Origin of the sequence: Bradyrhizobium sp. YCK136 (assembly GCF_044570075.1) — a bacterium.
GTDB classification, from domain to species: Bacteria; Pseudomonadota; Alphaproteobacteria; order Rhizobiales; family Xanthobacteraceae; genus Bradyrhizobium; species Bradyrhizobium diazoefficiens.
In genome coordinates this window covers 5193938-5307716 of sequence record NZ_CP172424.1, presented here as the reverse complement: position 1 = coordinate 5307716, position 113779 = coordinate 5193938, and the positions used below count along the sequence as shown (strand labels likewise).

Annotated in this window: 102 protein-coding genes and 5 pseudogenes (2 of these 107 cut by a window edge); 67 read left to right on the top strand and 40 right to left on the bottom strand. The window is 65.0% G+C overall.

The window, feature by feature from the left end; translation table 11 throughout:
• The 7 genes from ACFLEY_RS26010 to ACFLEY_RS25980 all read left to right on the top strand — a co-directional run.
• A protein-coding gene (locus ACFLEY_RS26010) for a TonB-dependent receptor domain-containing protein (protein ID WP_396604244.1) crosses the window boundary here: on the top strand, positions 1 to 246 show its 3' end. 2268 nt of this gene lie to the left of the window's left edge; the window shows 246 of its 2514 coding nt (coding positions 2269-2514); the start codon falls outside the window, past its left edge; it ends in the stop codon at positions 244 to 246.
• 40 nt (positions 247 to 286) lie between these two features.
• Entirely contained in the window at positions 287 to 808 is a 522-nt protein-coding gene (locus tag ACFLEY_RS26005) for a copper chaperone PCu(A)C (protein WP_028171735.1), read from the top strand.
• A gap of 32 nt (positions 809 to 840) precedes the next feature.
• On the top strand, positions 841 to 1359 hold the full coding sequence (locus ACFLEY_RS26000) for a YcnI family protein (RefSeq protein WP_396604243.1): 519 nt from the start codon (positions 841 to 843) through the stop codon (positions 1357 to 1359).
• Positions 1359 to 2918, top strand: coding sequence for a copper resistance CopC/CopD family protein (locus ACFLEY_RS25995; protein WP_060912406.1), 1560 nt, complete (start codon positions 1359 to 1361; stop codon positions 2916 to 2918). Before ACFLEY_RS26000 ends, ACFLEY_RS25995 begins: the two co-directional genes overlap by 1 nt.
• Before the next feature lie 152 nt (positions 2919 to 3070).
• Complete coding sequence (gene proS / locus ACFLEY_RS25990) at positions 3071 to 4390, top strand: proline--tRNA ligase (RefSeq protein WP_396604242.1); 1320 nt, start codon at positions 3071 to 3073, stop codon at positions 4388 to 4390.
• Between the two features lie 90 nt (positions 4391 to 4480).
• Complete coding sequence (locus tag ACFLEY_RS25985; RefSeq protein ID WP_011087643.1) at positions 4481 to 5761, top strand: lipoprotein-releasing ABC transporter permease subunit; 1281 nt, start codon at positions 4481 to 4483, stop codon at positions 5759 to 5761.
• 7 nt (positions 5762 to 5768) lie between these two features.
• Complete coding sequence (locus ACFLEY_RS25980) at positions 5769 to 6473, top strand: ABC transporter ATP-binding protein (protein WP_011087642.1); 705 nt, start codon at positions 5769 to 5771, stop codon at positions 6471 to 6473.
• A 131-nt stretch (positions 6474 to 6604) separates the two neighbouring features.
• Here ACFLEY_RS25980 and ACFLEY_RS25975 read toward each other — a convergent pair.
• Positions 6605 to 7682, bottom strand: a pseudogene (locus tag ACFLEY_RS25975) (zinc-binding dehydrogenase).
• A 109-nt stretch (positions 7683 to 7791) separates the two neighbouring features.
• Here ACFLEY_RS25975 and ACFLEY_RS25970 point away from each other — a divergent pair.
• Positions 7792 to 8577: a helix-turn-helix transcriptional regulator gene (locus ACFLEY_RS25970; protein ID WP_011087640.1), complete on the top strand. Its 786-nt coding sequence runs from the start codon at positions 7792 to 7794 to the stop codon at positions 8575 to 8577.
• A gap of 19 nt (positions 8578 to 8596) precedes the next feature.
• On the opposite strand, the gene ACFLEY_RS25965 is transcribed toward ACFLEY_RS25970, so the two are convergent.
• Positions 8597 to 9853 (bottom strand): hypothetical protein, encoded by a 1257-nt coding sequence (locus ACFLEY_RS25965; RefSeq protein WP_396604241.1) that lies wholly within the window; start codon positions 9851 to 9853, stop codon positions 8597 to 8599.
• 218 nt (positions 9854 to 10071) lie between these two features.
• Between ACFLEY_RS25965 and map the strand changes: the two genes are divergently transcribed.
• A complete protein-coding gene (gene map, locus ACFLEY_RS25960) occupies positions 10072 to 10821 on the top strand; it encodes a type I methionyl aminopeptidase (RefSeq protein ID WP_060913118.1) in 750 nt (249 codons plus the stop codon).
• A 55-nt stretch (positions 10822 to 10876) separates the two neighbouring features.
• On the opposite strand, the gene ACFLEY_RS25955 is transcribed toward map, so the two are convergent.
• Positions 10877 to 12196, bottom strand: coding sequence for an MFS transporter (locus tag ACFLEY_RS25955; RefSeq protein ID WP_060912403.1), 1320 nt, complete (start codon positions 12194 to 12196; stop codon positions 10877 to 10879).
• Between the two features lie 252 nt (positions 12197 to 12448).
• On the opposite strand from ACFLEY_RS25955, the gene ACFLEY_RS25950 reads away from it, so the two are divergent.
• On the top strand, positions 12449 to 13264 hold the full coding sequence (locus ACFLEY_RS25950) for a transglutaminase-like domain-containing protein (RefSeq protein ID WP_063824293.1): 816 nt from the start codon (positions 12449 to 12451) through the stop codon (positions 13262 to 13264).
• 16 nt (positions 13265 to 13280) lie between these two features.
• On the opposite strand, the gene ACFLEY_RS25945 is transcribed toward ACFLEY_RS25950, so the two are convergent.
• Together ACFLEY_RS25945 and ACFLEY_RS25940 are read right to left on the bottom strand one after the other, a co-directional pair.
• Complete coding sequence (locus ACFLEY_RS25945) at positions 13281 to 13535, bottom strand: DUF3551 domain-containing protein (protein ID WP_060912401.1); 255 nt, start codon at positions 13533 to 13535, stop codon at positions 13281 to 13283.
• 1 nt (position 13536) lies between these two features.
• Positions 13537 to 13845, bottom strand: a complete 309-nt coding sequence (locus tag ACFLEY_RS25940; protein ID WP_060912400.1) for a DUF3551 domain-containing protein — start codon at positions 13843 to 13845, stop codon at positions 13537 to 13539.
• Between the two features lie 255 nt (positions 13846 to 14100).
• On the opposite strand from ACFLEY_RS25940, the gene ACFLEY_RS25935 reads away from it, so the two are divergent.
• The 17 genes from ACFLEY_RS25935 to fabZ all read left to right on the top strand — a co-directional run bounded on the left by ACFLEY_RS25935 (position 14101) and on the right by fabZ (position 36013).
• Positions 14101 to 14826 (top strand): outer membrane protein, encoded by a 726-nt coding sequence (locus tag ACFLEY_RS25935; protein ID WP_060912399.1) that lies wholly within the window; start codon positions 14101 to 14103, stop codon positions 14824 to 14826.
• Between the two features lie 505 nt (positions 14827 to 15331).
• On the top strand, positions 15332 to 18835 hold the full coding sequence (dnaE, locus tag ACFLEY_RS25930; protein ID WP_060912398.1) for a DNA polymerase III subunit alpha: 3504 nt from the start codon (positions 15332 to 15334) through the stop codon (positions 18833 to 18835).
• 114 nt (positions 18836 to 18949) lie between these two features.
• On the top strand, positions 18950 to 19693 hold the full coding sequence (locus ACFLEY_RS25925; RefSeq protein ID WP_211433623.1) for a carbonic anhydrase: 744 nt from the start codon (positions 18950 to 18952) through the stop codon (positions 19691 to 19693).
• 208 nt (positions 19694 to 19901) lie between these two features.
• Entirely contained in the window at positions 19902 to 20342 is a 441-nt protein-coding gene (locus tag ACFLEY_RS25920) for a DUF2846 domain-containing protein (protein WP_309142086.1), read from the top strand.
• Between the two features lie 59 nt (positions 20343 to 20401).
• A complete protein-coding gene (locus ACFLEY_RS25915) occupies positions 20402 to 21151 on the top strand; it encodes a carbonic anhydrase (protein ID WP_060912395.1) in 750 nt (249 codons plus the stop codon).
• Between the two features lie 242 nt (positions 21152 to 21393).
• Positions 21394 to 23901: a caspase family protein gene (locus ACFLEY_RS25910; protein ID WP_211433624.1), complete on the top strand. Its 2508-nt coding sequence runs from the start codon at positions 21394 to 21396 to the stop codon at positions 23899 to 23901.
• Between the two features lie 232 nt (positions 23902 to 24133).
• Entirely contained in the window at positions 24134 to 25129 is a 996-nt protein-coding gene (locus ACFLEY_RS25905) for a 30S ribosomal protein S2 (protein WP_028171749.1), read from the top strand.
• Between the two features lie 133 nt (positions 25130 to 25262).
• A complete protein-coding gene (gene tsf / locus ACFLEY_RS25900) occupies positions 25263 to 26186 on the top strand; it encodes a translation elongation factor Ts (RefSeq protein WP_011087628.1) in 924 nt (307 codons plus the stop codon).
• A gap of 61 nt (positions 26187 to 26247) precedes the next feature.
• Positions 26248 to 26964: a UMP kinase gene (gene pyrH, locus ACFLEY_RS25895; RefSeq protein WP_027545778.1), complete on the top strand. Its 717-nt coding sequence runs from the start codon at positions 26248 to 26250 to the stop codon at positions 26962 to 26964.
• A 68-nt stretch (positions 26965 to 27032) separates the two neighbouring features.
• Positions 27033 to 27596 (top strand): ribosome recycling factor, encoded by a 564-nt coding sequence (frr, locus tag ACFLEY_RS25890; RefSeq protein WP_028171750.1) that lies wholly within the window; start codon positions 27033 to 27035, stop codon positions 27594 to 27596.
• Between the two features lie 10 nt (positions 27597 to 27606).
• On the top strand, positions 27607 to 28365 hold the full coding sequence (locus ACFLEY_RS25885) for an isoprenyl transferase (RefSeq protein WP_011087625.1): 759 nt from the start codon (positions 27607 to 27609) through the stop codon (positions 28363 to 28365).
• Positions 28362 to 29204, top strand: a complete 843-nt coding sequence (locus ACFLEY_RS25880; protein WP_011087624.1) for a phosphatidate cytidylyltransferase — start codon at positions 28362 to 28364, stop codon at positions 29202 to 29204. Before ACFLEY_RS25885 ends, ACFLEY_RS25880 begins: the two co-directional genes overlap by 4 nt.
• A gap of 4 nt (positions 29205 to 29208) precedes the next feature.
• Positions 29209 to 30432 carry a 1-deoxy-D-xylulose-5-phosphate reductoisomerase gene (gene dxr, locus ACFLEY_RS25875; protein ID WP_011087623.1) on the top strand — a complete coding sequence of 408 codons (1224 nt, stop codon included), beginning with the start codon at positions 29209 to 29211 and terminating at the stop codon, positions 30430 to 30432.
• Between the two features lie 44 nt (positions 30433 to 30476).
• Positions 30477 to 31628 (top strand): RIP metalloprotease RseP, encoded by a 1152-nt coding sequence (gene rseP, locus ACFLEY_RS25870; protein WP_011087622.1) that lies wholly within the window; start codon positions 30477 to 30479, stop codon positions 31626 to 31628.
• A gap of 176 nt (positions 31629 to 31804) precedes the next feature.
• Positions 31805 to 34339, top strand: a complete 2535-nt coding sequence (gene bamA / locus ACFLEY_RS25865) for an outer membrane protein assembly factor BamA (RefSeq protein ID WP_211433626.1) — start codon at positions 31805 to 31807, stop codon at positions 34337 to 34339.
• A gap of 148 nt (positions 34340 to 34487) precedes the next feature.
• Positions 34488 to 35555 carry a UDP-3-O-(3-hydroxymyristoyl)glucosamine N-acyltransferase gene (gene lpxD, locus ACFLEY_RS25860; RefSeq protein ID WP_060912394.1) on the top strand — a complete coding sequence of 356 codons (1068 nt, stop codon included), beginning with the start codon at positions 34488 to 34490 and terminating at the stop codon, positions 35553 to 35555.
• Positions 35552 to 36013: a 3-hydroxyacyl-ACP dehydratase FabZ gene (fabZ, locus tag ACFLEY_RS25855; protein ID WP_011087619.1), complete on the top strand. Its 462-nt coding sequence runs from the start codon at positions 35552 to 35554 to the stop codon at positions 36011 to 36013. Before lpxD ends, fabZ begins: the two co-directional genes overlap by 4 nt.
• A 25-nt stretch (positions 36014 to 36038) precedes the next feature.
• On the opposite strand, the gene ACFLEY_RS25850 is transcribed toward fabZ, so the two are convergent.
• A complete protein-coding gene (locus tag ACFLEY_RS25850; RefSeq protein ID WP_060912393.1) occupies positions 36039 to 36362 on the bottom strand; it encodes a KTSC domain-containing protein in 324 nt (107 codons plus the stop codon).
• Positions 36363 to 36537: 175 nt separating this feature from the next.
• Between ACFLEY_RS25850 and lpxA the strand changes: the two genes are divergently transcribed.
• The 3 genes from lpxA to lpxB are packed head-to-tail and all read left to right on the top strand — an operon-like array spanning position 36538 to position 39387.
• Positions 36538 to 37329 carry an acyl-ACP--UDP-N-acetylglucosamine O-acyltransferase gene (gene lpxA / locus ACFLEY_RS25845; RefSeq protein WP_060912392.1) on the top strand — a complete coding sequence of 264 codons (792 nt, stop codon included), beginning with the start codon at positions 36538 to 36540 and terminating at the stop codon, positions 37327 to 37329.
• A 19-nt stretch (positions 37330 to 37348) separates the two neighbouring features.
• Entirely contained in the window at positions 37349 to 38206 is an 858-nt protein-coding gene (locus ACFLEY_RS25840; protein ID WP_038967850.1) for an LpxI family protein, read from the top strand.
• Positions 38203 to 39387: a lipid-A-disaccharide synthase gene (gene lpxB / locus ACFLEY_RS25835; RefSeq protein WP_082757028.1), complete on the top strand. Its 1185-nt coding sequence runs from the start codon at positions 38203 to 38205 to the stop codon at positions 39385 to 39387. The genes ACFLEY_RS25840 and lpxB overlap by 4 nt, the downstream gene beginning before the upstream one ends.
• Here lpxB and ACFLEY_RS25830 read toward each other — a convergent pair.
• The 9 genes and pseudogenes from ACFLEY_RS25830 to gltX form a co-directional block, all read right to left on the bottom strand.
• On the bottom strand, positions 39384 to 40151 hold the full coding sequence (locus ACFLEY_RS25830) for an SDR family NAD(P)-dependent oxidoreductase (protein ID WP_060912390.1): 768 nt from the start codon (positions 40149 to 40151) through the stop codon (positions 39384 to 39386). The two genes, lpxB and ACFLEY_RS25830, sit on opposite strands and share 4 nt — an antisense overlap.
• Positions 40148 to 41263 carry an ABC transporter ATP-binding protein gene (locus ACFLEY_RS25825; protein WP_060912389.1) on the bottom strand — a complete coding sequence of 372 codons (1116 nt, stop codon included), beginning with the start codon at positions 41261 to 41263 and terminating at the stop codon, positions 40148 to 40150. The genes ACFLEY_RS25830 and ACFLEY_RS25825 overlap by 4 nt, the downstream gene beginning before the upstream one ends.
• A gap of 10 nt (positions 41264 to 41273) precedes the next feature.
• Positions 41274 to 42131, bottom strand: coding sequence for a carbohydrate ABC transporter permease (locus tag ACFLEY_RS25820; RefSeq protein WP_060912388.1), 858 nt, complete (start codon positions 42129 to 42131; stop codon positions 41274 to 41276).
• Positions 42124 to 43047, bottom strand: a complete 924-nt coding sequence (locus ACFLEY_RS25815; RefSeq protein WP_060912387.1) for a carbohydrate ABC transporter permease — start codon at positions 43045 to 43047, stop codon at positions 42124 to 42126. Before ACFLEY_RS25815 ends, ACFLEY_RS25820 begins: the two co-directional genes overlap by 8 nt.
• A pseudogene (locus tag ACFLEY_RS25810) lies at positions 43044 to 44329 on the bottom strand (ABC transporter substrate-binding protein). Before ACFLEY_RS25810 ends, ACFLEY_RS25815 begins: the two are co-directional and overlap by 4 nt.
• Before the next feature lie 58 nt (positions 44330 to 44387).
• Complete coding sequence (locus ACFLEY_RS25805) at positions 44388 to 45566, bottom strand: ROK family transcriptional regulator (RefSeq protein ID WP_211433632.1); 1179 nt, start codon at positions 45564 to 45566, stop codon at positions 44388 to 44390.
• A 147-nt stretch (positions 45567 to 45713) separates the two neighbouring features.
• On the bottom strand, positions 45714 to 46478 hold the full coding sequence (locus ACFLEY_RS25800) for a hypothetical protein (RefSeq protein ID WP_060912386.1): 765 nt from the start codon (positions 46476 to 46478) through the stop codon (positions 45714 to 45716).
• A 41-nt stretch (positions 46479 to 46519) separates the two neighbouring features.
• Positions 46520 to 47824, bottom strand: a complete 1305-nt coding sequence (gltA, locus tag ACFLEY_RS25795) for a citrate synthase (protein WP_011087607.1) — start codon at positions 47822 to 47824, stop codon at positions 46520 to 46522.
• A gap of 167 nt (positions 47825 to 47991) precedes the next feature.
• The gene (gltX, locus tag ACFLEY_RS25790; protein WP_060912385.1) at positions 47992 to 49419 is read right to left on the bottom strand and encodes a glutamate--tRNA ligase; all 1428 of its coding nucleotides are present in this window, start codon (positions 49417 to 49419) and stop codon (positions 47992 to 47994) included.
• A gap of 154 nt (positions 49420 to 49573) precedes the next feature.
• On the opposite strand from gltX, the gene ACFLEY_RS25785 reads away from it, so the two are divergent.
• From ACFLEY_RS25785 to ACFLEY_RS25775, 3 genes are read left to right on the top strand one after another with little or no spacing between them, the layout of a single operon-like run.
• A complete protein-coding gene (locus ACFLEY_RS25785) occupies positions 49574 to 51250 on the top strand; it encodes a glutamine--tRNA ligase/YqeY domain fusion protein (RefSeq protein ID WP_060912384.1) in 1677 nt (558 codons plus the stop codon).
• A 15-nt stretch (positions 51251 to 51265) separates the two neighbouring features.
• The gene (locus ACFLEY_RS25780) at positions 51266 to 51568 is read left to right on the top strand and encodes a hypothetical protein (RefSeq protein ID WP_060912383.1); all 303 of its coding nucleotides are present in this window, start codon (positions 51266 to 51268) and stop codon (positions 51566 to 51568) included.
• 9 nt (positions 51569 to 51577) lie between these two features.
• Entirely contained in the window at positions 51578 to 51961 is a 384-nt protein-coding gene (locus ACFLEY_RS25775; RefSeq protein WP_060912382.1) for a nuclear transport factor 2 family protein, read from the top strand.
• A 41-nt stretch (positions 51962 to 52002) separates the two neighbouring features.
• On the opposite strand, the gene glnA is transcribed toward ACFLEY_RS25775, so the two are convergent.
• Positions 52003 to 53433: a type I glutamate--ammonia ligase gene (gene glnA, locus ACFLEY_RS25770; protein WP_060912381.1), complete on the bottom strand. Its 1431-nt coding sequence runs from the start codon at positions 53431 to 53433 to the stop codon at positions 52003 to 52005.
• Between the two features lie 126 nt (positions 53434 to 53559).
• Positions 53560 to 53742 carry a hypothetical protein gene (locus ACFLEY_RS25765; RefSeq protein WP_028171775.1) on the bottom strand — a complete coding sequence of 61 codons (183 nt, stop codon included), beginning with the start codon at positions 53740 to 53742 and terminating at the stop codon, positions 53560 to 53562.
• A 236-nt stretch (positions 53743 to 53978) separates the two neighbouring features.
• Here ACFLEY_RS25765 and ACFLEY_RS25760 point away from each other — a divergent pair, with 236 nt between their 5' ends.
• A complete protein-coding gene (locus ACFLEY_RS25760; protein WP_060913116.1) occupies positions 53979 to 54341 on the top strand; it encodes an SPW repeat protein in 363 nt (120 codons plus the stop codon).
• A 64-nt stretch (positions 54342 to 54405) separates the two neighbouring features.
• Here ACFLEY_RS25760 and ACFLEY_RS25755 read toward each other — a convergent pair whose 3' ends face one another.
• Entirely contained in the window at positions 54406 to 55734 is a 1329-nt protein-coding gene (locus tag ACFLEY_RS25755) for an MFS transporter (protein ID WP_060912380.1), read from the bottom strand.
• Between the two features lie 392 nt (positions 55735 to 56126).
• Between ACFLEY_RS25755 and ACFLEY_RS25750 the strand changes: the two genes are divergently transcribed.
• Both ACFLEY_RS25750 and ACFLEY_RS25745 read left to right on the top strand, forming a co-directional pair.
• A complete protein-coding gene (locus ACFLEY_RS25750; RefSeq protein WP_060913115.1) occupies positions 56127 to 56360 on the top strand; it encodes a DUF2171 domain-containing protein in 234 nt (77 codons plus the stop codon).
• A gap of 95 nt (positions 56361 to 56455) precedes the next feature.
• Positions 56456 to 58735: a ComEC/Rec2 family competence protein gene (locus tag ACFLEY_RS25745; protein ID WP_396604240.1), complete on the top strand. Its 2280-nt coding sequence runs from the start codon at positions 56456 to 56458 to the stop codon at positions 58733 to 58735.
• 9 nt (positions 58736 to 58744) lie between these two features.
• Here the strand turns inward: ACFLEY_RS25745 and ACFLEY_RS25740 are convergent, their stop codons facing one another.
• From ACFLEY_RS25740 to ACFLEY_RS25705, 8 genes are all read right to left on the bottom strand, one after another.
• Positions 58745 to 59686, bottom strand: a complete 942-nt coding sequence (locus tag ACFLEY_RS25740) for a GAF domain-containing protein (RefSeq protein WP_060912379.1) — start codon at positions 59684 to 59686, stop codon at positions 58745 to 58747.
• Positions 59687 to 59910: 224 nt separating this feature from the next.
• A complete protein-coding gene (locus ACFLEY_RS25735; RefSeq protein WP_028171781.1) occupies positions 59911 to 60342 on the bottom strand; it encodes a hypothetical protein in 432 nt (143 codons plus the stop codon).
• A 193-nt stretch (positions 60343 to 60535) separates the two neighbouring features.
• On the bottom strand, positions 60536 to 60736 hold the full coding sequence (locus tag ACFLEY_RS25730) for a hypothetical protein (protein ID WP_060912377.1): 201 nt from the start codon (positions 60734 to 60736) through the stop codon (positions 60536 to 60538).
• 286 nt (positions 60737 to 61022) lie between these two features.
• Positions 61023 to 61718: a transcriptional repressor LexA gene (gene lexA, locus ACFLEY_RS25725; RefSeq protein ID WP_011087594.1), complete on the bottom strand. Its 696-nt coding sequence runs from the start codon at positions 61716 to 61718 to the stop codon at positions 61023 to 61025.
• Between the two features lie 175 nt (positions 61719 to 61893).
• Complete coding sequence (glp, locus tag ACFLEY_RS25720) at positions 61894 to 63105, bottom strand: gephyrin-like molybdotransferase Glp (RefSeq protein WP_028171783.1); 1212 nt, start codon at positions 63103 to 63105, stop codon at positions 61894 to 61896.
• A gap of 223 nt (positions 63106 to 63328) precedes the next feature.
• Positions 63329 to 63547 carry a hypothetical protein gene (locus ACFLEY_RS25715; RefSeq protein WP_038967214.1) on the bottom strand — a complete coding sequence of 73 codons (219 nt, stop codon included), beginning with the start codon at positions 63545 to 63547 and terminating at the stop codon, positions 63329 to 63331.
• 165 nt (positions 63548 to 63712) lie between these two features.
• Entirely contained in the window at positions 63713 to 64339 is a 627-nt protein-coding gene (locus ACFLEY_RS25710; protein WP_060912376.1) for an HAD family phosphatase, read from the bottom strand.
• A 14-nt stretch (positions 64340 to 64353) separates the two neighbouring features.
• A complete protein-coding gene (locus tag ACFLEY_RS25705; protein ID WP_011087591.1) occupies positions 64354 to 65487 on the bottom strand; it encodes an alpha-hydroxy acid oxidase in 1134 nt (377 codons plus the stop codon).
• A gap of 305 nt (positions 65488 to 65792) precedes the next feature.
• On the opposite strand from ACFLEY_RS25705, the gene ACFLEY_RS25700 reads away from it, so the two are divergent.
• On the top strand, positions 65793 to 67130 hold the full coding sequence (locus tag ACFLEY_RS25700) for a S41 family peptidase (protein ID WP_011087590.1): 1338 nt from the start codon (positions 65793 to 65795) through the stop codon (positions 67128 to 67130).
• A gap of 73 nt (positions 67131 to 67203) precedes the next feature.
• Here ACFLEY_RS25700 and ACFLEY_RS25695 read toward each other — a convergent pair whose 3' ends face one another.
• Together ACFLEY_RS25695 and ACFLEY_RS25690 are read right to left on the bottom strand one after the other, a co-directional pair.
• Positions 67204 to 67419 (bottom strand): hypothetical protein, encoded by a 216-nt coding sequence (locus tag ACFLEY_RS25695; RefSeq protein WP_060912374.1) that lies wholly within the window; start codon positions 67417 to 67419, stop codon positions 67204 to 67206.
• A gap of 167 nt (positions 67420 to 67586) precedes the next feature.
• A complete protein-coding gene (locus ACFLEY_RS25690) occupies positions 67587 to 67850 on the bottom strand; it encodes a hypothetical protein (protein ID WP_060912373.1) in 264 nt (87 codons plus the stop codon).
• A gap of 492 nt (positions 67851 to 68342) precedes the next feature.
• Between ACFLEY_RS25690 and ACFLEY_RS25685 the strand changes: the two genes are divergently transcribed.
• The 8 genes and pseudogenes from ACFLEY_RS25685 to ACFLEY_RS25650 all read left to right on the top strand — a co-directional run bounded on the left by ACFLEY_RS25685 (position 68343) and on the right by ACFLEY_RS25650 (position 75824).
• Positions 68343 to 69548 (top strand): OpgC domain-containing protein, encoded by a 1206-nt coding sequence (locus tag ACFLEY_RS25685; protein WP_060913113.1) that lies wholly within the window; start codon positions 68343 to 68345, stop codon positions 69546 to 69548.
• Positions 69545 to 69958 (top strand): DUF1622 domain-containing protein, encoded by a 414-nt coding sequence (locus tag ACFLEY_RS25680; RefSeq protein WP_082757022.1) that lies wholly within the window; start codon positions 69545 to 69547, stop codon positions 69956 to 69958. Before ACFLEY_RS25685 ends, ACFLEY_RS25680 begins: the two co-directional genes overlap by 4 nt.
• Positions 69936 to 70790, top strand: a complete 855-nt coding sequence (locus ACFLEY_RS25675) for a Spy/CpxP family protein refolding chaperone (RefSeq protein ID WP_082757021.1) — start codon at positions 69936 to 69938, stop codon at positions 70788 to 70790. The genes ACFLEY_RS25680 and ACFLEY_RS25675 overlap by 23 nt, the downstream gene beginning before the upstream one ends.
• A 23-nt stretch (positions 70791 to 70813) precedes the next feature.
• Positions 70814 to 72763, top strand: a complete 1950-nt coding sequence (locus ACFLEY_RS25670) for an FAD-binding oxidoreductase (RefSeq protein ID WP_060912372.1) — start codon at positions 70814 to 70816, stop codon at positions 72761 to 72763.
• Between the two features lie 3 nt (positions 72764 to 72766).
• Positions 72767 to 73469, top strand: a pseudogene (locus ACFLEY_RS25665) (iron reductase).
• A 119-nt stretch (positions 73470 to 73588) separates the two neighbouring features.
• The gene (locus tag ACFLEY_RS25660; RefSeq protein WP_249162920.1) at positions 73589 to 74245 is read left to right on the top strand and encodes a class III cytochrome C family protein; all 657 of its coding nucleotides are present in this window, start codon (positions 73589 to 73591) and stop codon (positions 74243 to 74245) included.
• 26 nt (positions 74246 to 74271) lie between these two features.
• Positions 74272 to 74862: a hypothetical protein gene (locus ACFLEY_RS25655; RefSeq protein ID WP_129557628.1), complete on the top strand. Its 591-nt coding sequence runs from the start codon at positions 74272 to 74274 to the stop codon at positions 74860 to 74862.
• A 350-nt stretch (positions 74863 to 75212) separates the two neighbouring features.
• Positions 75213 to 75824 (top strand): RNA polymerase sigma factor, encoded by a 612-nt coding sequence (locus ACFLEY_RS25650; RefSeq protein ID WP_028171794.1) that lies wholly within the window; start codon positions 75213 to 75215, stop codon positions 75822 to 75824.
• Here the strand turns inward: ACFLEY_RS25650 and ACFLEY_RS25645 are convergent.
• Positions 75821 to 78553: pseudogene (locus tag ACFLEY_RS25645) on the bottom strand (EAL domain-containing protein). The gene ACFLEY_RS25650 and the pseudogene ACFLEY_RS25645 overlap by 4 nt on opposite strands.
• A 312-nt stretch (positions 78554 to 78865) precedes the next feature.
• Between ACFLEY_RS25645 and ACFLEY_RS25640 the strand changes: the two are divergent.
• Complete coding sequence (locus ACFLEY_RS25640) at positions 78866 to 79030, top strand: Flp family type IVb pilin (RefSeq protein ID WP_028171796.1); 165 nt, start codon at positions 78866 to 78868, stop codon at positions 79028 to 79030.
• A gap of 11 nt (positions 79031 to 79041) precedes the next feature.
• Here ACFLEY_RS25640 and moaC read toward each other — a convergent pair whose 3' ends face one another.
• The 4 genes from moaC to ACFLEY_RS25620 are packed head-to-tail and all read right to left on the bottom strand — an operon-like array spanning position 79042 to position 83314.
• On the bottom strand, positions 79042 to 79560 hold the full coding sequence (gene moaC, locus ACFLEY_RS25635) for a cyclic pyranopterin monophosphate synthase MoaC (RefSeq protein WP_211433610.1): 519 nt from the start codon (positions 79558 to 79560) through the stop codon (positions 79042 to 79044).
• A 1-nt stretch (position 79561) separates the two neighbouring features.
• Positions 79562 to 80380: an indole-3-glycerol phosphate synthase TrpC gene (gene trpC / locus ACFLEY_RS25630; RefSeq protein WP_060912368.1), complete on the bottom strand. Its 819-nt coding sequence runs from the start codon at positions 80378 to 80380 to the stop codon at positions 79562 to 79564.
• A gap of 7 nt (positions 80381 to 80387) precedes the next feature.
• Positions 80388 to 81401: an anthranilate phosphoribosyltransferase gene (gene trpD / locus ACFLEY_RS25625; RefSeq protein ID WP_028171799.1), complete on the bottom strand. Its 1014-nt coding sequence runs from the start codon at positions 81399 to 81401 to the stop codon at positions 80388 to 80390.
• Between the two features lie 14 nt (positions 81402 to 81415).
• Positions 81416 to 83314, bottom strand: a complete 1899-nt coding sequence (locus ACFLEY_RS25620) for a SurA N-terminal domain-containing protein (protein WP_211433609.1) — start codon at positions 83312 to 83314, stop codon at positions 81416 to 81418.
• A 223-nt stretch (positions 83315 to 83537) separates the two neighbouring features.
• Between ACFLEY_RS25620 and tpiA the strand changes: the two genes are divergently transcribed.
• The 3 genes from tpiA to ACFLEY_RS25605 all read left to right on the top strand — a co-directional run bounded on the left by tpiA (position 83538) and on the right by ACFLEY_RS25605 (position 86621).
• The gene (gene tpiA / locus ACFLEY_RS25615; RefSeq protein ID WP_060912366.1) at positions 83538 to 84293 is read left to right on the top strand and encodes a triose-phosphate isomerase; all 756 of its coding nucleotides are present in this window, start codon (positions 83538 to 83540) and stop codon (positions 84291 to 84293) included.
• A gap of 140 nt (positions 84294 to 84433) precedes the next feature.
• Positions 84434 to 84823 carry a preprotein translocase subunit SecG gene (gene secG, locus ACFLEY_RS25610; RefSeq protein WP_060912365.1) on the top strand — a complete coding sequence of 130 codons (390 nt, stop codon included), beginning with the start codon at positions 84434 to 84436 and terminating at the stop codon, positions 84821 to 84823.
• Between the two features lie 166 nt (positions 84824 to 84989).
• Positions 84990 to 86621: a CTP synthase gene (locus ACFLEY_RS25605; protein WP_011087573.1), complete on the top strand. Its 1632-nt coding sequence runs from the start codon at positions 84990 to 84992 to the stop codon at positions 86619 to 86621.
• Between the two features lie 4 nt (positions 86622 to 86625).
• Here the strand turns inward: ACFLEY_RS25605 and ACFLEY_RS25600 are convergent, their stop codons facing one another.
• From ACFLEY_RS25600 to ACFLEY_RS25590, 3 genes and pseudogenes are all read right to left on the bottom strand, one after another.
• Positions 86626 to 87288: an rRNA adenine N-6-methyltransferase family protein gene (locus ACFLEY_RS25600; protein WP_060912364.1), complete on the bottom strand. Its 663-nt coding sequence runs from the start codon at positions 87286 to 87288 to the stop codon at positions 86626 to 86628.
• A gap of 111 nt (positions 87289 to 87399) precedes the next feature.
• A pseudogene (locus ACFLEY_RS25595) lies at positions 87400 to 88776 on the bottom strand (sensor histidine kinase).
• A complete protein-coding gene (locus ACFLEY_RS25590; protein WP_011087570.1) occupies positions 88773 to 89447 on the bottom strand; it encodes a response regulator transcription factor in 675 nt (224 codons plus the stop codon). Before ACFLEY_RS25590 ends, ACFLEY_RS25595 begins: the two are co-directional and overlap by 4 nt.
• A 196-nt stretch (positions 89448 to 89643) precedes the next feature.
• On the opposite strand from ACFLEY_RS25590, the gene ACFLEY_RS25585 reads away from it, so the two are divergent.
• From ACFLEY_RS25585 to glsA, 4 genes are all read left to right on the top strand, one after another.
• Complete coding sequence (locus ACFLEY_RS25585) at positions 89644 to 89970, top strand: NIPSNAP family protein (protein WP_028171806.1); 327 nt, start codon at positions 89644 to 89646, stop codon at positions 89968 to 89970.
• A 115-nt stretch (positions 89971 to 90085) separates the two neighbouring features.
• A complete protein-coding gene (kdsA, locus tag ACFLEY_RS25580; protein ID WP_060912363.1) occupies positions 90086 to 90934 on the top strand; it encodes a 3-deoxy-8-phosphooctulonate synthase in 849 nt (282 codons plus the stop codon).
• A complete protein-coding gene (locus tag ACFLEY_RS25575; RefSeq protein ID WP_249162919.1) occupies positions 90934 to 92277 on the top strand; it encodes an MFS transporter in 1344 nt (447 codons plus the stop codon). The genes kdsA and ACFLEY_RS25575 overlap by 1 nt, the downstream gene beginning before the upstream one ends.
• Entirely contained in the window at positions 92244 to 94118 is a 1875-nt protein-coding gene (gene glsA, locus ACFLEY_RS25570) for a glutaminase A (RefSeq protein ID WP_060912362.1), read from the top strand. The genes ACFLEY_RS25575 and glsA overlap by 34 nt, the downstream gene beginning before the upstream one ends.
• A gap of 10 nt (positions 94119 to 94128) precedes the next feature.
• Here the strand turns inward: glsA and ACFLEY_RS25565 are convergent, their stop codons facing one another.
• The 3 genes from ACFLEY_RS25565 to ACFLEY_RS25555 all read right to left on the bottom strand — a co-directional run bounded on the left by ACFLEY_RS25565 (position 94129) and on the right by ACFLEY_RS25555 (position 96435).
• Positions 94129 to 94830, bottom strand: a complete 702-nt coding sequence (locus tag ACFLEY_RS25565) for an extracellular solute-binding protein (protein ID WP_373565287.1) — start codon at positions 94828 to 94830, stop codon at positions 94129 to 94131.
• Between the two features lie 123 nt (positions 94831 to 94953).
• Positions 94954 to 95406 carry a preQ(1) synthase gene (gene queF / locus ACFLEY_RS25560; protein ID WP_060913110.1) on the bottom strand — a complete coding sequence of 151 codons (453 nt, stop codon included), beginning with the start codon at positions 95404 to 95406 and terminating at the stop codon, positions 94954 to 94956.
• Between the two features lie 51 nt (positions 95407 to 95457).
• Positions 95458 to 96435 (bottom strand): lyase, encoded by a 978-nt coding sequence (locus tag ACFLEY_RS25555; protein ID WP_060912360.1) that lies wholly within the window; start codon positions 96433 to 96435, stop codon positions 95458 to 95460.
• A gap of 177 nt (positions 96436 to 96612) precedes the next feature.
• Here ACFLEY_RS25555 and eno point away from each other — a divergent pair, with 177 nt between their 5' ends.
• From eno to ACFLEY_RS25535, 4 genes are all read left to right on the top strand, one after another.
• The gene (gene eno, locus ACFLEY_RS25550; RefSeq protein WP_060912359.1) at positions 96613 to 97896 is read left to right on the top strand and encodes a phosphopyruvate hydratase; all 1284 of its coding nucleotides are present in this window, start codon (positions 96613 to 96615) and stop codon (positions 97894 to 97896) included.
• 208 nt (positions 97897 to 98104) lie between these two features.
• Positions 98105 to 101545, top strand: a complete 3441-nt coding sequence (locus ACFLEY_RS25545; protein ID WP_060912358.1) for a hypothetical protein — start codon at positions 98105 to 98107, stop codon at positions 101543 to 101545.
• Positions 101546 to 101635: 90 nt separating this feature from the next.
• A complete protein-coding gene (locus ACFLEY_RS25540) occupies positions 101636 to 102391 on the top strand; it encodes a hypothetical protein (protein WP_011087560.1) in 756 nt (251 codons plus the stop codon).
• A 154-nt stretch (positions 102392 to 102545) separates the two neighbouring features.
• Complete coding sequence (locus ACFLEY_RS25535; RefSeq protein WP_011087559.1) at positions 102546 to 103682, top strand: zinc-binding dehydrogenase; 1137 nt, start codon at positions 102546 to 102548, stop codon at positions 103680 to 103682.
• A 29-nt stretch (positions 103683 to 103711) separates the two neighbouring features.
• Here ACFLEY_RS25535 and ACFLEY_RS25530 read toward each other — a convergent pair whose 3' ends face one another.
• Positions 103712 to 104449 (bottom strand): SDR family oxidoreductase, encoded by a 738-nt coding sequence (locus tag ACFLEY_RS25530; protein WP_060912357.1) that lies wholly within the window; start codon positions 104447 to 104449, stop codon positions 103712 to 103714.
• Positions 104450 to 104458: 9 nt separating this feature from the next.
• On the opposite strand from ACFLEY_RS25530, the gene ACFLEY_RS25525 reads away from it, so the two are divergent.
• The 10 genes from ACFLEY_RS25525 to ACFLEY_RS25480 all read left to right on the top strand — a co-directional run.
• Positions 104459 to 105526 carry an AraC family transcriptional regulator gene (locus tag ACFLEY_RS25525; RefSeq protein ID WP_396604239.1) on the top strand — a complete coding sequence of 356 codons (1068 nt, stop codon included), beginning with the start codon at positions 104459 to 104461 and terminating at the stop codon, positions 105524 to 105526.
• 109 nt (positions 105527 to 105635) lie between these two features.
• Positions 105636 to 106634, top strand: coding sequence for an MBL fold metallo-hydrolase (locus ACFLEY_RS25520; RefSeq protein WP_060912356.1), 999 nt, complete (start codon positions 105636 to 105638; stop codon positions 106632 to 106634).
• A gap of 174 nt (positions 106635 to 106808) precedes the next feature.
• Complete coding sequence (locus ACFLEY_RS25515; RefSeq protein ID WP_060912355.1) at positions 106809 to 107360, top strand: NADPH-dependent FMN reductase; 552 nt, start codon at positions 106809 to 106811, stop codon at positions 107358 to 107360.
• Between the two features lie 145 nt (positions 107361 to 107505).
• Positions 107506 to 107823: a septum formation initiator family protein gene (locus ACFLEY_RS25510; protein ID WP_060912354.1), complete on the top strand. Its 318-nt coding sequence runs from the start codon at positions 107506 to 107508 to the stop codon at positions 107821 to 107823.
• 208 nt (positions 107824 to 108031) lie between these two features.
• Entirely contained in the window at positions 108032 to 108991 is a 960-nt protein-coding gene (locus ACFLEY_RS25505) for a GAF domain-containing protein (protein WP_028171816.1), read from the top strand.
• 280 nt (positions 108992 to 109271) lie between these two features.
• Positions 109272 to 110789, top strand: coding sequence for an aldehyde dehydrogenase (gene adh, locus ACFLEY_RS25500; RefSeq protein ID WP_011087552.1), 1518 nt, complete (start codon positions 109272 to 109274; stop codon positions 110787 to 110789).
• Between the two features lie 226 nt (positions 110790 to 111015).
• Entirely contained in the window at positions 111016 to 112038 is a 1023-nt protein-coding gene (pdhA, locus tag ACFLEY_RS25495; RefSeq protein ID WP_060912353.1) for a pyruvate dehydrogenase (acetyl-transferring) E1 component subunit alpha, read from the top strand.
• Between the two features lie 29 nt (positions 112039 to 112067).
• On the top strand, positions 112068 to 113459 hold the full coding sequence (locus ACFLEY_RS25490; protein WP_028171819.1) for a pyruvate dehydrogenase complex E1 component subunit beta: 1392 nt from the start codon (positions 112068 to 112070) through the stop codon (positions 113457 to 113459).
• Positions 113460 to 113462: 3 nt separating this feature from the next.
• Positions 113463 to 113765 (top strand): DUF5076 domain-containing protein, encoded by a 303-nt coding sequence (locus ACFLEY_RS25485; RefSeq protein ID WP_008142223.1) that lies wholly within the window; start codon positions 113463 to 113465, stop codon positions 113763 to 113765.
• A gap of 2 nt (positions 113766 to 113767) precedes the next feature.
• On the top strand, positions 113768 to 113779 hold the start of the coding sequence (locus ACFLEY_RS25480) for a nucleoside deaminase (protein ID WP_060912352.1). It continues 441 nt past the right edge of the window; 12 of the gene's 453 nt are visible here — the first part of the coding sequence; its start codon is at positions 113768 to 113770; its stop codon lies off the right edge, out of view.

Below are 113779 nucleotides of genomic sequence, written 5' to 3'. Positions count from 1 at the left end.
TGGGCCTATACGGTCGCAGCCCGCTACAGCGGCAAGCAGTACTCGACGCTGGACAACACCGATCGCATCTCCCACGTTTACGGCGCGTTCGATAACTTTTTCGTTGTGGACTTGAAGATGCACTATAACGCGACGAAGAATTTCGCGTTCGACTTCGGCATCGATAATCTCTTCAACGAGCAGTACTTCCTGTTCCATCCGTTCCCGGGGCGAACCTTCGTTCTCGCCGGCAAGTACACGTTCTGAAGGGTGGGGCGATGTTAACGACGACAAGAAAGGTAACGACATGAACAAGCTCTCACGCATCTTCGCACTGGCGGCGCTCTCGGCCGTCGTGTTCGCCGCACCCGCGTCGGCCGACGACGTCAAGGCCGGCGATCTCGTCATCTCGCAGGCGTGGAGCCGGGCGACGCCGGGCGGCGCCAAGGTCGCGGGCGGCTATCTCACCATCGAGAACAAGGGCACAGTGGCAGACAAGCTGGTCAGCGTTTCCGCCGATATCGCCGGCAAGGCAGAGGTCCACGAGATGGCGATGGACAATGGCGTGATGAAGATGCGCCAGCTGGACAAGGGGCTCGTGATCGAGCCGGGCAAGACCGTGAAGTTCGCGCCCGGCGGCTATCATTTGATGCTCCAGGAGCTGAAGGGGCCGTTCAAGCAGGGCGACAAGGTGCCGGTGACGCTTCAGTTCGAGAAGGCCGGCAAGGTCGCCGTTTCCCTGGACGTGCAGGGCGTCGGCGCGCAGGCGCCCGGCGACGGCGGGCACATGATGAAGAAAATGCCGGACCATTCGGGAATGAAGATGTGACGAGCATGATCAGGACCTTCGGGAGACCGAACATGTCGAAGCGAACCTGGCTGATCCTTCTCGGCGTGCTTGCGGCAGCGCCGGCAAATGCGCACGTCTTCCTCGAGGGCAAGCAGGCGAGTGTGGGGGCGTCGTACAAGGCCGTCTTCGCCGTGCCGCACGGCTGCGGGGGCTCGCCCACGGTGAAGATCCGCGTCCAGATCCCCGAAGGGGTGATCGCGGTGAAGCCGATGCCGAAGGCGGGCTGGAGCGTCGATGTCGTCGAGGGCCAATATGCCAGCGAGTACGACTATCACGGCAACAAGCTCGCCTCAGGCGTCAAGGAGGTGTCGTGGTCCGGCGGCAAGCTGCCGGACAAGAATTATGACGAGTTCGTCATGCACACGGTGCTGACCGACAAGCTCAAGCCGAACACGACCCTGTACTTCCCCGTCGTCCAGGAGTGCGAGGCCGGCGTCAGCCGCTGGATCGAAATTCCGGCGGAAGGGGCAGGGCATTCGCACGAGGGCAAGTCGCCCGCGCCTGGTGCAAAGCTGTTGCCCAAACCCTGATGCGCGTTCTCGCCGCGCTCGCGACGCTGCTCCTGATTGTCGGCTTCGCGACCGGCGCGTCGGCGCATGCCGCGCTCGTCTCGGTCGAGCCGGCGAGTGGCAGCATCCTGAAAACGGCGCCGAAGGCGGTGGAGCTGCGCTTCAACGAGGCGGTGACGCCGGGCGCGATTCTGCTGATCGACGGCGCGGGCAGGGCGCGGGACGACGCAAGCGTCAGCGCATCGGGCGAGACAATCTCGGTCGCGCTGCCGCCGGACCTGCCGCAGGGAACGGCGGTGGTCAGCTATCGCGTGATCTCGCAGGACGGCCATCCCGTCTCGGGATCGGTGGTCTTTTCGATTGGCACGCCGACGGCGACGAAGCCTCCGACCTCTACGGATAGCGGGCTGAACGCGCTGATCTGGCTGGCGCGGGTCGGTCTCTATCTCGGGCTGTTCGTCGGCGTCGGCGGCGTGTTCTTTGCGCGCTGGATCGCGTGGTCGATGATCGGGATGACCGTTCCGCGCGTAGCGCTCGCCATCGGTATTCCGAGTGCCACGGCGTCCCTTGGCGCGCTGGGCCTCGATCTCCTCGGGCTGCCGCCAGCGGCTCTCTCGACGGCTGCTCCCTGGAAGGTCGCATTCGCGACCAGCGCCGGCCCCGCGCTGCTGGTTGCCATTGGCGCGATGCTGCTTGCCTTGATGGCGTTGCGCAGCGCTTGGTATGCGCGTGCTCTTGCGAGCATCGCGCTCGTCGGCGTCGGCCTGTCGCTCGCGATGACGGGGCACGCTGCAACGGCGCCGCCTGAGGCGTTGACCCGGCCGGCGATCTTTCTCCACGGCCTCGGCGTCAGCATCTGGATCGGTGCTCTCGCGCCGCTCATCGCGCTGGTGTCGAAGCCGACGATCGCGACTCTTCCCGTCGTGAACCGCTTTTCGCGCATCGCTGCGCTGGCGGTCGGCGTGCTGGCCTTGACCGGCCTCGCACTCGCGATCGTTCAGCTCGAAAAGCCGGCAGCGCTGGTCGAGACCCGCTACGGACTGATTCTCTCGACCAAGCTTGCGTTGGTCACAGGATTGCTGGCGCTCGCCGCGCTGAATCGGCTCCGGCTGACGCCGGCCCTCGCCCGGGGCGAGAAAGGAACGCCCGCGCTCAAGCGCTCGATCCTGCTGGAAGGCGCGATTGCACTCGCGATCCTTGCCGTTGTCGCCGGCTGGCGCTTCACGCCGCCGCCGCGGACCATCGTTCCGGAGACGCCCTTGGTGGTCCACATCCATACCGACAAGGCGATGTTCCAGGTCCTGGTTTCGCCGGGCAAGGCCGGTGTCGATGACTTCGTGCTCCAGCTCATGACCGGTGAAGCGGCGCCGCTGGCGGCCAAGGAGGTGACGCTGACCCTGAGCCTGCCCGAGCGCGGTATCGAGCCGATGGAGCGGGACGCCTCGCTCGGGCCGGATGGCTATTGGCATGTGCGCAAGGTCGAGCTGCCCTTTGCCGGCCGCTGGCATGTGCGGATCGGTGCGCTGGTGACCGACTTCGAGAAGATCACGCTCGAGGACGAGCTTGAGGTGACGCCGTAAGGGGCGCCGCTGCGGCTCAAGCAGAACCTGAAGTCGACGGAAAATTGACAAGGAATCCCGCCGTGTTAGCGGCTTTTCCTCATTCCCGGTCTTGTGTTTTCGCTCCCAATCCGGTTTCACTGCAACCCCTCACTGATTCCCCGAGTGTTGCCATGCGGTTGTCGCGGTTCTTTCTGCCCATCCTGAAGGAAAATCCGAAAGAGGCGGAGATCGTCTCGCATCGGCTCATGCTGCGCGCCGGCATGATCCGGCAGGAGGCGGCCGGCATCTATGCCTGGCTGCCGCTCGGCTTCCGCGTGCTGAAGAAGATCGAGCAGATCGTGCGCGAGGAGCAGGACCGCTCAGGCGCACTGGAACTTCTGATGCCGACGCTCCAGCTCGCCGACCTCTGGCGCGAGAGCGGCCGCTACGACGCCTACGGTCCGGAGATGCTGCGCATCGCCGATCGCCACAAGCGCGAGCTGCTGTACGGGCCGACCAACGAGGAAATGATCACCGAGATCTTCCGCGCCTATGTGAAGTCCTACAAGAACCTGCCGCTGAATCTCTATCATATCCAATGGAAATTCCGCGACGAGCAGCGTCCGCGCTTCGGCGTGATGCGCGGCCGCGAATTCCTGATGAAGGACGCCTATTCCTTCGATCTCAACGAGGCGGCGGCGCGCGTCGCCTACAACAAGATGTTCGTCGCATATCTGCGCACCTTCGCGCGGATGGGGCTGAAGGCGATCCCGATGCGCGCCGAGACCGGGCCGATCGGCGGCGATCTCAGCCACGAATTCATTGTGCTCGCCGAAACCGGCGAATCCGGCGTGTTCATCAATCGCGACGTGCTGGACCTGCCGGTGCCGGGCGAGGACGCCGACTATGAGAGCGACCTCACGCCGATCATCAAGCAATGGACGTCGGTCTACGCTGCGACCGAGGACGTGCACGACGCCGCACGTTTCGAGCAGGAAGTGCCGGAAGCCAAGCGGCTCAACACCCGCGGCATCGAGGTCGGCCAGATCTTCTATTTCGGCACGAAGTATTCCGAGCCGATGAAGGCGATGGTGGCCGGCCCCGACGGTGTCGACGTGCCGATTCATGGCGGCTCCTACGGTGTCGGCGTCTCGCGTCTGCTCGGCGCCATCATCGAGGCCTGCCATGACGACGCCGGCATCAAATGGCCGGAAGCCGTCGCCCCGTTCCGCGCGGTGGTGCTGAACCTCAAGCAGGGCGATGCCGCGGTGGATGCGGCCTGCGAGAAGCTCTATGCGGAGCTCCAGGCCAAGGGCGTCGACGTGCTCTATGACGACACCGACCAGCGCGCCGGCGCCAAATTCGCCGCCGCCGACCTGATCGGCATTCCCTGGCAGATCATGATCGGGCCGAAGGGGCTCGCCGACGGCAAGGTCGAGCTCAAGCGGCGCAGCGACGGCTCACGCGAGACCATGTCGCCTGCGGACGCGGTCGCAAGACTTGTGGGCTGATAAGCCTGGTCGGCTGAATATTGTTCATCGCGCGATATCGCGGCCGCCAATCCGGCCACAATTGACCCCGAATCATGGGATTATCGAGCGATGGATGAAACCATGACCGAAACCGTGCAAACCGCGCCTTTTGCGCCATTCGAGTGGATGCTGTCGGCGCGCTACTTGCGGGCGCGCCGTAAGGAGGGATTCATCTCGGTCATCGCCGGGTTCTCCTTCCTCGGCATCATGCTGGGCGTGGCGACGCTGATCATCGTGATGGCGGTGATGAACGGCTTCCGCAAGGAACTGCTCGACAAGATCCTGGGGCTGAACGGTCACATCCTGGTCCAGCCGTTGGAATCGCCGCTGACAGACTGGAAGGACGTCGCCGACCGCATCAGCCAGGTCCAGGGCATCCGGCTTGCCGCGCCGGTGGTGGACGGCCAGGCGCTGGCGTCCTCGCCGTGGAACGCCTCGGGCGTGCTGGTGCGCGGCATCCGCTCCGACGACCTCAACAACCTCACCTCGATTGCCAAGAACATCAAGCAGGGCTCGCTCGAAGGCTTCGACGACGGGCAGGGCGTCGCGATCGGGCGGCGCCTCGCCGACCAGCTCTCGCTGCACGCCGGCGACAGCATCACGCTGGTGGCGCCGAAGGGCGCGGTGACGCCGATGGGCACGACGCCGCGCATCAAGCCGTACAAGATCGTCGCCGTGTTCGAGATCGGCATGTCCGAATACGATCTCGGCTTCGTGTTCATGCCGCTGGCGGAGGCGCAAGCCTATTTCAACCGCAGCAACGACGTCACCTCGATCGAGGTGTTCACCACCAATCCCGATCGCATCGTCGCCTTTAACAAGGCGGTGACGGAAGCCGCGGCGCGGCCGGTGTTCCTGGTCGACTGGCGGCAGCGCAACTCGACCTTCTTCAACGCGCTCCAGGTCGAGCGCAACGTGATGTTCCTGATCCTGACCATGATCGTGCTGGTCGCGGCGCTCAACATCGTGTCCGGCCTGATCATGCTGGTGAAGGACAAGGGCAGCGACATCGCCATCCTGCGCACCATGGGCGCCTCGCAAGGCTCGATCATGCGCATCTTCCTGATCACGGGCGCCTCGATCGGCGTGGTCGGCACGCTGGTCGGCTTCTTCGTCGGCCTCGTGATCTGCCTCAACATCGAATCCATCAGGCAATTCCTGTCCTGGCTCACCAGCACCGAGCTGTTCTCGCCGGAGCTCTATTTCCTGTCGAAGCTGCCCGCCGAGATCGACGTCGGCGAGACCACGGCCGTCGTCATCATGGCGCTGACGCTGTCGTTCCTGGCGACGCTGTACCCGTCGTGGCGCGCCGCGCGCCTCGATCCCGTCGAAGCGCTCCGGTACGAGTGAGGGGCTGATGGAGCAGCAACAGGGGGCTGAGGATGTCCCGGTCATTTATCTCCACGAGATAAAGCGGCAGTACTTGCAGGGCGAGGTACCGCTGACGATCCTGGACGGCGCCAAGCTTGCGCTGTGGGCCGGACAGTCGGTCGCGCTGGTGGCGCCGTCGGGCTCGGGCAAGTCGACGCTGCTGCACATCGCGGGGCTGCTGGAAGCGCCCGATTCCGGCGAGGTCTACGTCAATGGCGCGCCGACCTCGCAACTGCCCGACATTGAGCGCACGCAGCTTCGCCGCACCGACATCGGCTTCGTCTACCAGTCGCACCGGCTGCTGCCGGAGTTCTCGGCGCTGGAGAACGTGATGCTGCCGCAGATGATCCGCGGCCTGAAGAAGTCCGAGAGCGTCAAGCGCGCCAAGGAGATCCTGGGCTATCTCGGCCTCGGCGACCGCATCACCCACCGCCCGGCGGAGCTGTCGGGCGGCGAGCAGCAGCGCGTCGCGATTGCGCGCGCGGTGGCGAATGCGCCGCGCGTGCTGTTTGCGGACGAGCCGACCGGTAACCTCGATCCGCACACGGCGGACCACGTGTTCCAGGCCCTGATGCAGCTCGTCAAGGCGACGCGGGTCTCGATGCTGATCGCGACCCACAACATGGAGCTCGCCGGCCGCATGGACCGGCGGGTCTCGCTGTCGGACGGCCAGGTGGTCGAGCTCGAATAACAAAAAACTGCGAAAACAACCCCATGCACAGTAGCCGGCCCTGGCCGGCTACGATCGGGGTGACGCCTTGCAGCCCTTTGAAAGGTCAAGCAAAACGGCAGCGACGGCGCATCGCCCCGGTGTATGGCGCTCTACGGCCGGATCACCGTCAATCTGAACGGCCCGCCATTGGCCGCGGCGTGTGCCACCGCCTCATTGACGTGATCGAGGTCGAACGCCGTCGTCTTGTACTCGTCAAGCCGCAGGAGTCCTGATCGCACCAGCGCGATCAGGCGGCTGGCCGCATCCGGCGGGTACATCCAGACGCCGTGGATGGTGATGCAGTTGCGCATGATCCAGGGGTAGGGCAGCTCGAGGCCCGCGCCGCCGGCCATGCCGACGCCGCCCATCAGCACGACGCGGCCATAGGCGCGCACCGTCATGACCGCCGCGCGCACCACAGTCGGACTCACCGAGGGCGGCATGATGTCGAACACGCAGTCGATCGGCCCCGGCGCGGCGCGCTTCATCGCCTCGCGGTCGTCGTCCTCGTTACTTGTGAGCTTGACCGGCTTCACACGGCTGCCGAAACGGCGGACGAGGTCGGCCAGAATCGTCTCGTTGCGCCCGGGCGTGACCACGCAGGCTGCGCCCATTGCGAGCGCGACAGAGACGGCGGCGCTGCCGAAATTGCCGGTGGCGCCACTCACCAGCACGGTTTCGCCTGCTTGCAGGTTGGCGGCGAGGAGGCCGCCATAGGGCACCAGCAGTGTCCCCAGCGCGCACCATTGTGCGGCTTCCTCGGACGTGATCGCGCCAAGGCGTTTGACGTTCTCGGTCGGCACCCGCATCCGCTCGGCAAACGAGCCATGGCGAAAATGCTTTTGCAGAAGCATGCCGCCGGCGCCGGCGGCCGTTAATCCCTGCAGGGCGATGTCGGGCGCTATCGCGTCGTCGCGCGAACGCACCGTCGGGTCGCAGAACACCCAGTCGCCGATCTTGAGCTTCGTTGCGTCCGGGCCGATCGCGCGCACCCGGCCGATGCCGCCCGGGCCCGGGATGATCGGCAAATCGAGTGCATAGTTGCGTTCGCCACTGAAGACTTCGTTCATGTAGGACAGCACGCGCGTGGCGACGACGTCGACAATGACCTCGCCGGTGCCGAGCCGGTTCGGGGGCATTTTCGATCACCAGCGGCGTTCCGAAGGATTTGAGTACGGCGGCTTTCATGATGTTCACCTCAAAGTGGGGTGAAACTCATATGCGCCGCCTTGGAGGGGACAAGAAGGCCTGGTATTATCCTAGTATCCTTTAGACCCTCCATCGCGGGAGCGACATCATGGCCGACCCACGCCGCGTCGAATTCGGCGATTTCCTGAGGTCCCGCCGCGAAAAGCTGTCGCCGAAGACCGTCGGGCTCCCGGCGGGCAGGCGGCGGCGCACCGCGGGCCTGCGCCGCGAGGAGGTCGCCCAGCTCGCCGGCATCGGTGTCGACTGGTATATTCGCCTCGAACAGGGCCGCACCGTCAGCCCGTCGGTGACCACCGTCGACGCGCTGGCCCGCGCGCTACGGCTCAGCAAGACCGAGCATGCGCATCTGAAGGCGCTGGCGCGCGACGGCGACAAGCGCGCCTTCACGCGCGAAATCGTGCCGCCGCCGATCCTGCGGATGATCGAGAGCCTGAATCAGCCGGCCTACATTGTCGGACGGCGCTGGGACGTGCTGGCCTGGAACGCCGCCGCGGAGCAGGTGTTTGCGTTTGGGCGATTGCCTGAGGAGGATCGCAACACGCTGCTCCTCGTGATGACCAACAAGCAGACGCGAAAGGCTTACGGCGCGGGCTGGGCGGACGTGGCCAAGCGCATGGTGGCGATGTTCCGGGCCACCCACGACGTCTGGGCCGGCGATCCCGCGTTCGCCGAACTGCTGACGCGGCTGCGGCAGGGCAGCCCGGAATTCGTCAAATGGTGGGAAGCCCACGAGATCCGCAGCACGTCGTCGGGCCTCAAGACCATGTCGCATCCGACCCTCGGCGTGCTGCATTTCGAACACACCAGCTTCCAGGCCAATGACGATCCCGCACTGAAGCTCGTGATCTACACGCCGGTGACGGGCAGAGGCTGATGCATCGCGAGGCCTGAGCTCACGGCGACGGCGTGGCCGGAGGCGTCGTGCCGGCGTTCGGCAGCGTGGCTGGCCAAGGGCTTATCGGGTTGAGCGTCGACAGAGCGCAGGATGATTTGAGCTGTGTCCACACCGACGCCAGGCCCGTCAAGTCGATGTCGAATTTCGTCATGTCCGTCTTGTCGTCCGGCATCGAAATGGTTTCGCGGACATGCAGGGAGCGGGACGCCAGGATCGCCTTGACCATGTCGGGGTCGATGCTGCCGCGCCAGATCTCGACCTTGCCGGAACGTAGCGGAGCCCCTCCGACCTCCCTGTCCGTGCCGGCGTCCGCCGTCACCAGGATCGTGCTCTTGCCGGTGGCTGCTTCGTCGATTTCTCCCGCGAACGTCAGCGGCACGCGTTTCCTGCTTTCGCAAGACAGGCGCCACTCCATCATCCGGAACGAAGCGCCGTTCTCCTTCTTCAAGACCGCGATCTTGCGGACAAACGGGCGCGCTTCCTTCTCCAGCTTCCACATCGACTCGGCAAGCGGTCGGGTGTCGATTCCGAAACGATAGAGCTCGGCGCGCGTCAGCACGTGCAGGTTCTCGTACTTCACGGTCCGGATGAGGGCGTCGAGCTCACGGCTGATCCCCATCGACGCGATGAACGCAGTGCGGTCGCGATCGGCGCTCGCTATGCGGCGCTGCCTCGCCTCGGCGACCACCTGCGGGGGCGGATCCCCACGAAAGCGCAGGACCAGCCTGGAATTATGGACCGCCAGCGCCGCGTCGGGCGCCACCTCGCGGGATGTCGCCCCGAGAAACAGGTAACCGCAGGCCGAGTTGCACATCGCATTGCGCGTGGTGAGCTCTGCCTCGACCTCGCCGCCCGCGTTCTTCACCTTCAGGCAGGTGGCGTCCACCTGGGTGCCCGCTGAGCACGCGGTCGCGGTGGTGTGACCAACCCGGGCGACTGCCTTGCGGCCGCGCAGCAACCGCCCGATCACGTAGGACTGCTCCACGTTGCCGCCGGGCGAATGTAGGTAGATCGGAAGCTGCGTCTCCTTGCCGCCGGTGAGGAAGCGGCGAATGCGCGGCGCGGCGTCCTGATCGATCTGGCCCTCGATGGCAATCCAGCGGTCGCAACCCGGCCCGCACGCGTCGGGCGCTCCCTTGGCGAGATAGATCGTCAGCCTGGATGCAAATCCGGCCTTCTCGGCCGGCGTTCCTTCTGCACGCAAAGCGCCCGGGATCGACAGCAAGGTCACGAGGGGCAGAATACGGGCGAGCATGAACTGACGGGACCACACGCGGCGAAAACAGACGCGAAAGCTATCCGAAGATCGGTGCGATCACAACCTTTGGTGGCGTGTCGGAGCGCCGATTATTCTGCGTCCACGAACGCAACCTCATCCGGCTCCGCATGCGAGGTCTACGAATTCGCGCGGGGCTCGCACGTTTGCAAGTCGAGTTCGCAAGCGCTATGTCCGGGCTTTCGAGAGCGCCCAAGATGACAATCTCCGATGACAACGACCTCACGCGCCTGAAAGAGATCGGGCGCATCGTCGCCAATACCCTTGAGGCGATGGGGAAGGCGCTCGAACCGGGCATGACCACCTCCGAGCTGGACCAGATCGGACGAAGATTCCTGGAGACAGCCGGCGCACGTTCGGCTCCGGAGCTGGCCTATGCCTTCCCGGGGGCGACCTGCATCAGCGTGAACGAGGAGATCGCTCATGGCATCCCCGGTGACCGACGGATCGCGCGTGGCGACCTCGTCAACATCGACGTTTCAGCCGAGAAGAACGGCCTCTTCGCGGATACGGGAGCCTCGTTCGCCGTCCCGCCCGTAACCCGCGCGATCGAACGTCTTTGCAGGGATGGCCGGCGGGCCATGTGGACGGGCCTGCGGCAGGTCGGGGCTGGCAAGCCGATCGCCGGCATCGGCCAAGCCATCGGGACTTTTGCGCGGAAGAACGGCTACAGCCTTGTCAGGAACCTTGCCAGTCACGGTGTCGGCTTGTCGCTCCATGAGGAGCCGACAGAGATCGCAACATGGCCCGATTCCTCCGAACGCCGCATCATGAGCGACGGCCTGGTGTTCACCGTCGAGCCGTTCCTTTCCTTTGCCGCCGAGTGGGCGGAGAATGGCGATGATCCGTGGACGCTCTACAGCAGTCCCGAGGCGCCGACCGTGCAGTACGAGCACACCGTTGTCGCCACCCGGCACGGACCTTTGATCGTTACGATGGCCGGTTGAGGCCGCTCTGGCCAGAGCCCAGGACGCCTCATGCGTTACCCGGCCAGAGGTGACGTCATACCACCGGATCCTTGTGAGAAGCCGAACGGCTCTGGTCATCCGGCGCCAGCGGTGGCGACGGTCTTGCGGCAGCGTTCTTCAGCGGAGCAGCGTCGAGTTCTGAGGTGATCTGGACCGGCGCCGATCCGGCGTCGCGAGAGGCGACGATCCAGATCAGGAAGCCGAGAAGCGCGAGTGCAGCGCCGACGGGGCCGGTGGAGGTCCAGCCCAGCCCCTCGCGAATGGCAAGGCCGCCGAGGAACGGGCCGAGCGCGTTGGCGGTGTTGAACGCCGAATGGTTCAGCGCGGCGGCGAGCGCCTGCGCGTCGCCCGCGACGTCCATCAGCCGGGTCTGGAGGATGGCGCCGAGCGAGACGCCGGCGCCGATCGCGAAGATATCGATCGCCAGCAGCCAGGGATTGCCGGCTGCAAGCGGGAAGACCAGCAGCGCGACCGCCGAGAACAAGAGAATGACGCCCGCCGTCGGCATCAAGGCGCGGTCAGCGAAGCGCGGCACGAACAGATTGCCGAGCGTGGCGCCGACGCCGAACACGGCGAGAAAGAACGGAATCACCGCGGGGCTGACCTTGGTGACCTCGATCAATGTCGTTGCGAGGTAGGTGTAGACGGCGAACATGCCACCGAAGCCGATGGCACCGATCGCCAGCGTGATCCAGACGCGGCCGCTTCTGAGGGCGCCGAGCTCTCGCAGCGGGTCCGACCTGCCGGCCCGGTCGCGCGGAGCGAACAGGGCGCAAAGCAGGACCGTGAGCAGGGCCAGCAGCGACACGAGGCCGAAGCTGGCGCGCCAGCCGACCGTCTGGCCGACCAGGTTGGCCAAGGGCACGCCGATGATCGTGGCGCCAGTCAGGCCGAGCATCACCTGGCCGATCGCCCGCGAGCGGCGATGTTGAGGAACGAGCGAGGCTGCGACCAGCGCGGCGATGCCGAAATAGGCGCCATGCGGCAGCCCTGCGAGAAAACGGGCCGCGATCATCCAGCCAAACCCCGGCGCAAGCGCGGTGAGCGCATTGCCGAGCGCGAACACGGCCATCAGGACCAGGAGCTGCGTACGCCGGGCGAAGCGCGCACCAAGCACGGCGATCAGCGGTGCGCCCAGCACCACGCCGAGCGCGTAGGCACTGATCGCGTGTCCCGCGGTCGGCTCGTCGACCCGAAGATCGGCGGCGAAGAACGGCAGCAGGCTCATCGATGCGAATTCGGTGGTTCCGATCGCAAAGCCGCCCATCGCGAGCGAGAACAGGACGATGGCGAGGTGAGGGCGCGCGGAGGCCGCGGTCGCGTGGGGCGAGGTCGCTTGAGGCGATATCGACATGTGTCCTGCATTGGTGGCGTCAACGGGAACCAGCCCAGCGAACGTCGCCACCCCTGCAAGATTTGTCTCTCGTACTTAAACCGGGATCAGTCTGCGTCAACACCGGAAGCCCAAGGCAGGGCAGACCGCATATCAGTATCCCGATTTGGGTGTGCCACCGCTCGCGCGCGTACGTCATCAGGCATGCGGATCACGTCGTTGTGCGGGAACAGGAGGCTGATAGGATTTGCGTATCCGTGCCGGAATGCCCCGATGACTGAACCCGCAGCGTCCGACTACGCCAGCCATAGCGCGCTCACCGATCCCGGTCCTTACGCCGCGTTGATCAGCGGCCTGCCGCCGGATGCTGCAATTGTGTGCCGCGCCTTGCACGGCCTGCTGATCCACGAAGCATGGATCGAGAGGCAGGGATTGAACCCCGCGGCCTTCGCCGGTCAAAGCCGTGACACGTTGCCAGTGGCCCGGCGCCTGGAGCAACTTCTGACGATCGACTCCAGTCCGCTGACTATCGCCCGATCGGGCGAGTCGAGAGTTTTGAGCACGTGCCGGGACTTTTCATTGATGTTGTGTGGTGTTCTGCGCCACCACGGCGTGCCGGCCCGCGTCCGCTGCGGTTTCGGCAGGTACTTCGCCGGGAATCCCTACGACGATCATTGGGTGTGCGAATATTGGGCTCCGGATGAGCAGCGCTGGGTCCTCGTCGATGCTCAGCTCGACGAAATGCACCGCGATGTCCTCAAATTCGATTTCGAGCCGATCGATGTGCCCCGTACGGAGTTCATCACCGGTATCGAGGCATGGAAGCTATGCCGGACCGGCGCCATCGATCCTGCGCAGCTTGGCCACGGAACGACGACCGGTCTGTTCTTTGCGCGCGTCAACCTCGCGCGCGATCTGCTCGCGCTCGCCGGGATCGAGACCTCGGCATGGGATAATTGGCGCGCCGCGCGCGAACCACATCGCGCGTTGGATGATGCAGCTCTGTCGCAATGTGACGGCATCGCGCAGCGCGGTGAGGCGGGCGCGATCGAGATCGCGCCGTCACTAGGTGCGCCGCCCTGGCAATAGATCGTTCGTTCGTGCCCTAATTGGCGCGGCTCGACTTCCGAGGGCTCCTCGGCCGCTCCTGCGGGAAATACGGGTTCACGACGCATGTCGCGGAGCGGCCGACGGCGAGATATTGGCACTGCCGGAGCGAGGTGTAGCGGCAGTCGAAATAGCCGACGGGGCCGTAGATCTGCATGCAGACGGGATAGCTCGGATCATAGGTCTGCGCGCGCGCAGGTCCGCTCATGAGGAGCGTGCTGATCGCAACGAGCGTGAGGCACGCGCGGCGCATCTCAACGCGGCCAGGAATAGCCCGGCGTCAACCCGCGGGGGCGATTCTGGTAGGCGTAGGGATCATCGCTTTGCCCTCCGAAATACGGGTTCGCGATACAGGTCAGCGCGCGGCCCGATGCGCTCGCCTGACACTGCGTGTAGGTGTCGAACCTGCAATTGCTCAGCCCCGGCCATTCATCGCCGGTCAGGCAGAACGCATGACTGGTTCCGAACGCGCGCGCCGGTGTGCTCGCGATGAACACAAGCGTGAATGTGGCGATTGCGAGCGAAAATGTGGCGACAATGGGGAGGGTGAATAATGCACGCATCTCGAATCTCCAATCACGCGAATGTGCGCGCGACGATGTTACGCGCGTACGCAGTGTATCTCGTGTAGTCGACATTGAAATTGCTGAAAACTCTTGTTTCAAAGGGTTTCCAGCGCGCGCCGATAAATCTTCATTAATGAAGCGCGGCCCTTTGGAGCGAACTGTTGCGTCGCGGTTACAGCAATTCCGTCGATCACTGTTATGACCATGCCCACGGCCCGGGGGCCTACTGAAGAAAACTGGAACGGGATTCAAATGAAGAAGAATTTGTTGCTGGCCGCTGTGAGCCTCGTCGCACTGAGCGCGGCTGCACCGGCGGTGGCTGCTGATCTCGCGGCTCGGCCGTACACCAAGGCGCCTGCGATGGTCGCCGCGATCTACGACTGGAGCGGCTTCTACATCGGCATCAACGGCGGCGGCGGTTCGGCGCACTCGACCTGGGATCTGGTCGGCGGTGGCCGTGAAGGTTCGCACGATGCGACCGGCGGCACGGTCGGTGGCCAGATCGGCTATCGCTGGCAGTCCGGCCAGTGGGTGTTCGGCGTGGAAGGCCAGGGCAACTGGGCCGACTTCTCGGGCGACAACGTCAGCGCGCTGTTCGCGACTCGCAACCGTTCGAAGATCGACTCGTTCGGTCTGATCACCGGGCAGGTCGGCTATGCCTGGAACAACGTGCTCATCTACGTCAAGGGCGGTGCGGCTGTGGCCGGCACCAAGTACGAAGTCTTCAGCACGGCCTCGGGCGCGCTGCTGTCGTCGAACGACCAGACCCGTTGGGGTGGCACGGTGGGTGCCGGCCTCGAGTACGGTTTCGCCCCGAACTGGTCGGTTGGCGTCGAGTACAACCACATCTTCCTGCAGGACAAGGACGTCACCTTCGCGGGTCTCGCGGGTACCGACCGCATCCGTCAGGACGTCGACATGGGCCTCGTCCGCCTGAACTACAAGTTCGGCCCCGGCCAGATGCTCGGCCGCTACTGATACCAATCGCTCATCTTCGAGCGGTTGTCGAAAGCCCCGGCCATCGGCCGGGGCTTTTTTGTTGTTTGAAGTCAGCGAGTTAACCATTCCTTTTTGGGACGTTCAGACGGCTTGACTCTTGAGAACGAAATGAGAACAATGTTCTTCATACGTTCCAGCAAGGGAGCAGGCCATGTTCAGGATTTTCGTGGAAGAAGCCGCCGCACTGGCATCGATCACCCTGTTCGTCGGGATGATCGCAATCTGGGCGCAGGTGATTCCGCAGCTCTAGGGCCGGGGTTTGGACAACCGTTGCCGGGAACTCCTCGGCGCGCCTGGGGAAAAGCGGGACGACGCGGCCGATCGGCCGCTCTGGCGTGGACTCTGCGGCGGCGACGCCCCACCATTGGGCGGCGAGTCGGCAAAGGCGGCTGGGAGGTGGGTGCAGGATACGCCATGATCCCCTCAGCATCCCCTTGGGCCCGGCGACCGTTCCATCCCATCTGCAAGAGGCCGTCACGCGACCATGCCGAGCGCCGGATTTGTCCACCTTCACGTTCACTCGGCCTATTCGCTGCTCAAGGGCTCGATCAAGATCGGCAAGCTCGCCGAGCTCGCCAAGAAGGACCATCAGCCGGCCCTGGCGCTGACCGACACCGACAATCTGTTCGGTGCGCTGGAGTTCTCCGACAAGATGGCGGGCTCCGGCATCCAGCCGATCGTCGGCTGCGAGCTCGCGATCGACTTCGGCGACCAGGATCCGACCGCGCGCAACGCCATTGGCCCCTCGCGCGTGGTGCTGCTGGCGGCGCAGGAGCGCGGCTATCGCAGCCTGATGCGGCTGAATTCGCGGGCGTTCCTGGAGACGCCCGACAGCCATGCCCCGTTCATCAAGTTCGACTGGTTCGACGGCGAGACCGAGGGCCTGATTGCGCTCACCGGCGGCCCTGACGGGCCGATCTCGCTGGCGCTTGCCGGCGGTATGGCCGAACTCGCGGCGACGCGCTGCGAGCGTCTCGCCGGCCTGTTCGGCGACCGGCTCTACATCGAGTTGCAGCGCCACAACATCGACAAGGAGCGGCGCGTCGAAAGCGGCCTGATCGACATCGCCTATGCCAAGGGGCTGCCGCTGGTTGCGACCAACGAGCCATATTTCGCGGCGACCGACGATTACGAGGCGCACGATGCGCTTTTGTGTATCGCCGGCGGCCGGCTGATCGCCGAGAGCGATCGCGTGCAGCTCACGCCGGATCACCGCTTCAAGACCCGCGCCGAGATGGCGGTGCTGTTCGCCGACATTCCGGAGGCGCTGGCCTCGACGGTCGAGATCGCCGAGCGCTGCTCGTTCCGCCCGATGACGCGCAAGCCGATCCTGCCGTTCTTCACGGTCGGCGCTGCCGCAAGCTCCGATGCCGCTGCGGTCGAGGCCGCCGAGTTGAAGCGTCAGGCGGAGGAGGGGCTCGCCAACCGCCTGCGCGTGCACGGCCTGTCGCAGGGCACCACGGAAGAGGACTACAGCAAGCGCCTGGCGTTCGAGCTCGACGTCATCATGCGCATGAAGTACGCGGGCTACTTCCTGATCGTGTCCGACTTCATCAAATGGGCGAAGTCGCAAGGCATTCCGGTCGGACCGGGCCGCGGCTCCGGCGCAGGCTCGCTGGTCGCGTGGGCGCTGACCATCACCGATCTCGACCCGATCAAGTTCGGCCTGCTGTTCGAGCGCTTCCTCAACCCGGAACGCGTCTCGATGCCGGACTTCGACATCGACTTCTGCCAGGACCGCCGCGGCGAGGTGATCCAGTACGTGCAGCAGCGCTACGGTCGCGACCAGGTCGCGCAGATCATCACCTTCGGTACGCTGCAGGCGCGCGGCGTGCTGCGCGACGTCGGCCGCGTGCTGCAAATGCCTTACGGCCAGGTCGACAAGCTGACGAAACTGGTGCCGCAGAATCCGGCCGCGCCGGTGACGCTGGCCGCCGCGATCGAGAGCGAGCCGAAGCTCCAGGCGTTCCGCGACGAGGATCCGGTGGTGGCGCGCGCCTTCGACATCGCCCAGCGCCTCGAAGGTCTGACGCGCCACGCCTCGACGCATGCGGCCGGCATCGTGATCGGCGATCGCCCCCTGAGCGAGCTCGTGCCGCTCTACCGCGATCCCAAATCCGACATGCCGGTGACCCAGTTCAACATGAAATGGGTCGAGCCGGCGGGCCTCGTCAAGTTCGACTTCCTCGGCCTGAAGACGCTGACCGTGCTCGACGTCGCGTGCAAGCTGCTCAAGCCGCGCGACATCCATGTCGATCTCGCGACGCTGCCGATCGACGATGCCGAAAGCTACCAGATGCTGGCGCGCGGCGAGGTGGTCGGCGTGTTCCAGGTTGAAAGCCAGGGCATGCGGCGCGCGTTGGTCGACATGCGGCCCGACCGTTTCGAGGACATCATCGCGCTGGTGGCGCTCTACCGCCCCGGCCCGATGGCGAACATCCCGACGTATTGCTCGCGCAAGCACGGCGACGAGGAGCCGGAATATCTGCATCCCGTGCTGGAGCCGATCCTGAAGGAGACCTTCGGCGTCATCATCTACCAGGAACAGGTGATGCAGATCGCGCAGGTGATGTCGGGCTATTCGCTCGGCGACGCCGACCTGCTGCGCCGCGCCATGGGCAAGAAGATCCGCGCCGAGATGGACAAGCAGCGTGACATCTTCGTCGCCGGCGCGGTGAAGAACGGCGTGCCGAAGGGGCAGGCCGAGACCATCTTCGAGCTGCTGGCGAAGTTCGCCGACTACGGCTTCAACAAGAGCCACGCGGCGGCTTACGCGCTGGTGTCCTACCACACCGCCTACATGAAGGCGCATTATCCGGTGGAGTTCATCGCAGCGTCGATGACGCTCGATCTCAACAACACCGACAAGCTCTCCGAATTCCGCTCCGAGGCGCAGCGCCTCGGCATCAAGGTCGAGCCGCCGAACGTCAACCGGTCGGGTGCGACCTTCGAGGTCGGAGAGAAGACCATCTACTACGCGCTCGCCGCGCTCAAGGGCGTCGGCATCCAGGCGATCGACCAGATCATCGAGGAGCGCACCAAGAACGGGCTGTTCACCTCGCTCGCCGACTTCGCCGCGCGGGTCAATCCGCGTGCGATCAACAAGCGCATCATCGAGAGTCTCGCCGCCGCCGGCGCCTTCGACACGCTGGAGCCGAACCGCGCGCGCGTCTTCGCCGGCGCGGACGCGATCCTCGCCGCCTGCCAGCGCGCGCATGAGGCCGCGACCATCGGCCAGAACGACATGTTCGGCATGTCGGCGGACGCGCCGACCATCATGCTGCCGCAGATCGAGGCATGGCTGCCGGCCGAGCGGCTGCGCCGCGAATACGACGCGATCGGCTTCTTCCTGTCCGGCCATCCGCTCGACGATTACGCCACCGTGCTGAAGCGCCTGCGGGTGCAGAGCTGGGCGGAATTCTCGCGCGCGGTGAAGACCGGCGCCACCGCCGGCAAGGTCGCGGCCACCGTGGTCTCGCGCATGGAACGGCGCACCAAGACCGGCAACAAGATGGGCATCATGGGGCTCTCCGATCCCACGGGCCACTTCGAGGCGGTGCTGTTCTCGGAAGGCCTTGCGCAATATCGCGACGTGCTCGAGCCGGGGGCGGCCGTGCTGCTCCAGCTTGGCGCCGAGCTCCAGGGCGAAGACGTGCGCGCCCGCGTGCTGCATGCCGAGCCGCTCGACGATGCCGCGGCCAAGACGCAGAAGGGCCTGCGCATCTTCCTGCGCGACACCAAGGCGCTGGAATCGATCGCCAAGCGTCTCGCCGGCCCCGAGATGGCGTCCTCGAACGGCGCCGCGCCAAAGGTCGGCAGCCCGGGGATTGCGCCGCGCTCCAACGGCGACGGCGAGGTCTCGCTTGTGATGATGCTCGACCTCGAGACCGAGGTGGAGATGAAGCTGCCCGGCCGCTTCAAGGTCTCGCCGCAGATCGCCGGCGCGATCAAGGCGGTCGCGGGCGTGGTGGACGTGCAGCAGCTCTGACGTTGCACGCGCCGCCGCAAACCAAAGCTTAACTATCAAGTTCACACCTGGTTTCGAAGTCTGCCGCGCGCAGCTATCAGTTGTTTCCCGGCGCGAGACCAAGGAAGAAGAATCATGTGTGACAAATGCTCCGAAAATCTGCATCAATCGGTTGCTCCCTCCCGACGCTCGATGATGCTTTTCGCCGCCTCCGCGCTCGGGGTGGCAGCGTTTGGCGGGCCTGCGGTGGCCAAGGAGGCGAAAGCGCCGCCGAAACCTCAGAACGTGCTGTCGCCCGATGCGGCGCTCAAACGGCTGATGGACGGCAATTCGCGCTACGTATCGGGTGTGTCGCGCCGTCACGACTTCGCGCACGAGCGCGAGGCATTGGTCGGCGGTCAGAATCCCTACGCTGCCGTTCTGAGCTGCGCCGATTCGCGGATCGCGCCTGAATATGCCTTCGACAGCGGACGCGGAGACCTGTTCGTGTGCCGCGTCGCCGGAAATTTTGCCGGCGATGAGACCGTTGCGAGCATGGAGTACACCGTCGCCGTGCTCGGCACGCCCCTGATCCTGGTGCTCGGCCACGACAATTGCGGCGCCGTCGACGCGACGATCAAGTCGCTCAAGGACGACAAGCCGCTGCCGGGACATATCCCTTCGCTGGTCTCCGCGATCGCACCGGCGGTGAAGACCGCTGCTCAGCAGAGCGGGAATGCGCTCGACAATGCCATCCGTCAGAATGTCATCGACAACGTGGCCAAGCTGAAATCGGCTGCGCCGATCCTCAATGCGGCAGTCGAGCACGGCAAGCTCAAGGTGGTCGGCGGCATCTATCGGCTGAGCACAGGGACCGTCGAATTGCTGGCCCAAGGCTGAGGTTGGTGGCGCGTCTTTCCGGTGGCTTGTCCGCGCGATCCACGCAGTGGTCGTCGGATGTTGTTGCAACCCTGCGCTGATTTTGGCTAGCATACACCCGGGGAATGGACTGGGGTGTGCGATGCTGCGATGGGGCGCGTTGGTGGTGACCGCTGGCGTCATGTTGGCGGGGTGCGTGAGCGATCAGGTCGGAACGGACTTCGCATCCGTGTCAAAGAAGATCGGACCTCCGCGCGCGGGGCAGTCGCGCGTGGTGTTCCTGCAGGACAAGCGCAACGGCCTCAGCATGGCGTTTTGCGCCTGCGAGGTGAAGCTCGACGGTGCGCCGATGGGTAAGGTGCTCGCCGGCAAATATGCCTACGCCGATCGTCCGGCCGGCCGTCACGACGTGCTGGTGACCGAGCTGATGTTTCCCGGCGACACAAAGCGCGAGATCGTGATGGAATCCGGCCGAACGCACTTCTACCTCATCAAGAGCAGTGCCAGGCACGATGCCGCCACGGGCGGGGCGGTGCTTGGCGGGCTGGCCGGGCTTGCGGTGGTTTCCGTCGCGACGGCTGGCGAGACCAATCCCGGGCCCGCCGAGCTCGTTGCGCTGGATGAGGCGACCGCGCGAACGAAGCTCGCGGAATTGCAGGCCGTCGAGTAAGATGCGCGGCACGATTGCCGCTGCATCAACGACGGCGGCTCGATGGGCAGGAGCGAGGCATGTGCGAGAATTGCGGCAGTGTTCGCGGCGTCCACATCCGCCCTTCGCGGAGATCGCTCATCCACTTCACTGTCTCCGCGATCGGCCTGGCCTTCGCCGGCACAGCCTTCGCCAAGGAGGCCAAGGAGGCCAAGGCGCCGCCCAAGCCGCAAAACGTGCTGGCGCCCGATGCGGCGTTGAAGCGGCTGATGGAGGGCAATGCGCGTTATGTCGAAGGCGTGTCGCGGCGGCACGATTTCAAGCATGAGCGCGAGGCGCTGGCCGGCGGCCAGAACCCGTTCGCGGCCGTGCTGAGCTGCGCCGACTCGCGCATCGCGCCTGAATACGCCTTCGACACCGGCCGCGGCGACCTGTTCGTCTGCCGCGTCGCCGGAAATTTTGCCGGCACCGAGACCATCGCCAGCATGGAATATGCCGTTGCCGTGCTCGGCGCGCCGCTGATCCTCGTGCTCGGCCATGACAGCTGCGGCGCGGTCGATGCGACGCTGAAGGCGATCAAGGACAACACCTCGCCGCCCGGCCACATCCCCTCGCTGATCGATGCGATCGCGCCCGCCGCCAAGGCTGCGATGCAGCAGGGCGGGGACGTGCTCGACAAGGCGACCCGGCAGAACGTGATCGACAACGTCGCCAAGCTGAAGTCGGCCGCACCGATCCTCAATGCGGCCGTGGAGCAGGGCAAGCTGAAGGTGATGGGTGGCATCTATCGGCTCACGACGGGAACGGTCGATCTGATCGCACAAGGCTGATCGCGCTAGGCTGAGCGAGCAGGACCGATCGCGCAAGGCTGAGCAAGACTGCCGCAACGCGGTTGCCGGGCGGTCGAGAAGCTGACGTGGGCCTGACGAAAGGCGCCTGGACGACAGGCGCCTTTCGGCGGCGGCCTGCGTCATGCCGCCGCCTCAATCCGGGCCTTTCGTTCAAGCGCCATTCAGCCAGCCGCGCGTCTGATGCGTGTTGGCAGCTCAACAACAAAGCGGGCAAGCAAGCCATGCGTGGGACCCACAAGGCCTTCCTCTGTTTCCTCTTGCCGATCTTGTTCCTTGCCGCGGGCGCGCTGGAGCCGGCGCGCGCGCAGCAGCAGGAAAAGCGAATCGCGCTCGTGGTCGGCAACGGCGCCTATGCCAAGTCGCCGCTGGCGACGACCGCGAACGATGCCGGCCTGATCGCGCAGACGCTGCAGGCGGCGGGCTTCGACGTCGTCGGCGCGCGGGATCTCGACGGCGACACGCTGCGCAAGAGCTTTCGCGATTTCATCCAGAAGGCGCAGGCCTCCGGCCCGGGGACCGTCGCGATGGTCTATCTCGCCGGCTACGGCGTGCAGCTTGCCGGCGAGAACTATTTCATCCCGGTCGATTCCAACATCACCCGCGACACCGACATCCCGACCGAGGCCCTGCGCATCAGCGACTATGCGCGCCAGCTTGCGGCGATTCCGCTCAAGGCCAACATCGTGGTGCTCGACGCGGCCCGCGCGCAGCCCTTCATCGAGGGCGGCCAGCCGATCGCGAGCGGGCTGGCGCTGGTCGAGCCCGATCAGAACATGCTGATCGCCTTCAATGCCGCGCCCGGCACGGTGGCGCCGGAGGAGCCGGGGCCCTACGGCATCTATGCGCAGTCGCTGGCGGAGATGATCCGCACCGGCGGCCTGCCGCTGCCTGACGTGTTCGATCGCGTCCGCCTGCGTGTCAACGAGGCCTCCAAGGGCGCGCAGGTACCCTGGAACGAGCAGAAGATATCGGCGCCATTCTCATTCTTCGATCGCGGGCCCGACGCGCCGCCGCCGGAGGCCTCGGCCGCCCAGGTCGCCGCGATCCGCAACAAGCCGATCCGCGATCTCGGTGTGCAAGACGCCTACGCCGCCGCGCTGGAGCGCGACACGCTGCCGGCCTATGAGGAATTTCTCGCGGCCTATCCGACCGATCCGATGTCCAAGCGCGTGATGGCGATCGTTGCGGCGCGCCGCGAGGCGATCACCTGGCGGCGGACTTATCGCACCGACACGCCGGAAGCCTATTGGTCGTATCTGCGCCGCTATCCGCGCGGGCCGCATGCAGGCGATGCGCGCCGTCGCCTCGCGATCCTCACCGCGCCGGCCGAGCCGCCGCCGAGCTTCGCGATGATCGACTATGACGTGCCGCCGCCGCCGCCGGAGGAGGTGGTCTATGTCGACCGTCCCGTGCTGTACTTCAGCGATCCCGATTTTGGCTTCGCGCCGCCACCACCGCCGCCGGTCTACTATCTGCCGCCGCCGCCGCCGGATTTCGTCGTGCTCGAGCCGCCGCTGCCTGTGGTCGGCCTGTTCGTGTTGCCGCAGCCGATGTTCGTGCCGATCCCGGTGTTCGTCAGGCCGCCGGTCTATGTCGCGCCGCCGCCGAACAACATCATCTTCAACAACATCCATAACACCACGGTCATCAACACCGTGATCAACCGGCCTCCCGCCCCGCCGCCGGCGGGTGGGGGAGGAGGAGGGACCGGGCCTGGCAATCTGACGCCGGCGATTGCCGGCCGCGCCAACCCGGTAGCACCGATGTTGCCGCAAGCCGCTACGCAGCGCGCGGCTCTGATCCAGCAGGGCAAGGCGCCGATGCCGCTGAGCGCGACGGTCCAGCCGACGGCGAGGCCCGGGATACCTCCCGGGACGCCGGCCAATGTCGCGCCAAATGCGCGACCAAGTGCGCTACCTGGTGGCCTCCCAGGTACAGCACCGAACGTCGCGCCGCAGACCAGGTTGCCTGCCGCCAACACGCTGCCGGTTCCGGGCTCCCATGGTGGGCCGCCGGCGCCGCCGGCAGGGGCAGCAGGGACTCTGCCGGGCGGAAAGCCCTTGCCGTCGACGGCAACTGCACCCGGCACGACCCTGCCGACGCATCCGGGGGCGCCGACCACGGCTGCGCCCGGCACAACGCCGCCGCCCCATCTTGGTGCGCCAACGGCCGCCGCTCCGACCACCGGTGCGCCCACCACGACAAATCCGGCCGTTGTGCCCGGCCAACCGCCCAAGCCCCCGGTCGCGCAGACCCCGCCCGGGGCCGGGCCTGCCGACCGTGCCAAGTCCGCAACCCGTGAGCCGGCCGGCCCGCCGCCTGCTGCCGCGGGAAAACCGGTCGTACCGCCTCCGTCAGCAGTGCACGAGCCGATCAGGCCGCAGGCTCACCCGCCGGCCCCGGCGCAGGCGGCCAAGCCAGCAGCACCGCCCCCGCGGCCCCAGGCCGTGGCGCGGCCCACGCCGCCACCTCCGCCGCGCGTGTCGGCGCCGCCGCCACGGATGGCTGCACCTCCGCCGCCACGCCCCGCTCCGCCGGTGGCAGTGGCGCGTCCGGCGCCCCCGCCAATGGCTCGGCCCGCGCCGCCCCCGCCGGTAGCCCGGCCGGCGCCCCCGCCGCCGCCTCGGGTGGCCGTTGCACCTCCGCCGCGTCCGGCGGCACCTCCGCCCCGCCCAGCGGCCCCGCCGCCGGCGGCCAAGAAGTGCCCGCCGAACCAGCCCAAGTGCTAGGCAAGCGCTAGTCCAGCGCCAGAGCTTGGCGCGGTCTTTACGGAAGGGGGGCCATTCGCGGGCGAAACCGCCCGCGAATGGCCCTTATTTCCTTGCTTCTGGTCGAAATCGCGCTATATAGCGCGCCATCTCACACGGAAGCATGGCTCACAAGGCCGTCCGGTGGCAGCCGGGGCGCAACGCTCCGTTTTGCTCACACGCTTCCGGAGGAACCAACCGGAGAATTATAACAATGGCGCTACCCGACTTCACCATGCGTCAGCTTTTGGAAGCTGGCGTGCACTTTGGTCACCAGTCTCACCGCTGGAATCCGAAAATGGCGCCGTTCATTTTCGGCACCCGTAACAACATCCACATCGTCGATCTCGCCCAGACCGTGCCGATGCTGCACCACGCCCTCCAGGCCGTCAGCGACACGGTTGCCAAGGGCGGCCGCATCCTGTTCGTCGGCACCAAGCGCCAGGCACAGGACGGCGTTGCGGACGCGGCCAAGCGCTGCGCGCAGTATTTCGTCAACTCGCGCTGGCTCGGCGGCACGCTGACCAACTGGAAGACGATCTCGGCTTCGATCAAACGCCTGCGTCACCTCGACGACGTGCTCTCGGGCGGCGAAGCCAATTCGTACACGAAGAAGGAGCGCCTGACGCTTCAGCGCGAGCGCGACAAGCTCGACCGCTCGCTCGGCGGCATCAAGGACATGGGCGGTCTGCCCGACCTGATCTTCGTGATCGACACCAACAAGGAAGACATCGCGATCCAGGAGGCCCAGCGCCTCAACATCCCGGTCGCCGCGATCGTCGACACCAATTCGGACCCGAAGGGCATCACCTATGTGGTGCCGGGCAATGACGACGCCGGCCGCGCGATCTCGCTCTATTGCGACCTGATCGCGCGTGCGGCGATCGACGGCATCTCGCGCGCCCAGGGCGATTCGGGCATCGACATCGGTGCTTCGGCCCGTCCGCTCGCCGAAGAGCTGCCGGCGGCCTCCTCGAGCGGCTTCCAGGGCCTTGCTGGTCCCCGCGGCACCGCCGACGACCTCAAGAAGCTCCCGGGCGTGTCGGGCGCGATCGAGAAGAAGTTCAACGACCTCGGCATCTTCCACTTCTGGCAGCTCGCCGAGCTCGATCACGACACCGCGCACACGATCGGCGAAGAAGTCGGTCTGCCGAGCCGTGCGGATGCCTGGGTGGCCAAGGCCAAGGCGCTGACCGCGGAAGCGGAATAGTCAAAAAGAGCGATGGGTTGGCCGGATAGACTCCGGCCACCATTTCAGTTGACGCGAATTCCTGAGATGGACCGCGGCGGGGCAATTTGATGCCACGCCGCGGCAAACCGGCAGGCACAAAGGATATTCAACGATGGCAACGATCACAGCTGCGATGGTCAAGGACCTGCGCGAGTCGACCGGCGCGGGCATGATGGACTGCAAGGCCGCACTGACCGAAAACGACGGCAACATGGAAGCGGCGCAGGATTGGCTGCGCAAGAAGGGCCTTTCGAAGGCCGCCAAGAAGTCGGGCCGCGTCGCGGCCGAGGGCCTCATCGGCGCGCTCACCAAGGGTACCAAGGGCGTCGTGGTCGAGGTCAACTCCGAGACCGACTTCGTTGCGCGCAACGGCCAGTTCCAGGGCCTGGTCAAGATGATCGCCCAGGTTGCGTTCGACGTCGGCGCCGATGTCGAGAAGATCAAGGCCGCCAAGGTCGGCGACGTCACGATCGAAACCGCGATCAATGACGCGATCGCAACCATCGGCGAGAACATGACGCTGCGCCGCGCAGCTTCGCTCGAAGTGAGCCAGGGCGTGGTGTCGCACTACGTCCACGGTGCGGTCATCGACGGTGCCGGCAAGATGGGCGTGATCGTGGCGCTGGAATCGCCGGGCAAGGCCGACGAGCTTGCCGCGCTCGGCCGCCAGATCGCGATGCATGTCGCCGCCGCCAACCCGCTGGCGCTCGATCCGTCCGGCCTCGATCCGGCGGTCGTCAAGCGCGAGAAGGACGTGCTCGCCGACAAATATCGCCAGCAGGGCAAGCCGGAGAACGTGATCGAGAAGATCGTCGAGTCCGGCCTCAAGACCTACTACAAGGAAGTCTGCCTGCTCGAGCAGGCCTTCATCCACGACACCGGCAAGTCGGTGGCGCAGGCGGTGAAGGAAGCCGAAGGCAAGGTCGGCGGCGCTGTGAAGATTGCGGGCTTTGTGCGCTATGCTCTCGGTGAGGGAATCGAGAAGCAGGAAAGCGACTTCGCAGCCGAGGTCGCTGCGGCCAGCGGCAAGAAGTAAGCGCCGGAACGTTCCTTCCGGCGTGCCGCCGGAAGCGGCGGCCGGACAAGGAAAAGTGCTCATGACTGATCCGGTCTATCGTCGCGTCGTGATCAAGCTGTCCGGCGAATATCTCGCGGGACAGCAGGGGTTTGGCATCGATCAGCCGACCGTCGATCGGGTTGCGGACGATCTGATCGCCGCCCGCCATCTCGGCACCGAGGTTGCGGTCGTGATCGGCGGCGGCAATATCGTGCGCGGCGTCGAGGTGTCCTCGCGCGGCGTCTCGCGCCCGACCGGCGACACCATGGGCATGCTCGCCACCATGATGAACTGCCTCGCGCTAGAAGCGGCGATCGAGCGCAAGGGCACGCCGGCGCGCACGCTGTCGGCCTTCGTCATGCCCGAGATTTCCGAGCTGTTCACCCGGACTGCGGCGCACAAATACCTCGCCGAGGGCCGGATCGTGCTGCTCGGCGGCGGAACCGGCAATCCGTTCTTCACCACCGATACGACCGCGGTGCTGCGCGCCGCCGAGATCGGCGCACAGGCGGTCCTGAAGGCGACCAATGTCGACGGGGTCTACTCGGCCGACCCGAAGAAGGATCCGACCGCCACGCGGTTCGACCGGCTGACGCATTCGCAGGCGATCGAGGGCGGCTACAAGGTGATGGATGCGACCGCCTTCGCGCTTGCCCGCGAGACGTCGCTGCCTATCATCGTGTTCTCGATCGCGGAGCCGGGGTCGATCGGTGCGATTCTGCGTGGCATCGGCCACGGTACCATCGTCGCCGGCTGACGGCTCATCTGGCGCGCCCTGAAGGGAGGGGCGCGGTGAGGTCGCCGGGATTTTGAAGGAGAAACGTGATGCCCACGGGAAATTTCGACCTCAACGAAGTAAAGCGCCGCATGCAAGGCGCCGTCCAGTCCCTCAAGCACGAGCTTGGCGGCTTGCGCACCGGCCGCGCCTCTGCCTCGATGCTCGATCCGGTGCAGGTCGAGGCCTATGGCAGCCACATGCCGCTGAACCAGCTCGCCACCGTCAGCGTGCCCGAGCCGCGCCTGATCTCGGTGCAGGTCTGGGACAAGTCGATGGTCAAGGCGGTGGAGAAGGCGATCGTCGATTCCAATCTCGGCCTGTCGCCTGCGACCGAGGGCCAGGTGCTGCGCCTGCGCATCCCCGAGCTCAACGAGGAGCGGCGCAAGGAGCTCGTCAAGGTCGCGCACAAATACGCGGAGGCCGCCAAGGTCGCCGCGCGTCACGTCCGCCGCGACGGCCTCGACGTTCTGAAGAAGCTCGAGAAGAATCACGAGATGTCGGAGGACGATCAGAAGCGTCATGCCGACGAGGTCCAGAAGGTGACCGACGGCACGATCGCCGAGATCGACCAGCTGCTGGCCGCCAAGGAAAAAGAAATCCTCACCGTCTGAGGCTGCCGTCATGTCCAACGCCGCCGCGCCCGCAACGGAAGGACCCGATCGGTCCGACGCGCCTGCGCATGTCGCCATCATCATGGATGGCAACGGGCGTTGGGCCGCCGCGCGCGGTTTGCCGCGGGCCGAAGGTCATCGCCGCGGCGTGGAGGCCTTGCGCCGCGTGGTGCGCGCCTCGCACGAGCTCGGCATCCGCTATCTCACCATCTTCTCGTTCTCGTCGGAGAACTGGTCGCGTCCGGCGAGCGAGATCGGCGATCTGTTCGGCCTGCTCAGGCGGTTCATCCGCAACGATCTCGCGAGCCTGCATCGCGACGGCGTCAAGGTCCGCATCATCGGCGAGCGCGACGGGCTCGAGAGCGACATCTGCGCGCTGCTCAACGAGGCCGAGGAACTGACGCGCGACAATTCGCGTCTCACGCTCGTCGTCGCCTTCAACTACGGCTCGCGGCAGGAGATCGCGAAGGCGGCACAGAAGCTCGCGCGCGAGGTCGCGGAGGGCAGGCGCGATCCTGCCACGATCGACGCCGAGACGCTTGGGGCGCATCTCGATGCGCCCGACATTCCCGATCCCGATCTCATCATCCGCACCAGCGGCGAGCAGCGCCTGTCCAACTTCCTGATGTGGCAGGCGGCCTATAGCGAGCTCGTGTTCGTGCCGATCCACTGGCCCGATTTCGACAAGGCGGCGCTGGAAGGCGCGATCGCCGAATTCGCCAGGCGCGAGCGCCGTTTCGGCGGCCTGGTCGCGAAAACCGCCTCGTGAGCGAACCCGAGACCGTACCGGCTGGCTCGAAGCCTGCCCCAAGCAATCTCGTGATGCGGGTCCTCGCAGCGCTGGTGCTGGCGCCGCTTGCCATTGCGCTCGCTTATGCCGGCGGCTGGCTGTGGGCGCTCCTCGTCACGCTGGTGTCGATCGGGCTGTTCGCGGAATGGCTGATGGTGGTGGGCGCGGGGTCCGTTGCGCTGACCGCGTGCGGAACGATCGTCCTCGCCATCATGGGCTTCTGCGTCGCCTTCGGCGCGCTCAAGACCGCAATCGTCACCGGCCTCGTTGGCGGGGCCATCGTGACGCTGATCGCGCGAGGCAAGTTCGTCTGGGCGGCCGCCGGATTCGCCTATGCATCGGCGGCGCTGCTGGCCTCGATCCTGGTACGGCAGGATCTCGTGAACGGCTTTGCCGCGCTGATGTTCGTGCTGCTCGTGGTGTGGGTGACCGACATTGGCGGCTATTTCGCCGGCCGCGGCATTGGCGGACCGAAGCTGTGGCCGCGCGTGAGCCCGAAGAAGACCTGGGCCGGCGCGCTCGGCGGCTTTGCCGCCAGCCTTGCGGTCGCTGCCGGCTTTGCGGCTTGCGGGCTCGGGAAGGCGGTTCCACTGCTGCTCGTCAGCGCCGTCCTGTCGGTGGTCTCGCAGCTAGGCGATCTCTTCGAATCCGCGGTGAAGCGGCGCTTCGGTGTCAAGGATTCCAGTCACTTAATTCCCGGCCATGGCGGTCTACTGGACCGTCTGGACGGTTTTGTCGCCGCCATCCTGGCGGCATGGATTATCGGCTTTCTCCGCCATGGTGTGCATAGCGCCGGAAGCGGTCTTGTGGTTTGGTGAGGATATGAGCGCGGTCCCATTGCGTAACAATAAGGCTGCGGCGTCTGCCGTCCGCAGCGTCACGGTTCTCGGTGCCACCGGCTCGATCGGCGACAGCACGATGGATCTGCTGCGCGCCTCTCCCGAACGCTACCGTGTCGAGGCGCTGACGGCGAACGGCAATGTCGAAGCGCTGGCGAAGCTCGCGAAGGAGTTTTCGGCGCGCTTCGTGGCGATCGCCGACACCTCCAAGTTCGCCGAGCTCAAGGCTGCACTTGCGGGCACGAGCACCGAATGCGGCGCCGGCGAAAGCGCGGTGATCGAGGCCGGCGCGCGTCCGGCCGATTGGGTGATGGCTGCCGTGAGCGGCGCCGCCGGACTGAAGCCGGCGCTCGCCGCGGTCGATCGCGGCGCGCATGTCGCGCTTGCCAACAAGGAATGCCTCGTCTGCGCCGGCGATTTCTTCATGCAGCGCGCGGCGAAGGCCGGCGCCTGCATCCTGCCAGCCGATTCCGAGCATAATGCGCTGTTCCAGGCGCTCGGCTCCGGTAATCGCGACGAGCTGGTCCGTGTCATCATCACGGCATCCGGCGGTCCGTTCCGGACCTGGAAACCTGCCGACATCGAGCAGGCGACGCTTGCCCAGGCGCTGAAGCATCCGAACTGGAGCATGGGCCAGAAGATCACGATCGATTCCGCCTCGATGATGAACAAGGGGCTCGAGGTGATCGAGGCCTCCTATCTGTTCGCGCTCTCGCCCGACGAGATCGACGTTCTTGTTCATCCGCAGTCGATCATCCACGGCATGGTCGAGTTCTCCGACCGTTCGGTCGTGGCCCAGCTCGGCTCTCCCGACATGCGCACCCCGATCGCCCACTGCCTCGGCTGGCCCGACCGCATCAAGGGACCGGCGGCCAAGCTCGATCTGGCCAAGATCGGCCAGCTGACCTTCGAGGCGCCCGATTTCGAGCGGTTCCCCGGACTACGGCTGGCTTACGATTCGCTCCGGACCGGGAAGGGGGCGACCACGGTGTACAATGCCGCCAACGAGGTCGCGGTCGCCGCCTTCATCGCCGGCAAGATCCGGTTCGGCGCGATTGCCCGGCTGGTGGAGGCGACGTTGGAGGACTGGATCCGCGGCGGGAACCAGACGCCTCTGACGTCCGCCGACGATGCAATCTCTGTTGACCATGTTGCTCGAAATAGAGCTGCCGCCCTATTGCCTCAAATTGCCTTAAAGGCATCCTAGATGGTTCGGGGCCAAGGCCTTGCGGCGCTGGATGAGGGAATTCGATGATCGACTTTTTTGTCCATAGTTTCAATACGTTGAGCCATGGGCTCCTCGGCTACGCAGTTCCCTTCCTGTTCGTCCTGACCATCGTCGTGTTCTTCCATGAACTCGGCCATTTTCTGGTCGCGCGCTGGGCGGGCGTTCGGGTGTTAACCTTCTCGCTCGGCTTCGGGCCTGAGCTGGTCGGTTTCAACGACCGCCATGGCACCCGCTGGAAGATCTCGGCGATCCCGCTCGGCGGTTACGTCAAGTTCTTCGGCGACGAGAGCGAGGCTTCGACGCCGTCGGCCGAGACGCTCGCGGCCATGACGGCCGAGGAGCGCGCCGGCAGCTTCCACCATAAGAAGGTCGGCCCGCGCGCCGCCATCGTCGCGGCCGGACCGATCGCCAATTTCATTCTGGGCGCGCTGATCTTCGCCGGCATGGCCCTGTATTACGGCAAGCCGAGCACGATCGCGCGCGTCGACGGCGTCGTCGCCGATGGCGCGGCGGCTGCGGCCGGCTTCAAGATCGGGGACATCGTCGTCCAGATCGACGGCAAGCCGATCGAGAGCTTTGCCGACATGCAGCGGATCGTGGCGATGAATGCCGGTTCGGCGCTTGCCTTCCAGGTGAAGCGCGACGGCGCCATCGTGTCGCTGACCGCGACGCCGGCGCTGCTCGAGCGCAAGGATCCGTTCGGCAACAGCCACCGCCTCGGCGTGCTGGGCGTCGAGCACAAGTCTCAGGCTGGTGAGGCCTCGACCGCACCGGTCGGGGTCGGTGAGGCGCTCAAGATCGGGGTCGAGCAGGTCTGGTTCATCATCACCAGTACCTTCAAGTTCCTGGGCTCGCTGTTTGTCGGAAACGGCAACCCCAACGAGGTCAGCGGCGTCCTCGGAATCGCGAAGATGTCGGGGCAGGCGGCCAGCGCCGGGTTCCAGTTCGTGATCAACCTCTGCGCGGTGCTGTCGGTGTCGATCGGCCTGCTGAACCTGTTCCCGATCCCGCTGCTGGATGGCGGTCACCTTATGTTCTATGCGGCGGAGGTGGTTCGCGGCCGGCCCCTGTCCGAGCGGACTCAGGAAATGGGGTTCCGAATCGGGCTGGGTTTGGTGCTGATGTTGATGGTGTTTGCGACCTACAACGACATCCTGCGGATGGCAGCTTCCTGATAGGGGCTTTTTTGTGGCGTTGCTGTTAGGCAACGTCTTGGAATGAAATTGAAATTGCGGCGCGCTCGGCCGTTTGCGGCGTCGGTGAAATTGGCTACAAGCGGCCTGAACTTGGGGAATCTCCGGACCGGCGTTGGGGTTGGGTCTGGCACGGAATGATAAGGGCGCGTTGCGCAATGAAGTTTGGACTGCGACTCCGGGGGGGCTTGCTTGCCACCCTGATCATGTTCGGCGCGCCGGTGGTTGCCCCGATTGGGGCTGCTCTTGTGTCTTCGTCTGCGCTTGCGCAGACCGTCCAGTCGATTTCCGTCGAAGGAAATCGCCGGGTCGAGGTGGAGACGATCCGCTCCTATTTCAAGCCGGGTCCGGGCGGTCGCCTGGATCAGGGCGCCATCGACGACGGCCTCAAGGCGCTGATCGAGACCGGCCTGTTCCAGGACGTGAAGATCAACCGCGGCGCCGGTGGCCAGATCGTCGTCTCCGTGGTGGAAAACCCGGTGATCGGTCGCATCGCCTTCGAGGGCAACAAGAAGATCAAGGACGAGCAACTCGGCACTGAAGTCCAGTCCAAGGCGCGCGGCACCTTCTCCCGCGCCATGGTGCAGTCCGACACGCTGCGAATCGCCGAAATCTATCGCCGCTCCGGCCGCTACGACGTCCGCGTCACGCCCGAGGTCATCGAGCAGCCGAACAACCGCGTCGATCTCATCTTCACGATCGAGGAGGGCGCCAAGACCGGCGTCAAGTCGATCGAGTTCGTCGGCAATGTCGCGTTCTCGTCCTACCGCCTGCGGGACGTCATCAAGACGCGCGAATCGAACCTGCTGAGCTTCCTTGCCAGCGGCGACATCTACGATCCCGACCGCGTCGAGGCCGACCGCGACCTGATCCGCCGCTTCTACCTCAAGAACGGCTTCGCCGACGTCCAGGTCGTGGCCGCGCTCACCGAATACGATCCGGAGAAGAAGGGCTTCAACGTCACCTTCAAGATCGAGGAAGGCGCCCAATACCGCGTCGGCGCGCTCGACTTCCGTTCCAGCATCCCGAACTTCGATCCGAACTCGATGCGCGCCTATTCGCGCGTCAATGTCGGCTCGCTCTACAACGTCGAATCGGTCGAGAAGTCGGTTGAGGAGATGCAGATCGAGGCTTCGCGCCGTGGCTATGCCTTCGCCGTGGTCCGTCCCGGCGGCGACCGCAACTTCGAGGCGCACACCGTCTCCGTCGTGTTCAACATCGACGAGGGCCCGCGCACCTATATCGAGCGCATCAACCTGCGCGGCAACACCCGCACGCGCGACTACGTCATCCGCCGCGAGTTCGACATCTCCGAGGGCGATGCCTACAACCGCGCACTGGTCGATCGTGCCGAGCGGCGCCTGAAGAACCTCGACTATTTCAAGAGCGTGAAGATCACGACGGAGCCCGGCTCGTCCAGCGACCGCGTCATCCTGATCGTCGACATGGAAGAAAAATCGACCGGCGACTTCTCGATCTCCGGCGGTTACTCCACGACCGACGGCGCGCTTGCCGAAGTCTCGGTCTCCGAGCGCAACCTGCTCGGTCGCGGCCTGTTCGCCAAGGCGTCGGTGACCTATGGCCAGTACGCACGCGGCTATTCGCTGTCGTTCGTCGAGCCGTATCTGCTCGACTACCGCGTCGCGCTGGGCCTCGACCTCTATCAGCGTGAGCAGAAGTCCAACAGCTACATCTCCTACGGCACCAAGACGCTCGGCTTCTCGCCGCGCCTCGGCTTCTCCTTGCGTGAAGATCTGGCGCTGCAGCTGCGCTACTCGATCTATCGGCAGGAAATCACGCTGCCGTTCTACCTGGCGAACTGTAACAACATCGCCGGCCCGGCGTTCAACCCGAGCCCGGCCTTCGCTGCGTCGCAGGTTCCGCCGATCGATTTGAGCTCGACCAACGGCCTCGGCTGCTACAGCGACGGCGAAGCCTCGCTGCCGGTGCGCAAGGAGCTTGCCAACGGCAAGACCCTGACCTCGGCGCTCGGCTACTCTCTGAGCTACAACACGCTGGACAACAACAAGAACCCCACCGACGGTCTGCTCGTCGACTTCCGGCAGGACTTCGCCGGCGTCGGCGGCGACGTCACCTACCTGAAGAGCGTTATCGACGCGAAGTACTACACCCCGCTGGTGTCTGACATCGTCGCCGTCGCGCGCCTTCAGAGCGGCATCCTGACCAAGATGGGCAGCGATCTGCGGATGCTCGACCACTTCCAGATGGGCCCGAACCTCGTCCGCGGCTTTGCTCCGAACGGCATCGGCCCGCGCGACCTGAACCCCTTTGGCACGCAGGATGCGCTCGGCGGCACCAAGTACTGGGGCGCTTCGATGGAATTGCAGATGCCGTTCTGGTTCCTGCCGAAGGAAGTCGGTCTGAAGGGCGCGGTCTATGCTGACGCCGGCGGTCTGTACGACTATCAGGGACCGACGACCTGGACGGCGACCGGTGAGACGACCACCACAAGGAACTCAAACTGCATCCCGTCCACCATCAATCCGGCGACGGCGGGCACCTGTACCGGCCTCGTGTACGACGACAGCAAGGTGATCCGCTCGTCGGTCGGTGTCGGCCTGATCTGGCAGTCGCCGTTCGGACCGCTGCGCTTCGACTACGCCGTGCCGCTCAGCAAGGGCAAGTATGACCGCACGCAGGAGTTCCGGTTCGGCGGCGGCACCTCGTTCTAATTCGATCAGCAGGGCATGATCCGGCCCCCTTGGGTTTCCCTTGGGTTTTCCTTGGGGCCGGTCTCCAATAAGATCGTGCTCAATCCGGGAGAAAAGGCATGATGCGGTTTGGCCGCTTCATGTCGAAGCCGGACCGCGACGGGGTGGAATGGCGCAGCCGACCTTCTTCACAAAGCCGCCTGCGACGGCGCTGGCCGATATTGCCACGCTGACAAAGGCGCTGCTGGTCGACCCCACCAGGGGCGATCACGTCATCACGGGCCTGGCCTCGCTCGACGAAGCCGGCCCGATGCATCTGGCGTTCTTCGACAACCTAAAATATGCCGATCAGCTCAAGGCGACCAGAGCGGGTGCCTGCCTGGTCAGCCCGCGCTTCGAGGCCCAGGTGCCCGCACACGTCGCCGTGCTGCGGGCGGCGCAGCCGTTCCGCGCCTTCGTCAGGATCGCGCGGGAATGGCATGGCGACGCGCTGAGGCCGCAATCCTGGGTCGGCAATGACGGCATCGCGCCGTCGACCATCATCGATCCCACGGCCCGGCTCGAGGACGGCGTGATCGTCGACCCCCTGGCGGTCATCGGTGCGGATGTCGAGATCGGCAGCGGCACGGTGGTCGGCGTCGGCGCCGTGATCGGCCCCGGCGTCAAGATCGGCCGGGACTGCAATGTCGGCGCCCGCACCGCCATCCAGTGCGCGCTGATCGGCAACGATGTGCTGATCCATCCGGGCTGCTCGATCGGCCAGGACGGTTACGGCTTCATATTCTTCGGCCCTGAGGGGCACCTGAAGGTGCCGCAGACCGGGCGCGTGCTGATCCAGAACAATGTGGAGGTCGGCGCTGGCACCACCATCGATCGTGGGTCCCTGCGCGACACCGTGATCGGCGAGGGCACCAAAATCGACAACCAGGTCCAGATCGGCCACAATGTGACGATCGGCCGGAATTGCCTGCTGGCGGCCCAGATCGGGCTGGCCGGCAGTTTGACCATCGGCGACAATGTGGCGCTGGGAGCAAAGGTGGGCATCAACAATCACCTCAAGATCGGCGACGGAGCCCAGGTCACTGCGATGAGCGGCGTCAAGGACGACATCCCGCCGAACGGACGCTGGGGTGGTTTTTTCGCCAAGCCGACCAAGCAGTGGTTCAAGGAAATTATCGCGGTGGAGCGCCTGGTACGCGACAGCAGGGCCGATCCGAAGGACGAGGGACGGGAATGACGGAGGGATCTCCTATTAAGTTCGAGCTGGTGGACATCAACGCGATCCTCCAGACGCTGCCGCACCGCTTTCCGATGCTGCTGATCGACCGCGTGATCAACATCCGCGCCGATTACAGCGGCATCGGCATCAAGAACGTCACCTTCAACGAGCCGGCCTTCCAGGGGCATTTCCCCGAGCGCCCGGTCTATCCCGGCGTCATGATGATCGAGGCGATGGCGCAGACGGCGGGCGTGATCGGCATCAAGTCGGTCGAGGGCACCGAGAAACCGCGCGCGGTCTATTTCCTCACCATCGACAAGTGCAAGTTCCGCAAGCCCGTGCTCCCTGGCGATACCATCGAGTATCACATGCGCTCGCTCGGCCGCCGCAAGACCATGTGGTGGTTTCACGGCGATGCCAAGGTCAACGGCCAGGTCGTCGCCGAGGCCGACGTCGGCGCCATGCTGACCGACTGAGTGGCTTACGACCCCGCGGACGGGCTCATACGCCGCAATCGTAGCGGCTGCCCGCTGCCTCGCGTCTGATCTTCTGGTTGAAGAACTGGCCCATGGACGGCGCGCCCAGGAGGCTGTCGACCGTTTCGGGATCAACGCCGCAATAGCGGTCATACGCGCCGTTGATCGCGACGATCAGGTCCTGCTGCGCGCGGTCGTAGCAGACGCGCTGAAGCACCGTGCTGCGGGTGATGTCGCGGCATTCGAATGTCGCGAGGTCGACGGGCCGGTGTCCGCCGGTCTCGACCGTCTCGGAGACGACCGGTGCGGCCGCGAGCTGTGCGAGCAGTATTGCCAGGGCCCTGACCACGATAGCTGAAGCTCCGCATGAACGTGTTGATGGGCCGGGAAGGCCGCCTCATCCGGCACGTGAAACACGTCGAGATCATGCGTCACTGGACAGATCGGGCATAGTCGGGCTAACCAGCGGAAAACCGAACGACTTCAACACATAACCAGACCTTCTTGACGAGTTAGATTGCTTGATGAGCAAGATTGATCCCACCGCACGGGTCGAGGACGGCGCCGTGATCGGCGAGGGTACCGAGATCGGCCCCTATTGCATCATCGGCCCGAATGCCGTGATCGGCGCGAGCTGCAAGCTGATCGGACAGGTCACCGTCATCGGCCACACCTCGGTCGGCGACAACTGCGTGATCTCGCCGTTCGCGGTGCTCGGCGGCGCGCCCCAGGATCTGAGCTACAAGGGCGAGCCGACCCGGCTCGAGATCGGCGCGGGCTGCACCATCCGCGAAGGCGCGACGATGAACGTCGGCACCATCAAGGGTGGCGGGCTGACGCGCGTCGGCAGCGGCGGCTACTTCATGAACAACAGCCATGTCGGCCATGACTGCATGGTCGGCGACAGCGTGATCTTCGCGACGTCGGCGACGCTCGGCGGCCACTGCGAGATCGGTGATGCCGTCTATATCGGCGGCCTGTCTGCCGTGCATCAGTTCACGCGCATCGGCCCGTATGTCATGGTCGGCGGGGTCTGCGGCGTACGCGACGACGTCATCCCTTATGGGCTGGTCAACGGTCAATATGCGGTGCTGGAGAGCCTCAACCTGATCGGCATGAAGCGGCGCAAGTTCACCAAGCAGCGGCTTGCGACCGTGCGCGCGTTCTACCAGAAGCTCTTCCACGGCCCAGGCACCTTCGCCGAGCGGCTCGAAGCGTCCAGGCCGCTGGCCGGCGAAGATCCGGCGATCGCCGAGATCCTCGGCTTCATCGGCAAGGGCAAGCGTCCGCTCTGTCTTCCCGCCATCGAGAAGTGAACCTGCGATGGCCGCGGACATGACATCGGCGGCGGCAGGGATTTCATCGCCCGTCGGCGTGGTCGCCGGCGGCGGCGCCATGCCGTTTGCGGTTGCCGACTCGCTCGCCACGCGCGGCATCACGCCGGTGCTGTTTCCGCTGCGCGGCGCCTGCGATCCGGTGCAGGTGGAAAAGTTCCGCCACCGCTGGATCTCAGTCGGCCAGCTCGGGCGCGCGATGCGGCTGTTCCGCGAGGAGGGCTGCCGCGACCTCATCTTCATCGGCACCTTGGTGCGGCCTTCGCTTTCGGAGATCCGGTTCGACTTCACGACATTGCGGTTGCTCGGCAATGTCATCCGTGCCTTTCGCGGCGGGGACGATCATCTGCTGTCGGGCGTCGGGCGCATTCTCGAACAAGGCGGCTTTCGCATGGTCGGGATCAAGGACGTTGCGCCCGACCTCTTGATGCCCGAGGGCTGCATCAGCCGCGCCTGGCCGAGCGACACCAGCAAGACCGACATCGAGCGCGGCCGCGCGGTCCTGACCGCGCTCGGGCCGTTCGACATCGGCCAGGCCGCCGTGGTGATCGACGGCCATGTGGTGGCGGTCGAGGATATCGAGGGCACCGACGCGCTGCTCGCGCGCGTCGCGCGGCTGCGCGAGGAGGGCCGCATTCGCGCGGCGACGGGCCGCGGCGTGCTGGTGAAGGCGCCGAAGAGCAGCCAGGACCTGCGTTTCGACCTGCCGACGATCGGCCCGCGCACCATCGAGGGCGTCGCGAGAGCCGGCCTCGCCGGCATCGCCGTGATCGCCGGCAACACCATTGCCGCCGAGCCGCAGGCGATGATCGCGCTCGCCGACGCAAAGTACCTCTTCATCATCGGCCTGCCGGCGTGATGCAGGGTCGCGATCCCAAGCGAAAGATCTTCCTGATCGCCACGGAGGAATCCGGCGACCGGCTCGGCAGCGCCTTGATGAAGGTGCTGCGCCAGCGCCTCGGCGACGGCGTGCAGTTCGAAGGCGTCGGCGGCCGCACCATGGCGCGCGAGGGGCTCGAGACGCTGTTCCCGATCGAGGAGCTGTCGATCGTCGGTTTCGCCGCGGTGGCGCAGCAATTGCCGAAGATCCTGCGCTTGATCCGCGAGACCGCGGACGCCGTGCTGGAGGCCGTGCCCGACGCGCTCGTCATCATCGACAGCCCCGATTTCACCCATCGCGTCGCGCGCCGCGTGCGGGCGCGCAATCCTGCGATCCCGATCGTCGACTACGTCTCGCCGCAGCTCTGGGCCTGGCGGCCGGGACGGGCGCGGACCATGCTCGGCTATGTCGATCACGTCCTCGGCCTGTTGCCGTTCGAGCCGGAGGAATACCGCAAGCTCGGCGGGCCGCCATGCAGCTATGTCGGCCATCCCTTGATCGAGCAATTGGGGTCGCTGCGGCCGAATGCGGAGGAGCAGAAGCGCCGCAACAGTGAGCCGCCGGTGCTGCTGGTGCTGCCCGGCAGCCGGCGCAGCGAGATCCGGCATCATATCGAGGTGTTTGGCGCGGCGCTCGGCCGGTTGCAGGCGGAGGGGCGCGCGTTCGAACTGATGCTGCCGACCATGCCGCATCTCGAAGCCACCGTCCGCGAAGGCATCGCCAGTTGGCCGGTCAAGCCGCAGATCGTGATCGGCGAGGCCGAGAAGCGCGCCGCCTTCCGGATCGCGCACGCCGCGCTGGCGAAATCCGGCACGGTGACGCTGGAACTGGCGCTATCGGGCATTCCGATGGTGACGGCCTATCGCGTCGGCGCCATCGAGGCCTTCATCCTGCGCCGCGCGATCCGCGTCTCCTCGGTGATCCTTGCCAATCTGGTGATCGGTGAGGATGTCATTCCGGAGTTTTTGCAGGAAGACTGCACGCCGGAGAAGCTCGCGCCGGCGCTCTCTGCGTTGGTCACCGAGACGCCGCAGCGCCAGCGGCAGGTCGAAGCCTTCGCCCGGCTCGACACCATCATGTCCACTGGCAACAAATCGCCGAGCGTGCTCGCCGCCGACGTCGTGCTCGCGACGATGCGGAAGGGGCGGCGGGCGAGCTAGCCGAGGCCGCCGTCGACCTGAAAACACTGGCGCGTGATGCGCTGGCTCTCATCGGAGGCGAGGTACAGCGCCATGTTGGCGATGTCGTCGGGTGTCACTGCATCGGGAATGGCCTGACGCGCACGAATCTCGGCGATGGTCTGCTCGTCGGGATACCACAGCCGGCGCTGGCGTTCGGTGATCACCATGCCGGGCGCAATGGCGTTGACGCGGATGCGGTCGGGACCGACCAGCCGCGCCAGTGAGTTGGTGAAGCCGACGATCGCCGCCTTTGCCGCGGCGTAGACCGGCAGCGCCGGCCCGCCGCGCATCCAGGCGATCGACGACATGTTGATGATCGAGCCGCCGCCGCGCGCCTGCATCTGCGGCACCACGGCTTGTGCGGCGAAGAAGACGTGCTTGAGGTTGACGCCGATCATCCAATCGAACTCGGCGGGCGTCACCTCCGCAAGCACCTGGCGCTGGTCGTTGGCGGCGTTGTTGACGAGGACCGCGGCATCGCCGAGCGATCCGTGGACCTGCGCGATCGCGGCGCGCAAGGCGTCGATGTCCAGGAGGTCGCAGCGCACGAACAGTGGTGCCGCGCCGGACGCGGCCGCCACCTCCTCGATCAGCGATCCGCCGGCCGCTTCGTCGATATCGAGGAACGCGACGCGGGCGCCCTGGGCCGCGAAGGCGCGCACGAAGGCGGCACCGATGCCGCTGGCGCCACCGGTGATCAGCACCACGCGGTCCGCGAGGCCGGCATAGCTCGTCTGGGTCATGCGATCAGTCGCTCCGTCTCGGGGTCGAACAGGCAGATGCGGCGGGTGTCGAGCGCGAACGGCGCCATGGCGCCCGGCGTGGGACGGATGTCGGGCGAGATGCGCGCCTGCGCGGGCTCGCCGCCTAGCCGCAGCAGAACGATCGTCTCGGCCCCGGTGGGCTCGACCATCTCGACCGGCGCGGTGACGACGACGGGTGTGCCGGTGCTACCGGAGAACACGCGGTCCCCCTCGGCGATGCATTCCGGCCTGATCCCGAGCACCACCTCGCGGCCGACATAGGACGCCGCGGCATCGTAACCCTGGAGGCGGAGCCGGACCTCGTCCGGCCGTCCCGCGCCGATCACGACCACCGGCCCGTCGGCGTCGGCATCGAGCCGTGCGGGCATCGTGTTCATGGGCGGCGAGCCCATGAAGCGGGCGACGAACAGATTGGCGGGATAACGATACACGGTATCGGGGTCGGCAAACTGCTGCACGCTGCCCTGATGCATCACCGCGATCCGGGTCGCCATCGTCATCGCCTCGATCTGGTCGTGGGTGACATAGACGATGGTGGCGCCGATGCGCTGGTGCAGGCGCTTGATCTCCATCCGCATCTCCACGCGCAGTTTTGCGTCGAGATTGGAGAGCGGCTCGTCGAACAGGAAGAGCAGGGGATCGCGCACCAGCGCCCGGCCCATCGCCACGCGCTGACGCTGGCCGCCGGAGAGCTGCGACGGCTTGCGGCCGAGCAGGGGTTCGATCTGGAGTAGGCGAGCCACATTCGCCAGCGCTTTATCCTGCTCGGCCTTCGGCACGTGACGGCATTCCATGCCGAAGGTGATATTCTGGCGCACCGTCATGGACGGATAGAGCGCGTAGGACTGGAACACCATGGCGATGTCGCGGTCTTTGGGCGGGACGTCGTTGACGACGCGTCCGCCGATCTCGATCGTCCCCGCGCTCGGGCGATCGAGACCGGCCACGATGTTGAGCAGCGTGGACTTGCCGCAGCCGGACGGCCCCACCAGCACGGTGAACTCGCCGCTCTCGATATCGAGATCGATGCCCTTCAGCACCTCCAGATTGGCGTAGCGCTTGGACAAGGCACGGATGCTCAGCGCTGCCATGACGGCTCCATCATTTCACGGCTCCGGCGGTCAGGCCGCGTACGAAGTACTTGCCGCCGATCAGGTAGATCAGCAGGGTCGGCAGAGCGGCGATCATCACCGCGGCGCTTTGCACGCCATGCTGCGGGATATCGGCGACCGCGGCGGACAGGGCGATCAGCGCGGCGGTGACCGGCTGCTGCTGACCGGTCGTGAATGTCACGCCGTAGAGAAACTCGTTCCAGATATGCGTGAACTGCCAGATCACGGTGACGACCAGGATAGGCGGCGAGAGCGGCAGGATGATGCGCCAGAAAATACGAAAGAACCCGGCGCCATCGATTCGCGCGGCTCTGATCAACTCCTGCGGGATGGCAGTGTAGTAGTTGCGGCAGAACAAGGTGGTGAAGGAAAGCCCCTGGATCGTGTGGATCACGACCAGGCCCGTCAGCGTGTTCATCAGGCCCGTATCGCGCAGCACGATGGTCCAGGGCAGCAAACGCATCTGCTGCGGAAGGAAGATGCCGAGCGTGACGATACCGTAAATCCAGCTATCGCCGCGAAAGCGCCAGAGCGAAACCGCGTAACCGGCGATCGCACCAAGCAGGGTGGAGAAGATCGTCGCGGGAATGGTCACGAGCGCGGAGTTCAGCACGTATGGCCGGATGCCGGCGCACGTCTCGGCGACGCAGAAACCGCTCCAGGCGGTGGCGTAATTGCTCCAGGCCAGATGTTGCGGCCAGCCGATCATCGACCCCTGCGCGATCTCCTCGTTGCTGCGGAGCGAATTCAGCACGACAACAGCCAGTGGCGCGAGCCATGCTACCGCGATCAAGAAAACGACGAGATAGATCAAAATCCGGCTTGGTGCGAAGGTTCGGTCACGCATGGTTCGCCCGCCGCTGCTGGACATATCGCCACGCTGCATAGGGCAGCAGCACCGCGAGAAGAATGAGCAGCATGAGCACTGCCGCCGCCGCTCCTCGTCCGAGCAGGCTGCGCTGGAACATCAGGTCATAGACAACAAGCGCTGGAAGCTGCGTCGCGATTCCAGGCCCGCCATTGGTGAGCGCGCGGACGAGGTCGAAGGTCGAAATCGCGAACTGCAGCTGGATGACGATGACGGTGATGGTGATCGGCCACAGCGTCGGCAGGATGACGCGGCGGTACATCCGGATCGGTCCGGCGCCGTCGATCTGCGCGGCCTTGATCAGGTCGGCATCGACGGAGCGGAGGCCGGCGAGGAAGAGCGCCATGGCAAAGCCCGAGGATTGCCAGATCGCAGCGATGACAATGGTCCAGATGGCCATGTCGCGGTCGATCAGCCAGTCGAACCGGAAGGAAGTCCAGCCGAGGTCGTGGACCAGCTTCTGGATTCCAAGGCCGGGGTTGAGCAGCCAGCTCCAGACCGTGCCCGTGACCACGAACGACACCGCCAGGGGGTACAGGAAGATGGATCGCAGCAGGTTCTCGCCGCGAATGCGCTGATCGAGCAGGATCGCAAGCATGAGGCCGGTCGCCAGACTCAGCAACACGAAGGCGCTGCCAAAGAGCAGCAGATTGTCGAGGGCGATCTGCCAGTTTCGCGATGCCGCAACCGCGGAATAGTTGCGCAAACCCACCCAGCCCGAGACCGGGACCAGAGTGGATGGCGTGAACGATATCCAGATCGTCCACAGCGAAAACGCAATGAGGTGCGCAGCCGACAACAGCAGCGGCACCCAGATCGTCAGAACTTCGGGCAGCCGGCGCACCACGTCAGAGGCCGCCGGCCGGCCCAGTCCTGTCGAGACGACGTTGGTCAACGTGCGCCCTCGACGGCCTCGGCGAGGCGTTTGGCCGCCTGCTCCGGCTTGATCGTCTTGTTCTTCACGTACTCCGTGATCACATCGATCATCGCCGCGGTCATCCCGTTTTCCTGCGCCATATTGTGCGCGAGGCTAGGACCGCCTGATTGCTGGCGATGGCATCTTTCAGAGCAGCTGCGGTCCGCCGCTGACCGTCCGACCAGCCTTCGCCGGACAGATCGACATCGGTGCGCACGGGGATCGATCCCGTGATCTGCGAATACATCGTCTGGATCGCGGGATCCATGACGAGCTGGGCCATCAGCGTCTGGCCGGCTTGTAGGTCGGGCTCCTTGCGCTGCCAGAATATGAAGGCATCGGCATTCAACAGGAAGACCGGCTTGGCGTTGTCGCTGGGGCCTGGCGCGATGATGAAGTCCTCGAGCTTGAAACCGGCATTGCGCAATACGCCCTGCGCCCAACCGCCCATGATCATCATGCCCATGTCGCCGTCGATGAAGCGCTTCAGGTTGGTCGAAAAGTGTTGGGCGCCGACGTTGGGGTCCATCCAGTCGGCGATCTTTCGCACCTGTGCGAACGCGGCCTTGATCTCCGGACCCTCCAGGGTCTTCTTCTCGAGATTCATGATGGCCGCGCGGTATGCGATGGGACTGATGCCCGCCAGAGCGGCCTCGAATTTCTGCCCATCGTCGGGGCGGGTGCCGCCATTGGCGACGGGATATGCGACGCCGCCTGATTTCATCTTTTCGGCGAGATCATTGAAGTCGGCCCAGGTGACCGGGATCTTGTCGGCCTTGGCCTTGTCCATCGCGCGCCTGGAGAGGAACAGCATGTTGGTGCTGTAGATCTGCAACGGCAGCGCGATCCACTTGCCGCCCGGCTTGTGCAATTTCGCGAGGTCTGGCGCGACGACCTTCTCGTAACCTGCAGCAGCGACGACAGCGTCGAGATCGACGGTCGGGGCGATCTTCGACCAGGCCGCGATCTCGGGGCCCTTGAGCTGCGAACATGCCGGCGGATCGCCGGCAATGATCTGAGCGCGCAGCTTGTTCATCATCTCGGTGGTGAACCCAGGGACGGGCGAGTGCTGCCAGACCCCGCCTTTCTCCTCGAATTTCTTGCCGAGCGCGGTGATCGCCGCGCCGTCGCTGCCTGCGGACCATTGCGAGATCGCGGTGAGGCGCGGCTTGACCGCGCCTTGCGCCCGGGCAATTGCCGGCAGCGCGAGCGCGGCAGCAGACCCAGCGAGCAGACGGCGCCTTGTTGTTGTGATCGGCATGGCAAGTTCCTCCCGGTGTGAACTCTTTTGCGCGACAGCCGCGCAGCTTCAGGGCATCTCAGGCGGCCTCCGTCGATGCGGCCGGCATACCGCCGCGGCAAGCAAGGCAGAACGCAGCGAACGCCAGCGCGGCCCTGGGATCATTGCCGTTCGAGGGCGGCACGAAAGCGAGCGACACCTGCGCATGCTCAGGGCCACCGAGCAGGCTGGCGTCGACGCCGTCGACCAGCGCCTTTCGATCGTCCTCCGCAAGGAGCGACGGCCAGCCACTGATTGCAACGCCGCGGCATGGCTTGACGTTCAGCGTGTTGCCGATCGCGAGCCCCAGCCGGAACAGCCGCCGGCGCAGTTCCTGGCGCGCGCGCGCCGAGAGCGGGACCGCGGTCACCCAATCGCTGCCGAGCTGAAGCAATTCGGCCTCGGAAACACCAAGGAGCTCGGCCAGGGCGGGAAGCGACGTATAGGCTTCGACGCAACCGTGATGGCCGCAGCGGCAGCGCGGTCCGTCGGTGCCGAACACCATGTGGCCGAGTTCGACCGGCTGGAGTGCATCGGCCTCGGTCGGATCGTCCACCCAGGTGCCTGCGACGCCCTGGCCGACGAAGACGAAGAGATGCGCGCCGCTGAACGGATAATTCTCCCTGCGGCAGCGGTGAAAGGTGGCGTGCGCGACGACCGAGTTGGTGAACTCGACCGGCACGCCGGCGAACATCTGGGCGAGCATGGCGCCGATGCGCCCGACGTCGCAGGGGATGATCGGATTGGCCGACATGCTCAGCCGGCCGAGGCCTGGAATGGAGACGCCGATCTGTGCAAGCGCGATGCGGCGCCGCCGCGTCCAGTCACGCAGCAATGTCAGCGCCTCGCGAAACACCCCGCCGACGGACTCGGCCGTGGGCTTTGCCGGTAGCGCCACACGCTCCGTATAGTGCAACTCGCCCGACAAGGTCCCAACGCCGACGCTGAGCCACTGGCCGGTCAGCTCGACGGCCGCAAGCGCCACCGAACCATCGAGCGACACCAGGCCCGTCGGGCCGCCGACGTAAGGGGCAGGGCGCCGCACCTCCTCGATCAGGCCTTCGGCTTTCAGATCAAACAGGATGCGCGAGAGGCTCGCTTCCGACAGGCGCACGGCCTTGGCCAGAGGCGGGCGAAACGAACCGCCCGACTGAAGCAGATGAGTCAAAATGGCAGCGCGCGTCTGCCGCCGACTTCTCGGCTGCTCCGGCATTTCCATCCCTGTCGTCATTCTTACTTAGTGTAAGAATTTGCGCGCGGAGCGTTTCAACTGTCAAGCGTTTGCGGGGGAGAGGCACCGACTTGTTGTTGTGCGCGGCAACAAGATTGATGAGCGCAGCCTGCATTCGCAGAGCAGCGACACCACTCAGGAGAGACGGGCGACGTCGACGATGATCCGGTTGCGATTGTCCGGGTCGACCAGGACTGGCAACTCGTCCCCGACGACGGTGCGGCTTTCGCGGCGGCGCGAGCTGCTGAATGACATGCGCGTAACCGCTTCCCAACCCGGTCCGCCGTTCGGGTCGTTCACCGAGACTGCAATGTCCCACGTCCCGCCCGGAGCGCTGCTCGGTTGCACCTCGTGCGCGGTCAACACCTTCGCCGTGGTCGGGATCAGGCCGAGGGCTGCGGCGCCGCCGGCAAGCGCAATCTCCATCTGCTGAGGCGTCAGGCCATTGACCAGACCGGGCGACGATGCCGAGTGCTCCACCTCGCGCCAGATGCCGGGAAACGGCCGGCGGCTTGGCGTGTCGGCCTGCTGCTCGCCGCGCAAATGCTCCGCGAGCCGTTCGGACGCGTCTCGCTCGGTCGGCACCAAATCCCATTCGATCCTGAACCGTGTGGGATCAGCGAGGTCCAGGGTGACCGGAAGCACCGTCCCGGGACGCGGCCATTTCGGCTTGGGAACGTCGTAAGCGCTGTACCGCACGGCGGTCGCCGCGATGCGCTCCGCGGTGACGACCCCGTCAATGTCGCACCGGGGATAAAGCACCATCTCGCCGGCCGCATCGGGGAACGGTGAACAGGCCACCACCTGCAGCCATCCGTCCACCGGGTTCGTGATCCGCATCGGCTCGCCCTGCGCTTTGCTCGCTGTTCCCGGTATCCTGCCAAACAAAAACGGCGCCATCGTGAGATGGCACCGTTTCGAAAGCCGTGCTGGCTGAAGACTTACTTGCGATCCTTGATCGCCACGTAGTCGCGGCGGGTGACGCCGGTGTAGAGCTGGCGCGGACGGCCAATCTTTTGCTGCGGATCCTCGATCATCTCGCTCCACTGGCTGATCCAGCCGACGGTGCGGGCGACCGCGAACAGCACGGTGAACATCGAGACCGGAAAGCCCATCGCCTTCAGCGTGATGCCCGAATAGAAGTCGACGTTCGGGTAGAGCTTGCGGTCGATGAAGTACTGGTCGCTGAGCGCGATCTTCTCGAGCTCCATCGCCACCTTCAGCATCGGATCGTCGCCATGGCCGGTCTCCTTGAGCACGGCGTGACACATCTTCTGCATGATCTTGGCGCGCGGATCGTAGTTCTTGTAGACGCGATGACCGAAGCCCATCAGGCGGACTTCGCTGTTCTTGTCCTTCACCTTGGCGATGAATTCCGGAATCTTGTCGACCGAACCGATCTCGGCGAGCATCGCGAGCGCGGCTTCGTTGGCGCCGCCATGGGCCGGGCCCCAGAGGCAGGCGATGCCGGCGGCGATGCAGGCGAACGGGTTGGCGCCGGAGGAGCCGGCGATGCGCACCGTCGAGGTCGAGGCGTTCTGCTCGTGGTCGGCGTGCAGGATGAAGATCTTGTCCAGCGCGTCAGCCAGCACCGGATTGATCTTGTACTCCTCGCACGGCACGGCGAAGCACATGTGCAGGAAGTTCTCGGCGAACTTCAGCGAGTTCTTCGGATACACGAAGGGCTGGCCGATCGTGTACTTGTAGGCCATCGCCGCCAGCGTCGGGATCTTCGCGATCATGCGCATGGAAGCGATCATGCGCTGCTTCGGGTCGTTGATGTCGGTGGAGTCGTGGTAGAACGCGGCGAGCGCGCCGACGGAGGCCACCATGACGGCCATCGGATGGGCGTCGCGGCGGAAGCCCTGGAAGAAGCGGGCCATCTGCTCGTGCACCATCGTGTGATGGATCACGCGGTCGTCGAAATCCTTCTTCTGCGCGGCGGTCGGCAGGTTCCCGTAGAGCAGGAGGTAGCAGGTCTCCAGGAAGTCGCCGTTCTCGGCGAGCTGCTCGATCGGATAGCCGCGGTATTCCAGCACGCCCGCGTCGCCGTCGATATAGGTGATCTTGGACTGGCAGCTCGCGGTCGAGGTGAAGCCCGGGTCATAGGTGAACAGGCCCGACTGGCCGTAGAGCTTGCCGATATCGATGACATCAGGCCCGACGCTGCCGCTGTGGATCGGGAGATCGTAGTTCTTGTTTCCGACCGTCAGCGTGGCGGTCTTATTGCTTGCTTTTGCGTCCATCGTAGGTCCCCGATGTATGGTGAAACGGGCCGGACCCGGAAGGTCCCAATAACATGGTGGGGCAGGCCGGATGTTCCAGAAGGTACGGGGGAGATGGGTATATTATTGCTGTGTGCGCTGCAAGATGGCGCCGCGCATGCTCGACTTACGTCTAGCCTGGTCCCTGCCTAGTCCCTGGCCTGATCCTTAAGCCGGCCCAAACTTTCCTGGCGTCCCAGCACGTCCAAAACCTCAAATATACCAGGCGACGTGGTCCGTCCGGTCAGCGCGGCCCGTAAGGGCTGGGCGACCGCGCCAAGCTTGAGACTATTTTCCTCGGCAAAGGCGCGCAGCGCGGCTTCCGTCGTGGCGCCGCTCCATGTCTCGACATTCTCCAGCGCGGAATGAAGCTGGCCGATCAGCTTGCGGTTGTCGGGCGTCAGCAGCGCCTGCGCCTTGGGATCGAGCTCCAGGGGCCGGTCGGCGAAGATGAAATAGGCGCTGTCGATCAGCTCGATCAGCGTCTTGGCGCGCTCCTTCAGGGCCGGCATGGCCTTGAGAAGCTGCGCGCGCGTGGTGTCGTTTAACTTGGCCTTAAGCTCGTCGCGGCTGGGCACGACGTGGTCCAGCACATCCTCGAACATCTTCACGAGTGATTGATCGTCGGCGTGGCGGATGTAATGGCCGTTGAGGTTTTCGAGCTTGGCGAAGTCGAAGCGAGCGGCGGCGCGGCCTACGCTCGAGAGGTCGAACGCCGCGATCATCTCCTCGGTCGAGAAGATCTCCTGGTCGCCATGGCTCCAGCCGAGCCGCACGAGGTAGTTGCGGAGTGCGGCCGGCAGGTACCCCATGGCGCGGTAGGCGTCGACGCCGAGTGCACCGTGGCGCTTCGACAGCTTCGAGCCGTCCGGGCCGTGGATCAGGGGGATGTGGGACATGCTCGGCAGCGCCCAGCCCATCGCATCATAGATCTGCTTCTGGCGGGCGGCGTTGATCAGATGGTCGTCGCCGCGGATGACGTGGGTGACGCCCATGTCGTGGTCGTCCACGACCACCGCGAGCATGTAGGTCGGGTTGCCATCGCCGCGCAAAAGGACGAGGTCGTCGAGGTTCTCGTTCTGCCAGACCACGCGGCCCTGGACCTGGTCCTCGATCACGGTCTCGCCGGTCTGCGGCGCGCGCAGGCGAATGGTGGGCTTGACGTCGCTCGGAGCCGTGGCCGGGTCGCGGTCCCGCCACATGCCGTCATAGAGGCGGGTGCGGCCCTCCGCGCGCGCCTTCTCACGCATGGCGGTGAGCTCCTCGGCGGTGGCGTAGCAGCGATAGGCCTTGCCGTCGGCAAGCAGCTGCTCGGCGACCTCGCGGTGGCGGGCGGCGCGGCTGAACTGGTAGATGACGTCGCCGTCCCAGCCGAGCTCGAGCCATTTCAACCCGTCGAGGATGGCGCCGATCGCCGCCTCTGTGGAGCGCTCCCGGTCGGTGTCCTCGATCCGGAGCAGCATCTTGCCGCCATGCTTCTTCGCATAGAGCCAGTTGAACAGCGCCGTGCGGGCACCCCCGATATGGAGGAAGCCGGTCGGCGAGGGAGCAAAGCGGGTGACGACGGAATCGGTCATTCTTGGCAGGGCCTATGCATTGGAAGCGGTGGTGTATAGCAGGACCGGAGCATAACTAAAGCCCACGGCGGACCTGCCAGGCCTTGCTTATGCTCTTGGCTCAGCCTCGCGAATTTGGCAGAAGGACCGCTGATTTCCCTACAGGATTTTCGTAATGACAGAACCGGTGGCAGCTGAGGTTGGGCGCGATTTCATTCGTGACATCATTCAGGCCGACCTCGATCAGGCCAAATACAGGGAGATCGTGACCCGGTTCCCGCCGGAGCCGAACGGCTACCTGCATATCGGCCACGCCAAGTCGATCGCGCTCAATTTCGGCATCGCCCAGGAGTTTCCGGGCCGCTGCCATCTGCGCTTCGACGACACCAATCCGGTCAAGGAAGAGCAGGAATATATCGATTCCATCCAGGCCGACGTGCACTGGCTCGGCTTCGACTGGGGCAAGAACCTGTTCTTTGCCTCGGATTATTTCGACCGCCTGTACGAATGGGCGGAGACGCTGATCCGCGACGGGCTCGCCTATGTCGACGACCAGACCCAGGAGGAGATCCGCACCTCCCGCGGCACGCTGACCGAGCCCGGCAAGAACTCGCCGTTCCGCGACCGCAGCGTGGATGAGAACCTCGACCTGTTCCGCCGCATGAAGGCGGGCGAATTCCCCAACGGCGCGCGCGTGCTGCGGGCCAAGATCGACATGGCCGCGGGCAACATCAATCTGCGCGATCCCGTGCTGTACCGCATCCTGCATGCGCATCATCCGCGCACCGGCAACGCATGGTGCATCTATCCGAGCTACGACTATGCCCACGGCCAGTCGGACGCGATCGAGGGCATCACGCACTCGATCTGCACGCTGGAGTTCGAGGACCACCGGCCGCTCTACGACTGGTTCATCGAGAAGCTGCCGGTGCCGTCGAAGCCGCACCAGTACGAGTTCGCGCGGCTGAACCTGACCTACACGCTGCTCTCGAAGCGCGTGCTGACCCAGCTCGTGCGCGAGGGCCATGTCGCGGGTTGGGACGATCCGCGCATGCCGACCATGGCGGGCATGCGCCGTCGCGGTGTGCCGCCGGCGGCGCTGCGTGAATTCGTCAAGCGCATCGGCGTCGCCAAGGCCAACAGCGTGGTCGATGTCGGCATGCTCGAATTCTGCATCCGCGAGGAGCTGAACCGCACCGCGCAGCGCCGCATGGCGGTGCTGAAGCCGCTCAAGGTCGTGATCGAGAACTATCCGGAGGGGCAGACCGAGGAGCTCGATGCGATCAACCATCCGGACGATCCCTCCGCCGGCACGCGGAAGATCACGTTCGGCCGCGAGCTCTATATCGAGCAGGACGACTTCATGGAGAACCCGCCCAAGAAGTTCTTCCGCCTGTCGCCCGGCAACGAGGTCCGGCTGCGCTACGCCTATTTCGTCAAATGCACCGGCGTGATCAAGAACGAGAGCGGCGAGGTCGTGGAGCTGCGCTGCACCTACGATCCCGCGACCAGGGGCGGCAATGCGCCCGACGGCCGCAAGGTGAAGGCGACCATGCACTGGCTGTCGGCGGCAGCGTCGAAGCCGGCGGAGATCCGCATCTACAACCAGCTGTTCGCGAACCCGAGCCCGGACGCCTCGAACTTTGCCGCCGATCTCAATCCGCAGTCGCTGGAGATCCTCAGCGACGCGCGCATCGAGGCATCAGTGGCGGAGAGCAATTCCACCGAGCCGATGCAGTTCGAGCGCCAGGGCTATTTCGTGCGCGACAAGGACTCGACGCCCGGCAAGCCGGTGTTTTCACGCACCATCGGCCTGCGCGACACGTTCGCGAAGGAAGTCGCGAAAGGTTGAGGCTCCCTAAGTTTGATGATGCAGTATTTGATCATCGATGGAATGCTGTCGGGAACTGGCGTGCGGGATGGGACCGCTGGCGGGTATCTCGATCTGGAGAACGTTGGGCTTTCCGCTGATCTAACGAAACGAATCGAAAGTTGGTTGGTCGCGTACGAAAGTGCGCACTACAGCCAGTTTGGAGACAAGGCCGAGAACGACCGGCTCGATCAGGAGGGCATCGCAATCGCAATGCTTGTCCGGAAGGAGCAGCCCGGCGCTAGGGTGGAATATTTCTCGAATGCTCAGATGCGAAAGTTGCCATTCGACTTGTCGTGAGGCTCACCCATGATTGACCAGATCGTCGCCGGCATCATGGCAAAATGGGCTGCGGCATTCAGTAGGCTTGATGCCGCGGTACTCGCCTCGCTTTATTCGAGGAACGCGTTCTTCTTCGGCTCGAATCCGAACGTCTACCGCGGCAATGATGGCGTGCAGGCCTATTTCGAGGGGCTGCCGCGATGGCAATCGCCATCGGTCCAATTCACCGATGTCAGGACGGCGCAGGCGGCAGCTGACCTGATCAACGTCGCAGGCACGGCATCCTTTGCTGTCGAGAAGGATGCCGAGCCGCTGGTGGTGAGAATCACCTGGGTGATCCTTCGTGAAGACGGCGAATGGAAAATCGTCAGCCACCACGTCTCGTCCAAGACGCCGCTGATTGAGCCGTAGGCCGGTTACGGATCAGGATGCGGTCCCGGCGTCATCCCGTTCTAGATGTCGTAATACAAATGGAACTCGTAGGGATGAGGTCGCAGGCGGATCGGGTCGACCTCCTTCTTGCGCTTGTAGTCGAGCCAGGTTTCGATCACGTCGGCGGTGAAGACGTCGCCGCGCAGCAGGAATGCGTGATCGCGCTCGAGCGCGTCGAGCGCCTGGTCCAGCGATCCTGGCGTGGACTTCACCTCCTTCGCCTCAGTAGGCGGGAGGTCGTAGAGATTCTTGTCGATCGGGCTGCCGGGGTCGATCTGCTTGTCGATACCGTCGAGGCCAGCCATCAGCATTGCCGCGAAGGCCAGGTAGGGATTGCAGGACGGATCCGGCGAACGAAACTCGACGCGCTTGGCGCGCGGATTCGGCGAATACATTGGGATCCGGCAGCAGGCGGAGCGATTGCGCTGGGAGTAGACGAGGTTGATCGGAGCTTCATAGCCCGGCACCAGACGCCGATAGGAATTCGTCGTGGGGGCGCAAAGCCCGCACAACGCCCAGGCGTGGCTCAATAGCCCGCCGATATAGTAGCGGCCGAGCTGGCTCAACTCGGCGTAGTCACCTTTATCGTAGAACAGATTTGTCTCACCCTTCCAGAGCGATTGGTGAACGTGCATGCCCGAAGCGTTGTCCTCGAACAGCGGCTTCGGCATGAATGTCGCGGTCTTGCCGTGCTGATGCGCGGTGTTCTTCACCACGTATTTGTAGATCATCAGGTTGTCGGCCATCCGGGTGAGGGTGGTGAAACGCATGTCGATCTCGTTTTGGCCGCCGGTTGCGACTTCATGGTGATGGGCCTCGATCTGGATCCCCAGAGATTCCATCGTCAGCACCATTTCGGTGCGCAGCGCCTGCATGCTGTCGGTCGGGGGAACGGGAAAGTATCCCTCCTTCGGGCGCGGTTTGTGGCCGAGGTTCGGCCCTTCCTCAGAGCCGGTGTTCCAGCTGCCTTCGCTGGAGTCGACTGCGTGCATGGCGTAGTTGATGCCCTGTGCGTAGCGCACCTCGTCGAAGACGAAGAACTCCGCTTCCGGGCCGAAATAGCTCGTATCGGCGCGCCCGGTGCCCTTAAGGTGGATTTCGGCTTTCTGGGCGATGTAGCGGGCATCCCGGCTATAGGACTGGCCGGTCACGGGGTCGCGGATGTTGCAGATGAGAGCCAGCGTTTTGGCCGGACTATAGGGGTCGACGAATGCCGTCGTCGGATCGGCGACGACCAGCATGTCGCTTTCCTGGATCTCCTGGAAGCCTCGGATCGATGAGCCATCGAATCCAATGCCCTCATTGAGTGCATCGGCACTCACCGCGCTCGGGGGGACGGAAAAATGTTGCCACACCCCCGGCAGGTCGGTGAACCGCAAATCGATCATCTGGACTTTCTCGTCCGTGATCGCCTTCACGAGGTCTTCGGCTGTCGTACATTTCGCAACCATGGCTTCGCTCCCAGGTCAGCGTCCCGAGATCGCGTAGCCGTTCGGCCGCAACCTAGCGGCTCGCGACGGACTGTGATCCACGTTCGGCGTTGTCGCCGCAGTCAGGCAAGCTTCGCGCGACGGCAGTCAGCTTTGATGCGGCCCGCGCATCAGCTTCATCGCGTCTTCGATGTGCCGCCAGGTTTTTGCCAATTCGAGCTCGCCCTTCTGCTCGAGGTCGATGGCGTTTTGAGCGGCCTCCGCAATGGCCTTGGGGCCATGGGCTTCCAGCAACTGCCGCGCATAATCGTGGATTTCCATTTCTCGCATGGCGTCATCTCCCTCTTGTTCTGGGCGCGAACCGGGTGGGCCGAGAACGGCAGACATTGACACCTGTCAAGCGCCGATAGTCTGCATCCTGGTGCGCCGCACTTGCAAGGGCCCTTTCCGGGGCATGGGCGGCCGGATGGGGCGCCGGCTCCTGGTCGCGGCAACACAGCGCAGGTCGGAGGGATGATTCTTCATCGGTGCGCCCCCACATAAATACGAGAAGGGAGGTGAGCATCATGCGCATCCAACATTGGCAAGACGCTGGTAGCCTGTTGGTGGGCGTGTGGCTGGTCCTGTCGTCCTTCGTCCTCGGCTTATCCGGGGCTGCTGTCTGGATCACCATCGCACTCGGGCTCGGCGTCATGCTGTTTGCCGTGGAGGCCTTTGTCGTCCCGTCCTACCTGGAAGAGTGGGGCGAAATGCTGCTGGGCTTGGCTCTGGTGCTGGCGCCTTGGTCCATTGGCTATGAGCCGGTATCGGCCACGGTCAGCAGCGTATTGTCGGGCCTATTGGTGATCTTGCTCGCTGCTTGGGAATTGATAACCGATCGCGACTTCAGCACCTGGTGGCACGATCACTGGCCTCACCGCGCCGGCTGAGACGAGAGGTTGCCGGCTTCTCTCCGACCGCCATCGGCTGGCGGCCGGAGGAGAGGTGGTTACGTTACAATGCGGCTCTGGGCTCGATCGGTTGCCAGATGCTGATCTTGCGAGTCTCCGGCATCAGGAAGACCGCAAGCACGAAGCACACCGCAGGCACCGCAATCGGGTAGATCAGCGCGTAGCCGATGCTGCCGGTCGCGGCGAATGCCGCCGAGGTGATGAACGGCACCAATCCGCCACCCCAACCGTTGCCGATGTGGTACGGCACGGAGACCGACGTGTACCTGATCCTGGCGGGGAAGAATTCCGCCAGAAACGCGCCGACCGGCCCGTACACCATCCCGACGTAGCAAACCAGGATGAAGATGATGAAGATCGCGGTCGGATAGTTGATGTTGCCGGGCTGCGTGACCGTTCCCAGCCACAGATAGAGCGGATAGTACGTGATCGCAGCGAGCAGCATGCCGCCCAGGATCACCGGCTTGCGGCCGATCTGATCCGACAGCCAGCCGAAGAAGATCAGGCTCGGCGTTGCGATCAGCAGCGCGGCTCCCACGATGTAGGCCGAGGTCAGCGCATCCACCTTGGAGACCTGCTGCAGGAAGTACAGCGCCCAGAACTGGCCGCTGTACCAGACCACGCCCTGTCCGATCAGGACCACGATCGCGATCCCGATGTATTTGATGTTGGAGCTGAGGAAGGCCTCCTTCCACGGATTCGTCGTCATTTGGCCGCGGGCCCTGATCTCCTGGAAGATCGGCGTCTCCTGGAGCTGGAGCCGAATGTAGATCGCGATGGCCACCAGCAGGAAAGACACCAGGAACGGAACGCGCCAGGCCCATTCGTCGAAGACCTGATTGCCGAACCAGGTCCGTGTCAGGACGATCACGGCCAGCGACACCACGATGCCGAGAGTCGGAGAGGTCTGTAGCCAGCCGGTGTAGTAGCCGCGCTTGTCGTCCGGCACATGCTCCGCGACATAGGTGATGGCGCCGCCATATTCGCCGCCCAGGCACAGACCCTGGATCATGCGCAGGCCGAACAGAAGGAACGCCGCCGTTAGACCGATGGACTGGTAGGTCGGGATCAACCCGATTGCCCCCGTACCCAGTCCCATTCCGCTCAGCGTGATGAGGAATGTATATTTTCGTCCGACCCTGTCACCCATCCATCCAAAGAGGAAGGCTCCCAGCGGGCGGATCAGGAAGCCCGCAGTGAACAGAGCGATCGTGCTGAGGAGGGCTGCAACCGGGTGGGATTGCTCGAAGAACTTGACCGACAGAACGGCGGCCAGGCTGCCAAAGATATAGAAATCATACCATTCGATGACGTTTCCCACCGATGCAGCAACGATCACGCGGCGGAAATCGTGCGGTACTTGAACTGCCATGTGCTGCTCCTATCAAACTCAAACCCACTCCTCGCGCATTTCAGCGCCAGTTCGCTCGCGGAGTGCGTTTGGTGTGCGACGCTACAGGCGAGAATTGCGAGTTGCGTCCGCAACGCCTGGTCTCAGAGGAACCTTGAACCACCTGAGAAGAGCTTCGGCGGCCTTCGGTACCGCGAGCTGTCACGACCTGGCCCGTCTGTGCGGGGGAGGCGTGGAGAGCAGTTTAGTCCTGCCAAGGCCGGCCCCTTATGAGACTTTCGGCTCAATCGACCCGAACCCAGGCTGCCCCCGTCCAGAGACAGAACAGTCGCCCATCGCGCCGGGCGGTCGTGTCACGAATGAACGGAAAGGACCTCTCGGGCGTTGTGTGGGTCCCGAGCGAGGAGCCCGCCATGCAGAACATTGCAGAGCATATGGAAGTCATCGGTGCCGACGGCGTCCACATCGGCACCGTCGACAAGGTCGAGGGCCATCGGATCAAACTGACCAAGAAGGACAGCGGCGAGGGCAGCCACAGGAGCCATCATCACTTCATCGACAAGGGCCTCGTCGCCGGCGTCGAGGGCAACAAGGTCCGGCTGTCGGCCAAGGCGGATGTCGCCGTGACGATGGAAGAGGAAAAGTAGGGCTCGATCGAGTTCGTTCCTGATCTGTACCGCTATTCGCCGCCCTGCACGTTCCGGTAGCTTCGGCCTCCGTCGCGTATCGCAAGGTGCAGGGAATGGCGGAGCCGGGCCGGCCAGCACGGTCCCAAGGGATTGCGGGGACCTGGCCCGTTGGCCGGGCTGCTCCGGCCGGCGGCTTTGCGCCGGCGGGATTTGGCGCCTGGCCCGCACTCGTCGAGACACTGCGCGGATGGATGCGCGCCGAGGCCGGCGCCGGGCGGCTGTTGCCGTGGGTGCCTGTGGCCTTCGGCAGCGGGATCGCGCTCTACTTTGCGGCCGATCACGAGCCGGTGCTGTGGGTCGTTGGCGCGACGGCCACCGCGCTCATGCTTGGCGCCGTCCTGTTGCGGCGGAGCCGGCTGTTCGCCCCCGCGATCATGATCGCGGCGATTGCGGCCGGTTTTGCCGTGGCGACCTGGAAGACGGCGCGCATTGCTCACACCGTTCTCGCAAAACCGCTCTATTCGGTGTCGTTGTCGGGCTTCGTCGAGACGCGCGACATCCGCGAGCGCACCGACCGTTTCGTGCTGCGTGTCGCCGCGATGGAGGCGCAGCGGAGCGAGGTGAAGCTGGAGCGCGTGCGCCTCTCGGTGCGCAAGGGGACTGCGCCGGAGGTCGGCAGCTTCGTGCAGTTGAAGGCGCGGCTGATGCCGCCGATTTCGCCGGTGCGCCCCGGCAGCTACGATTTCTCGCGCGACATGTTTTTCCAGGGCATCGGCGCCTCCGGCTTCGTGATGGGGGCGATCACGGCAGCGGTGCCGCCCGATGCCGGTGGCTTGCGGCTGCGCTATGCCGCCTTCATGCAGGGCCTGCGCGATGCGATCGACGCGCGCATCCGGGCAACGCTCGAAGGCGACAATCGCGCGATCGCGACGGCGCTGCTGACGGGGCGGCGCGACGCGATCACCACGCCCGTCAACGATGCCATGTTCATTTCAGGGCTGGGCCATGTGCTCTCGATCTCCGGTTACCACATGGCGGTGGTCGCCGGCGTCGTGTTCTTCGCGGTCCGCGCGCTGCTCGCTCTGATTCCGGGATTGGCGGTCGGCTTCCCCATCAAGAAATGGTCGGCGGCTGCGGCGCTGGTGGCCGCCGCATTCTATCTGCTGCTCTCGGGCGCGGAGGTCGCGACGCAACGCTCGTTCTTCATGACCGCCGTGGTGCTGATCGCCGTCATGGTCGACCGACGCGCCATCACCTTCCGCACGCTGGCCGTGGCCGCGTTGATCGTGCTCGCGGTCGCGCCCGAAGCGCTGGTGCATCCGAGCTTCCAGATGTCGTTTGCGGCAACGCTGGGGCTGGTTGCGCTGGTGCAGATCGGCATGCCGAACCTGTTCGCTTCGCCCGATCATTCGGCGACCGCGCGCATCGCGATGTGGGGCGGCCGCGAGATCGCGATGCTGTTTCTGGCCTCGCTGATCGCGGGGCTTGCGACCACGCCCTATGCGGCCTTCCACTTCCACCGCGTCACCCCGTTCGGCGTGCTTGCCAACCTCGGGGCGATGCCGGTGGTGTCGGCGCTGGTGATGCCGGCGGGACTGCTCGGATTGCTCGCGGCGCCGTTCGGGCTCGACGGCGTGTTCTGGTGGCTGATGGGGATCGGCATCGACTGGATGGTCGCGGTCTCGCGCTGGGTGGCCGCGCTGCCGGGCGCGGTCGGCCGCATCCCGGCGTTCGGCATTGCGCCGCTGATCGCGGCGAGCCTCGGGATCATCGTGATGGGCCTGCTGCGCACGCCCTTACGCTGGTCAGGCGCGCTGGTGCTGTTGGTCGCGATCCTCTGGGGGCTGGCAGGCCGGCAGCCGGATATTCTGATCGCCGGGGACGGCCAGAGTGTCGCGGTGCGGGGCAGGGACGGGCACCTGCAAATGATCCGGGCGAACAAGGACGGCTTTCTGCTGAAGGAGTGGTTGGCTGCCGACGCCGATCCGCGCGATGCCGGTAGTCCCTCGCTCGCCGCCGGCGTGTCGTGCGACGAGGCCGGCTGCGTGACGCCGCTCGCCGACGGGCGCCTGGTCGCGCTGGCCTTGCGCATCGACGCTCTGGCGGATGATTGCAGCCGCGCTGCGCTGGTGGTGACGGCGCGACCGGCGCCACCGGATTGTGTGGCGATGGTGGTCGACCGGCAGCGACTCGCGGCGCAAGGCGCGCTCGCTCTGACACGGCGCGGCGACGGCTTTGCGGTTCAGGCGGTGAAAGCGAGAGGCACCGATCGTCCGTGGTCGCCGGCGACCGCCGGCGAGGGCGATTTCAGCGTGAGCCTTGCGCCGCAGGCGGCAGCCCCCCGTAACCGGGACGCGACGCCGTCCGAGGCCGACCTGCAGGCCGAGGATTGAGCGGACGGCTTACAGGTACCAGGCCAGCACGGCTTCGAGCCCGGCACTCCCTATTACCGGCAGGGCCACCATCTGGCTCAGTCCGATTGCGCGGGCCTCCGCGGCTGCGGCCGAGCCGTCGTGCCCGAGATCGTCGTTGAGCGCGGGCATGCCGGTGGCCCAGGCTCCGCCGATGCTGCCGTCGCCCCTGGCGATAGATTTGTCCGCATAGAGCGCGGCAAGGTCTGTCTGCGCGCTGCAATCGCCAGCGCGAAAGACCAGTGCCGAACGGGCCTCGTTCGGCACCCAGATCTCGAAGCGTCGCGCAATCGGCGTCGCCTGTGCGGAGAGGAAAGTCAGCACCCAGGTCTGGTCGGTGCCAGTCCGATAGGGCACGCCGACGCCGAGATTGATCCCGACCTCGGCGGCGTCTTCCCAGCGCAGAAAACTCCTGGCGTTGTGCAGGTCCTTGATGATCAGCGGCAGGCCCGCTTTCCAGGTGCGTCCGGGCAGGCCGAAGCCGCGGGGAAACCTGGTGTGGCGGGAGTTGAATTCGAACATGTCGGCGGTGCCATAGTAGCCGTCGACGAGCCCCATCTCGTGGGAGCTATCGGGATCGTTGTGCCAGAGCTCGATTGCGCCGACATGCGCCTCGTCGTCGCCGCAGAACAGCACCATGACGGCGTGCAAGAATTCGCCTGAAAACACCGGCACCGCCACGCCACAGGTGAGGCCGGCCGCGAGCGCCTGGTCGGTCCGCTTGAAATAGGAGTTGGCGAATTTGGTGAGGATCACGGGATGGCCGCTGGCCCAGGCCTTGCCGGGAAGGCCCTCGTCGTATCCGAAGCGCAAGTCCTCGCTCACGGCCTTGAACGCGGACAGCCCTTCGCCGTAGAGGCCGCCGCCGAATTCCAGCCGCATGCGCGTCCGGTCCGGCACCCAGAGTTCAACGACGCGAATGAAGGTTTTCATCGAACGTGTCCGCCGCCTCAAGCCTTTGACAGCATCGGCGATCTGGCCGCGGAACGGACGTTCAAAATTCAGGCAGGGCCGCGCAAACTTCGTGCGATGGGCAGGTGCGAGCCTGATCTCGGCGGATTGGATTCCGGAAGACGCAAATCATACCATCTCGCCGGCCACGGCCGGCGATGGCAATTTCAATCCCGGCCCCGACCTCTGCGCCGGGGGGAGGTACATCAGCCGATCGGCAGGCGTGTGATCGTCGGCCTGTCGGCGATGATCTCCGGCTTGTGTTCACGCTCGCCGGCCGGCTGGGTCACCGGCAATTGCAGCACGGTCGCGCGCTGGCCTTCGACGAGTTGCGTCACGAGTACGTATTTGCCGTCGGGGAATTCGATCGCGTCATGATGGCGATCGGGAATGTGCGGATCGATCTTGCCGAACTTGCCGACGCGGGAGTTGATGGTGCGCGTCCAGATCCAGCGATTGTCGTAGCGGACGTTGTCGGCGAAGGCGAGCTCCGTCCCCGGCAGCAGGCAGACCGCGACGGACATGTCGGCCTCGGAGGCGAAGCCGCGCGTCGAGGTGCCGCGGAAGGTGGTCGTGACGATCGTCTCGCCGACTTGTGCGGGACGCGTCGCGACGGCATGCAGGCTGTAGTCACACATCGGGTGCTCCTCATTCAGGGATAGCGACCCGCGCCTCCTTCGGAGGCACTGGCCTCTATCAGAGTGGAAGCATGTTAGCGTCTTCTTGGTTGTAGGCAAATCTGCGGCTTGGGTCCGCAGGCTGCCATCACAATATCTTTTTCAAATGCCTCAGGAACAAAAACCGCTTCCGTGCATTTGGCGTGCGTCTCCGTCAGCGACCTGCAGGTGCCGACCAGCCCGAATATTGCCAGGCGGGTTGCGACGGCTGCGCGACGGCGTTGCGGGCATTGCGCAATTGCTCGCTCGTCGTCTGCGTTGCCTTGCGGGCATGGTGCGACGGTGCGGCGAAGACTTGCGACGCGGATGCTGTGATCAGCGCCACCGTGACGGTGCTCAAAACGATCTTGCGCATTGATTGTCTCCTCGATCTCCAGGGCCACGAAGCGATGAGGGCTTCGTGCTGCGTCGCGAGGATGTAGCGCTAGAGAGGGGCCGGATAATCTGAGCAAAACCAGAAAGACTATCCAGCTGGAGCGGACAATCGTCGCTCCAATCGTCAACGCGCGGGTCGCCAACCGGCGGGCCGCGCTTTAGGTGATTGTTTGAGCATGATCTCCGCGCAAGCGCGTCCTGCGCTTGTCGCGAGGGAAAACCGCTGCGCACTTTGTGCTAACGCGGCCCTCCAGTCCGGATCACGCTCAGTACTTCCGGTACAGGCCGATCAGCTTGCCCTGAATCTTCACCCGGTTGGGCGGCAGGATGCGGACCTCATAGGCCGCATTGGCGGGCTCGAGCGCGATCGAGGCGCCGCGGCGGCGGAAGCGCTTCAGCGTCGCTTCCTCGTCGTCGATCAGCGCCACCACGATGTCGCCGGTGTCGGCGCTCTCATTGCGCTGGATCAGCGCCATGTCGCCGTCGAGGATGCCGGCTTCGACCATCGAGTCGCCGCGCACTTCGAGCGCGTAGTGCTCGCCCGAGCCGAGCATGTCGGGCGGTACGCTGATGGTGTGGCTGCGGGTCTGCAACGCTTCGATCGGCGTGCCGGCCGCGATGCGGCCCATCACCGGCACCGCGACGGGGCGTTCGCCCTCGTCCGCGCTGGAGCTCGCTCGCACCTTGCCGAGATTGCCCTCGATGACGCTCGGAGTGAAGCCACGGCGGTTGCCGGCGGCGGCCTGCAGCTCGGGCAACTTGATCACCTCGATCGCGCGGGCCCGGTTGGGCAGGCGCCGGATGAAGCCGCGCTCCTCCAGTGCGGTGATCAGGCGATGGATGCCTGACTTCGAGCGCAGGTCGAGCGCGTCCTTCATCTCGTCGAAGGAGGGCGGCACACCGCTTTCCTTCAAACGCTCGCTGATGAATCGCAGAAGCTCGTATTGTTTGCGCGTTAACATCTCGACCAAATCCCCCGGTTGATGTCGTTCGATTCCGAGACGGTGAATTCAGCGGCGAGCCGCCAGATGCTCGAAACAAATCATGAACGGACACTATATGTTCGATATGTGTTCCGCAACTGCTTAATTTACCGTGAACGCGACAAAGTTCGCGGAACGCGCAGGACCAGTGCGTTCAGGCGGGCAGTCGCAGCACCTCGCAAGGCGCGCCTGCCTCGACCTTCGGCGCGAACGGCGCGCGCACGAGAAGTGCCTGCGCCGCAGCGAGATTCGCAAGCAGCGAGGAATCCTGATGATTGACGGGAAGGGCGACAAGCATGCCGTCGTCGCGCCGCTCCAGGCGCGCACGAAGATAGTCCTCGCGCTGGTCATTGGCACCGACATCGCGGCCGAGCACGGCGCGCTCGCGACGATGGTGAATCACGGCGCGGCCCGACAGGGCGCGAATCAACGGAACCATGAACAGGAAGCCACACACATAGGACGACACGGGATTGCCGGGCAGGCCGATCACACCCATCGCCCCTAGCCGGCCGTGCATCATCGGCTTGCCCGGCCGCATCGCGATCTTCCAGAACGCCATCGCAATGCCTTCGGCCTTCAGCGCCTGCTGGACCAGATCGTGGTCGCCGACCGAGGCGCCGCCGATCGTGATCAGGATGTCGGCGCCGCTCTCTCGGGCACGGCGGATGCCGGCTGTGGTGGCCTCCAGCGTATCGGCGGCAACGCCGAGGTCGATGGTATCTGCGCCCTCCTGGCGGGCGAGGGCGTGCAGGGCATAGCCGTTGGAATAGACGATCTGGCCGGGGCCCGGCGTGGTGCCCGGCATCACCAGCTCGTCGCCGGTGGCGAGGATCGCGACCTTCGGACGGCGGCGGATGGGCAGGTCTGGATGGTTCATCCCGGCGGCGAGCGCGAGGTCGCGCTCGGTGAGCCGGGTTCCCTTGCGAAGGAGCACGTCGCCCTCGCGGAAGTCGACGCCGGCGGGCCGGATGTGCCGACCGGCGATAGCGGCTTCCTTGATCGTGATGCGCTTGCCCTCGGCGACCGTATCCTCCTGGATCACGACCGCGTCCGCGCCGGCGGGAACGACGCCGCCGGTGAAGATTCGTACCGCTTCGCCGGCGCCGACCGCTCCCGCGAACGGCCGGCCCGCCGCGACCTCGCCGATCATGGTGAGCTGCGCGTCGACCCTGGCCGCATCGGCTGCGCGCACGGCGTAGCCGTCCATGGCCGACATCGCCTCGGGCGGCTGGGTACGCCGCGCCGCGACGTCGCGTGCGAGCACGCGGTGGTAGGCCTCGTCGAGGGGAATCATCTCTTCAGGCAGCGGCTCCGCGCCGGCCAGCACCGCGGCGAGCGCGTCAGAAACCGGCATCAAGGCCACGGCGAAACTCCTGCTCGGAAAGTCTGGACGAATGGGCGGCAAGAGTTCTAGCCGAGCGCGGGCGATGAAGCAAAATGGGACCGGATCAGGATTTATCCTGCTTGATCCGTCCAGTCATGAGGGACCGTCAGCTCTGCCGCGGCATGATCTGACGGACGAGAAAGACGGGAACGAGCGTGGCCATGGCAAGGACGACAATGACGGGAGCCACGGCCAGCATCGGTCATCGACCGGTCTGGCGGTCCGGACGGAGGTCCGGCGCCACGTCGGGAGCCACGTCAGGGGGCTTGGGGCCTTGATCCTTGTCGGGCAGCGGATCGGCCTGGGATTTCAGGTCGGCGGCCTTGCTGATCAGCTTGGCGGAGAGGTCAGAATCCGAAGTCGTTCTGGCGAATTCGAGCAGAAGAGAGGCTTGTTTGGTGAGGTAGGTTTTGCCCAACACGATGATACGTCCGTCTGTAGAAGTCCCAACGGACTCAAGAGTCCGGAAGCGGGCATTCCGTTCCCGGAACTCTGTATAAAAATGTACAAAGCGATTTGGTTCCTCATTTCGGCTAGATCGGTTCCGGGAGCTCCCCGGTTTCACCCGCCAGCCGATGCGTCTCGATCAGATTCCCAGCGCCTCGAGCGCGTCGCCGACATCGCGGGGCGAGGTCACATGCACCGCGGTCAATCCGCGCGCTCGCGCTCCCTCGACGTTTTCGGCGAGGTCATCGAAGAACACGATGCGCCTGGCGGGCACACCGATGGCCGCCACGACATGGTCGAACGCCGCCGCGTCCGGCTTGCGCAGGCCGATGCTGGACGACAGGTACAGCTCGCGGAAATGGCCGAGCAGGTCGGCGTATTCCTTCGAGAAATGGTCGACATGCGGCTGGTTGGTGTTGGAGAAGGCGTAGAGCGGCATCTGCTTCGCCGCACGCGGCAACAGCTCCGCGACATCGGGCATTTCACCCGCGAAGATCGCGTTCCAGCCCTCGAGGAATTGCGCATCCGAGATGCCGATCCCGAGCGAGGCCCGTAGCGAGGCGAAATACTCCTCGTCGCTGATCTTGCCGACCTCGTGCAGCCGATACGCCTCGCTGTCGCGCACATAGCGCGCAACGATTGCCTCCGGCTTGCAGCCGGCGTGTCCCGCCCAGCAGGCGATCGCCTTGGAGAAATCGATGTCGAGCACGACGCGCCCGAGGTCGAACAGAAGCGCATCCGCGCTGCCGGGAGAGAGCGAGGTCATTGCGTCCTTTCGGATCAGTACCGGTAAGGTTCGTGGTCGAACAGCGGGAACGCGCTGAACACGCTCGGCGTGTTCGTCGCGGTGGCCGGATGCAGGCAGGACTTGTTGACCTCGGCGAACGAGGTGGCGCCCAACAGGCCGAGGCAGCGCAGCACCTCGTCCTCCAGAAGCTCCAGCATCCGCGTCACGCCGGCTTCGCCGGCCGCCGCCAGCGCCCAGCATTGCAACCGGCCGATGCCGACGAGGTCGGCGCCCGCCGCGATCGCCTTGACGATGTCGGTGCCGCGGCCGAAGCCGCCATCGACCATGATCTTGGCGCGGCCCTTCACGGCCTCGACGATCTCAGGCAGCACATGCATGGCGCCGCGGCCGTGATCGAGCTGGCGGCCGCCATGGTTGGAGACGTAGATCCATTCGACGCCGTGATCGAGCGCGATCAGGGCGTCCTCGGCGGTGGCGATACCTTTCAGGATCAGCGGAATCTTGAACTTGTCCTTTATCATCTTCACGGTCCGCCATTCCAGGCCTTTCTGGAAATCGCCGCCGGTGGCGCGCAGGCGGCTCTCGCGAACGTAGCGCTTGGCGATGTCACGTTCGCGACGGCTGTAATGGGCGGTGTCGACGGTCAGGCAGAAGGCGGCGTAAGCGTGCTTTTCGGCCCGGCTGACGACATCGGCGACGAAGGCGTCGTCGCCGCGCACGTAGAGCTGGTAGAGACGCAGCGCGTCGGGGGCGGCTGCGGCGGTCTTCTCCAGGCCAGGCTCGGACACCGAGCTCAGCATGTGCGCCGCCCCAAAGGTGCCGGCGGCGCGCGCGACGCTCGCGGCGCCATCCGGATCGAAGATCTCGAGCGCGCCGACAGGGGCGAGCACCACCGGCAGGCGCATCCTGCGGCCGAACTGCTCGACGGAGCCATCGACCTTGCGCACGTCGCGCAGCACGCGCGGGCGAAAAGCGATCTCGTCCAGCGCCATCCGGTTGCGGCGCATCGTGGTCTCGGTCTCGGCGGCGCCGACGATATAGTCCCAGGCATTCTGGTTGAGGTTGGCGCGTGCTTTGCGGATGAATTCGTGCAGATTCTGGAACGGCTCGCTGCTGGCGCCGAGTTCGACGTTCCTTTCCGGCTGGATGCGGGGTTTTTCGTTCATTATTATCCTCCCGAGAATTTGAAGCCTTGTTTCATCGCCTAACCCGTCCGGCTCTCCAAAACCATCCTAAAATCGCATAGCTGCGAGGCGCGGGTCGATCGACCGATTCCTGCTTTGCATGAAACGGTTTCGGAACGTTGCCAAAAGTTTAGGTCCGGGCGAAGGGATTTTTACGGTGTACCCGCCGGCGCGGCGTCCCGGCCTTGAAGAAACCAGAATGGTATTGTGAGAAGCGGGCTGGATCGCCATTTGCATGGCGCCTCCCAAGCCCAAGAGAACCGCCAAGCAAAAAGGCCAGCCTATCCATGCGGAAAACCCTGCTGTTCCCCCTGGGCGCGCTCACCGGAGCGTGTTTGACCCTTCTGGTAGCCAGTCCGCACGGCGGAGTATGGGCGGCACGGGCGGCGGCGGGCGCGGATGATGCCTATTCACAGCTCAACTTGTTCGGCGAAGTCTTCGAGCGCGTGAAGGCGAGCTATGTCGAGAAGCCCGACAACGCCAAGCTGATCGAAGGCGCGATCACCGGCATGGTGACCTCGCTCGATCCGCATTCGCGCTACATGAACGACAAGGCCTGGACCGAGATGCAGGAGACCACCTCCGGCGAGTTCGGCGGGCTCGGCATCGAGGTCACGATGGAGGAGGGCCTGGTCAAGGTCGTCTCGCCGATCGACGACACGCCGGCGTCCAAGGCCGGCATCATGTCCGGCGATCTCATCAGCAAGATCGATGGCGATGCCGTGCAGGGCATGACGCTCGAGCAGGCCGTCAACAAGATGAAGGGCCCGGTCGACACCAAGACCAAGCTCACCATCGTGCGCAAGGGCGCCGACGCCCCGCTCGACATCGCGATCACCCGCGAGATCATCCATGTGCGGCCGGTCCGCTTCCACGTCGAGAATGGCGACATCGGCTATATCCGCGTCACCTCGTTCAACGAGCAGACCACCGACGGTCTGAAGAAGGCGATCGCGGCGATCTCCAGGGAGATCCCGCAGGAGAAGCTCGCGGGCTATGTGATGGACCTGCGCAACAATCCGGGCGGCTTGCTCGACCAGGCCGTGTCGGTGTCGAGCGCGTTCCTTCAGCGCGGCGAGGTGGTCTCGACCCGCGGCCGCAATCCGGAGGAAACCCAGCGCTTCACCGCGCATGGCGGCGACCTCACCAAGGGCAAGCCGCTGGTGGTTCTGGTCAATGGCGGCTCGGCTTCGGCCTCGGAGATCGTCGCCGGCGCGCTGCATGACCACAAGCGTGCCACGATCATCGGCACGCGCTCGTTCGGCAAGGGCTCGGTGCAGACCATCATTCCGCTCGGCGCCGGCAATGGCGCGCTGGCGCTGACCACGGCGCGCTACTACACGCCGTCCGGCCGCTCGATCCAGGCCCAGGGTATTGCGCCCGACATCGAGATCCTCCAGGACGTGCCGCCCGAGCTGAAGGGCCGGATGGATACCATGGCGGAGTCCCAGATGCGCGGCCACCTGCAGGCTGCCGACGGCACCGAGCAGACCGGATCGCAGTCCTACGTCCCGCCGAAAGAGGAGGACGACAAGGCCCTGCACGCGGCCTACGACTTCCTGCACGGCGTCACCGCGAATGCGGTCGCGGCCAAGCCCGCGCCCAAGGCTGCGGTGCCGAACTAAATCTTACGACGTCCAGATAATCGCCCGGGAGCGGATGACCGCTCCCGGGCGAATTCGTTTTGAGGCTGGCGTGTCAAAGGCGGAGCGCCAGGATTTCGAATGTGACCGCTGTCGAAGCACCGAAAGCGGTGAATTGTTGCAATTGATCATCGACCGTGACGACGGCTTCGAAGATGTTCACGTTGCCATTGAGGGGGGGTGACGAGGCCTGGATGACACGATCTCCAACCTTGAGGCCCGGCGCAGCGACGGTGCCGGCCGATGACAAGCCGGTAACTGTGACCGACATATCCGGAAATCTGAGCCATCTTGCGCTCTTTCTTGGAACGAGTTGAACGGACCTCGTCTTACAATCAGTTCAAATCTCAGTCGACGGGTCTGATCAATTGCGAGCTTAGGACATAGGGCTCTGCGGTGATCCCGCGGCTCGCAAGCCGCGAGATCACAGCGCGATCGTCATTGCTCCTTCTTCGGGCCCATGTGATGCGGGACTTCCGTCTTCGGTCCGCCGCCGTAATGGTGGCTGCCGCCCGATCCGCTGGTCGATCCGCCGTCGCTCTCTTTCTTGCCCATGTGGTGCGGGACCTCGGTCTTGGGCCCGCCCGAATAGTGGTGGCCGTTCTTCTCATCGGTGGTGTTCGTCGTGCTCGTCTGCGCCAAGGCGGGCAACGCGACGAGCGACATGATCGCGGCAGCGACGATCAGCTTGCGGTGACTCATTCTGGTTTCTCCTGTTTGAACTTGTCGAGTTGGTGTCAATCAAGTCCCGGTGGCTTGACTGACAGGCAACCAAACCCGGAGCGCGATTGTCTAGGTTGAGCAAAATCAAATGTCGACGCGCGCACTTGCGTGCGCCGATGCGTGGATCGTCGAGTTGCAGCAGGCGACGGGAAGTATCGATCTTCTTACAGAAAAAAATTTGCATCGATCTCGCGAATTCAATGGCTTCATGTCGTGCCCTCGATCACTTGCAGTGCCGGCAAGAGGCGTTGCTGGAAAGATGGCGATGTCGATCGAATGACTCGAGGACGAGAGGCGTCTCAACTCATTACAAGACCGCGCGAAAAAAAGATTTGGCCGGTGCATCGCTCGAGTTTGATGTCCGTCAAAAGAGCATCAACGACGCCACCTAGCGTGCCGGCTCGCGAGTGGATAGAGCATCGCGGCGCGGTTGCGATCCGCAAACATCGCGCAAGAATGGGAAGCACGCTCTTGATTGACGAGACGATCCAGGTGGCCGGTCGGCCGCTGCAAGTTGCATTTCTGCTGCGCCGCCGGCTCTGGGAGACGATCATGATCAGATCGGTGCTGGCCAAGCCCCGGCGCGATGTCCGGCTGGATTTGTTTCGCGGTCTGGCGAACTGGCTGATCTTCCTCGGACACATTCCGAATTCGGTGCTGGTCTGGTTCACGACGCGCAATTACGGCTTCAGCGACGGCGCCGATCTGTTCGTGTTGATCTCCGGCTACACCGCGACGTTCGTGTTCGGCACCATGATGATGGAGCGTGGCTTCGTCATCGGGGCAACCCGGCTGCTGCGGCGGGTATGGCAGCTCTATGTCGCCCACCTTCTGCTGTTTTTCGTCTATCTCACCGCCGTGCATTACCTCGCGCACAGGTTCGACGACCTTCACCTGATGGATCAGTTCAACGTCGCGCCGCTGATGGACTTTCCCGTCGAGACGCTCTCGCAAGGCCTGGTCCTCAAGTTCAAACCGCTCAATCTCGACGTCCTGCCGCTCTACATCGTGCTGATGGCTGCGTTTCCCGTCGTGCTCTGGTTCATGTTGCGATGGCGGAACGCGGTGATGATCAGCTCGTTCGGTCTCTATCTGGCCGCCCGCCATTACGGCTGGAACTTGCCCGCCTATCCGGCCGGGGTCTGGTATTTCAATCCGTTTACCTGGCAACTGCTCTTCGTATTCGGGGCCTGGCTGGCATTGGGAGGGGCGACGGCAAGTCGCTGGCTGCTGTCGTCCCGCACGCTCCTTGTCATGAGCGGCGGCTTTCTGCTCTTCGCGCTTGTGATGACACTGGCCGAGCGAATTCCCGGACTCAGGGACTACTTCGTACCGAACGACAAGACCAATCTCAGCCCGTATCGGGTCATTCATCTGGCGAGCCTGGTGCTCATCGTCGTCTCGCTCGTTCCGATCGATTGGCCGGGACTGAAGTCGCCTTTCCTGCAGCCGTTGATTCGATGTGGCCAGCAATCCTTGCCCGTGTTCTGCGTCGGTCTCTTCCTTTCGTTCATCGCGCATTTCCTGCTCGATTTTGGATCGGAGGGAATCCCGGCTCAGCTCATCGTCGGAGCCGCGGGCCTCTGGATCATGACGGGCGTTGCCTACTACCGGACCTGGTCGAAGGGCGTGGACAGAAGCCGCTCGTCCGGGCAGGGCGGGGAGGCGGGCGAATGATAACTTCCGAGTTGATTTTCACCGAGGACGTGCAGGGCGTCATCCTGCATGGCCTGCACTGGACCGCATCGACGATCGAGCTGCTTGGCGTGGTGGTGATCGTGTGCGGCGTGGTTGCCGCAACGGTCTGGTCGTTGAACGAGATGCGGCGCGGTGCGCCTGCAGACGCATTTCGTTCCTATCGCGCGAACCTCGGTCGCGGCATCCTGCTTGGCCTCGAATTCCTGATTGCCGCCGACATCATCGGAATGGTCGCGATCGTGCCGTCGTTCGATCGGCTCGGCATCCTGGCCTTGATCATCGTGATCCGCACCTTCCTGAGCTTCTCGCTCCAGATTGAAATCGAGGGGCGATGGCCGTGGCGAAGGCATGACAGGGAGGTGAGCGATGCAGCACGCGGCGGCCTTTGACACCTCCGTGCGTAAGAGTTTCCGGCGCGTCGCGTCTATATGGCCTGACCCGCACTTCGCTGCCCTCATCGTCGACCTCGATGAGCAGACGACCATCCGAATCAAACCCTGGAGAATGACCATGAATCGTCCGAAGAAATTTGTCGTGAGCGCAGCCACCCTTGCCGTCCTCGTGCTGGGTTCCGGTGGACTGTCGTCCGCAATCGCTGCAACCGATCTGACACGCGTCGCGATGATGGACGACGACAAGATGTCGAAGATGCCCGCACCGTCGGATTCCAGCGGCAAGATGAATACGGGACAGCCATCGGGGCAGCCGCAGAACATGAGCGGCGGTCAGATGAACGACGACAAGATGAAGATGCCGCCGCAAGGCCAGATGCGGGACTGCCAGGGCGCCGGCTGCCAGGACAATTCCGGCATGATGCAGATGATGCAAATGATGGAGAAGATGATGCGCGGCCAGATGAGTTCGTCTGGCAGCAACGGCGCGATGAGTGGCCCGGCGGACGTGACCGAGCGGCTCGAAGGGCGGATCGCATTTCTGAAGGCGGAATTGCAGATCAGCGACAAGCAGGTTGCCGATTGGAATAATGTGGCGGATGCCTTGCGGTCGAGCCGGCAGCACCTGCTGGATGCGCGCAAGATGCTCGCGATGGATGACAGGCTGGGAAGCGCGGACCGTCTGGAGCATTACGAGCGGCACCTGTCCGAGCGCCTGGAGGCGCTCAAGGCGGCTCGCGTGGCCTTCACGCGGCTCTACGCGTCGTTGAACGAGAGCCAGAAGCAGACCGCAGACACGATCCTGCTGCCTCTGATTGCGTCGTTCTGAGCGCTGGAATCGAGAGCGAGATCATGTTCGGTCTGCCCCTTCGATGTCGAGCCGGCCTGTCTGCGCTCGTCGTCCTCACGAGCCAGCTTGTGGCGAATGCCGCGCTCGCATCGGACTTCGGCCTCGGCCGCGCGCATCCGACAGGGCAGGTCGCTCAGGGTTGGGAGCTGGCGCAGGCAGAGGACGACCACGCCGCACATCATCCCGCAGCGTCCGGCTCCGCAGGCGGTGCGGCCGGCGCGCCGCCCGGCGGCGCCACGCCGGGGATGATGGGTGGAATGGACGGCATGATGGGTCGGCCGCGCAAGGAGTTCTATCCGGCATTGATGGATATGCCGTCGCTGTCCGCCGAACAGCGGAGCAATCTGGAGATCCAGGCGCGCGAGCGGATCAGCGCGGAGACCGATCGCTTGGCAGGTGCTGAGATGGATCTGCGGCACGCCATTGCCGGGAGCGACATCGTTGCCGCGGATCAGGCGGCGCGTCGGCTTCGCGAATCCCTGAACGCCGTCCAGAGTGGCGTGGTCGCGCTGCGCTCGCTGCACGAGGGCAAGCCGCCGCAGCAAATCGCACAGGCCTGGTTCAGATCGCAGATGAACCTCCTGCCTCGGCAAGGCGCCATGGATGCGGATGACGGCACGCCAGGGGTCTCCTGGTTTCACGTCACGACCATGGCGCTGCTGGTGCTGTTCTCGCTCGCGATGCTTGCCGTCTACCTCGCGCGCATGCGCCGGGCGAACGCGCTGGTCGATCGGCTGACACGCGCTGCGGTCGCTCCGGCTGCTGCCGCGCCCCTCGTGTCCCCGCCGGCCGCCGGCGTGCCGAACGACAAGCCCGAGGCGACATCCTCCCAGGAGACAGATCGCCATCCGCGGCGGGTTGAGGCGAGCCGCTCCTGGAAGGGCAAGCTGAGGATCTGCGCGATCTATCAGGAGACACCGAACGTGAAGACCTTTCGTCTGCAAGCACCAGACGGCGGCGCGATTCCGTTTGCATTCCTGCCGGGACAGTTCCTGACCTATGCCATCGAGATCGACGGACAGGCCGTCAGGCGTTCCTACACGATCGCATCGTCCGCCGCCCAGACCGCCTATGTCGAGACCACGATCAAGCGCGAAGACGGCGGGCTTCTGTCCGACTACATGCATGGCCACCTGAAGGAGGGAGACCTCGTTGAAGTGGCGGGCCCCTCCGGCGCCTTTACATTCACGGGCGTGGAAGCCGACAGCGTCGTCCTGATCGGTGGAGGGGTCGGCATCACGCCGCTGATGGCGGCGATCCGGTATCTCTCGGATATTGCATGGCCCGGCCAGATCTACCTCGTCTATGGCGCGCAGACGACCGAGCAATTCATTTTCCGGGACGAGCTGGAATATCTTCAGCGCAGGATGAACAATCTGCACGTCGCGGCCACGATGGTGCGGGCCGCGGGCACGTCGTGGATGGGAAGCGAGGGGCAGATCACGGCCGAGTTCCTGACGCAGGCCGTGCCCGATCTCGCCAGACGACGCGTTCACCTGTGCGGTCCGCCCGGAATGATGGACGCGCTCAGAAAGACGTTGATCGGGCTCGGAGTGCCGCGCGAGCAGATCAAGACGGAGGCCTTTGGGCCGGCCCGCGGCGCCGTTCCACCTCCCGGCAAGGTCGCGGCCGAAGCGCAAATGCCGGCCGCCGAGGCGAGCAATCGAGGGGCTGCGACAGTCGGTCCTGCAACAGCCACCATTCGCTTTGCGACATCCGATAAGGTTGTGGCGCTGCCTCCGGACAAGAGCGTCCTGGAAGTGGCCGAGAGCGCGGGCGTTTCGATCGATTATTCCTGTCGGGTCGGGGTCTGCGGCGTCTGCAAGACGCATCTGTTGCAAGGAAACGTCACGATGGAGGTCCAGGACGCCTTGACCGCAGACGATAAGGCGAACGGTCTCATCCTGGCCTGCCAGGCGAAATCGGTCGGAGATCTGGTCGTCGAGGCCTGACATATGGACGGGAGAGAGCGCCTGATCGCCGACGTCGTTCTGGCGGCCCTGTTGCTGCTGGTGCCGGCTTTCCTGCTGCACTCCGACAGCCGGTTCGCAGGAAGCCTGGCGGGCTTTGTCCTCGGGGCCGGTGCGGCCGTGCTGATGGTTCTCCTTCTCGTCTATCCGATGACGAAATACAGCGTGGGTTTGAAGGTCCTGGTCACGCGATGCGTGTCGATGCCGACGCTCCTGGCGTTTCACGCCTATGCCGGAATCTGCAGCATTCTTCGCGCTTCTGCATACCGGTCACAAGTTTCAAAGTCCGCTTGGGATTGCCCTGGTGACCAGCATGCTGATCGTTGTCGTCACCGGATTTGTCGGGCGGTACTACCTGCCGCAAACCGCGATGGAGCTGCGCCAGCAGCAATCGCATCTGGCGACCTTGAGGTCGGCCTATGAGCACATTGCGTCGGCGATGTCGTCGCCCGATCGTGTGGTCCGTGAGGGGGACGCCGCGCCTGCATCGGCGTTGCCGAATGTGCCCGTGCTGCAACTCGTCGATGGCATTTCCGATCTCGAATCGGCGATCGGATCCAGCGAAGCAATCAAGAAGATCTTCCTGAAGTGGATCGGGCTGCATGTCATGGCGGCGATCGTCATGTATGCGCTGCTGGCGGTGCATGTGGCGGCCGAGGTCTATTACGGGCTGCGGTGGCTGGCGTGACGATCAGGGGCGTGCTCTACGCCGTGGTTGCGACACTGGCCGTCGCAAGCGCGGCCGTCGTATCGATCGCTCTCTATCGGGGCAGCTCCGAGCTAGTCCCGGGCTGGACGAGATTTGTGATGCCCGGGCCGCTGTCCGGGAAGCACGCTTTTCTGTCCGACAGATGCGAGAGCTGCCACACGCCGGTCAGGGGCGTCGACGCAGCGGCCTGTATCTCCTGTCACGCGCCTTCCGCCGCGGATCTCGCCAAGCGGTCGACGACGTTTCATGCCGCGGCGGGCACTCAATGTTCCGGCTGCCATCTCGAGCACATGGGCGACATGCGGCCGATCAGGATGGACCACGCGGCACTGCTGCAAGTCGCGGCGGCCGCCTCCGGCACGCAGTTGTTCGACCGGTCCGCAGCCGATCAATTGACTGCGGACCTGAAGGAGTTTCTCGGCCTGCCAAAGCCAGAACGGCGGGAAAAGGCTGCGCTCGACTGTGCCAGCTGCCACAGCAACCGGGAGCCGCACCGCGAATTGCTCGGACGGGACTGCGCAGATTGCCATGGGCTCGCGTCCTGGAAAATCGCCGGTTTCCTGCACCCCTCGCCGACTTCGAGGGACTGCGCCCAATGCCATCAGGCGCCGCCGAGCCACTACATGGGCCACTTCGTCATGATGGATCGGATGATCACGGGACAGGAGCACGCATCGGTCGATCAATGCTTTCTGTGTCACAGAACCGACTCGTTCAATGACATCAAAGGCGTCGGCTGGATGAAGCACCATTGACGGATTCGGTCACGCGACGGAGAGGGGTGCAATATATTACAGGGCTCGACGAAAGAAATCGGGAGCTGATTTCCGCGCCGCATCTGGCACGGCGCACGACTCTCATCGCCGTTCTTGCAATGTCGAAGCCGCGAGCGTCGTTTTCTGTTGGCCGTCACTGCAACCAGAGCTATATGTTTCCGGTCGGGACAGCAGGTGCAGGGATGATTGGCTTGCGAAAGCCAAGGCGAAGATGGTGGGGATGGCTTGTCGCCATCGCTTACCTGCTCGCGTCGATGACGCCGTCCCTCGCGATCTCGATCTCCCTCGACGTAGCGATGCAGTGCGACCATCCGAGCGATCAGGCTGGAGATGCGCATGAGCACGATCACGCTGGCGGATCGGCAGTACATTCGCATGACGTTGCGATGGCCGGGGATTGCGACGACGACGACCATGACCGGCCCGGCGAGCGGCATGCGACCTGCTGCGGCTCGGTGCTTTGCTTCAGCGCCGTGTGGCCGCAAGCTCCGGCCGTTGCGGAGTTCGTCGTGCCGCGCTCGCGCTGCGAAGCGCCGCCTGACGTGATCGGCGACGAAGGCACGTTCCGTCGCCACTACCGGCCCCCCATCGCCTGAGATAGCTCCTGAGAACCGGACTGCGTCGCTCCAGGTGCGAGCGCGGATCGACTCGTCTGCGAGAGGCACGTTGCCATGCGGATGACGACGATGCGCGCCAGGACCTCACACGCGGCGGAGTGACGGCGCTGGCCTCGGTGCTGTTCCCGCACGCTGCGTGCTGAGAGGAAGAACGCCGAAAGAGCGATCGCCGGTTTGCGGAAACAGAGGTCGCCACGTGAGCGCCGCTGTCGCAGCGATCGCTCGCGCCCCCTGTTCGGGAGGCTGCCGCGCCGGCTGATGGCAGCCGCGCCGTCGCGTTCCCGCTCCAACGAAGCGATCTACCGAATGTCATGCAAGGACGATGGGTCATGAAATCGCCGAACGAGAATCTGCCGATGCTGACAGCCGGCTCCCTGGAAGTGCAGGAGGCAGTCGTTCGTGCTGCCCTCGTCGGCAGCTACGATCGCCTTCGCAATTATTTGCAGCGGCGCTTTGGCGGGAAGGCGGAAGCGGAGGAGGTGCTCCAGGCGTTCATGTTGCGTGCACTGGAGCGATCCGGCGACATTCGTGATGCGGACTCGGTTCGAGGCTGGCTGAGCAGGGTCCTGGCCACGTCCATCGCAGACTTTCACCGCCAGGCATCAAGGAGCAGGACTCGCGAGATGCCTTTTCCGCATGAGCTCAACGACCGTCTTGCAGCCGATCAGGATTCCGCTGCGAATGCCGCGGTCTGCGAGTGTCTTCATACCCACCTGTCCCTGCTGAAGCCGGAGCATGCCGAAGTCATCAGAAGGGTGGATCTCGCCGGTGAGCCGCGGGAGCTGGTTGCGGCCGATCTGGGCGTGACCGTCAACAACCTGACCGTCCGCCTTCATCGCGCCCGGCACGCCCTGAAGGTGCGTCTGGAGCAGACCTGCGTTGTGTGTTTGGAGGAAAGCTTCTGGGAATGCCGCTGCGCTGATAACCGAGGTCCGACCTAGCCTGCCTCGCGGCGGCGACTCTCGTTGCCGCCGCGCTGGGCGAGCCGGCTGCGATGCAGTGCGAACAGCTCCAGCACCTTGTCCGCCGGCTTTGCGGCGCTGAACAGATAGCCCTGCATTTCGGAGCAGCCGAGCGTGCGGAGCAGGCGCTGCTGCTCCTCGGTCTCGACGCCCTCGGCGGTGGTGGTCATGCGGCGGGCGGCCGCCAGATTGACGACGGCCTGGACGATGCTGGCGGAGCCGTCGGGGCCGGCGATGTCGTTGACGAAGCAGCGGTCGATCTTGATCTTGTCGAACGGGAAGCGGTGCAGGTAGCTCAGCGAGGAGTAGCCGGTGCCGAAATCGTCGAGCGCGATGCGCACGCCGATGGCGCGGAGCTGGTGCAGGATCGCCAGCGCGGTGTCGTCGTCGCGGATCAGCACCGCCTCGGTGATCTCGAGCTCAAGCCGGCTGGCCGGAAAATTGGAGGCGGCGAGCGCCGCCATGATCTTCAGCGCCAGCGTGCCGCTCTTGAACTGCACCGGCGAGACGTTGACGGCGAGGCGGATGTCGTCGGGCCAGCTTGCGGCGTCGCGGCAGGCGGTGGCCAGCACCCATTCGCCGATCTCGTTGATCAGGCCGGTATCCTCCGCGATCGGGATGAACTCGGCCGGCGAGACCATGCCGCGCTCGGGATGGCGCCAGCGCACCAGTGCCTCGCAGCCGGTGATGCGGTCGTCCTTCAGGCCGAGGCAGGGCTGGTAATAGACCTCGAGGCCGCCTTCGAGCCCCCCTTGGGCGATGGCGTGGCGCAGGTCGATCTCGAGCTGCCGCCGCTCGCGGACCTTGGCGTCCATCTCCGGCTCGAAGAAGCGATAGGTGCGGCGTCCGGCGGATTTGGCGGCGTACATCGCCAGGTCCGCGTTCTTCAGGATCTGATCCAGCACCGTGCCGTGTCCCGGCGCCAGCGCGATGCCGATGCTGGCGTCGGTGGTGAGATGATGGCCCATGCAGTCGAAGGGAGCGCGGATGGCCTGGAAGACCCGGGCGACGAGATCGTTGACCTGGTCCGGCGACGTCACCGCGCCCTGCACGATGGCAAATTCGTCGCCGCCAAGCCGCGCCACGAAATCCGCCGGGCCCGCGCAGCGGCTGAGGCTCGTTGCGACCGATTTCAGGAGCTCGTCGCCGACGAGGTGGCCGAGCGCGTCGTTGACGCCCTTGAACTCGTCGATGTCGATGTAATGCACCGCGATCTCGTCGCCGTCGGTGATGGCGGCCAGCTCCTGGCGCAGATGCTCGTGGAACATGGCGCGGTTGGGCAGGTCGGTCAGCGCGTCATAATGGGCGAGGTGGGTGATGCGCTCCTCGATGCGCCGGCGCTCGGTGATGTCCTCGTGCGTCGCCACCTAGCCGCCGTCCGCGAGCGGCTCGTTGAGGATGTGGATCGAGCGCCCGTCGGCGGTGTCGACCACCATGGAGTTGCGCGCGTGGATGTCGCCCAGCACGCGCGCGACATAGCCGTCGACGTCGCCGGTGAACGAGCCGGTCGCGCTGCGGTGGGCGATGATGTCATGGAAGCTGGAGCCGGGCTTCACCACCTCGGGCGACAGGCCGTACATCTCGATATAGCGTTGGTTGCACACCACGAGCCGCTGCTCGGCGTCGAACAGCAGCAGGCCCTGGGTCATGTTGTTGACGGCGCGGTCGAGACGCTGCTTTTCCAGCGTCAGCCGTTCCCGCGAGAGGCGGTGCTGCTCCAGAAGCTTGCGCACGATCGCGATCAGCACGCCGGCGATGGCGAGCGCGGAAGAGGCGGCGACCGAGATCAGGATGCCGATCTGCTCGCGCCAGTCCGTCAGGGCCGCCGCGCGCGTCGTGGTGGCCATCATCAGGATCGGGAAGTGGGGCAGGGCGTGCGAGGCGATCAGGCGGTCCTCGCCGTCGACGGGGCTGACGAAGCGTCCGGCAAAATGGTCGAGGCCGAAGACTCGCTGCTGCGAGAACGGGCCGTTCCTGAAGTTCCGTCCCATCAATTCGCCCGAATGCGGGTAGCGGGCGAGCAGCGTGCCGTCACGATGCAGCATCGAGATGGTCGCGCCTTCGCCGAGCACGACGGACTCGAAGAATTTCTCGAAGTTGGCCGGCTCGATGCCGCGTCCGACCATGCCCATGAACTCGCCGTTCGGGCCGACGATCTTGCGGACGATCAGGATGGTCCAGGCGCCCGAGATGCGGCTGTGCACCGGCTCGATCAGGACGTCGGGCGCATCGGGGGCATATCGGAAGGTGCGGAAATAGGCGCGGTCGGCGACGTTGGCCTTCGGAGCCGGCCACGCCGTCGACGAGTTGATCAGATTGCCTTCGGCGTCGATGACGTTGACGCCGCCCATGTATGGAAGCGCCTCGATCTTCGAGCGCAGCAGGCGGTGGATGTCCTGGCCGGAAAGGCGCTTGCGATAGTCTTCCGCGCTGGCAATGCCGATCGTGCGAACGTGGTCGACAAAATCCTTCTGGATGACCGCGAAATCCTGCAATTGCTGGTCGAAATGATGGGCGAGCATCAGCACGGTGTTTTCGAGCTCGCGGCCGGAGTTGCGCAGCGCGCGCTCGCGGAAGTTCTGCGCCATCAGGACCGCGCCGACGGCGATCGCGGCGATCAGCAGCGTGCCGCCAACGACCAGCCAGCGGATCGGCCCGCTGCGCACGAAGACCTGGTCAAAGAGGCGACTGCCGTATTTCGTCATCATGTGGATCGTTGCCGCGCACACGCCAGGATCAATTCTTGATCCTCAAAACATCCGTTGGTTTACGGGAACGGTGTGGAGGCGAAGTTAGGAAGCGCGGTTAATGCGACATGAATGCCCACAGGCAAAAGCAATCGATACGCGGGATGCAGGACGTGCAGGAATTGCCGCAAGGATCCTGCGATGCCGGTCAATTCCTGCCGGCCGCACGATGATCAACCAAGGCTTAACCATCTAACATGCTGACGATCCTCAAGCCGGCGTTGGCACGTGATTTGCGAACACGCATGCCAACGACACAGAGAGGGCGCGACGATGAAAAACACCTTGAAGAACTTCCTCGCCGACGAGCGTGGCGCGACCGCGATCGAATACGGGCTCATTGCAGCCGGCATCGCGCTTGCGGTCATCACCGTCGTGAACGGCATGGGCAGCAAGCTCAACACGAAATTCGGATCGATCAGCACTTCGCTGAAGTGAGAACCGCGCGCTCAGGCGCGGTAGTGGCCGGACTTGCCGCCGAGCTTCTCGACGAGATGGATGCCCTCGATGCGCACGCCGCGCTCGACCGCCTTGATCATGTCGTAGATGGTGAGGCAGGCGACGGACACGGCCGTGAGCGCCTCCATCTCGACGCCGGTCGGGCCCGTCACCTTCACGCTGGCACGGACGAGGCAGCCCGGCAGCTTCGCGTCGGGCTCGATATCGACCGTGACCTTCGACAGCGCGAGCGGATGGCAGAGCGGGATCAGCTCCGAGGTGCGCTTGGCGGCCATGATGCCGGCGATGCGCGCGGTGCCGAGCACGTCGCCCTTCTTGGCATTGCCCGAGACGATCAGGTCCAGCGTTGCCCTGGTCATGAGGACGCGGCCTTCCGCGACCGCAAGCCGTTCGGTCGCGGGCTTGTCCGAGACGTCCACCATCCGCGCCTCGCCGGAGGCGCCGATATGGGTGAGGGCAGGGTCGGACTTCGTTTTCGACGGCTTTGTCTTGGACGGCTTGCGCGCCATGTCAGCGCGTACCGGTCGCGCGGGCTGTCTCGCGCGCGAGCAGCGTACGCGTGGCGGCGGTCACGTCAGCCTGCCGCATCAGGCTCTCGCCGACCAGGAAGGTCGACATGCCGACGCGCTCGAGCCGGGCGAGGTCGGCGGGCGTGAAGATGCCGCTCTCGCCGACCATCAGCCGGTCCCCGGGGATCAGCGGCGCCAACGCTTCGCTGGTCGCGAGCGTGGTCTCGAAGGTGCGCAGGTTCCGGTTGTTGACGCCGATCATCGGCGAGCGCAGCTTGAGCGCGCGGTCGAGCTCGGCGCGGTCATGGATCTCGATCAGCACATCCATGCCATAGGCGATAGCTGTGTCTTCCAGGTCCTTGGCGGTGGCGTCGTCGAGCGCGGCCATGATGATCAGGATGCAGTCGGCGCCATGCGCGCGGGCTTCGACCACCTGATAGGCGTCGAACATGAAGTCCTTGCGCAGCACCGGCAGTGACGTCGCCGCACGCGCGGCCACCATGAAGTCGAGATGACCCTGGAACGACGGCGTGTCCGTCAGCACCGAGAGGCAGGCGGCGCCGCCCGCCTCATAGGCCTTGGCGAGCTGTGGCGGATCGAAATCGGCGCGGATCAGTCCCTTCGACGGCGAGGCCTTCTTGACCTCGGCGATCAGCGCGAAGTCGCCATTGGTGTGCTTGGCCTTGATGGCGTGCAGGAAGCCGCGCGGTGCTCCTTGCGCCTTGGCCGTTGCTTCGACGACGGAGAGCGGCTGCGCGCGCTTGGCGGCGGCGATCTCTTCGCGCTTGTACGTCTCGATCTTGGTCAGGATATCCGACATGTCAGGCTCAGCCGTTGGAGACCGCGATCAGATGCTTCAGCCGTGCGTTGGCTGCGCCACTGTCGAGCGATTTCGCGCCGATCGCGACGCCCTCCTTGAGGTCCTTGGCACGCCCGGCCACGACCAACGCGGCGGCCGCGTTCATCAGCGCCACGTCGCGGTAGGCGCTCGGCTTGCCGTTGAGCACGCTTTGCAGCGCAATCGCGTTGGCGTCGGCGTCACCGCCCTTGAGCGCACCGGGCTCACAGCGCGGCAGCCCCGCCTCCTCCGGCGTCACCTCGAAGTTCCTGATCTCCCCATTGTGGAGCGAGGATACGAAAGTCGGGCCGGTGAGGGTGATTTCGTCGAGGCCGTCGGAGCCGTGCACCACCCAGGCGGATTCAGAGCCGAGGTTCTTGAGCACCTGCGCCAGCGGCTGCACCCATTGCCGCGAGAACACGCCGACCATCTGCCGCTTCACACCGGCCGGATTGGACAACGGGCCGAGCAGGTTGAAGATCGTGCGGGTGGCGAGCTCGACCCGGGTCGGGCCGACATTCTTCATCGCGGGATGATGGGCAGGGGCGAACATGAACCCGATGCCGCATTCGCGCACGCAGCGCCCGACCTGCTCCGGCCTGAGGTCGATCCTCACCCCGAGCGAAGCCAGCACGTCGGCGGCGCCCGAGCGCGACGACAGCGCGCGGTTGCCGTGCTTGGCCACCGGCACTCCGGCGCCCGAGACGATGAATGAGGCGCAGGTCGAGACGTTGACCGAGCCGGAGCCGTCGCCGCCGGTGCCGACGATGTCGACGGCGTCCGGCGGTGCGGTCACGGTCAGCATCTTGGAGCGCATCGCCGCGACCGCGCCGGTGATCTCGTCCACGGTCTCGCCGCGCACCCGCAGCGCCATCAAGAGGCCACCCATCTGCGAGGGCGTGGCTTCGCCCGACATCATGGCGTCGAAGGCGGAAGCCGCTTCGTCACGCGACAGGCTGGCGCCGGTCGCCACTTTTCCAATGATCGATTTCAGGTCGTCCATCGCGTGCTTTCAACTCACTGGTTCGCGCCGGTCACCTGCGCGAAGGCGGCCTGATTAATGGTGGTCCCGATGTCGGTTTCAAGCTTGTTGACGTAGGAAGCGACCTGCTCCTCGGTCTGCGCCCGGTCGAGGCTCTCCCTCAGCTTCTTCACCGCGTCGGAGGCGGCGTCGACCGTGGGATCGACGATGTCGGTGACGCGGAAGACGATCACCTCGCTGCCGCCGCTCACGGGCGTCTGTCCGACGCCGTCCTTGGCGGTGCGGAAGGCGGCCGCAACGACGGTCGCGGGCACGCCGGCGGGCGAGTCGTCGCGCTTGAAGCCGGTCGCGGTCTCGACCTTGGCGCCGACCGCGGCGGCTTCATCGGCAAGCTTGCCGCCCGCTTCGAGCTTCTGCACCATCTCGGTGGCCTTGGCCTTCAGCTTGGTCGCGATCTGGTCCTGGCGCCAGCGCGCCTCGACCTGGTCGCGGACCTCGTCGAGGTTGCGATCGCGCGAGGGCGTGATGGCGAGCACGTCGTACCAGACGTAGCCGCCCTTGAACGAGATCGCGTCATTGTCGACGCCGACGTCGGTATTGAAGGCCTGCGATACCACGTCGAGGCCCGGCGGGATGTTGGCGACCGGCTGGCCGTTCGGGGCGCGGCCGGAGCGGTCGACGGCGTCGATGGTGACGGCGGTGAGGCCGAGCTTCTGCGCCGCGTCGATCACGCTGGCGCCGCCACCGCGCTCGTCTTCCATCTTGTCGCGGAGATCGGCGACCTTGACGCGCGCGCGCTCGGTGGCGATCTCGCGCTTGATGTCGCCGACGAGGCTGGCGTAGTTCGCCTCGACGCCCGGCTCGATCTTGTCGACCTTGACGATCGCGGTGCCGAGACGGCCCTGGATCGGCTGGCTGATTTCACCTGCGGGGAGCGCGAAGGCGGCATCGCCAACCGCCGGGTCGAGCGACGATTTGGTCACGAGCCCGAGATCGACGTCGGATGCGCTCAGTCCGCGCTCCTTGCCGAGATCCTCGAACGACATTCCACCGGCGAGGCGCTCGCGCGCGGTCTGCGCCTCGGCCGCGTTGGGAAACACGATCTGGTGGATCTGGCGCTTCTCGGGCGTGCCGAGCCGGTCCTTGCGCTGGTCGAACAGTTTCTTCGCGTCCTCGTCGGAGACTTCGCTCCACTTGCCGATCTCTTCCGGCGAGATCACGACGAAGGCGATCTTGCGATATTCGGGCGCGCGGAACTGGACCTTGTGATCCTCGAAATAGGCGGCGAGCGCCTCGGGCGAGGGCGCATCGATGGTGCCTGCCTGCGCGGCGTCGAGCCTTGCGAACTCAATGGCGCGCTGCTCGTTCTGGAAGCGCGTCAGCACGTCGATCATCGCCTTCGGCGGCTCGAGACCCGCGCCGATCGTGCCGGTGAGCTGCCGCCGCAGCGACACCTTGCGCTGCTCGGACACGTAGCGCTGCTCGGTATAGCCGAAGTTGCGGATCACGGCCTGGAAGCGGTTCGCATCGAAGCTGCCGCCGACGCCCTTGAAGTTGGGGTCGTTCATGATGACCTGGCGGATCTGGTCGTCAGACTGGCCGAGCCCGAGCCGGCGCGCCTCTTCGTCGAGGGCGGCTTCCGCGATCGTCTGCTGGAGCACCTGACGGTCGAGGCCGAAGGCGCGGGCCTGATCAGGCGTCAGCGGACGGCCGAACTGGCGGCTGATCTGTTGCAGGCGGTCGGTATAGATCTGGCGGAACTCGTTCAGCGAAATCTCGGTGCGGCCGATCTTGGCCACCGTGGACTGTCCGAAGCCGCGGAAGATGTCGGCGATGCCCCAAATGCCGAAACTGATGATCAACACGCCCATCACCACGGCCATAATGGTCTTGCCGAGCCAGTTTGATGAGGCCTTGCGCATTCCTCGAAGCATTTGGTCCAACTTGTTTGGCAGGAGGGGAACGGGAGCGCGTCTTAATGCAGATTCCGCAAAAGCGCGTCACCAAATTGATAGATCATCATAAAGTGGCGGCTTTCCCCCCGCAACCTCAGGTCACGCGGCCTCGCGAAGCTGCGGTTAAAAGCCCTTAGGTCTCTGGAACTGCCGCAGCACCTCTGCTAGCGCATGCACAAACCTCATTTTGCTGGAAATTGACATGACCGACGCCATCCGACCGCTGATCGCCGGCAACTGGAAAATGAACGGCCTGAAGGCCTCCGCTGCCGAATTCGACGCCATGCTCAATGGCGCGGCAGACGTGGCCGCCAAGGCCGATCTGCTGGTCTGCCCGCCGGCGACCCTGATCGCGGCCTTTGCCGACAAGGCGCGCGGCAAGAAGGTCGCGGTTGGGGCCCAGGATTGCCACCCCACGGCCTCCGGCGCCCATACCGGCGATATCGCCGCCGAAATGCTGGCGGATGCGGGCGCTACCGCCATCATCGTCGGCCATTCCGAGCGTCGCGCCGACCACGGCGAGGGCGATGCTTTGGTGCGGCAGAAGGCGGAAGCCGCCTGGCGGGCCGGGGTGACGGCGATCGTCTGCATCGGCGAAACGCAAGCCCAGCGCGATGTCGGCCAGACCCTGGACATCCTGCGCGGCCAGCTCGACGGCTCGCTGCCGGACGGCTCTACCGCGGTCAACCTGGTCGTGGCCTATGAGCCAGTCTGGGCAATCGGCACCGGCCTGACCCCCACGGCCCAGGATGTCGAGCAGATTCATGGGTTTATCCGGGAGTTCCTGACCTCCCGGTTTAGCGTGGACGGGGCGAAGATGCGGATCCTCTACGGCGGTTCGGTCAAGCCCTCGAACGCGGCCGAACTGATGGCCGTGAAGAACGTCAACGGAGCTCTGGTCGGCAGCGCCAGCCTCAAGGCGGCCGATTTCCTTGCGATCGCCAAGGGCTGCCCCTAGCTAACCCAAACCGTTGGTCCGGACCCGATCGGGGGTGGCAATGCCGTTTCCGATCGTGTAACACCGCGCAACTTCAGGAAAACCCGCGAAGCGCGATCGGCCGCCGTCTCGGCGCTGTCGGCTTGTGACGGAAGGGCACTATGCAGACTGTTGTCATCGTCATCCATCTCATGATCGTCGCCGTCATGATCGGCGCCGTCCTGCTCCAGAAGTCGGAAGGCGGCGGCCTCGGCATGGGCGGAGGCGCGGGCTTCATGTCGAGCCGCGGCACCGCGAATCTTCTGTCGCGGACGACCGCGATCCTCGCCGCCGGCTTCTTCGTGACCAGCCTGTTCCTGTCCTGGTACGCCGGCTACAACCGCGCGCCTTCGTCGATCATTGGCCAGCCGGCATCGCAGGGCCAGCCGGCCGGCGGATCGCCGATTGCGCCGCCGACCTCGGGCGGCATCCTGGATTCGCTGAAGAAGGTCGACGAGCAGCAGCAGGCCCCGGCAGCGCCGAGCGGCCCGCAGGTGCCTCGCTCGCAATAAAGCAGGGGGGCCATGCAGGGCGGCTTCTACCGTCCTGCGTCAACAATCCCCATCAAGGCTCTGTTACCATTCTTAGTTCTGGCTCACCCACAGGCCCGCAAAATCTTTGGGGCGGAATACGAATCGCTTTGGCGAATCGAATTCGAGGGATTAGAGGTTAAGTCCCATGGCGCGGTACATATTCATCACCGGCGGCGTGGTTTCTTCGCTCGGCAAGGGTTTGGCTTCAGCGGCACTCGGTGCGCTGTTGCAGGCCCGGGGCTACAAGGTCCGCCTCCGTAAGCTCGACCCCTATCTCAACCTCGATCCCGGAACGATGTCGCCGTATCAGCACGGCGAAGTGTTCGTGACCGATGACGGCGCGGAGACCGATCTCGATCTCGGTCACTACGAGCGCTTCACCGGGCGGCCGGCGACCAAGGCCGACAACATCACGACGGGGCGCATCTACCAGGACATCATCACCAAGGAGCGCCGCGGCGATTATCTCGGCGCGACCATCCAGGTGGTTCCGCACGTCACCAACGCCATCAAGGAATTCGTCCTCGACGGCAATGACGACTACGACTTCGTGCTGGTCGAGATCGGCGGCACCGTCGGCGACATCGAGGGCCTGCCGTTCTTCGAGGCGATCCGCCAGCTCAAGAACGATCTGCCGCGCGATCATGCCGTCTACATACATCTCACGCTGCTGCCCTACATTCCGAGCGCAGGCGAATTGAAGACGAAGCCGACGCAGCACTCGGTGAAGGAGCTGCGTTCGATCGGCATCCAGCCGGACATCCTGCTCTGCCGCACCGACCGCGAGATCCCGAAGGAAGAGCGGCGTAAGCTCGGGCTGTTCTGCAACGTGCGTGAAAGCGCGGTGATCGAAGCGCGCGACGTCGACAACATCTATGCGGTGCCTGAGGCCTATCACAATGCGGGCCTCGACGACGAGGTGCTCGCCGCCTTCGGCATCGCCTCGCGGATTCCGCCGGAGCTGCGGAGCTGGCAGCAGATCAACGAGCGCGTCCGCAATCCCGAAGGCAACGTCACCATCGCCATCGTCGGCAAATACACCGGCATGAAGGATGCGTATAAGTCGCTGATCGAGGCGCTCTCACACGGCGGCATCGCCAACAAGGTGAAGGTCAATCTCGACTGGATCGAGAGCGAGATCTTCGAGAAGGAAGATCCCGCGCCGTTCCTCGAGCACGTCAACGGCATCCTGGTGCCGGGCGGATTCGGCCAGCGCGGCGCGGAAGGCAAGATCCGCGCGGCGCAGTTCGCGCGCGAGCGTGACGTGCCGTATTTCGGCATCTGCTTCGGCATGCAGATGGCGGTGATCGAGGCCGCGCGCAATCTCGTCGGCATCGAGGACGCCAACTCCACCGAATTCGGCCCGACCAAGGAGCCCCTGGTCGGCCTGATGACGGAATGGCTGCGCGGCAACGAGCTCGAGAAGCGCTCGCAGGCCGGCGATCTCGGCGGCACGATGCGGCTCGGCGCGTATCCCGCGGCACTCAACCGCGGCAGCCGCGTCTCGCAGGTCTATGGCGGAGCGACCGAGATTTCCGAGCGCCACCGCCATCGCTACGAGGTGAACACCGCCTACAAGGACCGCCTCGAGCAGCACGGCCTGAAATTCTCAGGGCTGTCGCCCGACGGCGTCCTGCCGGAGATCGTCGAATACGAGGATCATCCCTGGTTCATCGGCGTCCAGTTCCATCCCGAACTGAAGTCGCGGCCTTTTGAGCCGCATCCTCTCTTCGCCTCCTTCATTCAGGCGGCGATGGTGCAGAGCCGGCTGGTCTGATGGCTCAGCGCGCGGCGGAGTGGTCGCGCGCGTGATGTATCGGCTCCAAGGCGACTCGCGTCGAGGGGGCCGGCGCAAGCGATCCCGTGACGAGCTTCATCTGCGGCCGCCGTGTCAGCCTGTAGACGGCGGCGGGCGGCATGTTCAGCAGGGCGCGATCGACCAGCGTGGCGCGTAAGCCCAGCCGATCGAGAATCGGCCGCGGCACCGGGCAGCTCATGCCGTAGGTGAACTGGTAGAATGCGCCGCCGGGGCGCACATAGCTGAACGCGCCGCTGACGATCGAGACGACCTTGCGCGTCGACATGTTGAGCAGCGGCAGCCCGCTCACGACCGCGCCGACGGGCGCGCCGTCATAGAGGCGCTCCGTCGTCAGCCGCCCCGCATCCATCCACAAGACGCGCGCGTTGGGAAAGCGCACTTGCAGGAGCTTCATGAAGTCGGAGCCGTATTCGATCAGCGTGAGGTCCTGCTGGCGGACGCCGCGTTTCAGGAGGTTGTAGGTGAATGCCCCGGTGCCGGGGCCGAGCTCGAGGATCGGACCGGTCGATGCCGTGATCTCGCGCGTGATCAGATCGGCGAGCGCCGCGCCTGACGGCGCGATCGCGCCGACCCGGCGCGGGGCCGACATCCAGGACAGGAAGAAGGAGAGGAAATCGTTGGGCATGCGCACTCCGGCATCTTGGTTGCACCTCGAAAGATCGGAGGTGAAGCGGATGCAGTGTCACGGCCGTGCATTGCGACAGCATTGCGCTGTGAGGGGCGCACGCGGATTGAATCAATCCTGCGGGATCGGCCGCAGCGTTATTCTGAAACAGGCGCCGCCGTCCGGCCCGTCCGTGACCGAGACGTGGCCGCCATGCAGCTGCACGATCTCGCGCACCATGTTGAGGCCGAGGCCGGCACCGCGATCGAGCGGCGTCAGCCGGTAGAACGGCTCGAAGATCTGCTCGCGTTGTCCGACGGGAATACCGGCACCTTCGTCCGTGACTTCGATGCTCGCGGGTCTGCTGACGCGAATGCCGATGGTGCCGCGGCGAGGGCCGTGCTAAATCGCATTTTGCACGAGGTTAGTCAGCGCGCGTTCCAACGCGGCCGCGTCACCGATCGTCTCGATCGGCGTCGTGGGTGCATCGAGCGCCAGCTCGTAGCCGCCGGCAATCGCCAGCGGCGCGAGGTCGGCAGCCGCGCCTTGCGCGACCCGGACAAGGTCGACGCGCGCGAACGGATGGCCGCAGCGGTCGAGCCGCTGAATGTCCAGCAACTGCTCGGCAAGCGTCGCCAGCCGCGCGGCATCTTCCAGCAGCCGGGTCTTGTCCGGCCCCGGGGCAAGCGACTCCAGGCGCGTGTTGAGGATCGCGATCGGCGTGCGCAGCTCGTGCGCGGCGTCGGCGACGAAACGCTTGTGGCGGGCATAGCCCTGGTCGAGCCGCGCCAGCGCGTCATTGACCGCAGTCACGAGCGGTACGACCTCCAGCGGAATTCTCTCCACCGACAGACGCGCGCCGCGCTGATGGATGTCGATACGACGCGCCTGGTCCGCGGTCGTATCAAGCCCTCTGAAGGCGCGCCGCACGATCATCGGTGTCGCGATGAAGGTCGCGGTTCCCATCAGAAGGAGGCCTGGCAGGGCGATGCCGAGGAACGCAAGCGATGTCATGACCAGCGCCTTGGCGCCGGTCAACCGGCCCTGTGTCGCCGTGATGACCTGCACATTGCCGGCCTCGGTATCGATCCGCTTCAGCCGCGCCGCCGGCTTGCGCGGATCGTCCTCGAACAGCTGCCAGCCGAGCCGCGCCTGGCTGATCTGGTCGAGGCCGCCGCCGATCGCGGCGAATTCAGCCGGCATGGCACCTTCGGCGAGCGAATGTCCCTGCCGGTCGCGGACCAGGAACCAGAGGTCTGGTGTCTCGCTACGCAATTGTTTGAGCTCGGGCGTCGGCCGCACGGTCAGGCCGCCCTGTGCGTCGCGCGTCAGTGCGTGCTGCACGACGTCGATCACGCGATCCTCGTCGCGCTGGGCGAGCACAAGTCCTGACGCGCACAGCGCTCCGACGACGACGGCAACCAGGGCCAGGAGCAGCGCGGCCTGGAGCGAAAGCAGGCGCCAGCTCAGGCGCGAGCGCAGGCAGTAGGGATCGTCGTGCCTGCTCATGGCAGCTTCTTCAGGAGATAGCCGACGCCGCGAATGCCGTGGATCTCGATGCCGGCATCCGCCTCGGCGAGCTTGCGGCGTAGCCGCGAGATATGCGTGTCCAGCGCGTTCGACTGGATCTCGTCGTCGAAATTGTAGACGGCCTCTTCCAGCGCCGAGCGTATCACGGTGCGGCCGATGCGGCGGATCAACGCCTCGAGCACCAACAGCTCGCGACGCGGCAGCTCGAACGGCTGGCCGTCGATGCTCGCCTCGCGATGGCCGACATCGAAGGCGAGGCGGCCCGCGCGGATGACATCCGGCGTAAGTCCCGCGGGGCGCCGCATCACGGCGCGCAGGCGCGCCAGCAGCTCCTCGACCGCGAACGGTTTGGCCAGATAATCGTCGGCGCCGCTGTCGAGCCCGGCGATCCGGTCGGCGAGCTCGCCGCGCGCGGTCAGGACGATGATCGGCACGCCGTCGGCGCGCGCACGGAGCTTCGGAATCAGCGCAAGGCCGTCGCCGTCGGGGAGCTGGCGGTCGAGCAGGACCGCGACATGGACGTCGGCGGAAATGGCCTCTTCCGCGTCGGCAAGGGTAGGGGCATGGTCTACCACCATGTCGTAGCGCTTCAGCGCCGACGCCAGCGCGCCCGCCATCTCCGCCTCATCCTCGACGAGCAAAATCCGCATGATCCGGCACCTAGGCTTCAACCAGAGCCATTCTAGCGGCCCGATCATTGCGGCAGCATTGCGGGAGCCGGACTTGATGCGTTACCGGAGGCCGCCGAGCCATGCGCGAAACGCCACAGGGGCGGCCGCGCAGGGCTCAAGACACGGTTATGGCCGGCCGTTATAAGCGGCGGACCTGTTCTGGGAGGAAGCAAGAATGATCTACGAAATGCGCGTCTACCGCTGCGTGCCCGGCCGCTTGCCGGCGCTCTTGAAGCGATTCGAGACGGCGACGCTGAAGCTGTGGGAGAAGCACGGCATCCGCCAGGCTGGATTCTTCACCACGCTGATCGGTGAATCCAGCCAGGAGCTGACCTATTTCCTCGCCTGGGAGTCGCTCGCCGAGCGCGAGAAGAAGTGGGGCGCGTTCGTGACCGATCCGGACTGGCTCGAGGCGCGGGCGAAGTCGGAGGCGGACGGCCAGATCGTCGGCAATATCGTCAGCCAGCTCCTGACGCCGACCGCCTTCTCGGCGGTGAAATAGCGCCGGCGGCGCCCGCGGAACTTCGGCGCAACCCTGATATTCGGACGGCCTGGGCCGATTGGGGTTGATCCGACCCCGATGGCGGCTATGGTCGCGCCGAAACGAGGGATTTGCCTTGAGCTCTTCGACGTCAGCGGCGCCGGTCGTCACCATTGGCAGGGTCAAGTTCGGCAATGATCTGCCGATTTCGATCATTGCCGGGCCTTGCCAGCTCGAAAGCCGCCAGCATGCGCTGGAGGTGGCCTCCGCGCTGAAGGAGATCGCCGCGCGGCTGAACATCGGTCTCGTCTACAAGACCTCGTTCGACAAGGCCAACCGCACCAGCGCGTCGGCGGCGCGCGGGCTCGGGCTCGCGCAGTCGCTGCCGATCTTCGCCGAGATCCGCGCCTCGCTCGGCCTGCCGGTGCTGACCGACGTGCACGAAGCCACGCAATGCGCCGAGGTGGCGCAGGCCGTGGACATCCTGCAGATCCCGGCCTTCCTGTGCCGGCAGACCGACCTGCTGCTGGCGGCGGCCGCGACCGGCAAGGTTGTCAACGTCAAGAAGGGCCAGTTCCTGGCGCCCTGGGACATGGCGAACGTCGTCACCAAGATCACGAGCGCGAACAATCCGAATGTGCTCGTCACCGAGCGCGGCGCCTCCTTCGGCTACAACACACTGGTATCCGACATGCGCGCGCTGCCGATCCTGGCGCGCACCACCGGCGCACCCGTGATCTTCGACGCGACCCATTCGGTGCAGCAGCCGGGCGGGAAGGGGACGTCCTCCGGCGGCGAGCGCGAATTCGTGCCGGTACTGGCGCGCGCGGCGGTCGCGGTCGGTGTCGCCGGCGTCTTCATCGAGACCCATCCCGATCCCGATAGCGCGCCTTCCGACGGCCCCAACATGGTGCCGCTACGCGAATTCGAAGGCCTGATCGCTAAGCTGATGGCGTTCGACGCGCTCGCAAAGAACCCGCGCTGATGCAGCACGGCGAGGCGCGGCCGCACGATCACGGTCTGCCGGCCGCGCTCTACGTCATCTCCGGCGCCAGCTTCGCCGCGGCGTTGTCGGCGCGTGCGCTCGACCCGGTGCTGCCGCACGTCGCCGAGGATTTTGGCGTCAGCATCGCGACCGCCGCGGGCTTTGCCGCGGTGTTCGCTTTCACCTTCTCGATCATCCAGCCGATCGTCGGCGCCGCCGCCGATCTGTTCGGCAAGACGCGGCTGATGATCGGCTGCCTCGCGCTGCTCGGGCTTGCCAATATTCTCGGTGCGCTCTCGACCTCGTTCTCGGTTCTGTTTGCGACCCGCATCCTTGCCGGCATCGGCTCGGGCGGCGTGTTTCCGGTGGCGCTCAGCCTGACCAGCGATCTGGTCGGTCCGGAGAAGCGGCAGGTCGCGATCAGCCGCACGCTCGCCGGCGCCATGACCGGCAATCTGCTCGGTGCCTCGGCCTCCGGCCTGATCGGCGATTTCCTCGGCTGGCGCGGCGTGCTGGCGGTGCTCGGCGTGCTCGTGATCGTTGCATCGATCGCGGTTGCCGCCGGCTTTCGCGGCGCCAAGGTCAAGCATCCGCCGAAGACGAGCCTGTCGGCGCTGAAGGCCGGCTATCGCACCATCTTCACCAACCCCAACGCCTATGTGTGCTACTCGGCCGTGTTCGTCGAAGGCTGCTGCGTGCTCGGCCTGTTTCCCTATATAGCCTCGTTCCTGTTCGAGCTCGGCCAGACCTCGCTCTCGATCGCCGGCATCGTCATCGCGGGCTTCGCGGTCGGCGGCCTTTTCTACACGCTGACGGTGTCGCGCCTGCTGCCGTGGCTCGGCATGAAGGGAATGATGATCGCGGGCATGACGCTGGTGGCCTCGCAGCTCGTCGCCGTGGCCTTCGGTCCGCGCTGGGAGGTGCAGGCGCTGAATCTCATCGTCATGGGCTGGGGCTTCTACATCGCCCATGGCTGTCTCCAGGTGTTCGCCAGCGAGCTCTCGGTCGAGGCGCGCGCCACCGCGCTGTCGCTGCATTCGTTCTTCTTCTTCATGGGACAGACGGTCGGGCCGCTCGCCTACGGCTTCGGCCTGCAACACGGCGGCAAGATGCCGACGCTGTTCGTGAGCGCCGCGATCATGGTGGTCCTCGGCATCATTTGCGCCCGGCTGCTCAAGCCGCGTGCACCAGCCGACGCGCGTGAGATTTTATTCGGCCCTAAGGGGGGATCGCCCCACCACGACACCGTCGGCTCCGTATACATGGCACACGAATTGCTTTTATTCTGGGCAAACCGAGGTGTGAGACCGTGGACGCCCAGCCCATCCGTTTGCCCAGCGTAGCCGGCGCGACCCGGTCGGCCGGATATCCCACCAGGCCGCCACTGCGGCGTTTCCTGACCGATTGCCACGAGGAGTTCAGGGGCGACGGTTCGGGCGAGCTTGCCGATTACATTCCCGAGCTGAAGCGCGCCAACCCCGATCATTTCGGCATCGCGCTCGTCACCATCGACGGCCATGTCTACGAGGTCGGCGACAGCGCGGTGCCGTTCACTATCCAGTCGGTCTCGAAGGCCTTCGTGTTAGCGCTGGCGCTGGAGACGGTGGGCGAGGAGCGCGTCTCGGCCACCATCGGCGTCGAGCCGAGCGGCGAAGCCTTCAATTCGATCCGGCTCACCAACGACAACCGTCCCTTCAACCCGATGGTCAATGCCGGTGCGATTGCCTGCTCGGGCCTGATCTACGAGGTGGACGGCAAGGGTGCTTTCGAGCGTGTCCGCTCAAAACTCAGCGAGTTCGCCGGGCGCGAGCTCGGCGTCGACGAGGCCGTGCATGCCTCGGAGACCGCGACCGGCAACCGCAACCGCGCGATCGCGTGGCTGCTCCGCAATTACGCGGTGCTGCCGGATGACGTCGACGCGGTGCTCGACGTCTATTTCCGCCAATGCGCGATCCTGGTGACGGCGCGCGATCTGGCGGTGATGGCGGCAACTCTCGCCAATCGCGGCATCAATCCGGTGACGGGCGCGCAGGTGATCACGCCGCACATCGTCGCCCGCACGCTGTCGGTGATGACGAGCTCGGGCATGTACGACTATGCCGGCGAGTGGACCTATCGCGTCGGCATCCCCGCCAAGAGCGGCGTCGGCGGCGGCATCGTCGCGGCGCTGCCCTCGCAACTGGGACTGGGCACCTTCTCGCCGCTGCTCGACAATCACTTCAACAGCGTGCGCGGCCTGAAGGTCTGCGAGGCACTGTCGGCGCGGTTCGACCTGCACATGCTCAACCGCAATGCCGACGTCCGCACCAGCGTCATGGCGGATTACGACGTCTACGGCATCTCCTCGCGCCGCAGCCGCCAGCCGCACGAGCAGCAGATTCTTGACGAGCGTCACAGCGACATCCGCATCCTCGAGCTCGTCGGCGCGCTGAATTTCGGCACCATCGATTACGTCACGCGAAGACTGACCAGTGAGCCGCCGAACGCGCCGCTGTTGATCATCGATTTCCGCCGCGTGCCCGACATCACCGCGGCCGGTGCGGAGCTTCTGGGCGAGACGCTGACGGCGCTCGGCAATGCCAACGTCACCACGATTCTGTCCGGCCTCGAGGAGGCCTCCGCGGTCTGGGCCGCGATCGCCGCGCGCACGGGGGATCCACGCCGGCTGCGCCGCTTCGCGCTGCTCGACGATGCCATCGAATGGGCCGAGGACCAGGTGATCTATCGCTTCGGCGGCTTCACCGACGTGAAGGAGAGCGCGCATCTCGGCGAGCAGGCCTTGCTGGCCGAGCTCGACACCGACGAGATCGCCGCCATCGTCAAACTCTCGACCACACGGCACTACACGGCCGGCCAGCGCGTCATCGCCGCCGGCGCGCCCGCCAATTCGCTGTTCTTCCTCCAGAGCGGCATGGTCAGCGTGAAGCTGCGGAGCGGCGTTCGACTGGCCTCGCTCGGTCCCGGCATGGAGTTCGGTGAGATGGCGATCCTGGAGCGAACCCGCAGCGCCGACGTGTTTGCCGATACGCCCGTTGCCTGCCTCGAACTGCCGCTCGACAGCTTTGCCGATTACCGCCGGTTGCACCCGGAGACCGCGCTGAAGATCATGCGCAACCTCGCCGCAATCCTGGCGCGGCGGCTGGTGGCGGCCAATGCCAAGGTCGACCTGCTGAGCGCGTATTAGGAGGGCGGGCCTAATTCGCTCCACCGGCAGCGATCGGCTCCATGCCGCTCGCAATGATCGTGTCGCGAGCAGCGGGGGAGGCGAGGAACTTGATCAAGGCCCGGCCAGCATCGGGCTCCTTCGAAACGGTCGCGATGCCGGCTGAGAAGATCGTGATCTTCTGCAATTCGCTCGGCAGCAGTCCGACGATATCGATGCCCTTCACCGGCTTCAGTTCGCTGATCTGCTGAAAGCCCAGTTCGGCCTCGCCATGCGCGACGATCTCGCCGACCGGCGTGGCCGGAATCTTGCGCGCCTTGTCCTTCATGACATCGGCAATGCCAAGCTTGTCGAACATCTCGGTCGAGACGTAGACGCCGCTGGCGCTGTCCGAATAGGCGATCGTCTTCGCCGCCAGCAGCGCACGCTTGACGGCTTCCACCGAGCTGATGTCCGGCTTCGGCGCGCCCGACTTGACGGCAATCCCGATCGGCGATCTGGTCAGATCGACCTGGCTGCCGGCAACGACCTTGCCCTTGCTGGCGAGGTCGTTGAGGGCATAGCCCACCATGATCAGGACATCGGCCGGCTCGCCCCGCTCCAGCCGGACCGGGATCGCATTGGTGGTGGTGCCCATCGAAGGCCCGAACGCGGTCAGCACCTTGTTCCCGGTGGCTTTCTCGAACTCCGGCACGAGCGCCTGATAGGCAGCCGTCAGACCGCCGGAAATCATCACCCGGACCTCGGCCGCGTCGGACGCGCCGGTCAGCCACAGGACGCCCAGAAGGCCCAAGGAAAGGTTCAGGACAAGGCCGCGAAATTTTTTGATGTCGATTTCATCGTCGTTGGTCTCCAGCTAGCCCCGCCCGCGATAGGGCGCGACGCCTTGCTCCGGCACCCACAGGCCCTTCGGCACGCGACCGGCCTGCCAGAACACGTCGATCGGGATGCCGCCGCGCGGATACCAGTAGCCGCCGATGCGGAGCCATTTCGGTTTGATCTCCGAGGCGATGCGCTTGCCGATCATCACGGTGCAATCCTCGTGGAAGGCGCCGTGATTGCGGAAGCTCGCGATGTAGAGTTTCAGCGATTTCGACTCCAGCAGCCATGGGCCGGGTGCGTAGTCGATCATCAGATGCGCGAAATCCGGTTGTCCTGTGACCGGGCACAGCGAGGTGAATTCCGGCACGGTGAAGCGCACCAGATAGTCGGTGCCCTTTTGCGGATTGGGCACGCGGTCGAGCTGGGCTTCTTCCGGTGTGTGCGGCCATTCGACCGCGCGGCCGAGCTGGAGGGATTTTTTCGCCATCGTCGTCACATCCTTTTGCGGATGCCGGGATGGACGCAATTGAAGCTGCCGTCAACCGGTCGCGATTGTCTGGATCATGACGATGCGGTCGTTGCCGGACTCGCAGCCCCAGAGCTCGCCCGGCCTGCCGTCGAGCTGGCGCACGTTGGCATTCGGCTTGTCGCTGGCGAAGACGTTGAATTTTTCGGTCATGGGATCGAAGCGGACGATGGCATTGGCGGAAAAATCGGTCAACCAGACCTTGTCCTTGTCGTCGACATAGACGGCGTAGGTGCGGGGGCGCTCGCCCGGCAGCTTCCAGGTCTTCCAGGATACGTCAGCGGGATCGTGCACCGAGACATGGCCGCTGTTCCATTCGCTGACCCAGATCCGGCTCTTCGAATCCGACCAGACGCGCCGCGATCCCTGGTTCGGCGTTGGCGGCTCGACCACATTGGCGTTGCCGGTCGCAAGATCGATCTTCGCGATATAGCTGCCGGCGAGCGAGGCGTACCAGACGTCGCCCTTGGGCGTCACGGTGATGCCGTAGGGGCCAACGCCCTTGGGCGCCCGGAACACGTCCATCTCGCCAGACTTCGGCTTGAGCCGGCCGTAATAGCCGGACTGTCCGGTGAACCAGTAGGTGCCGTCATTGTCGAACACGCCGGTATTGAGATTGGCGGAGGCGAATTTCTCCGGCAGGCGGAACAGCGTGACCTTGAGATCGCCGGGATCGACCCGCGCGATCGCGTTCTGGCCGCCCTCGGTGATCCAGGGCGCGCCATCGGGACCGATCGTCACGCCGTGCGGCGCGGCGCCCTGGCCGAGGCTGACGGTCTTGAAGGTGCCATCCTTCGGATCGAGCCTGCCGAGCATGCCCTTGCCCTGCGCGGTGAACCAGACCGTGCCGTCGGGGGCTGGCGCGAGGTCGTGCAGGCCGATCCCGGCATTGATGGGGAAATATTTTGTCCGGAACGGGCCCTCCTGAGCAAAAGATGGGCGAACGGCGAGGAGGGCGGCGCTGGAAGCAAGAAACTGGCGGCGATTCATGGCGTTACCCCGACTGTCTAGGATTGAGGATGGACGCGCAGACCCAGTGTTCTCAAGCTTAGTCTTGGGGAATTCACGCGTCAGTCGAAGCTCGCCGTCCAAGCGTTCACATTTGCTTGCGCTCCGTGTAAGACCCGCGGCGAACCGATCAAACCTAACGAACGGAAGTGCAACATCATGACCGCCATCATCGACATCATCGGCCGCGAAATCCTCGACAGCCGTGGCAATCCCACCGTCGAGGTCGACGTCGTGCTGGAAGATGGCGCGCTCGGCCGCGCCGCCGTGCCCTCAGGCGCCTCCACCGGCGCCCATGAGGCGGCGGAACTGCGCGACGGCGACAAGGCCCGCTATCTCGGCAAGGGCGTCACCAAGGCGGTCGGCGCCGTCAACGGCGAGATCTTCGAGGCCTTGAGCGGCCTCGATGTCGAGCAGCAGGTCCAGATCGACCAGATCATGATCGACCTCGACGGCACCCCGAACAAGAGCCGCCTTGGTGCCAATGCCATCCTCGGCGTGTCGCTCGCCTGCGCCAAGGCGGCTGCGAACTCGCTCGACATGCCGCTCTACCGTTACGTCGGCGGCACCTCGGCGCGGCTGTTGCCGGTGCCGATGATGAACATCATCAACGGCGGCGTGCATGCCGACAACCCGATCGACTTCCAGGAGTTCATGATCCTGCCCGTCGGCGCGTCGAGCTTTGCCGAGGGCCTGCGTTACGGCGCGGAGGTTTTCCACACGCTGAAGTCGGAGCTGAAGAAGGCCGGCCACAACACCAATGTCGGCGACGAAGGCGGCTTTGCCCCGAACCTGCCGTCGGCGGACGCCGCGCTCGAATTCGTCATGAACGCGATCGGCAAGGCCGGCTTCAAGGCGGGCTGTGACATCGTGATCGGCCTCGACTGCGCCTCGACCGAGTTCTTCAAGGACGGCAAGTACGTCTATGAAGGCGAGGGCAAGACCCGTTCGATCTCCGAGCAGGCCAAGTACCTTGCCGACCTCGTTGCGCGCTATCCGATCGTGACCATCGAGGACGGCATGTCGGAAGACGACATGGACGGCTGGAAGGAGCTCACCGACCTCATCGGCAAGAAGTGCCAGCTCGTCGGCGACGATCTGTTCGTCACCAACGTCAAGCGCCTCGCCGAAGGCATCAAGGCGGGCCGGGCCAACTCGATCCTGATCAAGGTCAACCAGATCGGCACGCTGACCGAGACGCTCGCCGCCGTCGAAATGGCGCACAAGGCGGGCTACACCTCTGTGATGTCGCACCGCTCCGGCGAGACCGAGGATTCCACCATCGCCGACCTCGCCGTCGCCACCAACTGCGGTCAGATCAAGACCGGCTCCCTCGCGCGTTCCGACCGCACCGCCAAATACAACCAGCTCCTGCGCATCGAGCAGCAGCTCGGCAAGCAGGCGCTCTATGGCGGCAAGGCGGCACTGAAGGCGCTGGCCTAACGTGCCTCGCCAAGCCAATTCTCCGGCGTCACGTTAGCTTGATCGACGCTCAGTCGCATGCGCGTTGACGCCGGATGGTTGTCGTGATGTGCTCATACACCTTAAAGGTGAGGCTCTTTCTTTATTTCATTTTCTAGCAATTTGACGTTCCGCGCGCGTCAGGCGCGGAAGCGCCGGTGCTTTGCCTCGCCCAACGCGGAGCGCCAAAATGACCAGATTGCGAGCAACCCGAGCCGTCAGCACGGATGGAACCGTTACCGTTCAGGCCAGCGGTCAATTGATGGACGACTACGTCTACGCCACCGATCTGACCGGCGAGACGGATCTGACGGCGATACAACAGGCCGACGGCAGTTACAGCCTGCTTTACCTCGGAGCGACCGGCAACATCATGTCGCTGCGCCGGGACCCTGACAGCGATACGGGCTGGAGCGAGGAGGTGGTCGATGCCACCCTTCAGCCGAGCCAGGTTGTCGGCGGCATCGATGCCAGCGGCAGGTTCACGGTCTTTGCCATCGGCTCGAATGCGGCGGCGCCCGATGTTTATGTCATGACGCGCCAGAGCGGGGGAAGCTGGAGCGCGCCGCAGCCGATCGCACCGGACGGCTCGGTGCCTGTATTCATGCAGGCCAGCAAGCTTGCGGCCTTTGCAATCGCGGGCAAGCTCGAACTGTTCGCGTTGCTCAGCCCCTCGCCGGGGTCCAACGGCCAGTCCAGCCTGTGGCGTATCGGCTGGGATGCTGCCGCTCCGAGCTGGCAGTACATCGCCGATACCGACCAGACCATCATCGAGAGCTGCACCGTCGCGGACATCGATTGTCTCTTGTTCGCGAACACCGCCGAGGCGACGCCCGTCGCGCTGGATCTGTTCACCGTGGCGGCTCCCTTCACGGCAACGGCAACATTACTGGCGGCAAACATCGTATTCCGCTCGCTGGCCGTTGGTTCGCAGGCGGACAACAATTCGGCGGTGTTCATTGCCGATCCCGGTGACATGACCGATCGGCCGCAGATCCAGTATCTCGACGGTGGCAATCCGGACGCCGGCTTCGTGGTCGTGGATTCCACGATCAAGGCGACCGCGCTGGCGGTTGCGAGCGCCGGCGCCAATCCATTGGCGCTGTTTGCGCTCGATGACAGCGGCTCGCTGCAATTCATCGCGACGCCGCCGTCGGACACCAAATTCGACTTCTTCCTTCGCCTGAGGAACATCCTGACTGCGCGGGGGACGGAGGGCGATGCGGAGCTGGTTGGTTACGTGCCCACAAAGGGCCTGATGCGGATGTGGCAGAGTCCGCCGGACGATCCGGCTTCGCCTGACGGCAGCAAGGGCGGCTGGAATCAGGAGCCGATTCAGTATCCGCCGCTGACCCGCAAGCTCGTCGAGCAGAAGACCTATTCGACGACGCTGACTTTCTATGACGCGAAGGGCGTGACCCTTTCCAACGCCAAGGTCGCGCTGAAATCGACCGAGATCGTGAGCGCCTCGATCGCCGGGCAGGTCGTGACCCTTGGTCCGGCGCGGGCCCTGACGTTCACGACCGATGCGTCCGGCCGCCTGCGGGTCACGACGGAGACGCGGTCGCTGAATGCCGCGGGGCTGAGCGCCAGGCTGCCGGACCTGATGATGGACGGCGGCGATTTCGCGGTGACGCCCAATTATGATGTGCAGGAACGGCTGCGCAACATCACGACAGCCCAGGTCAAGCAGCTCGTGCCGAGCGAGTTCGCCGGCGATGCCGATCAAATCCGGCTGGCCGTCACGGAAGCGATGGCCAACATCCATGACGGGCCGGTCGCGTTGGTGCGGGCGCGCATCAATGCCAGGGACGACCTTCGGCTGCCGCTGCCGATGCGCGCGCAGCCCCGGCAGCCCTTTCGCTTCACCGTTGCCGGCGGGCGGGCCGTCTTCAAGACTCTCACCGATGCGGAGGCGGACGCCGCCATCGCCGAGATCGCGGCGTTGCGCACCAGTCCGGATTTTGGACTCCTCGACTTCTTCGAGGACGCGATCGAGGCGATCGGCAATGCGTTCGAGACCGCGGTCGATGCGGTGTACGACTACGTCATCAAGCCGATCGCCTCCGGTTTCGAACTCGCCATCAACTGGGTGGCGGACAAGCTCAAGATCGTCTGGAACGGCATCGTCGACACCGTGGAAAGCGCGTTCCGCTTCGTGGAAACCGTCTTCAACGCGGTCAGGACGTTCTTCGTCGGGCTCTACAATTTCTTTGCCTGGCTGTTGAGCGATGCGCGCAAGGACATCTGGGCCACCAAGCGGAAGTTCGAGCGGATATTCAGCCAGGGTCTGGTTTCGCTCGCAGGCTTTGCCGCCGACGGCGGCAGGGTCAGTCACAGCTTCTTTGAGACCATGGAAGGTACCGTCAAGCAGGCCTTTGCGGGGATCGAGAAGGATCTCGGCAAGATCGATGCGGATGACGGGATGGATGCGCCGTCCGGCGTGAGCACGTTTCTCGAAATCATCGAGGACAGCGCAAGCGTCGCCAACTGGCTGATGGACAAGGTTTCGTTCGGCAGCCTCATCAGCCTTGGCATCAATATCCCGTCGGCGATGGTGCAGGATGCGATGGCTCTCATCTCGCGGGTCCAGTCGACATTCGCCACCGAGATCGCGAAGCTCATCCAGGCAAGCATGAAACGCTTGCGGGCGCTGGCAACCAGCACGTCGGAGTTCGGCAAGGTGCTGCTCGCCACGATCCTCGGCGAGGTGAAAGACCTGATCCTGGCCGTTCTGCGCGTCCTCGATGGACTGGTTCAATCCGTTTTGAACTTCTTCGCCAAGGATCTCGTCGCGCTCAACACCGCAGTGTTCGGCGCCTCCATCAATAACTTCGTCATTCAGGCGCTCTACGATCTGATCAACCCGGGGTCTTCGGAGGGGCTGACCGTCGTCGGCCTCGGCTCGTTGCTCTGCGCTTTCGTTGCGACCGCGCTCTATCGCATCATCTTCGAGGATTCTCCGTTCTCGCTCGAACAAGCCGAGCAGGGCGTTGCGTCGAGCAAGAAGGAGATCGGCGTTCTGCTGATCCTGTCCGGCCTCGTTCAGGCGACGGTCTGGTGCGTCGCCGACGTCGGGCTCGATGTCGGATTGTTCGACAACCCGCCTGCCTGGCAAGCGCTGGCCGTCGTGATTCTCGGCCCGACCTTGATCCAGTTTCTCGCCTGGCCCGGAGGCCCGTTCGCACGGCTCGCGTTCGACACGCCGGTCAACAAGGCCACCTCGGCGGCCTGGCTGTCCGGGTTCGGCAATATCGCGTTCAAGTTCTTGTGGGGCATCGCCCGTAAGTTCAAGGATGGTCCGCGCGGCTCGTTCCCGGGATCTTGCGCACTGAGTGCCGGCGGCATCCTGTCCTTGGCGATGAATGCATGGATGCTCTTCGAGAAGGAAAGTGCGGGCACGGCGCGGGTGTCGGAATGGGTTGCCGGCGCCGCCGGGTCATTGTCGGCGATCGCAAAGCCGGCCAAGCACACGCTTGATCCGCTTGATGCCCGTATCTTCCTCGGCGTCGTGGATATCGTCAGCGACGTCAGCGCCGGAATCGCCAAGATCGTCCATGGCAAGGAGATCATCGATTCGGAGCAAGGGACGACGCTGACTGCAAGGCGCGTCTCGATGGGCTCGGCCTAGGTCACGGGCCGCGCGTCCGGAGGGACGCTCATACTGCTCGAATTTCGCAAACTGATTTTCACCCAGGCTGTTTCATCAGAGGATATTTTCATGCCCGCACTCTCGGATCCGACCTTGCAGACCAAAGGCAGGCTTACTGTCGGCCTCAACCTCGACAACAACGCATCGTACATCAGCAGCGGCGCGGTGAACGGACTGAAGGTGACGGCCGGAGCGCTTGCCTACGGGCCGCCCAACGAACCTCCGCCGCCGTGGAAGCCGGGCAAGCAATACTGGTCCGGAAACGGCACCGCGTTCGGCGCCCAGGGAATGGTCCCGACGACCTACGGCTACACTTACCAGGCCGGCATCTACCAGCCACTGTACATCAGCGACATGAGCAGCAATGCCGTGATGACCGGGAAGACCTATGTCTTCACGTTCTCGCTGGGAGCCGAATGGATTCAGCTCTACCTCAGGGTCACTGGCGGGCCCGACGGAGCTACGGTTTTGCCCGGCTTCGGACTTTGGAGCCTTGGCAGCAACCCGCACGCCTGGACCTACGTGACGCCAGAGGCCTTCACCGGCGAATGGATGATCGGGCTCCTCAGTCCGGCCTGCTTCAACATCGTGTGGCTTTCGGTTGAATATGCACCGCCCAAGGATTACGGCGGCGGTCTGCCGGAGGCGCGGCTATGCTTCAAGGTATCGGGGCTGTCGCCGACCAATGCATTTGCGTATTCGACGGATGTCGATCTCGGCGGCCCCCGTCCGCTGGGGCAGGACATGCCGATCGGACTTCAGCATCTGCATCCGCGCAGCCAGCCGCACATCCTGCAGCGCGAATCCGCCGTTCCCGTCGGCTAGGCTTCCTGTTCAATCAGTTGCTGCGCGGCGAGCCGGAACTTGGTAAGGAGGCCGCCTATCCGGGCGCGTCGCGCTGCAATGCCTGGGCCTGAGGCCATGAGTTGGTCGAGGGCCCAAGGCCTCGCTGACGCTCCTGCATCAAGGGAGGATCGACATGAGCGATGGCGAAACCGGACTGCAACTGCGTTCGCTGATCAAGAAGAGCGGCGAGCTGGAAATCTCGCTTCTCGACGTGCCGACCCCCGAGCCCGCCGAGGACGAGGTGGTCGTCCGCGTCGAGGCGGCGCCGATCAACCCGTCCGATCTCGGTCTGCTCGTCGGCGCGGCCGACATGAGCACGGCGAAGCTCTCCGGCACAAAGCAGGCGCCCGTCATCACCGCGAAAGTGCCTGACGGTGCGATGCGCGCGATGGGCGCGCGGCTCGACCAATCCCTGCCGGTCGGCAATGAAGGTGCCGGCGTCGTCATCAAGACCGGCTCGTCGGATGCCGCGAAGGCGCTGATGGGCAAGACGGTCGCGATGATCGGCGGCGCCATGTACTCGCAATACCGGACCCTGAAGGCGAGGGACTGCCAGCCATTGCCTGACGGCACGACGGCGGCGGAGGGCGCGTCCTGGTTCGTCAATCCGCTCACCGCGCTCGGCATGACCGAGACGATGCGGCGCGAAGGCCACAAGGCGCTGGTGCATACCGCTGCCGCCTCCAATCTCGGGCAGATGCTGAACAAGATCTGCATCAAGGACGGCATTCCGCTCGTCAACATCGTGCGCAGCAAGGAGCAGGCGGAGATCCTGAACAAGATCGGTGCCAAATACGTCGTCGATTCCAGCGTGCCGAGCTTCCTCGACGATCTCACGGCCGCGCTGGTCGAGACCGGCGCCACTATTGCCTTCGACGCCATCGGCGGTGGCAAGCTTGCCGGCGACATCCTCAACTGCATGGAAATCGCGATCAACAAGACCGCCAAGGAATACAGCCGCTACGGCTCCAGCGTGCACAAGCAGGTCTATGTCTACGGCGCGCTCGATATCCGCCCGATCGAACTGCCGCGCGGCTTCGGCATGGCCTGGGGCGTCGGCGGTTGGCTGCTGACCCCGTTCCTTCAGAAGATCGGTCCGGCCGACATCGGACGGCTGCGCCAGCGCGTCGTGAACGAATTGAAGACCACCTTCGCCAGCCACTACACCAAGGTGGTCTCGCTTCCCGAGGCGCTCGATCCCGCCAACATTGCGGTCTACGCCAAACGGGCCACCGGCGAAAAATTCCTCATCAACCCGAATAAGTCGTGACGAGCGATGGCGTCCAGGCCTGATCGAATTTATGCCTGAGCCGTGGGGCGAATAACGATCTCGCCGACGTCCACGCTATCCGGCTGCGCTATCGCGAAGGCCATCGCCTCCGCGATTGCGCTCGCCGGAATGGCCATCGCCTTCATGCTTGCCTGCCCTTGCTCCCGCAACGCGGAATCCGTCATGGAGGACGGCAGTTCGGTGTCGACATAACCGGGTGAGATGGTCGTCACGCGAAGGGACGGGCCGACCTCCTGACGAAGTCCTTCGGAAATCGCCCTGACGGCATTCTTGGACCCCGCATAGACGGCCATTGTCGGAACGATCTTGAGGCCGGCGGTCGACAGGGTGTTGACGAAATGGCCGAAGCCCTGACGACGGAACACGGGCAGGGCCGCGGCGATCCCGTAGAGCACGCCCTTCACGTTCACGTCGATCATGTCGTCCCAGTCGTCGACCCTCAGATCGTCCAGGCGCGAAATCGGGGCAATCCCCACATTGTTGATCAGGACGTCCAGCTTCCCGTATCGGTCCGTTGCCAGTCCGACGAGCCCGGCGACATCCTCGCGTTGCCTGACGTCGGTGACGAGGTACGACGCCTTTCCGCCCTTTGACGCGATGCTCGCGGCCAGCATTTCCAGCCGGTCGGCGCGCCGTGCGCCGAGGACCACGATGGCGCCACGTTCAGCGAGATGCCGGGCGGCGGCTGCGCCTATTCCGCTGCTGGCGCCCGTGATGGCGATGACTTTGCCTGCGATGCCCGTCATAGATGTTCCATGCAATTCGTTGCGATGAACTTCGCATCGAAAGCGAGGATGATCTATGCTCGAAGTGCTCGAAAATCGTCGAGATCGGATCAAGCCTTGGACACACCCCCAGATAGGCACGAGACCTCGGGTAACACCTCGGACCCTCTGTCTCAGGTCTTCTCGCTCCTGAACGTTCGCGCTGCGCGTTGCACGAGGTTCGAGGCGGGCGGCAATTGGTCGTATCGGTTCCCGGCCAAACCCGCCCTGAAGTTCGGCGCGGTCATCCGAGGTGATTGCTGGATCGATTTCGGTGACGAAGCCCATCATCGGCTTGTCACCGGCGACTGCTTTCTTCTGGCCAATGCACCAGCCTATGTTCTGGCCAACGACCAACGCCTTGCTCCCGAAGACGGTATAGCGGCGTTCGATTGGACGCAGTCGGATGTCGCGCGTCACGCGGGCAGCGATACCGTTCTGCTTGCCGGCAGTTTCGGTTTCGAAGCGTCGGACGCCGGATTGCTGCTCGATGCGCTCCCCCGCTTTCTGCTCATACCGTCGCGCAGCCCGTCGGCCCCCATCATTCATTCCACGCTTGGGATTCTCGACCTTGAAATCAGGGGGACGGGAATCGGAGCGGCAGTACTCACCGACAGGCTTGCCGACGTCCTGCTCGTCCAGGTGCTCCGCGCGGCGCTGGATCAGAGTGCCGGCGAGGGTTTTGGATGGATCAACGCGCTGGTCGATGCCAGGATCGGCAAGGCCATCAGGCTGATGCACGAAAACGCCGCTCACCCCTGGACCCTGGAAGCATTGGCCGACGCGATCGCCATGTCGCGATCCGCGTTTTCGAAGCGGTTTAAGTCGCTTGTGGGGTTGGCGCCGCTCGACTACCTGCTTCGATGGCAAATGCGGCTTGCACGCGATCAGCTACGACGTGGAGCGACCGTTTCGGCAACGGCCGCGCAGCTTGGATACTCGTCGGAGAGCGCCTTCGGACATGCCTTCAAGCGAGTCTACGGCCACGCACCGAAGCGGTACTGGCGCGGACAGGCCGCGGGCGAAAAATTCCCCAACGCCCCAAATAAATTATCGTGATCTGCGACGGCACCTCACCGAAGGAAGGTCTTGCCTTCTGAGCGAAGCGGGGGATTATTCCGCCGCTATTGAAAGCGGGACAACCGCAAGCAAAGAAGGGGACACTTCCATGACTGATCTGAATCGCCGCCACTTGCTGGCGGGCGCGGCCGCTGTGGGCGCGGCTGCCGTTACCGGGCTCGGACCGATCACTGCTCGTGCCTCAGTGCCGCCAAGCGGGACGCAGGCGCCGGGCTTCTACCGCTACAAGGTCGGCAGCCTTGAGTGTACCTCGATCAACGACGGCGCGCGCACCTTCCCGATGCCGGACAAGTTCGTCGTCAACGCGCCCAAGGACGAGGCGCTCGCGGCCGGCGAGGCGGCCTACATGCCGAAGGGTATGGTCACGGTGCCGTTCAACCCGCAGCTCATCAACACCGGCTCCAAGCTCGTCCTGATCGATGCCGGCAACGGCGCCACCAATCTCGAGCCCAGCAAGGGTGCGGTCGGCCGCACCCTGCAAAACCTCGCGGCCGCCGGCGTCGATCCCAAGAGCATCGACGTCGTGCTGCTCTCGCATCTGCATCCCGACCACACCAACGGCATTCGGCTCGCCGACGGCGCGCTCGCGTTCCCGAATGCGGAGATCATGGTGCCGGGCAAGGACTGGGAGTTCTGGACCAGCGAGGACAACGCCGCCAAGGCCGAGTCCAACGCGATGATGAAGAACTACTTCGCCAACGTGAAGAAGACCTTCGCCGGCCTCGAATCCAAGGTCACCAGGTACGAGTGGGGCAAGGAGGTCGCGCCCGGCATCACATCGATCGCGACGCCCGGCCATACGCCCGGCCACACCTCGTTTGCGGTTGCATCCGGCGATGCCAAGGTGCTGATCCAGTCCGATGTCACCAACATTCCGGAGTTCTTCCTGCGCAATCCGGACTGGCACGTGGTGTTCGACACCGATGCCGCGTTGGCGCAGCAGACGCGCCACAAATTCTACGACATGGCGGCGGCCGAGAAGGCGACCGTGATCGGCTTCCACTTCACCTTCCCCTCGGTCGGCCATGTCGAGAAGGACGGCGCCAAATATCGCCTGATCCCGTCGGCCTGGAATCCGACGATCTGATCGGGCTGGACGTTTGTGCGAAAGATCGGGCCGCCGCTTGGCGGCCTGATTGTTTTGGACGACGGTTTCAGAAACTCAATGTTTCCAAATCGGACCGGTTCATGCACTTGCATCCATTGGTCCGGATCGCTTAAGTGCCGCCCGGCACTCCCGCTCAAGTTCTGAGGACACTCCATGGCCTACAATATCGTCGTGATCGCCGGCAGCCTGCGCAAGGACAGTTTTTCGCTGAAGATCGCCAATGCGCTCGCCAAGCTCGCGCCGGCCTCTCTCAAGCTCGAGGTCATCACGCCGGCGGGCATCTCCTTTTTCAACCAGGACCTCGAGGGCGCGCCGCCCGCGGACTGGCTGGCCTTCCGCGAAAAGCTCCAGAAATCGGACGGTGTCCTGTTCGTCACCCCGGAATACAATCGCGCCATCCCGGGCGTCCTCAAGAATGCCATCGACGTCGCCTCGCGCCCCTATGGCAAGAGCTCGTTCAACGGCAAGCCGGTCGGCATCATCTCGAACTCGCCGGGCCCGCTCGGCGGCGTCAGCGCGGCCAAGACGCTCCAGAACATCCTGCCGGGCATTGCCGGCCCGATCATGCAGCAGCCCGAGACCTACCTGAACGCGGTTGGCGACGCCTTCGATGCCGAGGGTAACCTCGCCAAGGACGCGCTCAAGACCGTGCTCCAGGCCTATATCGACGCCTTCGCCGTCCACGTGGCCAAGCATCACGGCTGAGGCTGAACAACCTTGTCATTCCGGGGGCGGCTCGAAGAGCCGAACCCGGAATCTCGAGATTCCGGGTTCGATGCTGCGCATCGCCCCGGAATGACAGTTTGCCAAGATTAGCGCTCCCTTAACCAAGCTGCCCCATCTTCCCAAGATGGTCTCCCGCGCGCGCTTCAAATCGATCCTGACCGGTCTTGCCCTCTATGCGATGGCGGCTGCCATCGTCGGCTATTTCGGCGTCAACGCCTATACCGGCAAATATGGCCTCAACGCCCGCCAGGAACTCGACCAGGAGATCATCGCGCTGACGAGCGAGCTGGCCCAGCTCAAGCGCGAGCGCGCCAGGAGCGAGCAGCGCGTCTCGCTGCTGCGTTCGGCGAGGATCGATCCCGACATGCTGGACGAGCGAGCACGCTTCCAGCTCGACTACGTCAATCCGCGCGATCTCGTTCGGATGATCCCGCCGAACTAGCGCTTGCGCAGGTTTCGAAACCGGTATCGAAAGCCGGCGCCGGGTCCGACCGCCTCCTGCAAAGGTCGCAAGACCGCAGTCGTCTTGCCGCCTTGACGGAGCAGCGCGGGCGGGGGCATGGCTTGTGCGGCGCACTGCTCCCAAGGATTGACAGAGATCAATCAGGCCGCGCCGGCACGCCGTAGATTGCCACCCGGAGGAAACGGTGATGAATGGGTCAATGCCCCAGCATCACGCGGCTCGTGTCGAAGCCGCTATTGCATCAGGCCAGGCGGCTCGCTCCGCGCTCGTGGCCTCCTGGCGCCGTTCGTCCCGACTGCATCATCTCGACCCCTCCGGCCGGGGCCTGCCCCAGCGGCTGACCGACGCGGAACTCCGCGAGGCGCGCGAGCGGATCGCACCGCTGCTCGCCGCTGCACGAGGCGCGATGGACCGGCTCTACCAGGCGGTTGGCGCGGCCGGCTGCTGCGTGCTGCTGGCCGACGGCGAGGGGGTACCGGTGGATCGTCGCGGCACGCCGGCGGACGACACCACCTTCCAATCCTGGGGTCTGTGGACCGGCGCGCTCTGGAGCGAGGAGCGCGAGGGCACCAATGGCATCGGCACCTGCGTCGTCGAGCAGCGGCCGCTGACGATCGACCGCGACCAGCACTTCTTCACGCGCAACACGCTGTTGAGCTGCACCGCCGTACCGATCTACGACCACGAGGCGGCGTTTGCCGGCGTGCTCGACGTCTCCTCCTGCCGCGCCGACCGGACCGATGCGTTTTCCAATCTGATCGCGCTCGCGGCAGGCGAGGCGGCAAAGCGCATCGAGGCCGACTTGTTCCGCCGGGCTTTCGCCCATGCCCGCATCGTGCTGACGCCGGCTGCGGACGGACAGTGCGGGGGCCTCGTTGCGGTCGATGCGGACGATCTCGTGGTCGGCGCGACACGCTCCGCCCGGGTGGGACTTGGGCTCGCGCCAGGCCGGGCGTTGCGGCCAGTGCCCGCGGCCGATCTTCTCGGCGGCGATACGGCGCGCGACCACCTCGCCGGCGGTCAGCGCGCGGTGGTGCAGCGGGCGCTGCTCCGCGCGGGCGGCAATGTTTCGGCGGCCGCCAAAGCCCTCGGCGTCAGCCGCGCAACCCTGCACAGGAAGCTCAAGCGGTTCGAGCTGAACCACTGAGGGCCACTGTCCTTTCAGCCGTCATTGCGAGCGTAGCGAAGCAATCCAGAATCTTTCCGCGGAGGGACTCTGGATTGCTTCGCTGCGCTCGCAGTGACGATGTGGAAGCCGCGAGCCCTCGATCTTGCACCTGCCTCACCCCGGACCTGTCGCAGAACTGCGACAGGTCCGCTCCGCCATCGCTCCTATCAGGGCTGACAGGAAACGCCTCCCGCATCATCGTCGGCGCAAGTCGCGACCAGCGACGAATTGCGCAAACAGCAAACATCGGGAGTGATCAATGAACAAGGTGGAATTCCTCAGCGTCACCAAAGTTCCCTTCGCCGAACGCTACGACAACTTCATCGGCGGCAAGTTCGTCGCGCCGATCTCGGGCAAATATTTCGACAATGCCTCGCCGGTGAACGGACAGATCGTCTGCAAGATCGCACGCTCCGACGCGCAGGACGTCGAAGCTGCGCTCGACGCGGCGCATGCCGCCAAGGCCGGCTGGGGGAGCACCAGCGTCGCCGAGCGCGCCGCGATCCTGAACAAGATCGCCGACCGCATGGAAGAGAATCTCGAGCGCCTCGCGATCGCCGAGACCTGGGACAACGGCAAGCCGATCCGCGAGACTCGCGCCGCCGACATCCCGCTCGCCATCGACCACTTCCGCTATTTCGCCGGCGTCGTCCGCGCCCAGGAAGGCTCGATCGGCGAGATCGACCACGATACTATCGCCTATCATTTCCACGAGCCGCTCGGTGTGGTCGGCCAGATCATCCCCTGGAACTTCCCGCTGCTGATGGCCTGCTGGAAACTCGCCCCGGCGCTTGCCGCCGGCAATTGCGTCGTGCTCAAGCCCGCCGAGCAGACCCCGGCCTCGATCATGGTCTGGGCCGAGATCATCGGCGACCTGCTGCCGCCCGGCGTCCTCAACATCGTCAACGGCTTTGGCCTCGAAGCCGGCAAGCCGCTGGCCTCGAGCCCGCGCATCGCCAAGATCGCCTTCACCGGCGAGACCTCGACGGGCCGGCTGATCATGCAATATGCCAGCCAGAACCTGATCCCGGTCACGCTGGAGCTCGGCGGCAAGTCGCCGAACATCTTCTTCAAGGACGTCACCGCCGAGGACGACGACTTCTTCGACAAGGCGATCGAAGGCTTCGTCATGTTCGCGCTGAACCAGGGCGAGGTCTGCACCTGCCCGAGCCGGGCGCTGGTCCACGCCGACATCTATGACCGCTTCATGGAGCGGGCGCTGAAGCGCGTCGCCGCGATCAAGCAGGGCGACCCGCGTGCGGCCGACACCATGATCGGTGCACAGGCCTCGGGTGAGCAGCTCGCCAAGATCCTCTCCTATATCGACATCGGCAAGCAGGAGGGCGCCAAGGTGCTGGCCGGCGGCGGTCGTGCCGAGCTCGGCGGCGATCTTTCCGGCGGCTTCTACGTCCAGCCGACCGTGTTCGAAGGCCACAACAAGATGCGAATCTTCCAGGAGGAGATCTTTGGTCCCGTCGTCTCGGTCACGACCTTCAAGACCGACGACGAAGCGCTCGCGATCGCCAACGACACGCTCTACGGTCTCGGCGCCGGTGTCTGGAGCCGCGATGCCAACCGCTGCTACCGCTTCGGCCGGGCGATCCAGGCCGGCCGGGTCTGGACCAATTGCTACCATGCCTATCCCGCGCATGCGGCGTTCGGCGGCTACAAGCAGTCGGGCGTCGGTCGCGAGACCCACAAGATGATGCTCGATCACTACCAGCAGACCAAGAATCTCCTGGTCAGCTACAGCCCGAAGAAGCTCGGCTTCTTCTGATCGGAACAGGAGCGGGCGGCGCCGTTTTGGCGCCGCTCGTTCCGCTAAACGGGACCTGGCCCGCACGGCGTTAGATTTGTTGCCTGATCTGCGTCAAAGATTTTCCAATATTTCGATCACGTTGCAGTGCGGCATAATGAATGTCGTGTCATGCCGCCGCGGTGCTTTCCAAGGGTGTTTGACTTGGGTTAGAGAGGACGAAAGTTTTCTCTGACCCGGAATTCCCATGGCCGCACCCAAGAAAGCCGCCGCAAGCGCTCCACAGGACAAGACCAACGGCGGTTCGCCCCCGGAATTCACCAGGGAGCAGGAGCTCAAGGCGCTCCGCGACATGCTCCTGATCCGCAGGTTCGAGGAAAAGGCCGGCCAGCTCTACGGCATGGGCGCGATCGGCGGCTTCTGCCACCTCTATATCGGCCAGGAGGCCGTGGTGGTCGGCATGCAGATGGCCCTCAAGGAGGGCGATCAGGTCATCACCGGCTATCGCGACCACGGTCACATGCTCGCGACCGGTATGGACGCCAACGGCGTCATGGCCGAGCTCACGGGACGCCGCGGCGGCTATTCCAAGGGCAAGGGCGGCTCCATGCACATGTTCAGCAAGGAGAAGCACTTTTACGGCGGCCACGGCATCGTCGGCGCCCAGGTCTCGCTCGGCACGGGTCTGGCCTTCGCCAACAACTATCGCGGCAACGGCAATGTCAGCGTCACCTATTTCGGCGACGGCGCGGCCAACCAGGGCCAGGTCTATGAGAGCTTCAACATGGCGGAGCTCTGGAAGCTGCCGGTGATCTATGTCATCGAGAACAACCGCTACGCCATGGGCACCGCGGTCTCGCGCGCTTCCGCGCAGCAGGACTTCTCCAAGCGCGGCGCGTCCTTCAACATCCCCGGCCAACAGGTCGACGGCATGGACGTCCGCGCCGTGAAGGCTGCGGGCGACGAGGCGGCCGCGTGGTGCCGCGCCGGCAAGGGCCCCTTCATCCTGGAAATGCAGACCTACCGCTATCGCGGCCACTCGATGTCCGACCCTGCAAAATACCGCACGCGCGAGGAGGTCGAGAAGGTCCGCCACGATCAGGACCCGATCGAGCAGGTGCGCAACCGCCTGTTGGCCGCCAAGGTCAGCGAGGCCGATCTCAAGGCGATCGACGCCGAGGTGCGTGATATCGTCAACGCGTCTGCCGACTTTGCCCAGCATGATCCCGAGCCGGATGCCGCCGAGCTCTGGACCGACGTTTACCGCTGAACGCGCGCAAGCTTTCTTTTGGAGCCGATATGCCAATTCAAGTGCTGATGCCCGCGTTGTCGCCCACGATGGAAAAGGGCAACCTCGCCAAATGGCTGAAAAAAGAGGGTGAGGCCATCAAGTCCGGCGATGTCATCGCCGAGATCGAGACCGACAAGGCGACCATGGAGGTCGAGGCGACCGACGAGGGCACGCTCGGCAAGATCCTGATCCCCGAAGGCACCGCCGACGTCGCCGTCAACACGCCGATCGCGACGATTCTTGCCGACGGTGAGAGCGCCGCTGATCTCGCAAAGGCGCCCGCGCCGGCCCCGCAGCCGAAGGCCGCCGAATCCGCAGCCCCTGCCGCCGCAAAGGCCGAGGCACCCGCGCCCAGGGCTGCGCCGTCCGCACCGCAAGCCGTCGCCGAGCCCGATCCGGAAGTGCCCGCGGGCACCGAGATGGTGACGCAGACCATCCGCGAAGCGCTGCGCGATGCCATGGCCGAAGAGATGCGCCGCGACGCCGACGTCTTCGTGATGGGCGAAGAGGTTGCCGAGTATCAGGGCGCCTACAAGGTCACCCAGGGCCTGCTCCAGGAATTCGGCGCCAAGCGCGTGATCGACACGCCGATCACCGAGCACGGCTTTGCCGGCATCGGCGTCGGCGCCGCGATGACCGGGCTGAAGCCGGTCGTCGAGTTCATGACCTTCAACTTCGCGATGCAGGCGATCGACCAGATCATCAACTCCGCCGCCAAGACGCTCTATATGTCCGGCGGCCAGATGGGGTGCTCGATCGTGTTCCGCGGCCCGAACGGCGCCGCCGCGCGCGTCGCCGCGCAGCACAGCCAGGACTATTCATCCTGGTATTCGAACGTTCCGGGTCTCAAGGTCGTCGCGCCGTTCTCGGCCGCGGATTACAAGGGCCTGCTCAAGGCCGCGATCCGCGATCCCAATCCGGTGATCTTCCTCGAGAACGAGGTGCTCTACGGCCACACCGGCGAAGTGCCAAAGCTCGACGACTTCGTGATCCCGATCGGCAAGGCGCGCATCGTGCGCTCCGGAAGCCACGTCACAATCATCTCCTGGTCGAACGGCATGACCTATGCGCTCAAGGCCGCCGACGAGCTCGCCAAGGACGGCATCGAGGCCGAGGTGATCGACCTGCGCACGCTGCGCCCGATGGACACCGAGACTATCGTCAACTCGGTCAAGAAAACGGGGCGCGCCGTCACGGTGGAAGAGGGCTGGGCCCAGAGCGGCGTCGGCGCCGAGATCGCCGCGCGGATCATGGAGAACGCCTTCGACTATCTGGACGCGCCTGTTGCGCGCGTCTCCGGCAAGGACGTGCCGATGCCCTATGCCGCGAATCTGGAGAAGCTCGCGCTGCCGTCGGCGGCGGAAGTCGTCGAGGCCGCCAAAGCCGTCTGCTACAGGTAGACCATGGCGGGCCCGAAGGAGCAGCCACTGCCACCCGACGTCATGACCCGCGAGGACGCGGTCGAGATCCTGCGCGTGTTCGTGCTGGACGGCGGGCTGTCGATGGCGTTCCAGCGCGCCTTCGAGGAACCCGACATGTGGGGCCTCTTGCTCGTCGATCTTGCCCGTCACGCCGCGCGCGCCTATGCGCGCGAGAGCGAATATACCGAGGAGGACGCGTTGAGCCGGATCCTCGAGATGTTCCAGGCCGAGATCGAGCGCCCCACGGACACCGGCACCACGACGCCGCGCGGGAAGGGGCACTGACAGTGGCGATCGAA

Excerpts from the sequence above, each read along its gene's own strand:
- ACFLEY_RS25935 (WP_060912399.1), top strand. The coding sequence starts at position 14,101 with ATGAAGAAGAATTTGTTGCTGGCCGCTGTGAGCCTCGTCGCACTGAGC.
- ACFLEY_RS25945 (WP_060912401.1), bottom strand. The coding sequence starts at position 13,535 with ATGCGCCGCGCGTGCCTCACGCTCGTTGCGATCAGCACGCTCCTCATG.
- ACFLEY_RS25830 (WP_060912390.1), bottom strand. The coding sequence starts at position 40,151 with ATGACCCAGACGAGCTATGCCGGCCTCGCGGACCGCGTGGTGCTGATC.
- fabZ (WP_011087619.1), top strand. The coding sequence starts at position 35,552 with ATGACGGAGGGATCTCCTATTAAGTTCGAGCTGGTGGACATCAACGCG.
- lexA (WP_011087594.1), bottom strand. The coding sequence starts at position 61,718 with ATGTTAACGCGCAAACAATACGAGCTTCTGCGATTCATCAGCGAGCGT.
- gltA (WP_011087607.1), bottom strand. The coding sequence starts at position 47,824 with ATGGACGCAAAAGCAAGCAATAAGACCGCCACGCTGACGGTCGGAAAC.
- bamA (WP_211433626.1), top strand. The coding sequence starts at position 31,805 with ATGAAGTTTGGACTGCGACTCCGGGGGGGCTTGCTTGCCACCCTGATC.
- ACFLEY_RS25670 (WP_060912372.1), top strand. The coding sequence starts at position 70,814 with ATGTTCGGTCTGCCCCTTCGATGTCGAGCCGGCCTGTCTGCGCTCGTC.
- proS (WP_396604242.1), top strand. The coding sequence starts at position 3,071 with ATGCGGTTGTCGCGGTTCTTTCTGCCCATCCTGAAGGAAAATCCGAAA.
- ACFLEY_RS25700 (WP_011087590.1), top strand. The coding sequence starts at position 65,793 with ATGCGGAAAACCCTGCTGTTCCCCCTGGGCGCGCTCACCGGAGCGTGT.
- ACFLEY_RS25995 (WP_060912406.1), top strand. The coding sequence starts at position 1,359 with ATGCGCGTTCTCGCCGCGCTCGCGACGCTGCTCCTGATTGTCGGCTTC.
- ACFLEY_RS25585 (WP_028171806.1), top strand. The coding sequence starts at position 89,644 with ATGATCTACGAAATGCGCGTCTACCGCTGCGTGCCCGGCCGCTTGCCG.
- ACFLEY_RS25620 (WP_211433609.1), bottom strand. The coding sequence starts at position 83,314 with ATGCTTCGAGGAATGCGCAAGGCCTCATCAAACTGGCTCGGCAAGACC.
- ACFLEY_RS25750 (WP_060913115.1), top strand. The coding sequence starts at position 56,127 with ATGCAGAACATTGCAGAGCATATGGAAGTCATCGGTGCCGACGGCGTC.
- ACFLEY_RS25600 (WP_060912364.1), bottom strand. The coding sequence starts at position 87,288 with ATGCCCAACGATTTCCTCTCCTTCTTCCTGTCCTGGATGTCGGCCCCG.
- ACFLEY_RS25535 (WP_011087559.1), top strand. The coding sequence starts at position 102,546 with ATGAGCGATGGCGAAACCGGACTGCAACTGCGTTCGCTGATCAAGAAG.
- ACFLEY_RS25680 (WP_082757022.1), top strand. The coding sequence starts at position 69,545 with ATGATAACTTCCGAGTTGATTTTCACCGAGGACGTGCAGGGCGTCATC.
- ACFLEY_RS25485 (WP_008142223.1), top strand. The coding sequence starts at position 113,463 with ATGGCGGGCCCGAAGGAGCAGCCACTGCCACCCGACGTCATGACCCGC.
- dxr (WP_011087623.1), top strand. The coding sequence starts at position 29,209 with ATGAGCGCGGTCCCATTGCGTAACAATAAGGCTGCGGCGTCTGCCGTC.
- ACFLEY_RS25905 (WP_028171749.1), top strand. The coding sequence starts at position 24,134 with ATGGCGCTACCCGACTTCACCATGCGTCAGCTTTTGGAAGCTGGCGTG.
- ACFLEY_RS25800 (WP_060912386.1), bottom strand. The coding sequence starts at position 46,478 with ATGGCGCCGTTTTTGTTTGGCAGGATACCGGGAACAGCGAGCAAAGCG.
- pyrH (WP_027545778.1), top strand. The coding sequence starts at position 26,248 with ATGACTGATCCGGTCTATCGTCGCGTCGTGATCAAGCTGTCCGGCGAA.
- tsf (WP_011087628.1), top strand. The coding sequence starts at position 25,263 with ATGGCAACGATCACAGCTGCGATGGTCAAGGACCTGCGCGAGTCGACC.
- frr (WP_028171750.1), top strand. The coding sequence starts at position 27,033 with ATGCCCACGGGAAATTTCGACCTCAACGAAGTAAAGCGCCGCATGCAA.
- ACFLEY_RS25730 (WP_060912377.1), bottom strand. The coding sequence starts at position 60,736 with ATGCGCAAGATCGTTTTGAGCACCGTCACGGTGGCGCTGATCACAGCA.
- ACFLEY_RS25490 (WP_028171819.1), top strand. The coding sequence starts at position 112,068 with ATGCCAATTCAAGTGCTGATGCCCGCGTTGTCGCCCACGATGGAAAAG.
- ACFLEY_RS25755 (WP_060912380.1), bottom strand. The coding sequence starts at position 55,734 with ATGGCAGTTCAAGTACCGCACGATTTCCGCCGCGTGATCGTTGCTGCA.
- ACFLEY_RS25735 (WP_028171781.1), bottom strand. The coding sequence starts at position 60,342 with ATGTGTGACTACAGCCTGCATGCCGTCGCGACGCGTCCCGCACAAGTC.
- ACFLEY_RS25985 (WP_011087643.1), top strand. The coding sequence starts at position 4,481 with ATGGATGAAACCATGACCGAAACCGTGCAAACCGCGCCTTTTGCGCCA.
- secG (WP_060912365.1), top strand. The coding sequence starts at position 84,434 with ATGCAGACTGTTGTCATCGTCATCCATCTCATGATCGTCGCCGTCATG.
- pdhA (WP_060912353.1), top strand. The coding sequence starts at position 111,016 with ATGGCCGCACCCAAGAAAGCCGCCGCAAGCGCTCCACAGGACAAGACC.
- ACFLEY_RS25915 (WP_060912395.1), top strand. The coding sequence starts at position 20,402 with ATGTGCGAGAATTGCGGCAGTGTTCGCGGCGTCCACATCCGCCCTTCG.
- ACFLEY_RS25925 (WP_211433623.1), top strand. The coding sequence starts at position 18,950 with ATGTGTGACAAATGCTCCGAAAATCTGCATCAATCGGTTGCTCCCTCC.
- ACFLEY_RS25760 (WP_060913116.1), top strand. The coding sequence starts at position 53,979 with ATGCGCATCCAACATTGGCAAGACGCTGGTAGCCTGTTGGTGGGCGTG.
- ACFLEY_RS25705 (WP_011087591.1), bottom strand. The coding sequence starts at position 65,487 with ATGAACGAAAAACCCCGCATCCAGCCGGAAAGGAACGTCGAACTCGGC.
- ACFLEY_RS25690 (WP_060912373.1), bottom strand. The coding sequence starts at position 67,850 with ATGAGTCACCGCAAGCTGATCGTCGCTGCCGCGATCATGTCGCTCGTC.
- ACFLEY_RS25765 (WP_028171775.1), bottom strand. The coding sequence starts at position 53,742 with ATGCGAGAAATGGAAATCCACGATTATGCGCGGCAGTTGCTGGAAGCC.
- map (WP_060913118.1), top strand. The coding sequence starts at position 10,072 with ATGACAATCTCCGATGACAACGACCTCACGCGCCTGAAAGAGATCGGG.
- ACFLEY_RS25980 (WP_011087642.1), top strand. The coding sequence starts at position 5,769 with ATGGAGCAGCAACAGGGGGCTGAGGATGTCCCGGTCATTTATCTCCAC.
- gltX (WP_060912385.1), bottom strand. The coding sequence starts at position 49,419 with ATGACCGATTCCGTCGTCACCCGCTTTGCTCCCTCGCCGACCGGCTTC.
- ACFLEY_RS25820 (WP_060912388.1), bottom strand. The coding sequence starts at position 42,131 with ATGCGTGACCGAACCTTCGCACCAAGCCGGATTTTGATCTATCTCGTC.
- ACFLEY_RS25575 (WP_249162919.1), top strand. The coding sequence starts at position 90,934 with ATGCAGCACGGCGAGGCGCGGCCGCACGATCACGGTCTGCCGGCCGCG.
- ACFLEY_RS25775 (WP_060912382.1), top strand. The coding sequence starts at position 51,578 with ATGATTGACCAGATCGTCGCCGGCATCATGGCAAAATGGGCTGCGGCA.
- ACFLEY_RS25970 (WP_011087640.1), top strand. The coding sequence starts at position 7,792 with ATGGCCGACCCACGCCGCGTCGAATTCGGCGATTTCCTGAGGTCCCGC.
- ACFLEY_RS25745 (WP_396604240.1), top strand. The coding sequence starts at position 56,456 with ATGGCGGAGCCGGGCCGGCCAGCACGGTCCCAAGGGATTGCGGGGACC.
- eno (WP_060912359.1), top strand. The coding sequence starts at position 96,613 with ATGACCGCCATCATCGACATCATCGGCCGCGAAATCCTCGACAGCCGT.
- ACFLEY_RS25555 (WP_060912360.1), bottom strand. The coding sequence starts at position 96,435 with ATGAATCGCCGCCAGTTTCTTGCTTCCAGCGCCGCCCTCCTCGCCGTT.
- ACFLEY_RS25650 (WP_028171794.1), top strand. The coding sequence starts at position 75,213 with ATGAAATCGCCGAACGAGAATCTGCCGATGCTGACAGCCGGCTCCCTG.
- ACFLEY_RS25910 (WP_211433624.1), top strand. The coding sequence starts at position 21,394 with ATGCGTGGGACCCACAAGGCCTTCCTCTGTTTCCTCTTGCCGATCTTG.
- ACFLEY_RS25545 (WP_060912358.1), top strand. The coding sequence starts at position 98,105 with ATGACCAGATTGCGAGCAACCCGAGCCGTCAGCACGGATGGAACCGTT.
- ACFLEY_RS25540 (WP_011087560.1), top strand. The coding sequence starts at position 101,636 with ATGCCCGCACTCTCGGATCCGACCTTGCAGACCAAAGGCAGGCTTACT.
- glnA (WP_060912381.1), bottom strand. The coding sequence starts at position 53,433 with ATGGTTGCGAAATGTACGACAGCCGAAGACCTCGTGAAGGCGATCACG.
- ACFLEY_RS25675 (WP_082757021.1), top strand. The coding sequence starts at position 69,936 with ATGCAGCACGCGGCGGCCTTTGACACCTCCGTGCGTAAGAGTTTCCGG.
- lpxD (WP_060912394.1), top strand. The coding sequence starts at position 34,488 with ATGGCGCAGCCGACCTTCTTCACAAAGCCGCCTGCGACGGCGCTGGCC.
- ACFLEY_RS25885 (WP_011087625.1), top strand. The coding sequence starts at position 27,607 with ATGTCCAACGCCGCCGCGCCCGCAACGGAAGGACCCGATCGGTCCGAC.
- moaC (WP_211433610.1), bottom strand. The coding sequence starts at position 79,560 with ATGGCGCGCAAGCCGTCCAAGACAAAGCCGTCGAAAACGAAGTCCGAC.
- ACFLEY_RS25505 (WP_028171816.1), top strand. The coding sequence starts at position 108,032 with ATGAATGGGTCAATGCCCCAGCATCACGCGGCTCGTGTCGAAGCCGCT.
- ACFLEY_RS26005 (WP_028171735.1), top strand. The coding sequence starts at position 287 with ATGAACAAGCTCTCACGCATCTTCGCACTGGCGGCGCTCTCGGCCGTC.
- ACFLEY_RS25525 (WP_396604239.1), top strand. The coding sequence starts at position 104,459 with ATGCAATTCGTTGCGATGAACTTCGCATCGAAAGCGAGGATGATCTAT.
- ACFLEY_RS25805 (WP_211433632.1), bottom strand. The coding sequence starts at position 45,566 with ATGGAAATGCCGGAGCAGCCGAGAAGTCGGCGGCAGACGCGCGCTGCC.
- ACFLEY_RS25950 (WP_063824293.1), top strand. The coding sequence starts at position 12,449 with ATGACTGAACCCGCAGCGTCCGACTACGCCAGCCATAGCGCGCTCACC.
- queF (WP_060913110.1), bottom strand. The coding sequence starts at position 95,406 with ATGGCGAAAAAATCCCTCCAGCTCGGCCGCGCGGTCGAATGGCCGCAC.
- rseP (WP_011087622.1), top strand. The coding sequence starts at position 30,477 with ATGATCGACTTTTTTGTCCATAGTTTCAATACGTTGAGCCATGGGCTC.
- ACFLEY_RS25510 (WP_060912354.1), top strand. The coding sequence starts at position 107,506 with ATGGTCTCCCGCGCGCGCTTCAAATCGATCCTGACCGGTCTTGCCCTC.
- ACFLEY_RS25565 (WP_373565287.1), bottom strand. The coding sequence starts at position 94,830 with ATGATTTCCGGCGGTCTGACGGCTGCCTATCAGGCGCTCGTGCCGGAG.
- ACFLEY_RS25520 (WP_060912356.1), top strand. The coding sequence starts at position 105,636 with ATGACTGATCTGAATCGCCGCCACTTGCTGGCGGGCGCGGCCGCTGTG.
- dnaE (WP_060912398.1), top strand. The coding sequence starts at position 15,332 with ATGCCGAGCGCCGGATTTGTCCACCTTCACGTTCACTCGGCCTATTCG.
- lpxA (WP_060912392.1), top strand. The coding sequence starts at position 36,538 with ATGAGCAAGATTGATCCCACCGCACGGGTCGAGGACGGCGCCGTGATC.
- adh (WP_011087552.1), top strand. The coding sequence starts at position 109,272 with ATGAACAAGGTGGAATTCCTCAGCGTCACCAAAGTTCCCTTCGCCGAA.
- ACFLEY_RS25530 (WP_060912357.1), bottom strand. The coding sequence starts at position 104,449 with ATGACGGGCATCGCAGGCAAAGTCATCGCCATCACGGGCGCCAGCAGC.
- ACFLEY_RS26000 (WP_396604243.1), top strand. The coding sequence starts at position 841 with ATGTCGAAGCGAACCTGGCTGATCCTTCTCGGCGTGCTTGCGGCAGCG.
- ACFLEY_RS25710 (WP_060912376.1), bottom strand. The coding sequence starts at position 64,339 with ATGACCTCGCTCTCTCCCGGCAGCGCGGATGCGCTTCTGTTCGACCTC.
- ACFLEY_RS25955 (WP_060912403.1), bottom strand. The coding sequence starts at position 12,196 with ATGTCGATATCGCCTCAAGCGACCTCGCCCCACGCGACCGCGGCCTCC.
- ACFLEY_RS25660 (WP_249162920.1), top strand. The coding sequence starts at position 73,589 with ATGCCCGGGCCGCTGTCCGGGAAGCACGCTTTTCTGTCCGACAGATGC.
- ACFLEY_RS25515 (WP_060912355.1), top strand. The coding sequence starts at position 106,809 with ATGGCCTACAATATCGTCGTGATCGCCGGCAGCCTGCGCAAGGACAGT.
- ACFLEY_RS25590 (WP_011087570.1), bottom strand. The coding sequence starts at position 89,447 with ATGCGGATTTTGCTCGTCGAGGATGAGGCGGAGATGGCGGGCGCGCTG.
- ACFLEY_RS25605 (WP_011087573.1), top strand. The coding sequence starts at position 84,990 with ATGGCGCGGTACATATTCATCACCGGCGGCGTGGTTTCTTCGCTCGGC.
- ACFLEY_RS25695 (WP_060912374.1), bottom strand. The coding sequence starts at position 67,419 with ATGTCGGTCACAGTTACCGGCTTGTCATCGGCCGGCACCGTCGCTGCG.
- ACFLEY_RS25740 (WP_060912379.1), bottom strand. The coding sequence starts at position 59,686 with ATGAAAACCTTCATTCGCGTCGTTGAACTCTGGGTGCCGGACCGGACG.
- tpiA (WP_060912366.1), top strand. The coding sequence starts at position 83,538 with ATGACCGACGCCATCCGACCGCTGATCGCCGGCAACTGGAAAATGAAC.
- ACFLEY_RS25785 (WP_060912384.1), top strand. The coding sequence starts at position 49,574 with ATGACAGAACCGGTGGCAGCTGAGGTTGGGCGCGATTTCATTCGTGAC.
- trpD (WP_028171799.1), bottom strand. The coding sequence starts at position 81,401 with ATGGACGACCTGAAATCGATCATTGGAAAAGTGGCGACCGGCGCCAGC.
- ACFLEY_RS25825 (WP_060912389.1), bottom strand. The coding sequence starts at position 41,263 with ATGGCAGCGCTGAGCATCCGTGCCTTGTCCAAGCGCTACGCCAATCTG.
- ACFLEY_RS25640 (WP_028171796.1), top strand. The coding sequence starts at position 78,866 with ATGAAAAACACCTTGAAGAACTTCCTCGCCGACGAGCGTGGCGCGACC.
- ACFLEY_RS25780 (WP_060912383.1), top strand. The coding sequence starts at position 51,266 with ATGATGCAGTATTTGATCATCGATGGAATGCTGTCGGGAACTGGCGTG.
- ACFLEY_RS25965 (WP_396604241.1), bottom strand. The coding sequence starts at position 9,853 with ATGCTCGCCCGTATTCTGCCCCTCGTGACCTTGCTGTCGATCCCGGGC.
- trpC (WP_060912368.1), bottom strand. The coding sequence starts at position 80,380 with ATGTCGGATATCCTGACCAAGATCGAGACGTACAAGCGCGAAGAGATC.
- ACFLEY_RS25940 (WP_060912400.1), bottom strand. The coding sequence starts at position 13,845 with ATGCGTGCATTATTCACCCTCCCCATTGTCGCCACATTTTCGCTCGCA.
- ACFLEY_RS25840 (WP_038967850.1), top strand. The coding sequence starts at position 37,349 with ATGACATCGGCGGCGGCAGGGATTTCATCGCCCGTCGGCGTGGTCGCC.